This window comes from Stenotrophomonas sp. RIT-551, from assembly GCF_026241915.1.
Classification (GTDB): domain Bacteria; phylum Pseudomonadota; class Gammaproteobacteria; order Xanthomonadales; family Xanthomonadaceae; genus Stenotrophomonas; species Stenotrophomonas bentonitica_A.
Genome location: NZ_JAPJIU010000008.1, coordinates 1 through 115,343, shown reverse-complemented (window position 1 = coordinate 115,343; position 115,343 = coordinate 1). Strand labels below are relative to the sequence as shown.

Here is a 115,343-nt window from a genome sequence, read left to right as displayed (position 1 = left end):
CCTACGCGATTCCGCACGTAGCGCCGGAGTCCATGGTGGCCCTCAATGGCGATCCCGGCGCGGGTCCGCGTTGGCCGGCATTGGTGCTGGGGCCGGGCACCGGGCTGGGCGCGGCACTGCGCTTTGAAGGCGGCGAGCGACCGGTGCTGGCCAGTGAAGCCGGCCATGCCGCGTTGAATGCCTGCAATCCGTTGGAGCTGGAGGTGCTCTCGCGCCTGCTGCAGCTCTGGGACCACGTGGACAACGAGCGCGTGCTGTCCGGTGGCGGCCTGATGAACCTGTATCCCTGCCTGTGCGATATCCGTGGCGTCACACCACACTGGACCAGCACCGAGGCACTGATCGCCGCCGCGCACGAGGGCGTGGATCCGGTGGCGGTGGAAACGCTGGAGGTGTTCTGCGCCTGGCTTGGCAGCCTGGCCGGCGACCTGGCCACCACCTTTGGTGCGCGCTCGGTCTATCTGGCGGGCGGCATCTCCACGCGGGTGGATCGCTTCCTGCGTGATGGCCGTTTCCGCGCGCGTTTCCTGGCCAAGGGCGTGATGCACGAGGTGCTGCGCCAGGTGCCGATCTGGCGGGTGGACCACGGCGAGCTGGGCGTTCTTGGCGCGGCGGTCTGGCACGCGGAACATCGCTGTATCGTCGTGTAATTCTTTCCTTGCCCGTTCGCTGGAGACCTACCCATGACTGACCGCAGGCGATTTCTCCAGGCCGGTGCCCTGGCCGCTGGCGCCCTCGCACTGCCGACGCTGCAGGCGCGTTCCGCCGCCGGTGCGCGGGTGGTGTCCACCTGGGATTTCGGCGTAGGGGCCAACCAGGTCGCCTGGAAAACGCTGTCGGCCGGTGGTTCGGCGCTCGATGCCGTGGAAGCCGGTGCGCGCTGGGCCGAGAGTGATCTGTGCAATCCCACGGTCGGGCGCTGCGGCAATCCCGATCGTGATGGCGTGCTGAGCCTGGATGCCAGCATCATGGATGGCGATGGTCGCTGTGGTTCGGTGGCGGCGCTGAGTGATATCGCGCACCCGGTATCGGTGGCACGGCGGGTGATGGAGCAGACCCCGCACGTGATGCTGGTCGGCGAGGGCGCGCAGCAGTTCGCCGTGCAGCAGGGCTTTGAGCGGAAGAAGCTGCTCACCCCGGAAGCCGAGAAGGCCTGGCGCGAGTGGCTCAAGACCGCGCAGTACACCCCTGAGATCAATGCCGAGCGGCGCAGCCGCCCCGGCGACAGCAGCAACCACGACACGCTGGGCATGCTCGCCATCGATGCCCAGGGGCGTCTGGCCGGTGCCTGCACCACCAGTGGCATGGCCTGGAAGATGCACGGCCGCGTGGGCGACAGCCCCATCATCGGGGCGGGCCTGTACGTGGACAACGAGGTCGGTGCCGCCACCGCTTCGGGCGTGGGTGAGGAAATGATCCGCAATGCCGCCTCGTTCCTGGTGGTCGAGCTGATGCGCCAGGGTCGTTCGCCGGCCGAGGCCTGCCGCGAGGCGATCGCGCGGGTGGTGCGCAAGCGCCCCGAGGCGAGCAGGACCCTGCAGGTCTGTTTCCTCGCCTTGAACAAGCACGGTGAGGTCGGCGCGTATGCGCTGCACCGCGGCTTCGTCTACGCGGTCTGCGACAAGGGCCGGCAGGACGATCTGCGTGATTCGGCCTCGGTGTACACGAGTGAGCAGACGTGAGCGCGCCGCGCCGGTTGCTGGAGATCGCCTCGAATTCGGTGGCCTCCGCCCTGGCGGCCCAGCACGGCGGGGCGGATCGGGTCGAACTGTTCGACAACCTCGCCGAGGGCGGCACGACCCCGTCGCAGGGCAGCATCGCGGTCGCCCGTGATCGCCTGCGGATTCCCCTGTTCGTGCTCATCCGGCCGCGTCCCGGCGATTTTCGCTACACCGCGCTCGAGGCCGAGATCATGCTGCGCGATATCGCGTACTGCCGTGCGCTCGGCTGCGACGGTGTGGTGATCGGCGCTCTGGATGCCGACGGTGGCATCGACATGCCGCTGTGCCGGGAACTGGTATCCGCAGCGGGCCCGCTCGGCATCACCTTCCACCGCGCCTTCGATGCCGCGCGTGATCTGCCCGCGGCGCTGGAGCAGATCGTGACGCTGGGGTGCCATCGCATCCTGAGCTCGGGCGGGCAGGCCAGTGCCCTGGCCGGTGCTGATGTCCTGGCCGCCTTGGTGGCGCAGGCAGGTGATCGGCTATCACTGATGGCCGGGGCGGGAATTACGGCGGGCAACATCGTGGAGCTGGCCCAGCGCAGTGGGTGCCTCGAACTGCATGCCTCGGCGAAGACCACACACCACTCGGCGATGCGCCATCACAATCCGGCGTTGATCGGGTTGTCGCCGGACTGGACCGTCACCGACGCGGCGCAGGTCAGCGCACTGCGCGCGGCGCTGGATTAAAAAAACGGCAGCCGCCTGTGAAAGCGCAGCTGCCGTGGAGGACCGTTGCCCCGCCCGGAGGCGGGGGCGGGTGACGCTTAGAACTTCCAGTTCACGCCGAAGTACAGCTGGCGGCCGGTGTAGGTGTTGGACACCAGGCGGGCCTTGGTGTCGTTGCCCAGATGGATGCGCTGCTCGGACTTGGTCGCGTTCAGCACCGAGGCGGTGAAGGTCAGCGCTTCGGTGAAGTTGTAGGCCACGTTGAGATCCAGCTGGTCGTACGGTTCGGAGTACTGGCTCATGCCGTTGACCGGACCGCCCACGACTTCACCGCGGCGGTTGTACGACGCGCGTGCCAGGAACTTCTCGTTCTCGTAGAAGAGGGTGACGTTGGCCTGGTTCTTGGCGCTGCCCACCAGCGGCGAGGAACCGATCTCTTCGCCATCGAGCACGATGGCGGCCAGGTTGGTGTCGTTGTAGGTGTAGTTGGCCTGGATGCCGAAGCCCGTGTCGAAGGTGTACTGACCGTACAGCTCCACGCCCTGCGAGACGCCATCGCGGCCGTTGGCCTGGGTCTCGTACTTCTGCACCGTGACCGTTTCGCCGCCGACATTCATCTGCTGGTCGCGGACCACCGGCACCGTGAAGTTGTCCACGTTCTTGCGGAACAGGCCCAGGCCCGCCACCGCGCCGGGCTTGAAGTACCACTCCAGGCCGACGTCGAACTGGGTCGCTTCGAACGGCTCCAGGTTCTTGTTGCTGCCATAGCCGTACCAGCCGGGCGTGTCGGTGCCACCGGCGACACGACGGTCGTTGCTGTACTCCTCGCTGATGTAGTTCAGCGCGCCGGGGGCGGCGATGCTGGTGTAGCTCGGGCGTGCGATGACCTTGGAGGCCGCACCGCGCAGCACCAGCGTATCGGTGATGTCCCAGGCGATGTTGAAGCTCGGCAGGAAGTCCGTGTAGGTCTTGTCCATCGAGGTGAAGGCGTACGTTTTCTCGCGGGCCAGGCCATCCGGCAGGCGCACGAAGCCGCTCTGGCACACATAGCCGGTGTTGGAGGCGATCAGCGGCGCGGCAGCAGGATCGTTGCAGCCCATCGGCGAGCCGGCGGCGTTGTCCTGGAAGTAGTCGTTGAACTTCTCGACCGAGTCACTGGATTCGGCGAACTGCTTGGTCCGGACCACGCGCACGCCGACGTTGCCGCGCACGCGCTCGGTACGGAAGTTGGCCTGGAAGTAGCCCGAGTAGATCTTCTCGTTGACGTTGTAGACGAAGTCCTCTTCCTTGCGGCTGTGCGATCCGCCGTACTTCTCGTTGAGGTAGTTGATGTAGGCCGGGTAGTTGATGCCCGGGAATACGTTGGCGTTGAAGCCGCCGGCGATGTTGCTGATCGGGTTGGACAGGAAGAAGCCCGGCTGGGCGATACCGGCGGTGGCATCGCAACCGGCCTGGTAACGGTTGTTGTCGTAGTCGGCCGGATCCTTGCCCTGGCACACCCAGTAGGTGTTACCGGTATTGCGGTGCACATCGCCGTCGCGGTACTTGGCACCGAACTGGATGGAGTCCAGCCAGCCGCTTTCAAACAGCTTGGTGAAGTCGGCCTGGAAGTAGTTCTGCTTGACCTCGGTCTGCATCCACGACGAGCCGGTCGAACCGGTGTCGATCTCGGCGATGCCGGCCATCAACTGGTCCTGCAGGTTCGGCGAGAAGGTGGCGCTCGGCGTACCGGTCAGATCCCATGCGCTGTAGGTGTTGCCGGACTGCCACACACCGTCGACCTGGCGGCGCGGCTTGGCGGACATGCCGAAGTTCATCGACGGGCCACCTTCGGACCAGGTGCGGCCACCGGTGAAGGAGGCCTTCCACAGCGGGCTGATATCCCACTCGACGGTCAGGTCGCCGGTCTGCGAGAGCGCCTTTTCCTTGCTGTAGGTACCGGTCAGCTGCGGGGTGGGGATGGTGCAGTCGTCCGGACCCCAGCCGCCCGGCGCCATGCCGGCGGCCGCAGCCTGTTCTTCGCTGCAGTAATACGTCTTGCCAGCCAGCTTTTCGTACTGCGCGCCGGTCACGATGCTGCCGGAGGGGTCGAAGTTCAGCCCGTTGAGCAGGCGGCCGCCGTCCCAGTTGCCGTCGCCGTTGAAGCGGGCGAGGTTCCATTCCGGGATCTTCAACATGTTCTGGGTGTAGTTGCCTTCCAGCTCGAAGCGGAAGTAATTGGCGGTCAGCGTCAGGTTGTCGGTCGGCTTGAACTGGAAGGTCAACTGGCCACCGGTGCGCTCGCGCTTTTCTTCCTTCACGGCGAAGTTCACCGAGGTCGGCATGAAGAATTCGCTGTAGTTGCGGCCGCTCTGGTCATTGAAGCCGGACTGGCCCCACCAGTAGTGGATACCGTCCTGCAGCTGCGGATTGCCGTAGGCATCCACCGCGTCGGTACCGTTGCCGTACCACTGGTAGTCCTCGGTGCTCGCCTGCATGGTGCGGCTGGTGCGGGTCTGCTTGGTCGCGCCGACCAGCACGCCGAAGCGCTCATCCTTGCTGTGCCACGAGTACAGCGCCGACGTCTGCGGATCCACGTCGTGGCTGGTGTCCGAGGAGGTGCCCTCCAGGTTCACGTAGCCGGAGTTGGCTTCCATGTCGAGCGGGCGACGGGTGTGCAGGATCACGGTGCCGCCGATGCCGCCTTCATCCAGGCGGGCCTCCGGCGATTTGAACAGCTCGGCGCTGGAAAGCATGTTGGCCGGCAGCAGCGTGTAGTTGAACGAACGGGTGGCCTCGTTGTTGGTTTCCGAGGTCGCCACGTAGTTGCCGTTCAACTGGGTCAGGGTCAGGTCCGGAGCGAGGCCGCGGACACTGACGGTCTTGCCTTCGCCACCGCTGCGCTCGATGACCACGCCAGGCACGCGCTGCAGCGCGTCGGCGACGTTCTTGTCGGGGAACTTGCCCACGTCTTCGGCGGTGATCACTTCCACCACGGCGTTGGCGTCGCGCTTCTGCTGCAGACTCTTTTCGATGGCGTAGCGGTAGCCGGTGACGGTCACGCTGTCGAGCGTGGTGGCATCGGGTGTACCCGTGGCCGGGGTGGCTTGCTGCGCGAGCGCGGCCGGCACGACGGCCGTGGCCAACGCGCTGGCAATGGCCGCGGACAACGCAACGCGGCGGTGCATGCGTGACATCTTCATTCCACTCTCTCCCTCTCCTGGATTGAAACGGTGGCGATACGAATTCTTTGAATCGATCTAATGGGTGGAGCCAAATTATCTCGAGCGTCGAGTTGCCTGGCGCGTCCCGCATGCATCGCGTGGGGCAGTCCCCCGGCTCCCCACTTCCGGCAATCGTGACCGTTTTAAGTTGGATCGATCTAAACGATTGGCGGGGGATTTTTAGCACGACCGCGCGAGGGAAGCATGCTGCTCCGCAATATGGACGCGGGGCGTGCTTTCGCTTGACCCCGGCCGATCCCGCAATGTTGCTGGGTCCGGGGCTTCAGCCCGCTATATCGGCCGATGGGACGGAATGTCGGCCCCCGGCACCGGGCACTGCCAGGCACTGCGCAGGCTCGGGCAGGGCGGGGTGCTGTCGATCGGTCCTCGATGTTGCAGCGCAGAATGCATCGATTGAAATTCCCGTGCTTTACTTAAATCGATCTAAATTCACCGGGGTGTGGATTGGGTCGCCCAGTCCAGGGAATTAGAGGCGCCCGCCGCCACTGGTTCGCGCTGCCGCCACGTCCGCCAAGGAGTCCGTGTCCGTGACCCGTCTTTCTCACCGTCCTTCCGTCGTTTCCGCCGCCGGCGCCATCCCGGCCCGCCGCCGCCCGCTCGCCGGCCTGGCCTGCCTGCTGGCGCTGAGCTGCGCGCCGCTGATGCTGCAGGCCGCGCCCGCCGCGCTGGAGCGCGAGGTCAACACCTTCATCGGCAGCAAGGACGATGGCAATACGTTCCCGGGTGCCTCGGCGCCGTTCGGCCTGATCCAGGTCAGCCCGATCGGTGAGCACTACGCCGGGTGGCGCTACGACGATCCGAAGATCCGGGGTTTCGGGCATTCCTTCCTCTCCGGTGCGGGCTGCTGGGAGCAGGGCGGCCAGGTCTCGGTCCTGCCGGTGACCGGCAGCATCGGCCCGGGCGGCGACTTCAATACCGACGACGCCAAGAGCTTCGATCACAAGCGCTACGCCTCCAGCTATACCCACGATGGCGAAGTCGGGCAGGCGGGCTACTACAAGGTGCGCCTGACCAACTACGGCGGCATCGATGCCGAAGCCACCGCACGCACCCGTGCCGCGGCCGAGCGTTACACCTTCGCCGCCGATGCAGGCACCGGCCATGTGCTGGTGAACCTCGGCCAGGCCAACGAGCGCCATTCGGTGATCGGCAGCGTGGTCGATGTGGTCGGCGACCGCGCCGTGGAAGGCAAGCTGGTCACCAAGAGCTTCTGCGGTGGCCATCAGTACACCACGTGGTTCCGCATCGAGTTCGACCGCCCGTTCAAGTCGTTCGGCACCTGGGGCGAGGGCGGTGGCCTGCCCGGCGCCCGCCATGGCATGGAAGGTGAGCTCAAGCCGAGTGGCGCCTGGCTCAGCTTCGACCTGGGCAAGGGCCGCGCGGTGACCGCGGTCAGCGCGATCTCCCACGTGGATGCCGAAGGCGCGCGCGCCAACCTGCGCAGCGATGGCATGCAGGGCGACCGCCTGCTTGGTTTCGACCAGATGCGGCAGATGGCACAGCAGCAGTGGCGCAAGGAACTGGCGGCCGTGCGTGTGCAGGGCGGCAGCAACGATGACCGTACCGTGCTCTACACCGCGCTGTACCACGCGCTGCTGCAGCCACTGACCGGCAGCGATGCCGACGGCCGTTACCGTGGCTACGACGACAACATCCATCGCGCTGACGGCTGGACCTACTACGAGTACTTCTCGCTGTGGGATACCTACCGCGCGCAGAACCAGTGGCTGGCCCTGACCAAGCCGGAGGTCGCGCGCGACATCGGCCGCACGCTGCTGGCCATCGAGGCGCAGGGCGGTTGGCTGCCGCGCTGGGGCTATGCCAACTTCGAAACCAACGTAATGACCGGTGATCCGGTGACGCCGTTCCTGGTCGACCTGTGGCGTTTCGGCGCGCTGGCCGGCCGCGAGGGCGAGGCCTACACCGCGCTGCGCAAGAACGCGTTCGAAGTGCCGCCGATGAACTCGCGTCATGCGGGTCGTTCGGGTAACCCCAGCTACCTGGCCAACGGCTACGTGCAGTACGACCGCGCCTTCCCCTCCAAGGGCATGGACGTGGACCCGCACCACGGTGGCTCGGCAACGCTGGAGTACGCACTGGCCGACTGCGCGCTGGCTCAGATGGCCGATGGCCTCGGCCATGCCGCCGATGCCGGCGTGCTGCGTGAGCGCGGCCGCAACTGGCGCAAGGTGTGGGACCCGTCGGTGCGTGACGAGGAGGGCGATTTCAACGGCTTCCCGCGGCCGCGCATGGAGGATGGCGCGTGGTACCTGCCGGCCGATGGCAAGTACAGCCCGCGCTCGCACCATGGCTTCCATGAAGGCACTGCGTGGCAGTACCAGTGGCTGGCGCAGCAGGACGTGCCGGGCCTGGTCCAGGCCATGCACGGCCGCGAGCAGGCCGCTCGCCGCCTGGACACGTTCTTCGCCTACGACGCGCTGGTGACCTCGCCGCTGACCGCCGCACGCAAGGAATGGGTGGTTGGCCCGTACAGCTACTACAACCAGTACCGATACAACCCGAACAATGAGCCGGACCTGCATGCGCCGTGGATGTACACGCTGATCGGCCAGCCGTGGAAGACCGCCACCGTGGTGCGCGCCGCGCAGCAGCTGTTCACCAACGCGCCCAACGGGGTCACCGGCAACGATGACCTGGGCACGATGTCGGCCTGGTACCTGTTCAGCGCGCTCGGCCTGTACCCGGCCGTGCCGGGCAGCGGCGAGTTCCTGCTGCATACCCCGCGCTTCGCCCGCGCCGAGATCGATCTGGGCCAGGGCAGGACGCTCACCCTGAAGGCACCGGGCGCCGACGGCCGCAAGCTGCAGTACGTCCAGAATGTCCAGGTCGATGGCCGCGCGCATGCGCCGGTGTGGCTGGACTGGGCGCAGCTGCAGCGCGGTGGCACCATCGCCTTCGCGCTGGGCGGCACCGCGCCGGAGAATGGCTGGGGCACCCAGGCCGAGGCGCTGCCGGCCTCATTCTGCGCCACCCCGGGCGCGGTGCTCGAATGAGCCACGCACCGGCCCGTGCCGTGGCCAGCCCATCGGGGCTGACCGCCGGCACGGGGCACGGACCGCTGGTCAATGCGATCGTTTAGGCTTGCACCTTGCTTGAGGAACCCGACGACCCGATGAAAGACAAGGCCACCCCCGCCGGCAAAGGCACGCGCGCGGTCACCGTGACCGACATCGCCGAAGCGATCGGCGTGTCGCGCGCGACCGTCTCGCTGGTGCTGCGTGGCAGCCCGCTGGTCAATGTCGACACCCGTGCCAAGGTGGAGGCCGAACTGCGGCGCCAGCGCTATGTCTACAACCGTGGCGCGGCCAATCTGCGCCGGCGTACTTCGTCCAGCGTGGCGCTGGTCATCAACGACCTGTCCAACCCGTTCTTCGCCGAGTTCGCCTCCGGGGTGGACGAAGCGCTGGGCGGCAAGGGCTTCGTGACCCTGCTTGGCAGCACCGGTGAATCGCCGGAGCGGCAGCAGGCGGTGCTGACCACGTTGATGGAGCACATGCCGGCCGGGCTGATCCTGTCGCCCGCCGAAGGCAGCGATGCCGGGCAGCTGCGCCAGGTGCTCGGGCACGCCAACGTGCTGCTGTTCAACCGCGAGCTGCCCGGTGCCGACTGGGACTTCCTGACCCTGGACAACCAGCAGGGTGCTTACCTGGCCACGCGTCATCTGATCGAGCAGGGCCACCGCCGTATCGCGTTCTATGGCGGTCATGCGGTGTCCAGTTCCTGCCATCAGCGCCGTACCGGCTATGCGCAGGCCCTGGTGGAAGCCGGCATGCCGGTGCAGCCGGAGTGGCTGATTGAAACCTCGCCCAGCCGCCTGGATGCGGCCGCGCGCACCGGCGAGCTGTTCGCGCTGGATGCCGTGCCGACCGCAGCGGTCTGCTACAACGACAGCGTCGCCTTGGGCCTAATGCTGGGCCTGGCGTCGCGTGGCGTGCAGCCGGGCCGCGATTTCGCGGTGACCGGTTTCGATGATATTTCCGAGGCCTCGGTGGCATCGCCGCCGCTGACCACGCTGACCGTCAACCCGCGCGAACGCGGGCGACAGGCCGCCGAACTGCTGCTGCTGCGTCTGGATCATCCCGACGCCGCACCGGCCCGTACCGTTGCACCGGTCCAGCTCCGCGTTCGCGAGAGCAGCGGCGCGATGACTGTCTGATGGTTCCCCCAATCACCTGCTCGCGCACTGAGGCGCGTACCTGAATGCCCATCTCTCCAACGCCCCGCCTCCCATCCTCATCCTCCGCCGCGCCCGTGGTGAACACGCGCGTTGCGCTGGCCGTGGCGACCACGATCTTCTTCATGTGGGGCTTCCTCACCTGCCTCAATGACATCCTGATCCCGCATCTGAAGGCCGTGTTCGATCTGACCTACGCCCGCGCGATGCTGGTGCAGTTCACCTTCTTCGGCGCGTACTTCCTGATGTCGGTGCCGGCCAGTCGCCTGGTCGCACGGCTGGGCTACAAGAACGGCATCGTGGCCGGCCTTGCCATCGCCGCAGTGGGCGCGCTCGGCTTCTGGCCCGCGGCCGAGCTGCGCGTGTATGAAGCCTTCCTGGGGGCGCTGTTCGTGCTGGCCACGGGTATCACCGTCCTGCAGGTGGCGGCCAACCCGTATGTGGCGCTGCTCGGTCCGGAACAGACGGCGTCGAGCCGACTGACCCTGGCCCAGGCGCTGAACTCGCTGGGGACCGCGATCGCGCCGATCTTCGGTGGCCTGCTCATCCTGGGCAACACCGTCAAGAGTGCGGACGAGATCAATGTGCTGCCGATGGCCGAACAGCTGGCCTATCGCACCCAGGAAGCCCAGTCGGTGCAGGGCCCGTATGTCGGCCTGGCAATCGCGCTGGTCCTGCTTGCCGTGTTCGTCTATCTGTTCCGCCTGCCGGCACTGAATGAGACGACCGAGCAGAACAGCGGCGACAAGCACACCCTGATGGAGGCGCTGCGTCACCGCCACGTCCGGTTCGGCGTGCTCGGCATTTTCTTCTACGTGGGTGCGGAAGTGGCGGTCGGCAGCGTGCTCGTGAACTACCTGTCGCTGCCGAACATCGGTGGCTTCAGCGAACAGCAGGCCACGCATTACGTCTCTGCCTACTGGACGATGGCGATGATCGGCCGCTTTGCCGGTTCGGCCATCATGACCCGCTTCTCGCCGCGCCTGCTGCTGACCCTGTTCGCCAGCATGAACGTGGCGCTGCTGGCGCTGACCATGCTCACCCAGGGGCAGGTGGCGTTGTACTCGGTGGTGGCGATCGGCCTGTTCAATTCGATCATGTTCCCGACGATCTTCGCGCTGAGCATCGAACGCCTGGGCACGCTGACCACCAAGGCGTCGAGCCTGCTGATCATGGCGATCGTCGGCGGGGCGCTGATCCCGGTCCTGCAGGGCAAGCTGGCCGACCATATCGGCCTGCAGCCGTCCTTCATCCTGCCGCTGCTGTGCTACGGCTACATCATCTTCTACGGCCTGTGGGGCTCGCGCCCGGCCGCTGGAATCCGCCAGGGAGCTTGAGGCCAAGATGTCCAAGATTGTTTGTTTCGGCGAGATTTTGATCGATCTACTTGCCCAGCCACCGGCCACCCCGGACACCCCGCGTGCCTTCCTGCAGTATGCCGGCGGTGCGCCCGCCAACGTCGCCGTTGCTGCGGCGAGGCTTGGTGCGGACACCCATTTCGCCGGCATGCTCGGCCAGGACATGTTCGGCGACTTTCTCGCCGAGAGCCTGGCCAGTGCCGGCGTGGCGACCGACTGCATCGTACGCACCGACGCGGCCAAGACCGCGCTGGCCTTCGTGGCACTGGATGCCAGCGGCGAACGCAGCTTCAGCTTCTACCGCCCGCCGGCGGCGGACCTGCTGTTCCGCAGTGCGCACTTCCATCCGAACTGCTTTGAAGGCACGCGCAGCTTCCATGTGTGCTCCAACAGCCTGACCGAGGCCGAGATCGCCGAGGCGACATTGGAGGGCATGCGCCGCGCGCGCCAGGCCGGTGCGATGGTCAGCCTCGACCTCAACCTGCGCCCGGCGCTGTGGCCGACCGGTGTCGACCCGCTGCCGCGGTTGTGGGAAGCGCTGTCGCTGGCCGATCTGGTCAAGCTTTCGCGCGAAGAACTCGAGTATCTGGCGATCTCGGTGCCGGGCGGTGACGCCGCCGTGGTCGCGCGTCTGCTCGCCGCGCAGGCGCAGGCGGTGGTGATCACCGATGGTGCCGCGCCGATCCGCTGGCATACCCGCCACGCCCACGGCGTACTCACCGGCTTCCGCGTCACCACGGTGGATTCCACTGCGGCGGGCGATGCCTTTGTCGGCGGGCTGCTGTTCGGCATCGGCGAGCGCGGTGGCGACGGGACGGGCTTTGCCGCCTTCTGCGAGGACCCCGCCGCGCTGGTGGAGGCGATCCGCTTCGGTGCGGCCGTCGGGGCGCTCGCGGTCACCCGCAAGGGCGCCTTCGCCGCGATGCCCAGCCGTGATGAAGTCCAGCACCTGCTCCAGCAACAACAGGATGACGCCGCATGACCACGCCGGTTCCGCCGACCCCCGATTTCCGCTCGCCCGCGTTCCTGCGCGCCCATATCGCGCAGACGATGGCGTTCTACCAGCCGCATGAAATCGACCCCAAGGGCGGTTTCTTCCATTACTACCGTGACGATGGCAGCGTCTACGACGCCAGCCATCGTCATCTGGTCAGCAGCACCCGGTTCGTGTTCAACCACGCGATGGCCTACCGCGAGTTCGGCAAGCCGGAGGACCTGGCCGCGGTCGAACACGGGCTCCGCTACCTGCGCGAAGTGCATCGCAACCCGGCGACCGGCGGTTACGCCTGGACGCTGCGCGATGGGGTGGTCGAAGATGCGACCAACCACTGTTACGGCGTGGCGTTCGTGCTGCTGGCCTACAGCTGCGCGCTGAAGGCCGGCATCAACGAGGCCCGTGCGTGGATGGACGAGACCTGGCAGCTGCTGGAGACGCGCTTCTGGGAGCCGGCGTTCGGCCTGTACAAGGACGAAGCCGACGCCGACTGGACCTTCAGCGATTACCGCGGCCAGAACGCCAACATGCACATGTGCGAAGCGATGCTGGCTGCATTCGAGGCCAGTGGCGAGCAGCGCTACCTGGAACGTACGCTGCTGCTGGCCGACCACATGACCCGCCGCCAGGCGGCGCAGGGCGACGGGCTGGTGTGGGAGCACTACGACACCCAGTGGCAGATCGACTGGAACTACAACCGCGACAATCCCAAGCATCTGTTCCGCCCCTGGGGTTTCCAGCCGGGCCATCAGACCGAGTGGGCCAAGCTGCTGCTGATCCTGGATCGCCACGTACAGGCCGACTGGCTCGTGCCGACCGCGCGGCATCTGTTCGATGTGGCGGTGGAACGCAGCTGGGACGCCGAACGCGGCGGGCTGTACTACGGGTTCGCCCCGGACGGCAGCGTGTGCGATGACGACAAGTACTTCTGGGTGCAGGCCGAATCGCTGGCCACCGCCGCGTTGCTGGCCAAGCGCACCGGCGACGCCGTGTACTGGGACTGGTACGACAAGCTGTGGTGCTACGCCTGGCAGCACATGATCGATCATCGCTACGGCGCCTGGTATCGCATCCTGGACGCGGACAACCGCAAGTACAGCGATGAGAAGAGCCCGGCCGGCAAGACCGACTACCACACCATGGGCGCGTGCTACGAAGTGCTCAACGTAGTGCGTTGAATCAGTAGCCGACCGTTGGTCGGCTGCACCAACCCGGTAGAGCCGACCGTTGGTCGGCTGCACCAACCCCGGTAGAGCCGACCGTTGGTCGGCTGCTCCCGCAGCCAGGCAGATCCCCCATGCGCACGCACAGCCATCTCCATGTCGTTGCACCGGCCTGCTGGCTGATGCTGGTCCTGCTGGCCGCCTGGGCACTGCCCGTGGCAGCCGCCCCGCTGGCGGCGGAGTGGTCATTCCGCCTGCTACCCGGTGACGCGCGCGGTGCCGCGCATCCTGGCCTGCAACAGTGGCGCCCGGCGCAGGTGCCCGGCGCCGTGCACACCGACCTGCTGGCGCAGGGGCAGATTCCGGATCCCTACGTCGGCGCCCCGGAGGCCGGCCTGCAGTGGATCGGCCTGGCCGATTGGGAGTACCGCGCACGGTTCGATGTGGATGCCGGCACGCTCGCCCGTGCGCATGCCGAGCTGGCGTTCGAAGGGCTGGACACCTTCGCCACGGCCACCCTCAACGGTCAGCCACTGCTGCAGGCCGACAACAGCCATCGCACCTGGCGGGCCCGGGTCGACGGGAAGCTGCGCGCGCGCGGCAATGAACTGCGCATCGTGCTGCGCTCGCCGATCCGCACCCTGCTGCCGGGCGTGCAGGCGATGCCGCACAAGATCGCCGGCAACTATCCCTCGCCCTATGGCGATGAGCCAAAAGACGCGATGGTCGGCAATTTCGTGCGCAAGCCTGGCTACCACTTCGGCTGGGACTGGGGCCCGCGATACGTGACCGCCGGCATCTGGCGCCCAGTGCGACTGGAGAGCTGGGACGCGCAGCGCCTGACCGCGCTGGCCGTGCAGACCCGCGCCCTGGATGCGACGCGGGCGGACCTTGAGGTTGCGGTGGAGGTGGAGAGTGCTGCCGTCGGCACTGCAGCGGTGCAGGTCGAGGTGCTGGATCCGGACGGCAAGCGCGTGGCGCGCATCGACCGCAAGGCCCTGCTCAAGGCCGGTGACAACCGGATCGTCATGCCGGTCGCGCTACCGCAGCCACGGCGCTGGTGGCCGGCCGGGCAGGGCGAGCAGGCGCGCTACAGCGTGCGCGCCACGCTGGCCCCTGGCACGACGGACGCGACCCGCATCGAGCAGCGCACCGGCCTTCGCACCGTCGAGCTGCGCCGGGAAGTGGACCGCAACGGCGGGCAGGGGTTCGCATTCGTGATCAACGGCGTGCCGATCTTCGCCAAGGGCGCCAACGTGATCCCGTTCGACATGTTCCCGGCGCGCGTGGACGCGGCGCGGATCCGGCGCGAGCTGACCGCTGCGCGCGATGCCAACATGAACATGCTGCGCAACTGGGGCGGCGGCTACTACGAAGATGACGTGTTCTTCGACATCGCCGACGAGCTCGGTCTGCTGGTCTGGCAGGACTTCATGTTCGGGGGCGGCATGCAGCCCGGCTACGATCCGGACTTCCGCGCGAACGTGGTCGCCGAGGCGCGCGACAACGTGCGGCGCCTGCGACATCACCCCAGCGTGGTGCTGTGGTGTGGCAACAACGAAGAAGAAACCGCGTGGAAGGACTGGGGCCACGGCCGCGACCTGACCGCTGCCGATCCCGCGTTCGCCGCGAAGGTCTGGCAGGGCTACGTGGACCTGTTCGGCAATGACCTGCGCCAGGTGGTGGCCGAGGAGGGCCTGGGCGTGCCGTACTGGTCGAGCTCGCCGAGCAACGACCTGGACGAGAAGGCCAACGATTCCACCCGAGGCGACAAGCACTACTGGCAGGTGTGGGGCAATCCGGCCCTGCCGGTCACCGCCTACCTGCACGAAACGCCGCGCTTCATGTCCGAGTACGGGCTGCAGGCCTGGCCGGTGATGCGCACGCTGGACGGCATCATTCCCGCCGCGGAACAGCAGGTGGACAGCCCGACGGTGCGCGCGCACCAGAAATTCATGGCAGGCGAGGGCAACCAGCGCCTGCTCAAGTACATCGAGGAGGAGTACGGCACGCCGCGCGACTTCCCGGCCTTCGTGTATCTGAGCCAGGTGATGCAGGCCGACGGCATCCAGCTCGCCGCGCTGCATCACCGCGCCTCCAGGCCGTACACGATGGGCTCGCTGTACTGGCAGCTCAACGATGTGTGGCCGGGCGCCTCGTGGTCCAGCATCGACTACGCCGGCCGCTGGAAAGCGCTGCACTTCCACGCCAAACGGTTCTTCGCCGACCACGCGGTGGCCGCATTGCGCGACGAAGGCGTGACCCGGGTGAGCCTGCTCAACGATCGTCAGCAGGGCCTGCAGGCGACGTGGCGGATGCGGGTGATGGATCTCGATGGCGCGCTGCGCAATGAGCAGCGGCATACCGTGGCACTGCCGCCGTTGTCCGCGCTGGAGGTGGGGCGATTCGCCGACGCGGACCTGTTGAAGGGCGCCGATCCCACCCGCACGGTGGCGGTCGTCGAGCTGTTCGATGGCGCCACGCTGTTGTCGCGGCAGGTGGTGTATTTCGCACCGGCCAAGGCGTTGGCGCTGTCACCTGCGAAGATCGACAGCACGTTGCGCGCGGACGGCGAGGGTGCCGTGCTGACCCTGCGTGCGCCGAAGCTGGTGCGTGCGCTGTGGATCGACTTCGACGGCGTGGATGCCACGCTGGACGACAACGCGCTGGACCTGGTGCCGGGCGAGACGGTCACGATCCGCCTGCGCAGTAAAGCGGACCTGCCGACCCTGCGCCGCACCCTCCGCCTCACCTCGCTGGCCGACGCAAGGTAGAGCGACCCCATGGGTGGCTGGCGCGGTGCCGGCATCGCGCCAAACGCAGCCACGCATGGCGTGGCTACCGATGGGGGGTCTTACAGCCTGATCTGCTGGAAATTCTCGACGCGGTCGTGGCCGTGGGTGGCCTCACCGCTGCGCGGCAGCGGGTAGTCGTCCAGGCGATCCAGCAGACGGGTCTGCAGGCCGGCGTCGCGCGCGGCATCCAGCTCTTCGACCACGTCGGACAGGAACAGGATCTGCCCGGCCGGCACGCCGATCGCCGCGACGATGTGGCGGTAGCTGTCCGCCTCACGCTTGCCGCCAACCTCGGTGTCGAACCAGCCCGAGACCAGCCCGGTCAGATCGCCGGCTTCGCTGAAGCCGAAGAACAGCTTCTGCGACGGCACCGAGCCGGAGGAATACACGTACAGCGGCTTGCCCTCGGCATGCCAGCCCTTCAGCACGGCGGCCACTTCGGGATAGAAGTGCGCCTTGTAGTCGCCATTGCGGTAGCCGGCTTCCCAGATCATGCCCTGCAGCGCCTTGAGCGCGGTGTGCTTGCGGTCCTGGTCGATCCAGCCCTGCAGCGTCTCCACGATCAGGCTGTCCTGGCAGGCGCCGCCGATCTCGACCGCCACCGCATCCAGCCAGCGGCGCACCTGCGGCTCGTGGCCATGCGCGGCGACGAACGCCGGCAGCGCCTTGCGCGCATACGGGAACAGCACGTTCTTGACGAACGAAATGCTGCTGGTGGTGCCCTCGATATCGGTGAGGATGACGGTCGGATGCGGCATGGATCAGTCGGCCTGGTGCTGTGCGGGGTGGTAACGCGGGAAGGTCTGGGCAATGTCACTGCCGGTGAAATGGCCGACCCAGCCATCCGGCTCGGTGAAGAAGCGGATCGCCACGAAGCTCGGCTCCTCGCCCATGTCGAACCAGTGCGTGATGCCATCGGGCACGGCGATCAGATCGTTCTTCACGCACTCGATCTCGTAGACCTTGCCATCCACGTGCAGGGTGAACAGCCCCGAGCCGGCGACGAAGAAGCGGACTTCATCTTCCTTGTGGAAGTGCTCGTCCAGGAACTTCTTGCGCAGTTCGGCGCGGTTGGGGTTGTCCGGCGCGATCGAGGCGACATCCACACTCTTGAAACCGTGCTTGGCGACCAGCCGGTCGATGTCGACCTTGTAGGCGGCGAATACCTCGTCCTGGCTGGCGCCCGGTGCGACCTCATGGGCCGCCTGCCAGCGCTCGAAGGTCACGCCGATCGGGGTCAGTTCGGCTGCGATCGCCTCGCCATCCCGGCTGTCGAACAGCGGGACATCCGGGGCGGTGTCATCAAATATGCGGAGTCGGCTCATGGCGGCGGCATCGAGGCGAAGAGGGAAAGGAAAGGGTACCAGTGCGGCGCCGGGGTGGGGGCGACGCACTGATGCCGATGCGCGGAATACAGATTCTCTTCAGGAATCTGAGCGCGATCAGCCGCGCAGCTTGCGCAGCTCCAGCTCACAGTGGAGCAGGAATTCGAAGGCTTCCATATGGCGGCGTGCCTCGGCCATGGTGCGGCCCCAGGCATACAGGCCGTGGCCATCGATCAGGTAGCCCCACAGCGGCTGGGTGTCGAGCAGGGCATCGACCTGGGCCGAGAGCACATCCATGTCCTGGGTGTTGGCGAACACCGGCACATCGACCGCCATCTCGTGGGTGCTGTTGCCGTGGAAGGCCTTGAGCAGCTCGTAGCCTTCCAGGCGGATATGGCCCTGCGGCGCATACAGCCGCGAGGCGATGGTCTGCACCGGCGAATGGGTGTGCAGTACGCAGCCGATCTCCGGGAAGCGGCGATACAGCTGGGTGTGCAGCAACGTCTCGGCAGACGGGCGCAGCGGCCGGCCGACGGCCTTGCCGTCGAAATCGACCACCATGATGTCGTCCTCCACCAGCCGGCCCTTGTCCTTGCCGGACACGGTGATCGCGGCATGGCGGTCATCCAGGCGGTGGGAGAAGTTGCTGCTGGTCGCCGGGGTCCAGCCGGCGTGGGCCAGCTCGCGGACGTTGTCGATCAGCAGCTGGGCCAGCTCGCTCAGGCGCGCGGTGTCGTACGGGAAGGTGGGGGTGCTCATGCCGGTCATTTTAGCTAGGTCAAACGCTAAAAGCAGGTTTGTCGACTGGGCCGGACGGGGTGGGGCTTGCGGGGGGACGCCGCAAGTACGTCCCTGTAGGCTTATGTCGCCGCATCCATGCGGCTCATAATAAGCCTCCATGGATGGATTCACGGCGTCCCACCGCGAACCCATGCCACCCGCCAAACCGACCGAAACAGGAGAGCTGACGCTTCGGCCGGTGCTTCGGCCGTTGGCTTAGGCGTGATCCTTAATTCCCGCGCAGCCGGCTATGGCGATACCCATAACCGAAGTAGATCGCGAAACCGCCCAGCGTCCAGAAGCCCATCAGCATCCAGTTGTGGGCCGTCATCGCGGTCAGCAGCGCGATGCAGCTCAGCACGCCCAGACTGCAGATCAGCCACGCCATCGGCATCCGGAACGGACGCGGCAGGTCCGGCTGAGTGCGGCGCAGGATCAGCACGCCGGCGCAGACCGCCGCGAACGCGATCAGCGTGCCCATCGAGGTCAGCTCGCCCAGAACGTCCAGCGGGAACACCGCCGCCAGCAGCGCGATGCCGATGCCGGTGATCACGGTGTTGATGTGCGGCGTGCGGTACGTGGGGTGGATCTTGGTGAACAGCGGCGGCAGCAGCCCGTCGCGGCCCATGATCATGAAGATGCGCGGCTGCGCGATCACCATCACCAGCACCACCGAGGACAGCCCGATCAGCGCGCCGATCTCCACGACCACGCGCAACCAGCCCAGCTGCGGATGCGCGGCCACCGCGGTCACCACCGGCTCATCGGTACCCAGCAGCTGGTACGGCACCAGCCCGGTCATTACCGCGGCCATGGCGATGTACAGCACGGTGCAGATCACCAGCGAGAGCAGCATGCCGATCGGCATGTCGCGCTGCGGCTTGTGCGATTCCTGCGCGGCCACGGACACCGCCTCGAAACCGATATAGGCGAAGAAGACCATCGCGGCACCGCGCAGCACGCCGTCGAAGCCGTACTTGCCCGGGCCTTCGTTGTCCGGAATGAACGGGGTCCAGTTCGCCGGATCCACATACTTCCAGCCCACCACGATCACCAGCAGGATCAGCGCGGTCTTGAGCACCACCATGGCCATGTTCATGGCCGAGGACTTGCTGATGCCCACGTAGCACAGCCAGGTCAGCAGCAGCACCAGCACGGCGGCCGGGATGTTGGCGATCGCGCCGGTCGGGCGCAGCTGGCCATCCAGCGGCGCGCTGACCAGCGCGGCGGGTAGATGGATATCGAAATGGCTGAGCAGGCTCAGGAAATAGCCGGTCCAGCTGACCGCCACCGCCGAGGCGGAGACGCCATATTCCAGCACCAGCATCCAGCCGATGAACCAGGCCGAGAGCTCGCCGAACGTGGCATAGGTATAGGTGTAGGCGCTGCCGGAGACCGGCACCATCGCCGCGAATTCGGCATAGGCCATCGCGCAGAACGCGCAGCAGATCGCGGCCAGCACGAACGACAGCATGATCGCCGGGCCGGCATGGTTGGCTGCGGCCTGGCCGGTGATCACGAAGATGCCGCCGCCGATCACCGCACCGATGCCCAGCGCGGTCAGGCCCCACGGGCCGAGGGTACGGCGCAGGCTCAGGCCATTGGCGTCTTCATGGGCGGCGTGCGGATGCTTGGTGGCCCACAGTTGCTTGAACATGGTTTGGATTTCTTCTCAGGCGCGATGTAACAAACGACCGGGCCGGCACTGGGCCGGCCCGGTAGCACTCAGGCGGACTTCTTGTTCAGCTTGCTGTGGCGGATGCCGTAGCCGAAGTAGATGCACAGGCCCAGCAGGGTCCAGGCCACGAACAGGTGCCAATGCACCACGAACGCCTGGTAGAACAGGAACAGACAGGCCAGTGCACCCAGCGGGCAGATCACCCACACCAGCGGCACGCGGAACGGACGCTCCAGTTCCGGGCGCGTGTAGCGCAGGATCAGCACGCCGATGCAGACCGTGGCAAAGGCCAGCAGGGTACCCATCGAAACCAGTTCGCCCAGCACGTTCAGCGGTACGGTACCGGCAAGCGTGGCGGCGATGACGCCGACCACGATCGTGCTCCAGTACGGTGTGCGGAAGCGCTTGTGGACCTTGCCGAAGATCTTCGGCAGCAGGCCGTCGCGGGAGATCGTGTAGGCGATGCGGGTCTGGCCCATCATCATCACCAGCACCACCGAGGAGAGGCCGGCGATCGCGCCGATTTCCACGGCGGTTTTCAGCCAGGACAGGGTCGGGTAGGGCTCCAGCGCGGTGGCGACCGGCTTGTCCGTGCCCAGCAGGTGGTACGGCATCATGCCGGTAAGCACCGCGCAGACAATGATGTACACGATGGTGCACACGGCCAGCGAGCCGAGCAGGCCGATCGGCATGTTGCGCTGCGGGTCCTTGGTTTCACCAGCGGCCGTGGAGACCGCATCGAAGCCGATGTAGGCGAAGAACACGATGGTCGCCGCGCGGAACACGCCGCTCCAGCCGAACTCGCCGGGCACGCCGGTGTTCTCCGGAATGAACGGGGTCCAGTTGGACGGGTCCAGATGCGCGGCGCCGAAGCCGATGAACAGGCAGATCACGGTGACCTTGATCGCCACGATGATCGCGTTGACGAAGGCCGACTGGGTCACGCCGACGTACAGCAGGCCCGAGACGGCCGCCACGATCAGCACTGCGGGCAGGTTGAACAGCTTGCCCGAGGCAATGAACTCGTGGCCGGTCCATGCGATCGGCGCGGCGCTGAGCGCGTCGGGGAATGGCATGTTCAGCGTGGTGGTGATGAAGCTGATCAGGTACGCCGACCAGCCCACCGCGACCGAAGCCGAGGCGAACAGGTATTCCAGCACCAGGCACCAGCCGATGAACCAGGCCATGCCTTCGCCGAGGGTGGCGTACGAATAGGAGTAGGCGCTGCCGGACACCGGCATCATCGCCGCGAATTCGGCGTAGCACAGGCCGGCCAGCGCGCAGGCAAAGCCGGCGAATACGAACGACAGCATCACCGCCGGGCCGGCATGGTTCGCCGCCGCCTGGCCGGTAAGCACGAAGATACCCGCACCGATCACCGCACCGATGCCAAGCAGGATGAGGTGTTTCGCTGTGAGGGTCCGTTTCAGTGTGGGCTCGCCATCCAGGCTGCCTTCGATGGGCTCGCCAGCATCGACGTGCGGTGCCGGTGCGACCGGTTTGACCCTCAACAGAGACTTCAGCATGCAGTGCTTCCCTAAAAGAACAAAGGTGAGGCGCGCGGTACATTGCCGCACGCCCTGATGGCGACTGGGCGCCCCAGCGGTGCGGGGCCCGCTGTACCTTAGCCAAAGCTGAAGCCGCTGTACAAGCACAAATGCAGCATGGCCGAGCGATAATCGGCCAAATCCGCACGATGCCTGCTCCCGCCATGTCGCTGAACCCCGAATCCGTTGCCATTCCTGACGCTGCACTGCGCAGTCAGCTTGATGCCTACGCCCGCCGCCACCCGGATCAAGCCGCACTGGCTGACGAATTCAGCACACTCCTGGACGATCCCCTGAATCCCTTCCTGCGGGAACGGCTGGCCGGCCACTTCACCGGCAGCGCCTGGCTGGTCAGCGCCGACGGGCAGCGGGTCCTGCTGACCCACCACCGCAAGCTGGACCGCTGGCTGCAACTGGGCGGCCACGCCGATGGCGAGCGCGATCTGGCCCAGGTGGCGCTGAAGGAGGCCGAGGAGGAATCCGGGCTGACCGCGCTGGTGCTGGAGGATGGCGAACTGTTCGACATCGACAAGCACTGGATCCCGGAACGCAAGGACGTGCCGGGGCACTGGCACTACGACGCCCGTTACGTGGTGCGGGCGCTGGGCAGCGAGCAGTTCGCGATCAGCGAAGAATCACTGGCGCTGGCCTGGCGCGAGATCCGTGACGTGGCCAACGCGGCGATCGAGACCCCCGATGGGGATGATTCGCTGCCGCGCATGGCCAAGCGCTGGCTGACCCGTCAATAAAGAACGCGGGTGCGCAGGGTGCCCGGGATGGCCGCCAGCTCCTCGCGCACCGCGCCGGCCTGCGCTTCGCTGGCGGTGATGTCGATCACCACGTAGCCGACCTTGGGGTCGGTGCGCAGGAACTGGCCGTCGATGTTGACGTTGTGGCGCGAGAAGATCTCGTTGACCTTGGAGAGCACGCCCGGCACGTTCTGGTGGATGTGCAGCAGGCGCAGGCTCTCGGCATGCTCGGGCAGGGTCACTTCCGGGAAGTTGACCGCCGACAGGGTGCTGCCGTTGTCGCTGTAGCGCACCAGTTTGGCCGCCACTTCCACGCCGATGTTGTCCTGCGCTTCCAGCGTGCTGCCGCCCACGTGGGGGGTCAGGATCACATTGTCGTGCGCGGTCAGCGGCGAGACGAAGGCATCGCCGTTGCCCTTGGGCTCGACCGGGAACACGTCCACCGCCGCGCCGCCGAGATGGCCTGAACGCAGCGCCGCATCCAGCGCGTCGATGTCGACCACGGTGCCGCGCGCGGCATTGATCAGGTGCGCGCCAAGGCGCATCCGGGCCAGTTCATCGGCGCCGATCATCCACTGGGTGGCCGGGGTCTCGGGCACATGCACGGTGACGATGTCCGCACGTGCCAGCAGGTCGTCCAGGCTGATCGCCGCCCGGGCATTGCCCAGCGACAGCTTGGTTTCGACATCATGGAAGATCACCTGCATGCCCATCGCTTCGGCCATCACGCCGACCTGGGTGCCGATGTGGCCGTAGCCGATGATGCCCAGCGTCTTGCCGCGCACCTCATGGCTGCCGGCGGCCGACTTGGACCAGCCGCCGCGATGGCATTCGGCGTTCTTCTGCGGGATGCCACGGGTGAGCATGATCGCCTCGGCGATCACCAGCTCGGCCACGCTGCGGGTGTTGGAGTAGGGCGCGTTGAACACCGGGATGCCGGCCAGTTCCGCCGCCTCCAGGTCCACCTGGTTGGTGCCGATGCAGAAGCAGCCGACCGCCATCAGGCGCTTGGCATGTACCAGGACGTCCGCGCTGAGCTGCGTGCGCGAGCGGATGCCGACGATGTGGGCCTCGGCGATGCGTGCCTTGAGCTCGTCTTCAGGCAGCGCCTTGCTGTGCAGTTCGATCTGCGAATAGCCGGCCGCGGTGAACACGTCGATCGCGGTCTGGCTGACCCCCTCGAGCAACAGTACGCGGATATCCTGCTTCGGGAACGAGGTCTTTTTCGGCGACATGGGCGGCGTGCGACGTGTGGCGGCGGGAGCCCTCAACTATGCCAGAAGCGGGCGGCGATGGTGCGGTGCGCCAATCGGTGGCGAAACGGTTTCAGATGCACCTATTTCCGGTGTGCGCCCTGGGGATCGCCACAGGCGCCGGCACCCGGGGCTCCGCTACTGGACGCGGCCCGTGGTGGCTGGCAGGCTTGCGGGCTCCCCCGGCACCGCCAGACGCCCCATGACCGATCCGCGCCTTGATTCGCTCCTGCACGACTGCCCCGGGCTGCGCCTGAAGACCGACCCGGCCGATCTGGAGCACTACGGCCGAGACTGGACCCGGCGCTGGGTGCCGGCACCGCTGGCGATCGCACTGCCGGGAACGGTCGATGAGGTGCAGGCGATCCTGCGCTGGGCGAGCGCCCAACACGTCGCCGTGGTGCCCTCCGGCGGCCGTACCGGCCTGTCCGGTGGCGCGGTGGCGGCGCACGGCGAGCTGGTGCTCAGCCTGGAGCGCATGAACAAGCCGCTGGCCTTCGATGCGGTCGACCGCACCCTGACCGTGCAGGCCGGCATGGCGCTGGAGGCGGTGCACAACGCCGCGCTCGAACACGGGCTGATCTACCCGGTGGATTTCGCTGCGCGCGGTTCCTGCTCGATCGGTGGCAACATCGCCACCAATGCCGGCGGCATCCGGGTGATCCGCTATGGCAACACGCGCGAGTGGATCGCCGGGCTGAAGGTGGTGACCATGGCCGGTGAGCTGGTCGAGCTCAACAAGGGCCTGATCAAGAATTCCAGCGGCTACGATTTCCGTCAGCTGCTGATCGGCTCGGAAGGCACGCTCGGCGTGATCGTCGAAGCCACCCTGAAGCTCACCGATCCGCCGCCGGCCAGCAACGTGATGCTGCTGGCGCTGCCCTCGTTCGAGGTGCTGATGCAGGTGTTCGCCGCGTTCCGCGAGCGGCTGCAGCTGCAGGCGTTCGAGTTCTTCACCGACCGCGCGCTCGAGCATGTGCTGGCGCATGGGGCGCAGGCACCGTTCGCTGAGGTCTACCCGTATTACGTGGTCACCGAGTTCGCGGCCGGCGATGAGGTCCAGGAAGCGGCGGCCATGGCGGCGTTCGAAGACTGCATGGAGCATGGCTGGGTCAGCGATGGCGTGGTCAGCCAGAGCGATGCGCAGGCTGCGCAGCTGTGGCGCCTGCGCGAGGGCATCACCGAGGCGGTGGCGCGCTACAAGCCCTACAAGAACGATGTCTCGGTGCGCATCTCGGCCATGCCGGCCTTCCTTGCCGAAACCCAGGCGCTGATCGGGCAGGCGTACCCGCAGTTCGAGGTGGTCTGGTTCGGGCACATCGGCGACGGCAACCTGCACATCAATGTGCTCAAGCCTGACGATACCGCCGATACGGAGTTCCTGACCCAGTGCGAGCACGTCACCAAACTGCTCGCCGGTGTGCTGAGCCGTTTCGATGGCAGCATCTCGGCCGAGCACGGCATCGGCCTGGTCAAGAAGGGCTACCTGGACAGCACGCGCAGTGCGCCGGAAATCGCCCTGATGAAGGCGGTCAAACGCGCGTTTGATCCCCAAGCGCTGCTGAATCCGGGCAAGGTTTTCGACCTCTGAGGCAAGACAGGATTTCACGCAGCCTATACGCTCTGTGTTTTCCACCGCGAACGACACCCCGATGATGCGTCCGATCCTGCTCCTTGCCGTGCTCGCCCTGCCGTTGTCGGCGATGGCCTCCAGTTTTGCCGGCAGCTCCGCCGGTTCCGCCTCCGGCGCGTCGTCGGCCGGTTCGTCCAGCTCCGGCGACGACAAGATCGTGATCGACGCCCGCGACGACGCGGCTGCCTTCGTGGCCAGCGATGGCGCCATCCGCGGTGCACGCCTGGAAGCGGCGCTGCTGCACCTGCGCGAGCAGAGTGTCGCGCAGCAGCAGGCCAGTGACATGGCATTGGCCAGGACGCTGCTGGCCCGCTGATGCACCCGTCCGGTCAGGTCCGCCGCTGGCGCTGGGCGGTCCTGGTCGCATGGCTTGCCGCGCCATGGGCGCACGCGGCACTCACGTTGGAGCTGCAGCCGCAGGGACTGGATCCGGCGCAGATCGTCGCGGCCGAGCGTACCCTGCAGCAGGTGCGCGGCCGCTTGCCGCCGCAGTGGCAGGCGCGGTTCCAGCACCCGGTGCAGGTGCGCTGGTCGGACACGCTCCCCGCGCACGTGCATGGCCGCGCCCGCAACGGGGCGATCACCCTGCAGCGCGCCTTGCTCGACACCGTGAAAGACGATCAACCGCTGCCGCGCCCGCTCGAGGCCGCGCTGATCCATGAACTGACCCACGTACTGGACCGTTCGCCGCAGGGCGGTTGGTCGCGCGATGCGCGGCTGCGCGATCTGGCCGGGTGGCAGCGGCGACCTTGGAAATTTGGCCGTACCGCCAATGCCTTCAGCGGGCGCAGCCCCGACGACTATGAGCGCGCACGCCCCGCGGAATTCCTGGCGGTGAATGCCGAGCACCTGCTGCTCGATCCCGATTACGCCTGTCGTCGGCCCGCGGTGGCCGCGTGGTTCGCCGAGCATCTCGGGCCGATGGGCCACACCGTGGCCTGCGACAGCCGCCTGCCGTTGATGCAGGCCGAGGAAGACGCGGGCGCGGCGAGCCTGCTGGAACTGGACCCGGCCCGGATCTACGCCGTCGACTACCTGCTTGCCGAAGGCAACGAGCAGCTGATGAGCCGCTGGGGCCACAGCATGCTGCGGCTGGTGATCTGCGCACCGGGCCGGCCGCGCGGGCCGGCGTGCCGGATGGACCTGTCCCATCACCGCGTGCTGTCCTACCGCGCCTTCGTTGGCGATGTGCAGATCTCCAGCTGGCGCGGGCTGACCGGTTCCTATCCCTCGCGCTTGTTCGTGCTGCCGCTCAACCAGGTCATCAACGAGTACACCCAGCTCGAGCTGCGCGGCCTGTCTTCGGTGCCGCTGGCGCTGGATGACCAGGACATCGCCGGCCTGCTCGAGCGTGTTGCGCAGGTGCACTGGAGCTATGACGGCCGCTATCTGTTCGTCAGCAACAACTGCGCGGTGGAGACCGGCAAGCTGCTGCAGGAAGGCGTGCCACGCCTTGCTTCGCCCGGGTTGAACCGGATCACCCCGCGCGGATTGCTGACCCGGCTGGAGCGCCAGGGCGTGGCTGATGCCAGCGTGCTGGCCGATCGCGCGCAGGCGACGCGCCAGGGTTACTACTTCGCTTCGGCCGCAGACCATTACCAGCAGCTGTTCGATGTCGCCCGGCGGCAGCTGCCGCTGGGCACGGCAACGGTAGGCGACTGGTTGCGGCAGCCTGCCAGCGCCCGGTCACGCTGGGTGGAGCAGGGCGACCTGCGCGCCACCTCTGCCTTGCTGCTGCTGGAGCAGGCGGCGCTGCACCGTGAGGAGCTGCGCGCGCGCGATGCCCTGAAACGGCTGCTCGGCCATCCGCGCCCTGGCGATGCCGCGGCGCGCGACACGCTGCGCGCGTTGCTCGAGGACACCGGGCAGCTGGTCAGTCCGGCCGCCTTGGTAAGCCGTGGCGGCTACGGGCTGCCATTGGCCGGGGAGCGCGTGCAGGCTGCGGCGGCGGCGGCGCAGCTGAGCGCCCAGGGCGTCCCGGCCTGGAAGGCGCTGCAGGCGCAGTTGAAGCAGCGCCTGCCGGCCGCACAGCAACGCGAACTGGCCACGATCGACCGCAATCTGGCCCGGCTCGGCACGCGGATGCGCGAGCTGGCCCTCCAGGACGCTGCTACTGCCGCGGCAGCTCGATGACGAAACGTGCGCCGCCCAGGGTGCTGGCGCTGCAGGCGACCTGGCCGCCATGCGCATCGGCGATCGCCTTGACCACCGCCAAGCCCAGCCCGCTGCCGCCGCGCTGACGCGAGCGCGAACCATCGCCGCGCAGGAAGGGATCGAAGATCTGCTCGCGCAGCGCCGCATCGATGCCGGGGCCTTCGTCATCGATGGCGATCTGGACATGGGAAGCGGTGTCGTGCACCGCGATGCGCACCCGGCCCGGCGTCGCATAGCGGCGTGCATTCTCCAGCAGTGCCATCAATGCCTGCCGCACGCGGGTCGGGTCGCAATGTGCGGGATGCTCCTCGCGTGAGGTCTCCAGTTCCAGCACGAAGCCGCTGCTGCGGAAACCCGGATCCACCAGGGTCATCACCGTGTGCACTTCCTGCACCACATCGCTGCGGGCGCGGCGCATGTCCAGGCGGGCGCTGTCGGCCAGGCTGAGCACACGCAGGTCCTCGATCAGCCGCGACAGCCCCTCCACCTGCGCCAGCAGGCTGCGGAACTGGCCTTGGTCCGGGGCGAATACCCCTTCGGCCAGGCCCTGCAGGCGGCCGCGCAGGATGGTGACCGGCGTGCGCAGTTCATGCGCGATCGCCGCGTGCCACATCACCCGGTCGGCCTCGATGTTCTGCAGCCGGCGCGCCATGGCGTTGAAGTCGTCCACCAGCAGCGCCACTTCGCCCAGCGAGCGGTCACTCACTGCCGCGCGTGCACCCAGGTCGCCATCGGCCAGCCGCCCGATGCTGTCCACCACCGCGTTGAGCGGGGTCAGGATGCGCTGGGACAGGCGCACGGACGCGGCGACCGCCAGCGTCAACCCGATCAGGGTCACGCCCACCATCCAGACCAGTTCCGGGCCACTGGGCACCCAGCTGACCGGTTCGTCCACGCCGCCCGGGTAAAACGCCACCAGCACCGCATAGAGCAGGTAGGAGCTGAGGATCACCATCACGATGACCGCCAGCACCATCATCGACATCGACACCACGATGTGCCGGCTCAGGCCCGAGCGGCGCATCAGTGGTCCGCCGCCAGCCGGTACCCGACGCCGCGCACGCTGGCCGGCACGTTCGCCAGGCCGACATCGTCAAGTTTGCGGCGCAGCTTGCTGACGTGGCTGTCCACGGTGCGCTCCAACGCTTCGCTTTCCGGCAGGCACTCATGCATGAGTTCGCTGCGGCTGAAAATGCGCATCGGTGCCAGCGCCATGCAGTGCAGCAGCTTGAATTCGGTCAGGGTCAGCAGCAGCTCGTGGCTGTAGCCGTCGCCTTCGACATGCACCGTGTGGTGCTCCGGATCGATCACCAGGCTGCCCACCCGCAGGATCTCCGGCGCACTCTGGCGCGCGGCGTTCAAGGTGCGCCGCAGTACCGCGCGCACCCGCGCGGCCACCTCGGCCGGGTTGAACGGCTTGACCACGTAATCGTCCGCGCCCATTCGCAGCGCGGTGAGCTTGTCCAGGTCCTGGTCCAGCGCGGTCAACATGATCACCGGCGTGTCGCCGCGCTGGCGCAGTGTGTTGAGCACGGTCCAGCCATCCATGCCCGGCATCTGCACGTCGAGCAGGACCAGGTCCGGGCGTGCGCTGCGGTGCAGGGAAAGGGCAGTGAGGCCATCCTGCGCGCGCAGTGTGCGCAGGCCTTCGCGGGCCAGGTAGGCCGCGACGATGTCGGCGATCTCGGGTTCGTCCTCGACGATCAGGACCAGGGCATTGAGCGAATGATCCCAGCGCGCGGTCGAGGCGCCGGGTAGATCGGAGGCAGGCATGCAGGGCAAAGCCGGAAGGTGCTTGGGCTCCATCGTATCTCCACACTTCCTCCATCGAAACCCCACCGAGGCCGCGCAGACTGCCGCCATCGTGATTTCGGCCGGTGTTCCGGCAGCTGTGCAGATGAAGAGCAGGAAGACGCATGCCGCCCTGGTGGCGGCAATCCAGACGCTGGGCGTGCGCGCCAGCGGGCCGCGACGACGATGTCCGGTGCGCCCATGAGCGCGATACTGCAACCGGCGCACGTGGAGGCGGCCGAGGCGCGACTGTGGGACGCGCTTATCCAGTGGCAGCCGCAGCAGGTGAACGCACTGCTCTCGCCAGCGCTGTTCCTGACCGACCACGATGGCCAGCGGCAGGATGCCTCGGCGTTGCTGGCGGGCTGGAATGCGCGGCGCATCCGCATCGTTGCCATCGAGCGGCAGCAGACCGAGCAGCTCGCCTGCGGCGCCATGGTGCTGGTCACCGGCGAGCTGCGCCTCCATCTCGACGGCGAGCACGGCCGGCAGCTGCATGCGATGCGGCTGCTGCGGGTCTGGGCGCGCTGCACGGGCGCACCCGGCGTGCATCTGCTTTCGCTGTGCGTGCTGCCGGCCGCGCCGCGTGCGCACTGAACCGCGTGTTCAGGCCTGCGGCCGGGGTCAGCCTCGCTTCACCCGCTCTCACGGCGCGGCAGGTACGATCAAGTGTTGTCGACGTTATCGCAAGGAGTTCCTCATGCGCGCATCTCCCTGGCTGTTGAGCCTGGCCATTACCGGCGCACTCGCCGCCTGCCAACCGGCCACCGAGAGCCGTCCTGCCGCCGATGGCAGCGAAGCGCCCCCACCGATGGATGCCTCCACCACCGATGAGCGCAGTTACGCGTTCCGCTGTGGCGAGCTGGAAGTGCATGCCACGTATCGCGGCCAGGATTCGGCCACGGTGGTGGTTGCCGATCGCACGTTTGCCATGTCCTCGCAGCCGGCCGCCTCCGGCGCGAAATACGGAGACGGGCAGGGCAACGAATTCTGGACCAAGGGCACCACTGACGGGATCCTGATCCTCAAGGGCGAGCCCGATCGCACCTGCACCGGTACCGGCGAGCAGGGCGGCGAAGCGCCGCCGGCCAATGCGGCCGCCAAGGCCGATACCGAGGCCGGCGCCGATGCAGCCGCCGGGTTCCGCGCGACCGGCAATGAGCCCGGTTGGCTGGCCCAGGTCGGCGCGGGGGCCACCCCGGCGCTGCACATCGAGATGGATTACGGCGAGCGCAAGCTCGAGATCGCCAGCCCCACCCAGGGCCGTGATGGCTGGTCCGGTACCGCTGCTGACGGCACCCCGGTGAAGCTCACCTTCCAGCGCACCGTGTGCCAGGACAACATGAGTGGCCAGGCCTTCGGTGCCACGGCCATGCTTACCGTCGGCGCGCGCCAGTACCACGGTTGCGGCGATTTCGCCGGTGCGCCGTCGTTGGCTGCCAAGCCCTGATCGAAGGGAACGCACCGGATTGCGCGCCTGCGCGTCCGGTGCAGGGTCACAAGCCGCGTGGGCAGGGGTTGGGTTGCGCCTGGCTGTCCGCATCCAGCGCGAGCTCGTTACGCGTGCCCAGCAGCATCAGCTCGGTGTGCACAAGGCAGTTGTCGGCGTGGCGCTGCAGCAGCTGATTGAACAGCGCAGCCCGGTCGTCGCAGGTTTCGTGGATCGCATACGCCAGTTCGCGGGCGCGGTCCTCGTCGTAGGCTTCTTCGCCAGCGAAGTGCTGACAGGCGCTTTCGCGCGTCAGAAACGCCTGCACGTCGCCCGGCATCGCGCAGTACATGCGGATGTCCTCGGCCACGAAGATCTCTGCAGGCACTTCGCAGCGCGCATCAGCGGTGTTCCCCATCGGCGCTGTGCCCGTCGCCGAAGGCACGGGCGCCAGCGTCTCGCTCTCCACTGCCCGCGGCGAACACGCCGCGAGCAGCAGGAGCAGGACGGTCGGTGCGGCGCGCTTAGTCGGCACGGCCGGCGAATTCACCGGTGGTGGTGTTGACCAGCACGCGCTCGCCGTTGGCGATGTACTCCGGCACCATGATTTCGATGCCGGTGTTGAGCTTGGCCGGCTTCGGGCGCTTGGTGGCCGTGCCACCCTTGAGTTCCGGCGGGGTCTCGACCACTTCCAGCACCACGCTGGTCGGCAGCTGCACGCCCACCGGGGTCTCGTCGATCACCTGCACGTAGATGCCGGTCAGGCCGTCGGTGATGTAGCCGGCGTCATCGCCGAGCACATCGGCATCGACCATGTACGGGGTGTAGTCCTCGTCATCCAGGAAGACGAAGGCATCGCCGTCCATGTAGGAGTAGGTCGCCTGGCGGCGCAGCAGTTCGACTTCCGGCAGGTTGTCGTCGGCGTCGAAGCTGGAATCGAGCTTGTTGCCGCCCGGCACGCTGTACATGATGAAACGGAAGCGGACATTGCCGCCGCGGCCCTGCGGGGAGCTGCGTTCGATGTCGCGGATCTGGTAGACGCCGTTGTTGAATTCGACGACGTTGCCTTTCTTGATGTCGCTGGCTTTCATGGGAATGAAGGTCGGTTCGTGGAGGTGGCGGGTGCCGGAACCGGGCACCCTGCGGGTTGCGTGCTCGCTTACTTCGGCGCCAGACGCACGGCGCCGTCAAGGCGGATTGTCTCGCCGTTGAGATAGGTGTTGCCCAGGATGTAGGCAACCAGCCCGGCAAAGTCTTCCGGCTTGCCCAGGCGCGGCGGGAACGGGATGGAGGCGGCCAGCGATTCCTGCACCGCCGGCGGCATGCCATCGACCATCGGGGTCCAGAAGATGCCCGGGGCGATGGTCATCACGCGGATGCCGAAGCGCGACAGCTCGCGTGCCATCGGCAGGGTCATGCTGACCACGCCGCCCTTGGAGGCGGCATAGGCGGCCTGGCCGATCTGGCCTTCATAGGCGGCCACGCTGGCGGTGTTGATGATCACGCCGCGCTCGCCATCGTCGCCCGGGGTGTTGTGCTGCATGCGGTTGGCGGCCGCCTTGGCGACGTTGAAGCTGCCGACCAGGTTGACCATCACCGTGCCCTGGAAGTTGGCCAGCGGCATCGGCGCCTCCTTGCCCAGCACGCGCCCGGCGCCCAGGATGCCGGCGCAGTTGATCGCGGTGTTCAGCCCGCCCAGGAAGTCGCAGGCGGCATCGATCTGCGTGGCCACGGCGGCTTCGTCGCTGACATTGGTGCTGTAGTAGCGCGCGTTGGCTTCGCCAAGCGCGGCCACGGCGGCTGCACCCTTGTCGTCATTGAGATCGAACAGGGCCACCTTGGCGCCGTTGGCGACCAGGTGCTGGGCCACGGACAGACCAAGGCCGGAGACACCGCCGGTGATGACGGCGCGGACAGAAGACAGCTGCATTGCACGATCCCGCTGGTTCAAGAACCGCTGATTCTAGCGGAAGCGGCCGCCATCACCGTTGTGCACTGCCCACCGCGACCCGGGCGCGCAGCGCCAGGCGCCGCGCGAACTCGTCCGGCGCCAGCCCGGGCGCGAACAGGAAGCCCTGGCCGACCGAGACCCCTAAAGAGGTCAGGAACTGGCGCTGGGCCTCCGATTCGATGCCTTCGGCCACCAGGCCCAGCCCGAGGCTGCGGGCGATCCCACAGACCGCCTCGCACACCGCCACATCCGAGCGGTTGGCCGGCACCCCCTCGACGAACAGCTGGCTCAGCTTGAGGCCATGGATCGGCAGCCGGCGCAGATAGTTCAGCGCGCTGTAGCCCTCGCCGAAGTCGTCGATGGTCAGCAGCACGCCCATCTCGCGCAGCTGCGCGAAGGTGCGCAGCGTGTCCGGGGCATCTTCGATCAGCACCCGTTCGGTGAATTCCAGTTCCAGCGCGCTGCCGGGCAGATGGAACTCGTCCAGCACCGCGCGGACATGCCGGGCCAGGTCCTCGCCCACGAACTGCCGGTAGGACACATTGACCGCCACCCGCACGATGCCCAGCCCGTCATCCTGCCACTGGCGGACCTGCCGGCAGGCTTCGCGCAGCACCCACAGGCCGATCCGGACGATGTCACCGGTGCTCTCGGCATGGCCGATGAAGATGTCCGGGCGCAGCTCGCCGAGCTGGGTATTGCGCCAGCGGATCAGCGCTTCGGCGGCGATCAGCTGGCCGCTGTGCAGGTTGACCTGCGGCTGGTAGACCAGATGGAACTCGTCATCGTCCAGCGCCCGGTGCAGCCGGCTCTCGATCTGCAGGCGGTCATGCTGGCGCTGGGCCAGCTCGGGCGAGAACACCTGCCAGCCGTTGCGGGTGCGCCGCTTGCAGTCGTACATGGCGATGTCCGCGTTCTGGATCAGCTGCTGCGGGCGCAGCCCATCCTGCGGCGCGCGCGCGATGCCGATGCTGGTGGTCACCGGGAATTCGTCGGCACCGAAGCGGAACGGTGTGCTGAAGGCGCGCGTGATCGCAGTGGCCAGCCGCTCGGGTTGATCAGCCTGGTCGCGGGTATCGCAGATCACCAGGAACTCATCGCCGCCGAACCGGGCCAGCAGGCCTTCGGTGCCGATCGCGGTGGCGATGCGGCGGGTGGCATCGATCAGCAGTTCGTCACCGGCGTTGTGGCCCAGCAGGTCGTTGACGGTCTTGAACCGGTCCAGGTCGATGTACAGCACCGCGACCCGGCAGTGGGTCGGGTTGGCCATGCGCATGGCCAGGTCGTTGAGCACCGCATCGCGATTCATGATCCCGGTGAGCGGATCGGTGCGTGCCTGGATCCGCAGCGTCTCCTCGGCCTGCTTGCGCGCGGTGATGTCCTGCACGGTGCCGGCGATGCGCGCGGCATCGACATCCCCGGCCTCGGCCTCGCCGATCATCCGCACCCAGAACGAATGCCCGTCGCTGCGCTGGCCCTGCAGCTCCAGTTCGAACGAGACCTGGCGGTCGACCACCTCCAGCAGCGCCTGCTGCAGCTGCGCGCGGTCGTCCACGCGCAGGCATTCCAGCAGTTCGGCCATGTCGCGCATCGGCAGCTCCTGGCCGAGGATGCGGGTCGCCTCGTCGGTCAGGTACAGCCGCTGCAGGCCGCGGTCCCACTCCCAGCCGCCGATGTGCGCCAGCGACTGCGCGCGGTCGAACAGCGTGTTGTTGCGTTTGAGTTCGGTGATGTCGCTGAACAGGCCGAACACATGGTCCGGCGCATCGCGCCCGTTGCCGTACACCGGCACGTTGGTGGTGGAGATCCAGATCATCCGGCCGCGCGGGCGGTGGTACAGCCCGACGATGGTGCTGCGCACGATGCGCCCACTGTGCAGCGAGACGCTGGCCGGCCATTGCTCGCGGGTGAGCGGGTGGCCGTGCTCGTCCACGCTGATCCAGTCTTCCGGGGCGAGCATCGCCTGCAGGCTGCCGCCATTGCCGGCGGTGCCCAGAATGCGGTGCGCGGCCGGGTTGGCCGAGACCACCCGCAACTGGCGATCGAACAGGATCACGCCCTTGTCGATGGATTCCATCAGCAACCGGTAGCGCGATTCGGCCTGCCAGCGGCTGCTCAGGTCGCGCGCCACCGCCACGATGCAGTGCTCGCCCTGGTGCTCGAAGCCGGCCGAATGCACCTCCACCGGGAAGCGGCTGCCATCGCCGCGCATGTTGGTGACCTCGATGACATAGGTCTCGCCCCGGTGCAGCGCCTCCCAGACCGGATCGAGGTGGTCGCCCGGCAGGTCCGGGTTCAGCAGCTCGATCGGTTGCCCGACGATTTCCTCGCGGGGACGGCCATAGGCGCGCACGCCAGCCTTGTTGAGGTCCAGCACCACGCCGCGTTCGCTGAGGATGCTGACCGGGTCCGGGACCGCATCGAACAGCGCGGCATAGCGACGCAGCGCCAGCTGGCGCTCGTCCATGGCCTCCTGCAGGGCCTGCTGCACTTCTTCCAGCAGGCCGCGCAGATCGCCCGGCGACTGTGCCAGGGCGCGTTGCAGGGCGGCAAGCGCGTGGACGTGGGCGGTGAGATGATCACCTACCGCAGCGTCCTTGCGCGGGCCGCCGCTTTTCATGTCGCCGCCAGCGCCCTGCCGGTCTTGCTGCCGGTCTCGCGCCCGAGCCGTGCGGCCAGCCAGCGCCCGGTGGCGGCCAGCGCCGGCAGATCGATGCCGGTGCGCATGCCGATGCCATGCAGCATGTAGACCACGTCTTCGCTGGCGACGTTGCCGCTGGCGCCCTTGGCATACGGGCAGCCGCCCGCTCCGGAGACCGCCGAATCGACCACGCGCACACCCTCTTCCAGGCAGGCATCGATGTTGGCCAGGGCCTGGCCATAGGTGTCATGGAAGTGCACCGCCAGCGCGGCCATCGGCAGTTCGCCGGCGACCGCCTTGAGCATCGCGCGGGCCTTGCGCGGCGTGCCGACGCCGATGGTGTCGCCGAGCGAGATTTCGTAACAGCCCATCTCATACAGCGCGCGCGCGACGCGCACCACCTCGCTCACCGCGACCTCGCCCTGGTAGGGGCAACCGAGCACGGTGGAGACGTAGCCACGCACCTTGACCCCGTCGGCCTTGGCCCGCTCCAGGATCGGTGCGAAACGGGCCAGCGATTCGTCGATGCCGGCATTGGTGTTGGTGCGGTTGAAGGTTTCCGAGGCGGCCGTGAACACCGCCACTTCCTGCACGCCCACCGCGCGTGCACGGTCATAGCCCTGTTCGTTGGGGACCAGCACCGGGTAATCGATGCCCGGGCGGCGCTCGATGCCGGTGTACACCTCGGCGGCGTCGGCCAGTTGCGGCACCCAGCGCGGGCTGACGAAACTGGTCGCCTCGATGGTGCGCAGCCCGGTCAGCGAGAGCTGGCGGATCAGTTCGATCTTGTCGGCGGTGGCGACCGGCTGGGCTTCGTTCTGCAGCCCGTCGCGCGGGCCGACCTCGACGATGCGGACGAAGTCATCCATGTGCCGGCCCTCCGCGAACGGAGCGACGGACGACCAGCAGGGGGCGGGGTGGGGTAGAGGTCACGGAGATTCCTGTCAGGCGAATGGCGGCCCACGTTCCCCGGCGGGCCACGAAAAGGGGATACGCGGGATGGGCGACAAAGCGGCCATCCCGCCGGCGTACGCGGTCAGCCGGGGTGGTGGCAGACCGCTTCGATGTTGTTGCCGTCCGGATCGAGCACGAACGCCCCGTAATAATCGGGGTGGTAATGCTCGCGGATGCCCGGGGCGCCATTGTCGGTGCCACCGGCCGCCAGTGCCGCACGGTGGAAGGCGTCCACGTCGGCCCGCCGGGTCGCGCTGAAGGCCAGGTGCACGCCGCCATGGGCGCCGGGGGCGTTGCTGATCCAGAAGTCCGGTTTACCGCTACGGCCGAAGCCGGCGTGGTCATGCTCGCCGGTCTGGGCGGCCGAGACCTGCATCACCACGGTGATGCCCAGCGGCGCCAGGGCGTGCTGGAAGAACGCCAGGCTGCGCCCGAAGTCGGCGCAGCGGATGCCTATATGGTCGAGCATGACGCTGTCCTCACTCCTGGGTGACCCAATGCGGGGAACGCTTGTCGAGGAAGGCCCCGAGGCCTTCCTGGCCTTCGGCCGAGACCCGCAGGCGGGCGATCAGTGCTGCGTTGTCGCGGTCGGTGGCGTCCCGGTCGCGGCCCAGCGCCACGCGCCGGACCAGGTCCTTGGCCGACGCCGAGGCCACCGGGCCGGCCTTGTCGAGCAGGCCGAGCTGGCGCTGGACGGCCTCGTCGATCCGTTCCGGCTCGATCAGCTGGTGCACCAGGCCGATGCGCAGGGCGGTTTCGGCGTCGAAATGCTCGCCGGTGGCAAACCAGCGGCGGGCCTGGCGCGGGCCGATCGCGTCAATGACATAGGGCGAGATCACCGCCGGCAGCAGGCCCAGGCGGCTTTCGGTCAGGCCGAAGCGGGCGCTGGTGCTGGCGATGGCGATATCGCAGCAGGCCACCAGGCCGACCCCGCCACCGAAGGCGGCACCCTGCACGCGGGCGATGGTCGGCTTGGGCAGCTCGTCCAGGGTCCGCATCAGGCGGGCCAGGGCGAGCGAATCCTGGCGGTTGTCCTCCTCGCTGGCGGCGGCCATGCCACGCATCCACTGCATGTCCGCACCCGCCGAGAAGGAGGCGCCTTCCCCGGCCAGCACCACCGCGCGGACATGGTCGTCGCGTCCGGCGGCCTCCAGTGCGGCGGTCAGCTGGGCGATCAACGAGGCGTCGAAGGCATTGTGCAGGGTCGGGCGGTTCAGCCACAGGGTCAGCACCGAGGCGCTGCGTTCAATCCGTAATGCGTCACTCATGGGCGGGTTTACTCCATACATGTACAGATCATAGCGGGCCGTTGGTCACGGGCAATGACGCGGCGCGGCGATGGTAGAATTGATAACCATTCCTATCATCGAGAAGGCGCTCCGTGACGTTGTCCGATCTGGCGCTGTACAGCTCCGCCCTGGTGGAGTCCGTGCAGGAACTACACGCAAACGATGCGATCGCCCGCCGCCTGAAGGAGCTTGGCTTCGTCAAAGGGGAAGAGGTCCGTCTGGTAGCCCGTGGTCCGGTCGGCGCCGAGCCGCTGCTGGTGCAGGTCGGGTTCACGCGCTTCGCCCTGCGCCGCAGTGAGGCCGCCCGCATCGTGGTCACCGCGCTGCAGGGTCAGGAGGCCCGCGCATGAGCGCTGCCGCCAACGCCCTGCGCATCGCCCTGGTCGGTAATCCGAACAGCGGCAAGACCGCGCTGTTCAACCAGCTGACCGGCAGCCGCCAGAAAGTAGCCAATTACACCGGCGTAACCGTGGAGCGCAAGGAAGGCCGCCTGCGCGCGCCGTCCGGCCGCGAATTCGCCGTCCTTGATCTGCCGGGCGCCTACAGCTTGCAGCCGGCCAGCCTGGACGAGGCAATCACCCGGGACCTGTGCCGGGGCTTCTACCCGGGCGAGGCCGCCCCGGACGTGCTGCTGTGCGTGATCGATGCCACCAACCTGCGCCTGCACCTGCGCTTCGCGCTGGAACTGCGCGAGCTGGGCAAGCCGATGATCGTGGCGCTGAACATGGTCGATGCGGCCGAGCGCCGTGGCATCAAGATCGACGTCCAGGCGCTGGAGCAGGCGCTGGGCGTGCCGGTGGTCGAGACCGTGGCGGTGCGCCGCAACGGCGCGGCCAGGCTGGTGGAGCGCCTGGATGCGATGGTGCCGCACCTGCAGGCCCCGGTCGCGGTGCCCGCGGCGCAGGCCGACTACCACGCGCAGGTGCGTGACATCCTCGCCGCCTCGGTGAGCATGCCGACGCGGACGGCGAAGATCGACGACGCGCTGGACCGCTGGCTGCTGCACCCGGTGTTCGGGCTGCTGACCCTGGCGGTGGTGATGTTCCTGATCTTCCAGGCGGTGTATGCCTGGGCCACGCCGGTGATGGACCTGATCGAGGCCGGCACGGCCGCGCTGGGGGGCTGGATCGGCGGCGCGCTGCCCGAGGGCCCGCTCAACAGCCTGCTCACCGACGGCATCATCGCCGGCGTCGGCGGGGTGATCGTGTTCCTGCCGCAGATCCTGATCCTGTTCGCCTTCATCCTGGCGCTGGAAGAGTCCGGTTACCTGCCGCGCGCCGCCTTCCTGCTGGACCGCATGATGGCCGCGGCCGGCCTGTCCGGCCGTTCGTTCATCCCGTTGCTGTCCAGCTTCGCCTGCGCGGTGCCGGGCATCATGTCCACCCGCAGCATCCAGGACCCGCGCGACCGGCTGGCCACGATCCTGGTCGCGCCGCTGATGACCTGTTCGGCGCGCCTGCCGGTGTATGCGCTGCTGATCGGCGCCTTCATCCCGCAGAAGCAGATCTGGGGCGTGTTCAACCAGCAGGGCCTGGTGCTGTTCGGGTTGTATGCGGCCGGCATTCTCAGCGCGCTGCTGATGTCCTGGACCATGAAGAAGTGGCGCCGCGACAAGAGCGAGCATCCGTTGATGCTGGAACTGCCGTCCTACCGCATCCCGCACCCGCGCGATCTGGCGGTGGGCCTGTACGAGCGCGGCATGATCTTCCTCAAGCGCGTGGGCGGCATCATCCTGGCGCTGACCATCCTGCTGTGGTTCCTGCTGTCCTTCCCGGGCGCGCCCGAGAACGCGACCATGCCGGCGATCGACTACAGCTTCGCCGGTCAGATCGGCCATGCGATGGCGGTGTTCTTCGCGCCGCTGGGCTTCAACTGGCAGATCTGCATCGCGCTGATTCCAGGCCTGGCCGCGCGTGAAGTCGCGGTCGCCTCGCTGGCCACGGTGTATGCGCTGTCGGCCGCCGATGACGATGCGGCCAGCCAGGCGCTGACTCCGCTGATCAGCGATGGCTGGTCGCTGGCCACCGCGCTGTCGCTGCTGGTCTGGTACATCTACGCGCCGATGTGCATTTCGACGCTGGCCACGATCAAGCGCGAAACCAACTCGTGGAAGCAGATGGGCTTCGCCACGTTCTACCTGTTCGCAGCCGCCTACATCGCCTCGCTGATCACCTACCAGGTGACCGTGGCACTGGGCGGCGGCTGATGGAGACCGGCCTGCTGCTGCAGTACGCCGTGATCGCGCTGGCCGTGCTGGTCAGCGCGTGGGTGGTGATGAAGAAGCAGTTCCCCGGCACCGTGCGCAAGGCGCGCGGGGCGATCGCGCTGGGGCTGGTGAAGCCGCAGCGCGCCGCCTGGCTGCAGGCGCTGGGCCGGAAGATCGCGCCCCCTGCCACGGGTGGCGGTGGCGCGTGTGGCGGCTGCGACAGTTGTGGGCCGACGCCCCCGAAGCAGCACTGAGCCGCCAGGGCAGGGCTGCGCCAAAACCTCTTGTGCAGCCTCACCACCACCCGCTAGCCTGCGTGCATGACTACCACTCCCCTACGTTTGCTCATCCACGGTGCCTCCGGCCGCATGGGCCAGGCGCTGCTCCGTCTTGCCGCCGATAACCCCGCCCTGCAGGTCGTGGCCGCGGTCACCCGCCGCTCGCCGGCCCAGCGCGTGGTGGACGGCGTGCCGCATTTCGCCAGCAGCGAGCTGGCCGGCGCGCCCCAGTTCGATGTCGCCATCGATTTCAGCCTGCCCGAGGGCTTTGATCCGGTGCTGGCGCTGTGCGTGGAGCGCGGTGCCGGCTTCGTGTCCGGCACCACCGGCATCAGCGAGACGCAGCGCCAGGCACTGATCCAGGCGGCGGGCCGGATTCCACTGGTCTGGGCCTCGAACTTCAGCCTGGGCGTGGCGGTGCTGGATGAACTGGTGGAGCGGGCCGCAGCGGCGCTGGCCGGCTGGGACTGCGATATCGTCGAATCCCACCACACCCAGAAGAAGGATGCGCCTTCCGGTACCGCCCTGACCCTGGGCGCCGCGGCGGAGAAGGGCGGGGCGCACCCGCACTACGCCAGCCTGCGTGCCGGGGACATCGTGGGCGAGCACCTGGTGCAGTTCACCGGGCTGGGCGAGCGCATCGAGCTGACCCACCGCGCCACCAACCGCGACATCTTCGCCCGCGGCGCGCTGTTTGCCGCGGCCCAGCTGCCGGGCCGCGCGCCGGGCAGCTATCGGGTCCGAGACCTGCTGGATGGCGCCACCCCGCCGCCCGCCGTCTGAATGGGGCCCGCCCGGCCAGCTTGGGCAGGCGCCTGAACCGGCGCCATGCCCTCTGTCGGGCTGAATAGGGCAATTGCACGCGGATACTGGCGTCGAACCCGGCTTCCCTTTACAATTCCCGCTCGCCGAATCACGACAGCCGGACCGGTCCAGAACCGCAGTCCGCGCTTTTTTGCAGCCGCTTTTTCGTGAAGCGCAGGCGTGACTTCGGCGACCCCTCGGTAGCCAAAGTGAGATTTCCGTGACCCAAGCCGCAATCCTCGTCCTCGAAGACGGCACCGTATTCGAGGGCGAATCCGTAGGCGCGCCCGGCCTGTCCGTTGGTGAGGTGGTGTTCAACACCGCCATGACCGGCTATCAGGAAGTGTTGACCGATCCTTCCTACGCCCGGCAGATGGTCACGCTGACCTACCCGCATATCGGCAATACCGGCATGACCGACCAGGACGATGAAGCGGCCAAGGTGTGGTCGGCCGGCCTGATCGTGCGCGATGTGCCGCGCCGCCCGAGCAACTGGCGCAGCCAGGTGTCGCTGCAGGATTGGCTGATCCAGCGCGGCGTGGTCGCCATCTCCGGGATCGATACCCGCAAGCTGACGCGCATCCTGCGCGAGCGCGGCGCCCAGAACGGTGCGCTGATGGCCGGCGAAGGCCTGAGCGTGGAAACGGCGCTGGAAGCGGCCCGCACGTTCCCCGGCCTGAAGGGCATGGATCTGGCCAAAGTGGTCAGCACCGACAAGCGCTACACCTGGACCGAGGGCCAGCTGGATCTGGACAGCAACGCCTTCGTCAACGCCGCACCGCGCTTCAAGGTGGTGGCCTATGACTTCGGCGCCAAGCTCAACATCCTGCGCATGCTGGCCGAACGCGGCTGCGAGCTGACCGTGGTGCCGGCGCAGACCCCGGCCGCCGAAGTGCTGGCGATGAACCCGGACGGCGTGTTCCTCTCCAACGGCCCGGGCGACCCGGAACCGTGCGATTACGCGATCGCCGCCATCAAGACCTTCCTCGAGAAGAAGGTGCCGACCTTCGGCATCTGCCTGGGTCACCAGCTGCTGGCGCTGGCCTCCGGTGCGAAGACGGTCAAGATGGGCCACGGCCATCACGGCGCCAACCACCCGGTCCAGGACCTGGACGGTGGCCGCGTGATGATCACCTCGCAGAACCATGGCTTCGCGGTGGATGAAGCCTCGCTGCCGGCCACCCTGCGCGTGACCCATCGCTCGCTGTTCGACGGCACCAACCAGGGCATCGCCCGCACCGACGTGCCGGCGTTCTCGTTCCAGGGCCATCCGGAAGCCTCGCCGGGCCCGCATGACGTCGGTCCGCTGTTCGACCGCTTCGTGACCCTGATGGCCGAGGCCAAGGCGTGATGCGCAGCCCCGTGCTGCTGCTGTCGCTGTTGTGCTTCACCGGTGTGGCCCAGGCCGCACCGGCCACGGATGCGGAGGTGCGGGCGGTGGTCCAGTCGCTGGGCCTGGGCACGCTGGGCACGGACATGGCCAAGCTGATGGTCGACAACGTGCCCGCGCTCAATGCGCTGCCCGAGACCGATCGCCAGTGCGCGCATGCGCCGATCAAGAGTCTGCTCGACGCACAGTTCCGTCGTTCGGTGATCTCCGGCCTCGGCAACGACGGCGACGAGGTGATCGCGGAGTGGTCGCGCTTCCTGGGCACCCCCGGGGGCAAGAGCCTCTCCTCGGCCTTCGCCGCTGCGAATCCATCGACGATCGCCGAAAAGTCCAACGTGGATCTGAGTGAAGCCGAGCGCGCCGAAGTGGCTGCGTTCCTGGCCAGCCCGGCCTACACCCGCTTCATCGCCACGCTCGACATCGAATCGGAGCTGCCCGACGACATCGGCGTGCAGCTGGCCAAAGGACTGCAGGACCAGTGCCGGATCGCGCTGAACCCCGACGATATTTCCTGATCGACAGCGTGCGATCACCCCCATCTGCCTCGCTGTCCAGACTTAGAGAAGACAATGCCCAAGCGCACTGACCTTAAAACCATCCTCATCATCGGTGCTGGCCCGATCGTCATCGGCCAGGCCTGTGAGTTCGACTACTCTGGCGCGCAGGCCTGCAAGGCACTGCGCGACGAGGGTTACCGCGTGGTGCTGGTCAACAGCAATCCGGCCACGATCATGACCGACCCGGAGATGGCCGACGCCGTCTACATCGAGCCGATCAACTGGCAGACGGTCGAGAAGATCATCGCCAAGGAAAAGCCCGATGCGCTGCTGCCGACCATGGGTGGCCAGACCGCGCTGAACTGCGCGCTGGACCTGGCCGACAACGGCGTGCTGGAGAAGTACAACGTCGAGCTGATCGGCGCCAAGCGCGACGCCATCCGCATGGCCGAAGACCGCGAGCTGTTCCGCGTGGCGATGGGTGAGATCGGTCTGGAGTGTCCGTCCGCCGCAGTGGCGCACACGCTGGAAGAAGCGATCGAGATCCAGACCCGCGTGGGCTACCCGACCATCATCCGCCCCAGCTTCACCCTGGGCGGCAGCGGTGGCGGCATCGCCTACAACCGCGAAGAGCTGGTCGATATCGTGACCCGCGGCCTGGAGCTGTCGCCGACCACCGAAGTGCTGGTGGAAGAGTCGGTGCTGGGCTGGAAGGAATTCGAGATGGAGGTGGTGCGCGACACCGCCGACAACTGCATCATCGTCTGCTCGATCGAGAACCTGGACCCGATGGGCGTGCACACCGGTGACTCGATCACCGTGGCCCCGGCCCAGACCCTGACCGACAAGGAGTACCAGCGCCTGCGCGATGCCTCCATCGCCGTGCTGCGCAAGATCGGCGTGGACACCGGCGGCTCGAACGTGCAGTTCGGCATCAGCCCGACCACCGGCCGCGTGGTGGTGATCGAAATGAACCCGCGCGTGTCGCGCTCCTCGGCGCTGGCCTCCAAGGCCACCGGCTTCCCGATCGCCAAGGTCGCGGCCAAGCTGGCCGTGGGTTACACCCTGGACGAATTGAAGAACGAGATCACCGGTGGCCTGACCCCGGCCTCGTTCGAGCCGTCGATCGACTACGTCGTCACCAAGATCCCGCGCTTCGCCTTCGAGAAGTTCCCGGCCGCCGACGCACGCCTGACCACCCAGATGAAGTCGGTGGGCGAGGTGATGGCGATGGGCCGCACCTTCCAGGAGTCGCTGCAGAAGGCGCTGCGTGGCCTGGAAACCGGCAAGATCGGGCTGGACCCGACCGGCCTGGACCTGGCCAACGAAGACGACATCACCACCCTCAAGCGCGAGCTGAAGGCCCCGGGCCCGGAGCGCCTGTTCTTCGTGGGTGATGCGTTCCGCGCCGGCTTCAGCGTGGAAGAGGTCTTCGCGCTGTCGCACATCGACCCGTGGTTCCTGGACCAGATCGAAGAGATCATCCAGGCCGAGGCCGAGGTGGCCGCCGACGGCATCGATGCACTGGATGCCGCACGCCTGCGCAAGCTCAAGCGCGCCGGTTTCTCCGACGCCCGCCTGGCCGAATTGACCGGCACCAACGAAGCGGCCGTGCGCGCGCTGCGTCGTGCCCACAAGGTGCGCCCGGTGTACAAGCGCGTGGATTCCTGCGCCGCCGAGTTCGCCACCAGCACCGCCTACCTGTACTCGACCTACGAGGACGAGTGCGAAGCGGCCCCGAGCAACCGCGACAAGATCATGATCCTGGGCGGCGGTCCGAACCGCATCGGCCAGGGCATCGAGTTCGACTACTGCTGCGTGCACGCCGCGCTGGCGCTGCGCGATGATGGCTTTGAAACCATCATGGTCAACTGCAACCCGGAAACCGTCTCCACCGATTACGACACCTCCGACCGTCTGTACTTCGAGCCGCTGACGCTGGAAGACGTGCTGGAGATCGTCGAGCTGGAACAGCCCAAGGGCGTGATCGTGCAGTACGGCGGCCAGACCCCGCTGAAGCTGGCGCGCGCGCTGGAAGCCAACGGCGTGCCGGTGATCGGCACCTCGCCGGACTCCATCGATCTGGCCGAAGACCGCGAGCGTTTCCAGCAGCTGGTCGAGAAGCTCGGCCTGAAGCAGCCGCCGAACCGCATCGCCCGCAACGACCAGGAAGCGCTGCTGCTGGCCCGCGAGATCGGCTACCCGCTGGTGGTGCGCCCGAGCTACGTGCTGGGCGGCCGCGCGATGGAAATCGTCTACGGTGAATCCGACCTGGCCCGCTACGTGCGTGACGCGGTGAAGGTGTCCAACGATTCGCCGGTTCTGCTGGACCGCTTCCTGGACAACGCGGTGGAAGTGGACGTGGACATCATTGCCGACAAGGACGGCAACGTGCTGATCGGCGGCGTGATGGAGCACATCGAAGAAGCCGGCGTGCATTCGGGCGATTCGTCCTGCTCGCTGCCGCCGTACTCGCTGTCGGCGCAGACCCAGGCCGAGCTGCGTCGCCAGGTGGTGGAGCTGGCCAAGGCCCTGAACGTGGTCGGCCTGATGAACACCCAGTTCGCCATCCAGGCCGGCGAGAACGGTGAAGACATCGTCTACCTGCTGGAAGTGAACCCGCGTGCCTCGCGCACCGTGCCGTTCGTTTCCAAGGCCACCGGCATGCCGCTGGCCAAGATCGCCGCGCGCTGCATGGCCGGCAAGACGCTGGCCGAGCAGGGCGCCACCAAGGAGATCGTGCCGGGCTACTACTCGGTCAAGGAAGCGATCTTCCCGTTCGCCAAGTTCCAGGGCGTCGACCCGATCCTCGGGCCGGAGATGCGCTCCACCGGTGAGGTGATGGGCGTGGGCCGCAGCTTCAGCGCCGCCTTCGCGCGTGCGCAGGAAGCCGGTGGCATCAAGGCCCCGCCGCTGGGCAAGGCCTTCGTCTCGGTCCGTGATCCGGACAAGAAGCGCGTCCTGCCGGTGGCCCAGGCCTTGCTCGAGCGTGGCTACACCCTGGTCGCCACCCGTGGCACCGCCGCGTGGCTGCAGCAGCACGGCATGGACTGCGAGATCGTCAACAAGGTCGTCGAAGGCCGTCCGCACATCGTCGATTCGATCAAGAACGGCGAGATCGTCTACATCGTCAACACGACCGAAGGTCGCGCGGCGATCAACGACTCGTTCTCGATCCGTCGCGAGGCGCTGCAGCATCGCGTCACCTATTCGACCACCATTGCCGGCGCCAAGGCGCTGGTGCAATCACTGGAATTCCGCGGGACCGGCCCGGTCTGGTCGCTGCAGGAACTGCACAAGGAGTTGAACGCATGAGAGCACCGATCACCCTGAAGGGCGCGCAGCGTCTGCGCGAAGAGCTTGACCACCTGAAGTCGGTTAAGCGCCCGAAGGTCATCGCGGCGATCGCCGAGGCCCGTGAGCACGGCGATCTCAAGGAGAACGCCGAGTACCACGCCGCGCGCGAAGAGCAGGGCTTCATCGAAGGCCGCATCAAGCAGCTGGAAGGCGAGCTTTCGCATGCCGAGATCATCGACATCACCAAGCTCAACGCCGGCAGCAAGGTGGTGTTCGGCGCCACGGTCGAGTTGTCGGACGTGGAGAGTGATGAAGAAAAGCGCTACCAGATCGTTGGCGACCTGGAAGCGGACATCAAGCTGGGCCTGATCGCGATCTCCTCGCCGCTGGCGCGTGCCCTGATCGGCAAGCTGGAAGGCGATGCGGTCACCATCGACGCGCCGGCCGGCCAGCGCGAGTACGAAATCGTCAGCGTCCAGTACCTGGACTGACCGCGATGGCCACGGCGACGTTGTTGCTGCCGGCGCGCAGCCGGTTTCCGGCGGCGCCGCTGCCCGATGACGTCGCCAAGGCGCTGGGGCGTGCCGAACGCCGCAGTGCCGATGCGGGCGAGCGCGCCCAGCTGCGTCGGCATTTCCAGACGCAGCCGGACGCGTGGTCGGCCGCAGCCCTGACCCGCCAGTTGGACGTCGGCGATGCCGATGGCGCGGTCTGGCTGCGGGCCGATCCGGCCAACGTGGTGCCGGACATGCACGGCGCCCGCCTGATGGGGCACGGGGATACCCTGCGCCCCGAACTGGCCGATGTAATGCATCTGCTGCCGGCGTTGCAGCCGTTGTTTGCCGGGTTCGGTTTCGTGCTGGATGCCCCGGTGCCGTCGCGCTGGTACCTGCGTCTTCCGCCGGGCACGACCCTGCCAGCCTTTGCCGAGCCGGATGAAGTGCTCGGCGATGATCTGTTCGCCCATCTGCCCGAAGGCGATGCCGGCCGCCGCTGGCGCGCCCTGCTGACCGAAGCGCAGGTGGTGCTGCACCAGCATGCGTGGAACCAGCAGCGCGTGAGCGAGGGCAAGCGCGCGATCAATTCGCTGTGGTTCTGGGGCGGCGGTGAGCTGCCCGAACGTGTGACCACCGCGCATGCCCAGGTCCGCAGCCGCGATGCGCTGCTGCAGGCACTGGCCAAGGCCGCGGGCCTGCAGGCCGACGGCGAGCAGACCGTGGATGCGCTGGTGGATCTGCGCCAGCTGCGTTCGCTGGAACAGCTGGGCAACGATGCGATCCGCCCGTTGCTGGCGGCGATCGCGCGCGGGGAGTTGAAGCGGCTGGTGCTGGATTTCGAGGACGGCACCCGCGTGGAGATCGACAAGGCCCAGCGCTGGCGGTTCTGGAAGAAGCCGGTGCAACTGCACGCGCTCTGAGTGCGTCGAACGGCAGCCGGCCAGCGGTCGGCTCTACCGGTACCAGGGCGGTATCATGGGCGCGCACGTCATTGATCGAGCCTGTTTTGACCCAGTCTGAAGCACCCCGTATCCAGCGCCGTCCTGCCGCCGCCGTCAGCGAGTGGCCCTCGTCCATGTTGCCGTTGCTGCAGCGCCTGTATGCCGCCCGCGGCGTCACGGATGCCGCACAGGCCCAGCCGAAACTGGCCCAGCTGCATGCGCCGGACCTGCTCGGCAGCATGCAGGCTGCGGTAACGCTGCTGGCCGATGCGATCGCCAACAAAGAACGCATCCTGATCGTCGGTGATTTCGACTGCGACGGCGCCACGGCCTGTGCAGTTGGCGTGCGCGGCCTGCGCATGCTCGGCGCGCGCGATGTGGTGCACGCCGTGCCCAACCGCATGCTGCACGGCTATGGGCTGTCGCCGTCACTGGTGGCCGAACTGGCCCCGCTCAATCCCGGGCTGCTGGTCACGGTCGACCATGGCATCGCCTGCCACGCCGGCGTCAACGCGGCCAAGGCGCTGGGCTGGAAAGTACTGGTGACCGATCACCATCTGCCCGGCGAGCACCTGCCGCCGGCCGATGCGATCGTGGACCCCAACATCAGCGGCGATGCCTTCCCGAGCAAGGCACTGGCCGGCGTCGGGGTGATTTTCTATGTATTGATGGCGCTGCGCCGCCACCTGCGCGGGCAGGGCGCCTACGCCACGGCCCCGGAGCCGGACCTGCTGACCCTGCTCGACCTGGTCGCGGTCGGTACCGTCGCCGATCTGGTGGCGCTGGATGACAACAACCGCGCCCTGGTCTCGGCGGGCCTGCGCCGTCTGCGCAGCGGCAAGGGCTGCGTCGGGCTGCAGGCGCTGATCGAAGCCAGCGGGCGCGATGCCTCGCGCTTGACCGGCAGCGACATCGGTTTTGCGCTGGGCCCACGTTTGAATGCGGCCGGCCGGCTGGAAGACATGGCGCTGGGCATCGAACTGCTGCTCACCGAAGACCGCGCCCATGCGCGTGAGATCGCCACGACGCTGGAATCGATCAATACGGAGCGCCGTGCGGTTCAGCAGCTGATGACCGACGACGCCGAACTGGCCGTGTCCCGTGCGGTGTTGAGTGCCGAAGGCGTGCGCCCGGTTGCGGCCTGCCTGTTCGACGCCGAGTGGCATCCGGGGGTGGTGGGGCTGGTGGCGTCGAAGATGAAAGATCGCCTGCATCGGCCGGTGATTGCGTTTGCGCCTTCAGAGCCAGGTGGCGATTCGCTGCGTGGCTCGGCGCGCTCGATCCCCGGCTTCCATATCCGTGACGCGCTGGCACTGGTCAACGCGGCGCACCCGGGCCTGATCGACAAGTTCGGTGGGCATGCGATGGCCGCCGGCCTGAGCCTGCCGCACGCGCAGCTGGCCGCCTTCGAGCAGGCCTTCGTGGAGGTGGTGGAACGTACGCTGGACCCGCTCTCGCTGCAGCAGCTGCTGATCACCGACGGCGAGCTGCTGCCGCAGGAGCTGGATTTCGCCCATGCCGAGGCGCTGCGCCTGGCCGGGCCGTGGGGGCAGGGTTTCCCGGAGCCGTTGTTCGATGGTCACTTCCAGGTAGCCCGCTGGCAGGTGCTCAAAGAGAAACACCTCAAGCTGAGCCTGCGCGTGCCCGGCCGTGCCGAGCCGATCAGCGCCATCCACTTCAGCGGCTGGACCGGCAATGCGCCGGCCAACCAGGTGCATATCGCCTACCGGCTGGTCAGCGATGATTACCGGGGCGGTGGGGCGATCCAGTTGATTGTGGAGCACTGCGCGGATGCGTGAGGCGCATGCCTGTTCTCTGACTTCAGGGGGGAGCGCCGAACGTCCGTGCCGATTGCGTCAACTTCTGGCGCAGCGGGGCAGTACTTGCTGTGCTGGACCAATTAGGATCTGAACCAACGAAAGCGGAATCGAGTGCGTTCAAAGTGGATCACCAGTTAATGGACATGATCACCCTGGATATCATGACGGGGGACGGGGATCTTTATGGCTTGCCTGCCACCGATTCTGAGATCGAGACCGCGGAACAGACACTTGGTGTCAAGTTCAATGCTGACTACATCCAGTTCATCAAGGCGTTTGGGGGTGCATTTGGCGGTATCGAGATCCACGCTTTCAACAATGGCTCTCTTATCGGCAATGAAACAGTCACTGAGCTGACCGAGCGGTTTCGAGACAACTATCTGGAAAGTGCCGGAGAACAGTGGCGCGACGCCTACGTCATATCGGATGACGGGACCGGCAACCCGGTTTTGATGACAGCCGAAGGGGTACTTCATCTGTATCTCCACGAGACTGGAGAAACCGAGTTGTTGTATGACTCGTTGGAGCAGCTGCTAAGCCAGACCTTCCCTTTCAGGATGCCGCGTCCGCCAAGGTGATTCCCTGGCACGGGCTGACCACTGCCCGATGACAGGGCAGCGGGCAGACGAGGCACTTACTTCAGCACACGGGTCACCAGTGTCGGCATCTGCCATGGTCCGCCAAGGGTGACAAGGCGGCACAGGCCGGTAGTCAACGCCGATGTGGGGACAAAATCCTTGCCATCCCACGCCCAGCTCTTAGCCGATAAACAGTCGCCAGCAACATTCCTCTGTGATGCAAAAATGTGGCTTGCCCCAATACTTTCGTCGGCCGATATAGTGACCAGAGCAGCCTGATAGGGCGCGCGGTGGTTGACCATCCAATAGCCGAACCCTGCGTTTTGCCCCCTTATCCAGCATTGGGCGGAAACCAGCAGTTTGCTGCCGCTTAATCTGCGTACGGTCAGAGGGTGGTCGCGTTCGTCGAAGAACAGGTCGGGGCATCGTTCCTGCAGCTCCACCTGCTCGGTGGCACACAGAGCCGAGCGACGGGAAGGGGGTCGTTCCAATGCTCTATGCCGACGCCTGAGCCCGCCGTTCCACGCGGGCGCGACTTACTTGACGACCCGGGTCACCAGGATCGGCATGTCCCAGGCGCCGCCGGCGGCGACGAGCCGGCACATCCCGGTGGTGGCATCGGCGGTATGTACGAACCGGCGGCCATCCCAGGTCCAGCTGTCGCTCGACCAGCAGTCACCCAGGCCGCGGATCTTGTGCGCGGCGTGGATGCTGCCTTCGTCTTCATCGCTGCCGCTCGTGGTCACCAGTTGCGGGTTGAACGGCGCACGATCGTTGGTGACCCAGTAGCCCTCGCCCACGTTGTAGGCACCCATCCAGCACCGCGTGGAAACAAGCAGCTTGTCCGCGCTGAGGCGGCGTACCGTCAGCGGTTCGACGCGCTCGCCGCTCACCAGGACATCGCAGGCGTCCGGTGCCAGGGAGGTTTTCAGGGCCGCGCGCAGTGCCGCACTTCCGGCCAGCGCGGCATCGCCGGGACGCGTAGCGACCAGGGCGGCCTGCCTGACCACGGGCACCGGCACCGCCGGCAGCACCGTCGCCTCGGGGCGATTGCCCTTGCGCAGCAGCGCCCCGGGCGTGTGGAGCCTGCCCTGGAACTCGTCCATCTTCAGCAGTACCGCCGAGGCGCCACGGTCTGAGAGCTGCCACTGGCGTTTATCAGCGCTCACGACGAGGATCGTGCTGTCGCGGGTCAGCGCTTTGAGCAGGGCGGCGGTCTGTGCGGCACTCAACGGCCCGGCACCGGTCTCAGCTACCGCGCCCAGATCCTGCCCGTTGATGCGCAGGCGCGGCTTAACCGGCGGCGTGCTTTCGTCGTACACGCCCAGCATCAGTTCGGCGGTGACCGCCTGGTTCGGGCCGCCCGCCCGGGTAAGCAGCACCGAAAGCGGCTCCCGGTCGCCATTGTCAGCTTGGTAGCCGGCTGCACGGCAGGTGCGAGTGTTGTCGCAGGCGATGGTCCAGTCGTGGTGATCGAACCGCATGCCGGTGAGCGCATCGGCGGCTTGGACGGGCACTGCGCCGGCCAGCAGCAGGGGGACGAACATCAAGCGGCTGGGAGGCAACGAACGCATGCGGCATCCTTGGAGCATGAGGGCTTGGGAGCGTGATCTTTGCCCACCCGCGCTGAGGCGTACATGACCGGCGCATCCTTCCGCGCGGTGGCAACCCCGTTGCGCTGGGCCTGCCGCATGCGCGTTTGGAGGGTTTCCAGCGGGCATTCGTGGCAGTGGTTGTTGCGCCCCACAGCTGATCGGTCCTCCTGTACGAAGCGGGTGCCGATCCAGCTCCATGTAGTGGAGTAAATGCAGTCGGCCAGGCCGCGGCCCCTGTGCCATTCTTCGATGGAGCGCACGTTGTCGCCGCTGCCCGAGTTAGTGACCAACCTGGGGCGGTACGGGGGGCGGTCGTTGATCACCCAATATCCGTCACTCCTGTTGTAGGCGCCCCGCCAGCACAGATGCGATACCAGCAGCTTGTCTGCGCTCAGACGCTGCACCTTCATTTCTTGAGGGCCTTCATTGGAGGTGTCGTTCCATGTCGGTTGCAGGGCTTCGCAATCGTCGACCGAGATGGTTGCAATCAACGCTTCGCGCAGCGCGGCCGACGAGGCCAGCGCTTTGTCAGCCGGCCGCGTGGCGACTATGTTGGTCAGTTTCATGATTGGCATCGACACGGCGGGCAGTACCGTGCTCTCGGCTTTCGTGCCTTTCCGCACGAGCGCGCCGGGCGTGCCGATCCGTCCCTGGAATTCATCCATCTTCAACAGCACCGCCGAAGCGCCGCGACCAGACAGCGTCCAGCGTCTGCCGTCGTCGCCGATCAGCGCGATGCGGCTGTTGCCCATCAGTGCCGCGAGCATGGCGCTGACCTGCGCCGGCAACAACGTGGCGGTGCCATCGGCCGCGTTGTACCTCAGCGGGCCCAACCTGGCGTCGTTGATCTGCAGCGACAGCCGCAGGGGCAGCTTGATTTCGCCGAGCTGGCCAACCATGAGCTCGGCCTTCACCCGCTGGTCCGGGCCCGCCCGCCGGGTCAGCAGCACCGATACCGGTGCATGCTCGCCATCGTCAGGCTGATAACCTGCGGCACGGCATGTCCGGGTGTTGTCGCAGGCCAGAGTCCAATCACCGTGGTCAAAGGCGATGCCTTTGATGGGCGGGGCAGCCAGAGCAGTAGGCGAAGAAAGAAAGCAGAGCAGCAGGGCAAGGGTCGGCTGGGTGGCGAGCAGGCGCATCGTGGGGGTCCTGTGCGGAGGTTCACAGTGTCCCTGCTGGCGAGCGCGACGGCCATGCAACGAGTACGATTCGGTTCCCTCTGGTCAGTCAGGGTCGGTCACGGCGACGTCGGGTATTGCAGATGCGATCGCTACTCCTGTACTTCGGTCACCAGCGTCGGCATCTCCCATGCGCCACCGGCGGCAACCAGGCGGCACAACCCGGTGCTGGAATCGGCCGTCTTCACGAACTGCGAGCCGGTCCAGCCCCACGTGGTGGTGGACCAGCAGTCGCCGAGGCCACGGCCCTTCTGCGCCTCCTGGATGGTGCGCACCTCATCCCCCACGGCTGCCGTGGTGACCAGCCGCGGCTGGTACGGCGCGCGGTCGTTGATCACCCAGTAGCCGTCGCCGGTGTTGTAGGCCCCGCGCCAGCAACTCAGCGACACCAGCAGCTTGTCGGCACTGAGCCGCTGTACGGTCAGCGCTTCGGGTTCGCCGTCCGGTGACGGGCTGCCGCCGGCGCCCAACGCTTCGCAGTCGTCGGCCGACGTCACCGCCGCCAGCGCGGCGCGCAGCGCGGGCGACGCGGCGAGCGCCGTATCCGCCGGGCGGGTGGCCACCGGCGTGCCCAGCTGCACGACCGGCACCGGCAGTGCGGGCGGCACCGAGGACTCGGCCAGCGTGCCCTTGCGCATCAGCGCACCGGGTGTGCCGAGGCGGCCCTGGAACGCATCCATCTTCAACAGCACGGCCGAGGCGCCCTGATCGGAAACCGTCCAGCGCGCGCCATCGTCGCCCATCAGCTCGATGCGGCTGTTGCGTGCCAGCGAAGCGAGCAGGGCAGCGAGTTGCTTCGCGGAAAAGGTGGCGGTGCCCTCGGCGGCATCGAACTGCATCGGGCCCAGCGAGGTGCCATTGATACTCAGGCTGAGCCGCTTGGTGGCCGTGTTGTCGTCGTACTGGCCGAGCATCAGTTCCGCCTGCACCGGTTGATCCGGCCCGCCCGCGCGGGTGAGCAGGATCGAGACCGGGTCGCCGCCATTGTCATCGGCCTGATAACCGGCGGCGCGGCAGGTGCGGGTGTTGTCGCAGGCCAGCGTCCAGTCGTGGTGGGTGAACGTCACGCCCTCGATGGGGGCGGCGGCGTTACCGGGCAGGGCGAGCCCCATCAACAGCGGGGCGGTCAACAACAGGCGCATGCGGCATCCTTGGTCCATCAATCCGTGGAGAGCGATCTTGGCCCAGCGCGGATGAGGCGTCCATGACCGGAACAGGCGATTGCCACCGCTCAACCCCATTGCGGATCGCGGTGCGTTCAATGGAGGGTCATCGGATCAGGAGCGTCACATGGGACTCGCACTGCGCAGTATCGGTCTGCTCGCGCTGCTGTGCTGGCAGCTGCCCAGCGCCCACGCGCAGCCACGGCGTTTTCCCTCGCCGCGCCCACCCATCCTGCAGGTCGCCGGTGCCGAGGTGCCGGTGCGGTTGACCGAGGCCCACATCGACAGTCGCGTCGTGGCAGGGCTCGGCGAAACCACGATCGAATTGACCTTCCACAATCCCAATGCGCGCGTGCTGGAAGGGCAGCTGGAATTTCCGTTGGCCTACGGCCAGCAGGTGGCCGGTTTCGCACTGGATATCGATGGCACGCTTCGCGATGCGGTGCCGGTACCCAAGGCGCAGGGACGCCAGGTCTTCGAGGCAATCGAACGCTGCCAGGTCGATCCGGGTCTGCTGGAACAGACCGCCGGCAACCAGTTCCGGCTGCGCCTGTATCCGATCCCGGCGCGTGGCGAGCGGCGTGTGCGGCTGGTGCTGCGTGACAGCCTGCCGCCCGTGCCGCAGGGTCTGCACTGGTCACTGCCGGTGTCCTTCGCACGCCAGGCCGAGCAAGTGACGCTGCGGTTGGAAACCAGCGGGACCGGCAAGCCGGTCGCCGTTGGCGTCCATCCTCTCGGGTTCACGTTGAAGGCCGGTGTCTACGCGGCACAGTGGCAGGGGCGGGGCGCCGATCTGCCTGCCCAACTGCAGTGGAGCCTTCCGCTCGCGCACAGCACTGACCTGGTCACCGGGCTGCAGGATGGGCAGCGCTATCTGCTGGCCAGCGTGCCGGTCCGCACCCCGACCGCCGCGCGCGTCCTGCCTGCGCGCATCGGTCTGCTCTGGGATGCCTCCGGTTCGGCCGGTACGCGCAACCGTGCGGCTGAGCTGGCCGTGCTGGACCGCTATTTCCAAGTGTTCGGCTCGGGTCAGGTCCAGCTGACGGTGCTGCGTGACCGCAGCGAAGCGCCGCGTGAGTTCCCGATCACCCGGGGCGACTGGTCGGCGCTGCGCGAGTATCTGTTGGCGCTGCCCCACGATGGCGCCAGTGCGCTGGGCGACTGGACGCCGAACCGCACCATCGGCGAGTACCTGCTGGTCAGCGATGGCCTGGCCAACTATGGCCGCCAGGCGTTGCCCACCCTGTCGCCCGATCAGCGCCTGTATGCATTGAGCAGCGCCGGTGCGAAGACCGACGCGCCGCGCCTTCGTGCGTGGACCAGCGCCCATCATGGTCAGCTGCTGCAGCTGGGCAGCGAAGCGGAGGTGGAGGCGGTGATGCCGCTGCTGCTGCGGCAGCCCGCCGAAGTGAGCGATGTGCTGGCGCGTGGCGTGGAGGACGTGAGCGTGGATGCCTCGCGGGCTGCGCAGGGCTGGATTCGCGTCACCGGCCGCGTGCTGCGTCCCGATGCGACGGTGCTGCTGTCCCTGCGTGGTGGCGACAGCGGTCCGCAGCCGGTCACGCTCAACGTCGCGAACGCGCGTGCGGTCGACGGCGGCCTGGTCGCTCACGCGTGGGCGAATGACCGGTTGGCAGCACTGGCGGCGGACCCCGCCGGGGCGCCGGTCGCCAAAGTGCTGGCCCAGCGGTTCGGGATCGTGACGGCCGATACGTCGCTGCTGGTCCTGGAGACGCTGGAGGACTATCTGCGTTACGGCATCCGCCCGCCGGCGCCGCTGCGCGCGGCCTACGACCAGCGCCATGCGTTGACGGTGGCCGACGTGGCAACCGAGCGGAAGCGCCGCCTGGATGGCATCGCCCGCCAGTTCGCCGAGCGCGAGCAGTGGTGGAATACCCGCTGGCCGAAAGATACGCCGCCGCAGCCCAAGCCGGACGTGCACGCTGTCGCCGCGCCGGTGGCCATGGCGATGGCCGCGCCACCGCCGGCACCTGCGGCGCCGATGGCGCTGGACCGTGTAGAGCTGACCGCCTCGGCGGTTGCCGATGAGGCGGAGGCCACCCCCGAGCGCCGCGCCCAATCGGCACCCAGGGCCAACAATGGCCAGATCACACTGACGCTCGCGCCGTGGGCACCGGATTCGGCCTATGCACGCCGCCTGCGCGATGCCACGCCGGCGCAGCTGTATCCGCTGTACCTGCAGGAGCGCGAACAGCACGCCGGCAGCAGCGCGTTCTATCTGGACGTGGCCGATCTGCTGCTGGCCAGCGGACAGCGGGAGCTGGCCCTGCGCGTGCTCTCCAACCTCGCCGAGATGGACCTGGAAAACCGCCACGTGCTGCGCGTGCTCGGCTATCGCCTGATGCAGGCCAAGGCGCCGGCGCTGGCCGTACCGGTGTTCCGCCAGGTGCTGGCGATGGGCGAGGAGGAGCCGCAGAGTTTCCGTGACCTGGGCCTGGCCCTGGAAGCGGCCGGGCAGTACCAGGCGGCGGTGGATGCGCTCTACGAAGTCGTGGTGCGCCCGTGGGATGGGCGGTTCGACGGCATCTCGCTGATCGCGCTGGACGAACTGACCCGGCTGATCGCGCGCGAGCGTGTGGATCCTTCCGCGGTCGACCCGCGCCTGCGCCGTGCGATGCCGCTGGACCTGCGCGTGGTGCTGAGCTGGGACAGCGACAACAGCGACATGGACCTGTGGGTCACCGATCCCAATGGCGAGCGCGCCTACTACGGCAACCGGCTGACCTACCAGGGCGGGCAGATGTCGCAGGACTTCACCGGCGGCTATGGCCCGGAGCAGTTCTCGTTGCGCGATGCCAAGCCGGGCATCTACAGGATCGAAGCGAACTACTTCGGCAGCCGCGAGCAGCTGGTCACCGGTGCCACCACCTTGATGCTGCGCCTGAGCACCCGATGGGGCAGCCGCGACCAGCGCGACCAGCAGGTCACGCTGCGGTTGAAGGACCGCGCGGAAACGGTGCTGGTCGGGGAGTTCGAGGTGAAGTGAGCCCCCGCAAGCGGAATCCGTGAGAGCCGCCGCCGTTTATTTGACGGCGGCGGCCCGAGGCAGGCTGCGCGCCGCCAGCGGCCAGTACCCCGCGAGGGCAATGCCGCCCATGAAGATCGCCGCGTTGGCGATGGCATTGAACACCACCTCCACCACCGCTGCGTCAGGGAGTGCCAGTGCGACGGCGACTGCCTCCAGCACGGGGCTGATGACGAGATACAGCCCGATGACGGCCATGACGCGCCCGATCCGCTGCCACGCTGTGTACGGATCCAGCGGCCAGCCGCGCCAGTGCAGGAAGGCGAAGACCAGCAGCAGCCCCAGATACCGCCCCGCGCTGTCTGCCGGGACGAACGCGGTCGTCAGCGCCGCTGCCGTCACGCAGATGCCGAGGGTGACGAGGATGAGGTGGCGGGTTCGATTGCGATGCGCGGGCGCTGGCAGGCACTGCCAGGCAAGCCAGCCCAAGGCCATCCCGACCAGCCAGCCGCCCAGCACATCGGACAGGAAATGCCGCCCCAGGTACATCCGAGACAGCGCCATCAGCAACGGCCAGCCGATCAGCAGCGCGATTCGCCAGCCAGCACTGCGGATACCGAAGCACAGCACCACGGCCGTCATGGCAGCCGTCGCCACCCCCACATGACCGCTGATGAATCCGTAGTCCGGATCCGGCTGCGCGCGCAGGGAGGCAATCGCCTGATCGGTCGGCAACGACCAGAACGATCCGGCAGCGCCATCGGCGACCAGCGCGTGGTCCGGCCGGCCCTTGTCCAACACGTGGATGTCGACATCGCTGGGGCGGGGCAGGGCGGCACCCTGCTTGATCGCGTGCGTGGCCATCGACATCAGCAGTACCGCCATCATGATGCCCAGCCCCGCGCGAAGACGCACCCCGAAACTGCACACCACGATCAACAGCACGTAAGCCCATTCGTAGCCCAGCGCGCTGACGAAGTTCATCAGCGGCAACATCCATGCGGCATCGAAGAAGGACTGCAGCCATACATGCCAATGGGTCTGGAACATCCGTATTCCTCAGTGTCGGGCCACCGCCCGCGTGACCGGCAACGATAACGGCTCCCGGCGCAGTCCGAACAGCGGGCGCAGCCAGCCAACGCGCCGGATCAGCCCTTCGTGCAGCACCAGGCAACCCGCCACGGTTCCGGCCAGGACCAGCAGTGGCTCCCACCATGGCCCCAGGTGCAGCGGTTTGAGCCAGAACAGCAGCGCGATGATCAGGCTCTGGTGCAGGATGTACCAGGGATACACCGCCTCGGTGCAGTACGGCAGCCAGCGGAACGGGCGATCCAGATACACCTTGGCCCAGCCGAGCAGGGTCAGCAGCACGGCCCACAGGTACAGCGACTGGCTGGCCATCACCTGCAGCGTCCAGACACTGTCCGGCCACTGCCGCAGCACCGAATCGGCCGGCAACACCCGCCCCAGGAGGCGGATGCCGAAGTACCAGCTCGCCGCAACGGCTGCCACCCACAGGGTGCTCCTGCGCAGCTCGACCACGCGCGCCCAGAACGGGGTGGCGCGGGCAAGCAGGTAGCCGGCGAGGAATACCGTGCCGTACTTGGCGTGCTGGTACCAATCGCCGAACAGCAGGTTGGTGGACGGGAACCGGGGATCGAGCCAGGCCACCCAGCCGAAGGAGAGCAGGCTGGGCACCCCGATCAGCAGCGGCGCCGGCGCACGGGCGAAGCGCTCCACGGCGCGATGCACGGCAGCGGTATCCAGGACGGGCATCAGCAAGGCCAGCATCAGCGTGTAGACCCACAGGTAGGCCAGGTACCACAGGTGGTTCCAGGTGATGCGCAGCTGCCAGCCGGCAAAGCTGTCCTGCGGCCAGGCCGGCATCTGCCAGTAGCGCAGCAGGAACGCGCCGAAGCCGGGCTCGATGCGGCCGTTGGTCACTGCCTCGCAGTAGGGTTGGATCGGCACCACCACCCACATCCCGAACACCAGCGGCAGCAGCAACCGCCACGAGCGCAGCACGGCAAAGCGCACGATGCGTGTCTCCGGCCGCATCAAGGCGATGGCGATGCCCGAGAGCAGAAACAACAGCTGCATCCGCCAGCGGTTGACCAGCAGCATCGGCCATTGCAGCCACTCGGCGGTGTGGTCGCTCTTGAGATGGAACCCCCAGCCGTCCACGTAGGCCATGGCGGTGTGATACAGGATGAGCAGGGCGAAGGCGAGTACGCGCAGGGCGTCGATGTCGTGGCGGCGTGGCATGGACGGGGCAGGGAGGGCAGGAGCCTCCACGGTGCGCACTGGCAGGAGGTTCGGCCACGCCAAAGGGCTCTGCCGTGGGTGCCAAGTGACCAATGGCGGTCGCCAAGGGACGGGCGGGGCGCACTACCATGGCGTGATGAGTCAGGCTGACGACCCTTTGCGAATGGACGATTCAATGGCGAACGGACGTGCCGCGCGGTGGCGGCCGGGTGCGCGGATGCTGGTGTGGTCGGTGATCCTGCTGACCACCGCGGTGGCCAATGCGCTGGTGGAAGTGATGGATGCGGGGCGCCGTGGCGAAGACCTGGGCCTGTGGCAGCCGATGATCTGGGAGCTGAGCAGCGTCACGATGATCCTGCTGACGCTGCCGGTCCTGTGGTGGGGCTGCCAGCGTTGGCCGCTGCATGCCGATACCTGGAAGCGCCGCCTGCCGCTGTACCTGCTGGCCAGCGTGGCGTGGTCGCTGGTGCATGTCACCGGGATGATGGGGCTGCGCCATCTCGCTTATGCCGCGCTCGGCTACCACTACCAGGACGATGCCAGCTGGCCGGTACGCCTGGTGTACGAGTACCTCAAGGATGTGCGTGCGTTCTTCACCTTCGTGGCGATCGAGCACTTCTTCAGCTGGTTCGGACGGCGCCGGCAGGGCGAGGCGCATCTGCTGGCCGCGCCGGACGATGCGCCGCCGGTGGACGCCGTGGAGCGCCCGGAACGGTTCCTGGTGCGCAAGCTGGGGCGCGACTTCCTGGTCGCCACCGGTGATATCGAATATGCCCAGGCGGCCGGCAACTACGTCAATCTGCGGGTGCGCGGGCACGACTACCCGCTGCGCAGCACCATGGCGGCACTGGAAGAACGATTGGATCCGGCCGTGTTCGTGCGGGCCCACCGCAGCTGGCTGGTGAACGTGCGGCACCTGGTCTCGATCGAGCCGCTGGACGGGGGCGAGGCCTTGCTGCACATGGACGATGGTGGGCGCGTACCGTGCAGTCGCCGGCAGCTGCCCTCGTTCCGGCAGGCGCTGGCGGTGCAGGCAACGGCCTGACCCGGCCTGGCTGACAGGCACCCTGGCGGAGCAGGGTGCCGGCAGGGAACTCAGCGCTTGCTGTCTTTCTTGATCATCGCGTCGATGCGCCCGGCGCGGGCTTCCGAGCCCGGGTGGGAGGACATCAGGCCGCCCTTGCTGGACAGCTTGCGGAACATGCTGGCCAGGGCGGCCGGGTCGTACTGGTGGCGCTTCATGAAGCGGTAGCCGTATTCGTCGGCAGCGCTTTCTTCCTTCTGCGAGAACTGCGCGTTGACGAAGCCCTCGGCCAGTTCGCCGAGCTGGCCCTGGGTCAGGGTGGCGATATTGGCATTGCCCGAGGCGGCCAGCGTGTCGCGACCGGCCGAGGCCAGCAGTGCGGTACGCATCTTGGTCTTGGAGTGGCCCAGTTTGACGTGGCCGATCTCGTGGCCGATCACGCCGCGCACTTCGTCGTCCGAGGCCATGTCCATCAGGCCCGAGTACACGCGCACGCAGCCGTTGGCCATGGCCCAGGCATTGACGTCGTCGGTCAGGTAGACCTTGAAGTTGAGGTTCATGCCGTCTTCGTTGGCCAGGCCCTGGGTGATCCTGGCCAGGCGCTGGGCGTAGGGCGAGTTGGCGGGGGCGACCTTGTTCTGCTGGTCCATGTAGACGCAGGCTTCGTCGGCGGCCTTGGCCACGTCCTGGTCGGACAGGGTGAGCGCCTGGCCGGCCTTCAGGCCGGTGCTGGTCAGCTGCTTGAGGTCCAGGGCCGAAGCGCCGGTGGAGGCGGTCAGGCAGGCGAAGGCCAGCAGCAGGGCGGAGGATGACGTCCTCATCGGGGTGGTGCTCCATGTAGTGCGTTGGGGGACGCCGCGGGCAGGGGGCCGCGCGGCGGGGCCGAAGTCTATCGTCTGGCCGGGCGCCCGTGTTCAGCGATCTCGCTTTCCTGCCCTCCGGCGGGTACCTGCCGCCCCGGCCACCGCCGGAAAGGCCCGGATAGGCTATGATGGACAGTCTTTTCGCACGCATTAATCGCCGACATGATCGAGCTCAATCCTGTCCGCCAGCGCATCACCGATCTCACCGATCGCGTGCTCTCGCTCAGGGGGTATCTTTGACTACGACGCCAAGAAAGAGCGTCTGGAAGAAGTAACCCGGGAACTGGAAAACCCGGATATCTGGAACAACGCCGAGTACGCCCAGAACCTTGGCCGCGAACGCGCCAACCTGGACAAGACCGTGGGCGGCATCGCCACGATCCTCGACGGCCTGACCGAGTCGGGCGAACTGCTGGAACTGGCCGAAAGCGAACAGGACGAAGAAACCGCCCTGGCCGTGGTCAGTGACCTGGACAAGTACCAGAAGCACGTGGAGCAGCTGGAGTTCCAGCGCATGTTCTCCGGCCAGATGGACAACGCCGCGGCGTTCGTCGATATCCAGGCCGGCGCCGGTGGTACCGAAGCCCAGGACTGGGCCGAGATCCTGCTGCGCATGTACCTGCGCTGGTGCGAATCGCGCGGCTGGAAGACCGAGCTGATGGAAGTCTCCGGCGGCGACGTCGCGGGCATCAAGTCGGCCACGCTGCGCGTGGAAGGCGATTACGCCTACGGCTGGCTGAAGACCGAGACCGGCGTGCACCGCCTGGTGCGCAAGTCGCCGTTCGATTCGGACAACCGCCGCCACACCAGCTTCACCTCGGTGTTCGTGTCGCCGGAAGTCGATGACAACATCGAGATCGACATCAACCCCGCCGACCTGCGCACCGATGTGTACCGCTCCTCCGGCGCCGGTGGCCAGCACGTCAACAAGACCGAGTCGGCGGTGCGTATCACGCACATCCCGACCAATACGGTCGTGGCCTGCCAGACCGGTCGCAGCCAGCACCAGAACCGCGACAACGCGATGAAGATGCTGGCCGCCAAGCTGTACGAGCTGGAGATCCAGAAGCGCAATGCCGAGCGTGACGCGGTGGAAGCCACCAAGTCCGACATCGGCTGGGGCAGCCAGATCCGCAACTACGTGCTCGACCAGAGCCGTATCAAGGACCTGCGCACCGGCATCGAACGCTCCGATACGCAGAAGGTGCTGGACGGCGACCTCGACGAATTCGTCGAAGCCAGCCTGAAGTCCGGCCTGGCCGTGGGTGCCAAACGCACCGACGCCTGACCGTCGGGGCCGCCACGCGCGGCCCCGATCCGTTGTGCCCGGGCCGCGCCCGGTTTCGCAATCCGCCCCGACCATCGGCATGATGGCGGGGACCGTACCTCCCCCCCGACATACATAGACCCACGCCATGAACGATCAGACCGCCGCGCCGCAGCCCCCCGTCGACGAGAACAGCCTCATCGCCGAGCGCCGCGCGAAACTGACCGCCCTGCGCGGGCAGGGCATTGCCTACCCGAACGATTTCCGCCGCGAGCACTTCGCCGGCACCCTGCAGGCCGAGTTCGCCGATGCAGAGCAGTGGACCGCCGAAGCGCTGGAGGCCAGCGACCGCCAGGTCAAGATGGCCGGCCGCCTGATGGCCAAGCGCGTGATGGGCAAGGCCAGCTTCGCCCAGATCCAGGACGAGTCCGGCCGCATCCAGCTGTTCCTGCAGGGCAGCACGCTGGGCGATGCCTACACCGCCTTCAAGGGCTGGGACGTGGGCGACATCATCGCCGTGGAGGGCGGGCTGACCCGGACCAGGACCGGTGAGCTGTCGGTCAAGGCCACCAGCATCCGCCTGCTGACCAAGTCGCTGCGCCCGCTGCCGGACAAGTGGCACGGCCTGGCCGACGTGGAGCAGCGCTACCGCCAGCGCTATGTCGACCTGATCGTGACTCCGGAGTCGCGCGAGGTGTTCATCAAGCGCTCGCGGATCATCCGCGCCATGCGCGCGTGGCTGGACAACCGCGACTTCCTGGAAGTCGAAACGCCGATGATGCATTACATCCCCGGCGGCGCCACGGCAAAGCCGTTCACCACCCACCACAACGCGCTGGACCTGGACCTGTACCTGCGCGTGGCCCCGGAGCTGTACCTCAAGCGCCTGGTCGTGGGTGGCCTGGAGCGCGTGTACGAGATCAACCGCAACTTCCGCAATGAGGGCGTGAGCACCCGCCACAACCCGGAATTCACCATGATGGAGCTGTACGAGGCCTACGCCACGTACACCGAAGTGATGGACCTCACCGAAGGCGTGATCCGTGACGTGGCCAGCAATGTGCTGGGCACCACCACGGTGGAGTGGGACGGTGCCACGATCGACCTGGCCCCGGCGTTCCGCCGCTGGCGCATGGACGAGGCGGTGCGCCACCACAACCCGGAGATCACCGCCGCCGACTGCACCGACCGCGATGCGCTGGCCGCCCACTGCGAGCGCCTGAAGATCCGCATCAAGCCGTCCTACGGCTGGGGCAAGCTGCTGCTGGAGATCTTCGAGGCCACCGTCGAGCACACCCTGATCCAGCCGACCTTCATCACCGACCACCCGGTCGAGGTCTCGCCGCTGGCCCGCGCCAACGATGACCAGCCCGGCTACACCGACCGCTTCGAGCTGTTCATCAACGGCAAGGAGCTGGCCAATGGCTTCTCCGAGCTGAACGACCCGGAAGACCAGGCCGCCCGGTTCCAGGCCCAGGTCACGGCCAAGGAAGGCGGCGATGACGAGGCCATGCACTACGACGCCGATTACATCCGCGCGCTGGAGTACGGCATGGCCCCGACCGGCGGCCTGGGCATCGGCATCGACCGTCTGGTGATGCTGCTGACCGGCAGCAGTTCGATCCGCGACGTGCTGCTGTTCCCGTACATGCGTCCGGAAAACTGAGACCTGGGTCCGGGCGTGCTTGGGGCACGTCCGGCGCGGGGGTTCCGCTGTCGTGGCCGCGCGGGTATGGTTTCTGCGTGGCCTTAACAGGCGCTATGGCGTGATGGCCACAGACCATGACGGGTTGCAGGGAGACGCCGACACCGGCGTCACACTGTGACGACGATCATGAACTGGGGTGTTCATGACGGGAGGCGGACCGATGCAAGGTGCCAGTGTGCAGAGCGGCGGAGTATCCTCTTCGCAGCATGTTCCAGTGTGGTCAAGGAAGAAGGCAGAAGCAGCCTTGAATATTGTCATCGTTGACGATCAGACGTCCGCGCGTACCATGCTGCGCCATGTCATCGAGGACATCGCGCCGGAACTGTCCGTGCACGACTTCGGCGATCCGCTGACGGCGCTTGCCTGGTGCGAGTCGCACGCCGTGGATCTGCTGTTGCTCGATTACCGCATGCCGGAGATGGACGGGCTGGAGTTCGCCCGCCGCTTCCGCCGCCTGCCCAAGCACCGCGACATCCCCGTGATCCTGATCACCGTGGTCGGCGACGAGCCGATCCGCCAGGCCGCGCTGGAGGCGGGGGTGATCGATTTCCTGGTCAAGCCCATCCGCCCGCGCGAACTGCGCGCGCGCTGCTACAACCTGTTGCAGCTGCGCCAGCAGTCGGAGAACGTCAAGCAGCGCGCGCTGTCGCTGGAGCAGCGCCTGCTGGCCAGCATGCACGAGGTGGAGGAGCGCGAGCGCGAGACGCTGTCGCGGCTGGCGCGGGCGATCGAATTCCGTGATGCCGGCACCAGTGCCTACCTGGAGCGCATGGCCCATGTCGCCGGGCTGATCGCCGAGCAGCTCGGGCTGCCGGAAGAAGAGGTCAAGCTGATCGAGATGGCCGCGCCCCTGCACGACATGGGCAAGATCGCCATTCCCGATGCGGTCCTGCTCAAACAGGGCAAGCTGAGCGATGAGGAGCAGGCGATCATGCGCCGGCACCCGCGGATCGGCTACGAGCTGCTGAGTGGCAGCCAGAACCGTTTCATCCAGGTCGGGGCCCTGATCGCGCTGCGCCACCATGAGCGCTACGACGGCAGCGGCTACCCGGATGGGCTGGTCGGCGATGCGATTCCGCTGGAAGCGCGGATCGTGGCGGTGGCCGATGTGTTCGACGCGCTGATCTCACCGCGTCCGTACAAGGAAGCATGGACCATGGAAGCCACGCTGGCGTATCTGTATGCCCAGCGGGGCCGGTTGTTCGATCCGCGCTGCGTCGATGCCCTGCTGCGCGGCCGCCTCCAGCTTGATGAGATCTGCGCACAGCACTCCACCGCGTCATCCCGCCCGGGGATGTGATATGCGTCGTCTGTACCCGCGCCTGAAGCACCGCCTGGCGCAGCGCCCGGATACCGAACACGGCCAGGCGATCGTGCGCATCGTGCTGATCACCCTGATCCTGCTGTATGTGCTCATGCCGGGGCCGCGCCACGACCTGCCCCCGGCGCAGTACCACGGGGTGCTGGCGATCGTGCTGACCGGCCTGACCCTCTCGCTGGGGCTGTTCGGCTGGCTGCTGTGGCGGCCGGGACGCTCGGACCCGCGCCGCGTGGCCGGCATGCTCGCCGATTACGGGCTGATCGCCGCCGGCATGGTGCAGATGGGCGAGCCACTGGCCTGGGTCTACATCGTGGTGATGTGGGTGACGGTCGGCAACGGCATGCGCTACGGCAACAACTATCTGTACGTCGCGGTGGCGATGGCGATGGTCAGCTTCGGCAGCACCGCACTGCTGACCCCGTACTGGCATCAGAACGCGCGGCTGGCATTCGGCCTGTGGCTGGGCCTGGCGGCGGTGCCGCTGTATTTCTCCACGCTGCTGCGCCAGCTCACCCGTGCGATGGCCGAGGCACGCCGCGCGAGCGAGGCCAAGAGCCGTTTCCTGGCCAACATGAGCCACGAGTTCCGCACGCCGCTCAACGGCCTGTCGGGCATGACCGAGCTGCTGGCCACCACCAAGCTCGATGACGAGCAGCGCGAGTGTGTGAACACCATCCAGGCGTCCTCGCGCAGCCTGCTGGCGCTGGTGGAGGAAGTGCTCGATATCTCCGCGATCGAAGCCGGCAAGCTGCGCGTGACCGCCGAGGACTTCGCGCTGGCCGATGTGATCCAGGCCATCGGGTTGATCCTGCTGCCGCAGGCCAAGGCCAAGCGGCTGGATTACCGGGTCAAGGTGGCCGATACCGTGCCGCCGCTGCTGCGCGGTGACCTGGGTCACCTGCGGCAGATCCTGCTCAACATCGCCGGCAACGCGGTCAAGTTCACCGACCACGGCCGGGTCGAAATCCGCGTGGCCGTGCTCGATGCCGAATCCAACGGCGGGGTGCGCCTGCGGTTCGACATCCTCGATACCGGCATCGGTGTCGCCCCGGAGATGCGCCCGCGCCTGTTCGAAGCGTTCGAGCAGGCCGACGTCAGCATGGCGCGCCGCCACGAAGGCACCGGCCTGGGCACGACCATCGCCAAGGGCCTGGTCGAGGCGATGGGCGGGGACATCGGCTACGAAGAGAACCCGCCGCAGGGCAGCCATTTCTGGTTCGAGCTGCCGTTCGCGCCGCCGCGCGTGCCGCTGGGCACGGTCACCCCGGCGCTGGTCGGCGACGGGCTGCCGGACCGCAACGGCAATGTCATTGCGTTTGCCGACCCGTTCCTGCGCCACCGCGCGCGCGTGCGCAGCATGCACATCCTGGTCGCCGACGATCACGAGGCCAACCGGATGGTGCTGCAGCGCCTGCTGCAGAAAGCCGGCCACAAGGTGCTGTGCGTCAACGGCGGTGAAGCGGTGCTCGATGCGATGGCCGAGAGTGATTTCGATGCCGCCATCGTGGATCTGCACATGCCCGGCATGAGTGGCCTGGACATGCTCAAGGAACTGCGCGTGATGCAGGCCGGTGGTGGTCCGCGCACGCCGGTGCTGGTGCTCAGCGCCGACGTCACGCCCGAGGCCATCCAACGCTGCACGCAGGCCGGCGCGCATACGTTCCTGGCCAAGCCCGTGGTCGCGGTGCGGCTGCTGGATGTGCTTGCCGATATCGCCTCCAACGGCCAGCTCAAGGCCAGCGCACCGATCGTGCGTACCGCTACCGTGCTGGATGGTGTACTGGACCCGGGCGTGCTCGACGAGCTGGCCTCGCTCGGCATGGGCGACGGTTTCGAACGCGAGTTCATCCGCCAATGCCTGGCCGATGCCGACCAGTGCATCGGCGTGGCACTGGCCGACGGCGAGCGCAGCGACTGGGTCCATTTCCGCGAGCAGGCGCACGCGATCAAGGGCGTGGCCAGCAATCTGGGCCTGGTCCGCGTCGCCAACCGCGCCGGGGATCTGATGCGCATGGCCGACTGGCAGCTCAAGAGCGAATGGCGGCAGCGCGTGACCCTGCTGCAGGCCGGCATCAAGGAAGGCCGGCAGGCGCTGGATGCACGCGCGCAGCGCAAGGCGCAGGGGCAGGCCGACGACGGCGGCGACATGCGCTGAGTGGGGCTGCAATAAAAAAAAGCCCGGCGGCAGCCGGGCTTGAACAACACAGGGGAGGGGATGGCTCAGGCGACGTCGAGGGTGGCGCGGCGGGTCTGGGCCTTGATCAGGCGGTCCATAGTGCGCAGCGACTTGTCGCCCAGCGCAAGGGCGGAGTCCACCCAGACCTTGGTGATTTCCAGCAGTTCGTCATAGCGCACGGCCTGGGCCAGGTTGCGCGCGGCGTTCATCGCCAGATACGAATGCGGAATGCGCTGGTGCTGGCGGATCAGATCTTCCACGGCCTTGACGCCCTGGCCCTTGGGCACCAGCACATCGACCACGCCCATGGCATGCATCTCTTCGGAGGAATACACGCGGCCGTCGAGGATGATCTTCTCGGCCAGCTGCGGGGCCACGCGCTTGCACAGGAAGGAATAGGCGCCCATGCCCGGGAACAGCCCGAACAGCACTTCCGGCAGGCCCATACCGCAGCCTTCCTCGGCCACGATGGTGTGGCAGGCCAGCGCCATCTCCAGGCCGCCGCCGAGGGCATCGCCCTGGATCAGCGCGATCGAGCGCACGTCGCCACCGAAGCCGGTGTGCAGGTGGTGCACGCCTTCCACGCAACGCTGCGCATAGGTCAGCAGGCGGTCGCGGTTGCCCTCGCGGATCAGGCGGGTGAACAGGTCCAGATCGCCGCCCAGGTTGTAGGCATTGGCATCGGAGGCGAGCACGAAATGGCGCAGCTTGCCGCTGTTGCGCTCGGCCGGGCTGCGGGTGATCGCGCTCATGAAGTTCCACATTTCATCGAGCATGTCCTTGCGGCAGCACGGGCGGATGCCGCTGGCGGCATCGGCATGCATGAACAGCCAATGGGCATCGTCGTTGCCGGTGGTTTCAGTGCGGATGGTGGCGTAGCGGTGGTTGACGGGCAGCTTTTCAATGGTGCTCATGGCGATTTCCTCGGAGGCTGGCCCGCTGGGAGGACGGTGGGCGGCGGGCCTGACGGGTCCACACGCCGCGATCCTACACCCCCGGCATCTCACGCAATGCAAAAGGCCCCCGCCGTTGCCGGCAGGGGCCCTGTGAAGATGCAGCCGTTGGGGAACCGTTACGGCGCAGGGGTATCGCGCAGTTCGCGGCGCAGGATCTTGCCGACGTTGGTCTTGGGCAGTTCCTTGCGGAACTCCACGATCCGCGGGTGCTTGTAGCCGGTCAGGTTCGCGCGTGCATGTTCCTTGACCATCTCGGCGGTGAGGTTGGGGTCCTTCTTGACGATGACCACCTTGACCACTTCACCGGACTTCTCATCGGGCACGCCGACCGCCGCGACTTCGAGCACGCCGGGCATCATCGCGATGACGTCTTCGACCTCATTGGGGTACACGTTGAAGCCGGACACCAGGATCATGTCCTTCTTGCGGTCCACGATGTAGAAGAAGCCCTGCTCATCCATCCGTGCCATGTCGCCGGTGTGCAGCCAGCCCTCGGCGTCCACCGCCTGCGCGGTATCTTCCGGGCGCTGCCAGTAGCCCTTCATGACCTGCGGACCCTTGATGCACAGCTCGCCGACTTCGCCGACGGCCAGCGTCTTGCCGGCGTCATCCTTGACGCAGGCATCGGTGGATGGGATCGGCAGGCCGATCGCACCGTTGTACTCGGCCAGGTCGAGCGGATTGATGCAGGCGGCCGGCGAGGTCTCGGTCAGGCCATAGGCCTCGACCAGGGTGACGCCGGTGACCTTCTTCCAACGCTCGGCGACGGCGCGCTGCACCGCCATGCCGCCGCCCAGGGTGACCTTCAGCGAGGAGAAATCGACCTCGTCGAAGCCCGGGGTGTTGAGCAGGCCGTTGAACAGCGTGTTGACGCCGGTGATCGCGGTGAAGCGGGTCGCCTTGAGCTCCTTGACGAAGCCCTTCATGTCGCGCGGGTTGGTGATCAGGTAGTTGCAGCCACCGAACTTCATGAAGACCAGCCCGTTCGCCGTCAACGCGAAGATGTGGTACAGCGGCAGGGCGGTGATGATCACCTCCTTGCCCATCTCGATCCCCGAAGCGGATATCCAGGCCGAGGCCTGCTGCATGTTGGCGACCAGGTTGCGGTTGGTCAGCATCGCGCCCTTGGCCACGCCGGTGGTGCCGCCGGTGTACTGCAGGAAGGCGACATCGTCGTGGTCGATCTCGACCTTGGGCAGGGTGTGGCGGCTGCCCAGCTTGAGCGCCTGGTTGAAGCGGATCGCGCCGCGCAGGCTGTAGTTGGGCACCATCTTCTTGATGTACTTCAGGACGAAGTTCACCACGATGCCCTTGACGCCGAGCATGTCGCCCAGGCCGGTGGTCACCACCTGCTTGATCGGGGTGTCGGCAATGACCTGCTGCACGGTGTCGCAGAAATTGTCCACGACCACCAGCACGGCCGCGCCGGAATCCACCAGCTGGTGCTTGAGCTCGCGGGCGGTGTACAGCGGATTGACGTTGACCACGGTCAGGCCGGCACGCAGCACGCCGAACGTGGCGATCGGGTACTGCAGGCAGTTGGGCATCATCAGGGCAACGCGGTCGCCCTTCTTGAGCTGCAGCTCACCCAGCAGATAGGCGGCGAACTGTTCGACCAGTGCGTCCGTTTCCCCGTAGGTCAGAACCTTGCCGAAACTGGAGTAGGCGGGGCGGTCGCGGAACTTGGCCACCGAAGTGTCGAAGACGGCCGAGACCGAATGGAACTCGTTGACGTCGATCTCGGCGGGTACGCCTTTGGGATAGCTCTGCAGCCAGGGTCGTTCCAGACTCATATTCCCCCTCCAGGAAACGTGGATGATGTAAAGCGATGACGGAGAGTATCCGTCGTTTCATGCCTCGGCAGCATACCGTCCCGAATGGAAAACGCGAAGGGCCGGTGAACAACGGCGGCAGTGGGGTCGCGGGGCAGGGTGGCGCCGGCGATAAATGACGTTTGCAGCCGCATGTGTTCGCTCATCCGTCCATCCCTGCTCATCGCGGCGGCTCGTCAACGCAGCTGTCGTGGCACTGCAGTGCAGCTTCCAGCACCGGCACGGCCCAGTCGGGTGTCTGCCGCAGTTGGGCGACGTCATCGGCCGCAGGCCAGGTCAAACGGCCACCGTCCATCTGCAGCACAAGCTGTGGATCGGCAACCGGCTGGCCAGGACCGGCCTCGGCACTGTTGTCGTACACCTGCAGCTGTGCAAGCGCTGGCAGCAGGGCGATCAGGTTCTGCAGCGCCAACGGGTAGCGGCGGTGGATGTCCGCATCGCTGATCGGGTGGCCACCGGCCGCAACGCGTGCGCGCACCCGTGCGATGTGCTGCTGGGGCGAGGCCAGGCCGCAGTACCAGACCAGTACGTCATGCGTGGCGCAGGCCTCGGCCAGGGTCGCGGCGATCGACTGCCCGCCCAGGGTGGTTTCGAAGGCGTGGTTGCGGCGTTCGGCGATGGCAGAGCGCAGCCGGCTGAAGCCTTCCGTCCACGCCCGGCCATTGGCCTCGCGCTGATTCATGCCGAATTCGCGGCACAGCTGGCGGGCCCAGTCGTCGGGATTGAACCAGTCCAGACCCGCCTGGCGGAGCAGATGGCCCCCAATGGAGCTCTTGCCTGCGCCGTTGACCCCTGCCAGCACGAACAGGAAGGGCCGTGCAGGCATCAGTAACCGCTGCCTGCGGCCACCTTGCCCTTGAGGCGTGCCGGCTTGCGCAGCAGCGCGCGCGCCTTGTTGGCGGCCGCGGCGCTGTCCAGCACGGCAAGGCGATCATCGAAGCGCTGACGGAGCTGCTGCAGGGCCGGGGCCTGTTCGCGCAGGGACGCGAGGTCCCGCTGCAACGACACAACCTCGGCCTGCATGGCCTGGTACTGCTGGGCGGACAGAATGACGGCCTGCGGCTCGTTGTGATTGGTGACCAGTACGGCCTGCTGTTCGCGGACGTCCTGCATCACCTTGCGCCAGTGCTCCTTCACCGTCGAGGCGGTGGTGCGGGTCAGCTCGGTGATCGGGTCGAACTTGAGCGCGTGCAGCATGGCGGCGGCTCCCTGGCGGATGGCGCCCAGTGTAGCCCGATCCGTACGAATTGGGAGAAATATTGGATTTATGAAATTTATGAAAATGAAGACTGGCGGCGGGAACGCCAAACAGCAGCAAGGGGGCGTGTGCCCCCTTGCTGTCGTGCGATCCCTCTACCGGAGAGGGCGTAACTGGCGCCGTGCCAGGCGCTTACTTCTTTCCGGCCAGCTGACGCAGCACGTACTGCAGCAGGCCGCCGTGCTTGAAGTACTCCACTTCCTTCGGCGTGAGCAGCATCACATGGGCCTCGAAGGTCTTCTTCGTGCCATCGGCCTTGGTCGCGGTGAGGGTGGCCGTCTTGCTGGCACCATCCTCCAGGCCGGTGATGTCGATCACTTCCGAACCATCCAGGCCCAGGCTCTGGGCGTTGTCGCCGTTCTTGAACTGCAGCGGCAGCACGCCCATGCCGACCAGGTTGGAGCGGTGGATGCGCTCGAAGCTCTCGGCGATGACCGCCTTGACGCCCAGCAGGTTGGTGCCCTTGGCCGCCCAGTCACGCGAGGAGCCGGTGCCGTATTCCTTGCCGGCGAAGACGACCAGCGGGACGCCCTCGGCCTTGTACCTGACCGCCGCATCGTAGATCGCCAGCTTCTGCGGCTCGCCGCCATCGTTCGGGAAGTACAGGGTGTTGCCGCCTTCTTCGCCGCCGAACATCAGGTTCTTGATGCGGATGTTGGCGAAGGTGCCGCGCACCATGACGTCATCGTTGCCGCGGCGGCTGCCGTAGCTGTTGAAGTCGGCCGGCTGCACGCCGCGCTCCTGCAGGAAGCGGCCCGCCGGGGAATCCTTCTTGATGTTGCCGGCCGGGGAGATGTGATCGGTGGTGATCGAATCGCCGAACAGGCCCATCACCCGCGCCCCGTGCACGTCGTCGATGTGGCCGACGTCCATGGTCATGCCTTCGAAGTAGGGCGGGTTCTTGATGTAGGTCGAGCTGCCGTCCCACTCATACAGATCGCCATCGGGCGACTTGATGGTGTTCCAGCGGGTGTCGCCCTTGAACACGTCGGCATAGTTCTTCTTGAACATCTCCGGCCCGATGGTCGCGGCAATCACATCGCCGATTTCCTTGTTGCTCGGCCAGATATCGCGCAGGTACACCGGCTGCCCATCGCTGCCCGTACCCAGCGGCTCGGTGGTCAGGTCGATGTCGGTGGTGCCGGCGATGGCGTAGGCGACGACCAGCGGCGGGCTGGCCAGGTAGTTCATTTTGACTTCCGGGTGCACGCGGCCTTCGAAGTTGCGGTTGCCCGACAGCACCGAGGCCACGACCAGGTCACCGGCGGCAATGCCGGCACTGACTTCGGTCGGCAGGGGGCCGGAGTTGCCGATGCAGGTGGTACAGCCGTAGCCGACCACGTAGAAACCGACCTTCTCCAGCTCGGTCAGCACACCGGCTTTTTCCAGGTAATCGGTGACCACGCGCGAGCCTGGGCCGAGCGAGGTCTTGACCCACGGCTTGCGGTCCAGGCCCTTGGCCGCCGCGTTGCGCGCGAGCAGGCCGGCACCGATCATCACCGCCGGGTTGGAGGTGTTGGTGCACGAGGTGATCGCGGCGATGACCACCGCGCCATCCTTCAGGCGGAATTTCTGGCCATCCAGTTCGACATCGCTGTAACCCTTGGCCAGCTGTTCGTTGCCGACCGCCGCGCCGCCACCTTCGTTGACGAACGTGGCGACATCATCGTTGCGCTTGTCGCGGTTGGTGGTCAGGCCGACGAGGTTCTCGCGGTAGTTCTGCTTGACGTCTTCCAGCAGCACGCGGTCCTGCGGGCGCTTCGGGCCAGCCAGCGACGGCTTGACCTGGCCCATGTCCAGTTCCAGCGTGGCGCTGTAGCTGGCGTGCGCGGTGTTGGCGTCATGCCACAGGCCCTGGGCCTTGGCATAGGCTTCCACCAGCGCGATCTGCTCCTCGCTGCGGCCGGACAGGCGCAGGTAGGTCAGTGATTCTTCATCGATCGGGAAGATGCCGCAGGTGGCGCCGTACTCCGGGGCCATGTTGCCGATCGTGGCACGGTCGGCCAGCGGCAGGTGCTGCAGGCCTTCGCCGAAGAACTCCACGAACTTGCCGACCACGCCGTGCTTGCGCAGCATCTGGGTGACGGTCAGCACCAGATCGGTGGCGGTGGCGCCTTCGGGCATGCGGCCGGTCAGCTTGAAGCCGACCACCTGCGGGATCAGCATCGACGACGGCTGGCCCAGCATCGCCGCTTCCGCTTCGATACCGCCCACGCCCCAGCCGAGCACGCCGATGCCATTGATCATGGTGGTGTGGCTGTCGGTGCCGAACACGGTGTCCGGGTACGCAACGGCCTTGCCATCCTTGTCTGCAGTCATGACCACGCGGGCCAGGTTTTCCAGATTCACCTGGTGGACGATGCCGGTGTTGGGCGGCACCACCTTGAAGTTGTCGAAGGCCTTCTGGCCCCAGCGCAGGAAGCCGTAGCGTTCCTGGTTGCGCTGGAATTCGATCTTGCCGTTGAGGTCCAGCGCATCGGGCGTACCGAACACATCGACCTGCACCGAGTGATCGATCACCAGCTCGGAGGGGATCTGCGGGTTGATCTGCTCCGGGCGTCCGCCGAGCTTGACCACGGCATCACGCATCGCGGCGAGATCGACCACGCACGGCACGCCGGTGAAATCCTGCAGGACCACGCGCGCGGGCATGAACGCGATCTCGATGTCCGGTTCGGCCTTGGGGTCCCACTGGGCGACGGCCTGGATGTGGTCCTTGCCGACGGTCACGCCGCCATCCTCGTGCCGGAGCAGGTTCTCCAGCAGGATCTTCATCGAGTAGGGCAGGTGGGAGATGTCGAACGTCTGTCCGAGCTTGGGCAGGCTGAAGTAGTCGTAGGTGGTGCCGCCGACGTCCAGCTGGCTGCGGGTGGAGAACGAATCGCTCATTGCAGATGACTCCTCTTGCGGATGGCTTGCGTTGGCCCGCCCGAGGCAGACCTGCTTGCGTTCGCCGCTGACCGGTGGGCCCGCGATCGTTCTGAGTATGAACGATTCAGGGCGGCGCCCACCTGCGGCAGTTGGTCTCAGGCTACATGGAGATATGTATCCCTCATGTCACGGATGAGACAGATCCTTTCTGTGCCAAGGGTCTTGGCGGCCAGATCAGTACTCCAGTGGAAGTATGCCCCCGGAAGTATGTATAATTTGTGCATACTTTGGAGGGCGTACCGATGGAAGCTACCGTTGCAGAACGCGGGCAGATCACCTTGCCCAAGGCGGTCCGTGATGCGCTTGGCCTGACCAAGGGCACCCAGCTGAAGGTGGAGCTCGAGGGCAGCCGCATCATCCTGCGCAAGAGCGTGGACGATGCGATCTCCCGTGCCCGCGGCAAGTTCGCGCTGGATGGTTTCGATTCGGCCGAAGCAGCCGTGCGCGCGGTCCGCGACGAGGAATGAGCGCGTGATGATCGCCGTGGATTCACCGGTGCTGATCGAGCTGCTCAGCAATGGCCCGCAGGCCGACGCGGTCGAAGCGGGCCTGCGCCAGAGCCTGGTCGGCGGGCGCGTGGTGATCTGCGGGGTGACCCTCGCCGAGATCTGCGCGTCGCTGCGCGGCGGCGCCGAAGTGCAGGAGGCGCTGGAGGAAATGGGCGTCCACTTCAGTCCGCTGGAGGCCAAATCCGCATTGCGCGCCGGTGAGATGCACCGCCGGCACCGGCAGCGGGGCGCCAAGCCACGCGGGCTGGACGAATTCATGGTCGGGTCGCATGCACTGCTGCAGTGCGATGGCCTGATCACCTGGAACGACACGTTTTACCGCGACTACTTCAAGGGCCTGAAGCTGATCGTGCCGCACGCCTGAGCCCATACTTTTAAACCGCATTCTTTCAAAGAATCACCCGGGAGTTGTCATGTTGGAAGCCTACCGCCACCACGTAGCCGAGCGCGCCGCGCTTGGCATCCCGCCGCTGCCGCTGAGCGCCCAGCAGACGGCCGACGTCATCGAGCTGCTGAAGAACCCGCCGGCGGGCGAAGCCGAGTTCCTGCTGGAACTGCTGACCCACCGCGTGCCGGCCGGCGTCGATGACGCCGCCAAGGTCAAGGCCTCGTACCTGGCCGCGATCGCGCTGGGCAGCGAAGTCAATCCGCTGATCACGCGCGAGCGCGCCACCGAACTGCTGGGCACCATGCTCGGTGGTTACAACGTCGCCCCGCTGGTGCAGCTGCTGGACGACGCCACCGTCGGCGCGATCGCCGCCGATGCGCTGAAGAACACCCTGCTGGTGTTCGATGCCTTCCACGATGTGCAGGAAAAGGCCAAGGCCGGCAATGCGAACGCCCAGGGCGTGCTGCAGAGCTGGGCCGATGCGGAGTGGTTCACCAGCCGCCCGCAGGTGCCCGAGAGCCTGACCATCACCGTGCTCAAGGTGACCGGCGAAACCAACACCGATGACCTGTCGCCGGCCCCGGATGCCACCACCCGCCCGGACATCCCGCTGCACGCCCTGGCGATGCTGAAGAACAAGCGTGATGGCATCGAGCCGGAAGAAGACGGCAAGCGCGGTCCGGTCAAGTTCATCGAATCGCTGAAGGACAAGGGCCACCTGGTCGCCTACGTGGGCGACGTGGTCGGTACCGGTTCGAGCCGCAAGTCGGCCACCAACTCGGTGCTGTGGTTCACCGGCGAAGATATTCCGTTCATTCCGAACAAGCGCTTCGGCGGCGTGTGCCTGGGCTCGAAGATCGCCCCGATCTTCTACAACACGATGGAAGACGCCGGCGCCCTGCCGATCGAACTCGACGTGTCGCAGATGAACATGGGCGATGTGATCGAGCTGCGCCCGTACGACGGCAAGGCGCTGAAAGACGGCGCCGTCATCGCCGAGTTCAAGGTCAAGTCCGACGTGCTGTTCGACGAAGTGCGCGCCGGTGGCCGCATTCCGCTGATCATCGGCCGCGGCCTGACCGCCAAGGCGCGTGAAGCGCTGGGCCTGGCCCCGACCGATCTGTTCCGCCTGCCGATGGACCCGCCGGATACCGGCAAGGGCTTCTCGCTGGCGCAGAAGATGGTCGGCCGCGCCTGTGGCCTGCCGGAAGGCAAGGGCATGCGCCCGGGCACCTACTGCGAACCGAAGATGACCTCGGTGGGCTCGCAGGACACCACCGGCCCGATGACCCGTGACGAGCTGAAGGACCTGGCCTGCCTGGGCTTCTCGGCCGACCTGGTGATGCAGTCGTTCTGCCACACCGCCGCGTACCCGAAGCCGGTGGACGTCAAGACCCACCACACTCTGCCGGAGTTCATCTCCACCCGTGGCGGCATCTCGCTGCGCCCGGGCGACGGCGTGATCCACAGCTGGCTCAACCGCATGCTGCTGCCCGACACCGTCGGCACCGGCGGCGACTCGCACACCCGTTTCCCGGTGGGCATTTCGTTCCCGGCCGGCTCGGGCCTGGTGGCCTTCGCGGCCGCCACCGGCGTGATGCCGCTGGACATGCCCGAATCGGTGCTGGTCCGCTTCAAGGGCACGATGCAGCCGGGCGTGACCCTGCGTGACCTGGTCAACGCGATCCCGCTGTACGCGATCAAGTCCGGCCTGCTCACCGTGGCCAAGGCCGGCAAGAAGAACATCTTCTCCGGTCGCATCCTGGAAATCGAAGGTCTGCCGGATCTGAAGGTCGAGCAGGCGTTCGAACTCTCCGATGCCTCGGCCGAGCGTTCGGCGGCCGGTTGCTCGGTGCACCTGAACAAGGAGCCGATCATCGAGTACCTCACCAGCAACATCACGCTGCTGAAGTGGATGATTGCCGAGGGTTACCAGGACGCCCGTTCGCTGGCGCGCCGCATCGAGAAGATGGAAGCCTGGCTGGCCAACCCGGAGCTGCTGGAGCCGGATGCCGACGCCGAGTACGCCGCCGTCATCGAGATCGACCTGGCCGACATCCACGAGCCGATCGTGGCCTGCCCGAACGATCCGGACGACGTCAAGACGCTGTCCGACGTCGCCGGTGCGGCGATCGACGAAGTGTTCATCGGTTCGTGCATGACCAACATCGGTCACTTCCGTGCGGCGGCCAAGCTGCTGGAAGGCAAGCGCGACATCCCGACCAAGCTGTGGGTCGCCCCGCCGACCAAGATGGATGCCTCGGAGCTGACCAAGGAAGGCCATTACGGCACCTTCGGCACCGCCGGTGCCCGCATGGAAATGCCGGGCTGCTCGCTGTGCATGGGCAACCAGGCGCAGGTGCGTGAGGGCGCGACGGTATTCTCCACCTCGACCCGCAACTTCCCGAACCGCCTGGGCCGCAACTCCAACGTGTACCTGGGCTCGGCCGAGCTGGCCGCGATCTGCTCGCGCCTGGGTCGCATCCCGACCAAGGAAGAGTACATGGCCGACATCGGCGTGCTGGATGCCAGCAGCAAGGACATCTACCGCTACATGAACTTCGACCAGATCGAGGACTATCAGGACGTGGCCGGTACGGTTGCTGCCTGATCCGACGCCGGGCGCTGCCCGGCTTCGGTAACCCAGCGGTCACTGGCCGATGGATGAAACACGAAAACACCCGGCGCGAGCCGGGTGTTTTTTCATGTGCACGATCAGGTCGCCGGAAACCGGAACGGCCAGGCGTCGTCGGTCACCTCGTTGCGCTCGGCGCAGACCTGGCGGAAGGTTTCCACGAACGCTTGCTGCAGCCGGGTAGGGTGCCAGTCGGCGCGGGTGGTAAGGCCGATGCGGCGGCGCAGATCATCGCCGGCCCGGCCGATCTCGCAGAGCAGGCCCGCGCGACGCTCGAACACGAACTGGTCGCGCGACATCAACGTGAGCCAATCGTCTTCGAGCAGCAGGCCGCGGGTGATCAACACCGAACCACACTCGATGCGCAGCCGCGGCGGTTCGTGGCCGTGCTGCCGGAACATGTGTTCCCAGCGCGCCCGCACCGGTGCGCCGGTCGCGGCGATCACCCATGGGTAGTCCAGCAGCCGTGCAAAGCCGAAGCCCTTGGCCGCGGCCAGGGGATGACCGGTGCGCGCGACAATGACCGGGTCGTCGTCGAACAGCCCTTCCTGGGCGATGTCGCGCACCGGCAGCCTGTCGCGCATCGCGCCGATCAACAGGTCCAGGCTGCCCTCGCGCAGATCGCCCAGCAGTTCGGCGTAGGGGCCTTCGATCACGTTCACCGTGGCGCCCGGATAGGCCCGCGCGAAGCGTGCCAGTACCTGGGGCAGCAGGATCGCCCGCGCGAGCGGCATGACCCCCAGCGAAACCCGGCCGCCCTGCTGCGAGCGCAGCGAGGCGAGTTCATCGATGCCGGCGCCGAGTTCGGACAGGGCCAGCCGGACCAGGCGCAGCATGCGCGTCGCCGCCGGCGTCGGTTGCACGGTCTTGCCTCGGCGCACGGTCAGCGGTGTTTCGATCACCTCGGACAACTCGTGCACCGCACGGTAGATCGCGGGCTGCGACACGCCCGCGCGACTGGCGGCCAGGGTGAAGCTGCCGGCCGTATCCACCGCCGCCAGGGCGCGCAGCTGGCCCAGGGTGACGCGGCGTTCGACAGCCGGCATCGCCGGCAGCCGCTGTGCGCGACGGGCCACGCGGACCCCGTGCGTGATGTAGTCCAGCGCGCGTTCGATGCGGGGGACCAGCAGGTCGGCCGCCTCGGTGGGCGACATGCCACCGGGCTGCCGGTCGAACAGCGGCGCATCCAACTGTTTCTCCAGCCGCGCGATGGCCTGGGTCAGGGCCGGCTGGGACAGGTTCACGTGCGGAGCGGCGGCGCTGATGCCGCCGTGGTGGTAGACGGCGGCAAGGGCGTGCAGATGCTTGAGATTCAGATCCAGAGGGCTGCTCATGGATCAACTATAACCAAACCCAATGGCTGTTTCGAAAAACGATCTTGAGGGGGCAGGCCGGGCGACGACAGACTGCGTCATCGTCAACGAAGGATGGATGGATGTCCCGCGTAGTCTCTTCTATCGAACGCGCTGCTCCGGCGGCGATCCAGATGCTGGCAGAGGCCGGTGTCGCCACCGCGCACGAAGCGCAGGACCGCAGCGGCCTGCTGCATCCACGGCTGCGCCCGATCTACAGCGGCATCCGCATCGCCGGCAGCGCGGTCACTGTGTCGGTGCCGCCGGGCGACAACTGGATGATGCACGTGGCGATCGAACAGCTGCGCGAGGGCGATGTACTGGTGGTCGCGCCCACCAGTGATTGCACGGACGGCTACTTCGGCGATCTGCTGGCGACCTCGGCCCAGGTGCGCGGCTGCCGCGGGCTGGTGATCGATGCTGGCGTGCGCGACGTGCGTGACCTCACCGCGATGGGCTTTCCGGTCTGGAGCCGCGCGGTCCACGCACAGGGTACGGTCAAGGAAACGCTGGGTTCGGTGAATGTGCCGGTGGTCTGCGGCGGGGCGCTGGTCCAGCCGGGCGACGTGGTGATCGCAGACGATGACGGCGTCTGCATCGTGCCGCGTGCCGATGCAGACCGGGTAGCCGCCGACGCACGGGCGCGCGAGGCGCGCGAGGCCGACAAGCGCGAACGCCTGGCCAAGGGCGAGCTCGGCCTGGACCTCTACCAGATGCGTGAGCGCCTGGCGGCCAAGGGCCTGCGCTATGAGTAAGGGCGTGCGCGCGATGTGGATGCGCGGTGGCACCTCCAAGGGCGGGTTCTTCCTCGCTTCGGAGCTGCCCGCCGCGCCGGCCGCGCGTAATGCCTTCCTGCTGCGTGCGTTCGGTTCGCCCGATCCGCGCCAGATCGATGGCATGGGCGGCGGCGATCCGTTGACCTCCAAGGTCGCCGTCGTGGCGCCTTCCAGTCGCGCTGATGCCGACGTGGAGTACCTGTTCCTGCAGGTCTTCGTGGACCAGGCCGTGGTGAGCGATGCGCAGAACTGCGGCAACATGCTGGCTGCGGTCGGCCCGTTCGCGATCGAGCGCGGGCTGGTTGCCGCCACCACGGATCAGACCGAGGTGCGCATCTTCATGTGCAACACCGGTACGCTCGCGGTGGCCAGCGTACAGACGCCGCAGGGCAAGGTGGCCTATGACGGTGAGGCGCGCATCGATGGTGTCCCTGGCAGCGCCGCGCCGGTGCCGCTGGCCTTCGCCGATGTTGCCGGCTCCAGCTGTGGTGCCCTGCTGCCGACCGGCCAGGCCGTGGATGTCATCGACGGCGTGCAGGTGACGCTGATCGACAACGGCATGCCGTGCGTGGTGCTGCGTGCCGGCGATGTGGGGATCAGCGGGCATGAGGACCGCGCTACGCTGGATGCGGACGAGGCGCTCAAGGCACGGCTGGAGGCCATCCGCCTGCAGGCCGGCCCGTTGATGCGGCTGGGCGATGTCCGTGCCCAGTCGGTGCCCAAGATGATGCTGGTGGCCGCGCCCCGCGCGGGCGGGGCGATCAGCGTCCGTTCCTTCATTCCGCACCGCTGCCACGCCTCCATCGGCGTGCTCGGGGCAGTGACGGTCGCCACCGCCTGCCTGCTGCCGGACTCACCCGCGCACGCCCTGGCGGTGCTGCCCGGCGGCCTGCACCAGACGCTGGAGATCGAACACCCCAGCGGCAGCACCGCGGCCGTGCTTGATCTGGATGCGGCCGGGCAGGTGTCCCGCGCCGCCGTACTGCGCACTGCGCGGAAGCTCTTCGACGGCGTGCTGTTCGACTGAATACGCACGACGTCCTTATTCTTGTGACCTGGGAGGGTTGATATGACCGTTGTAGAGAAGCGGCCGAGCCGCTTCGGCATTGTTGGCCAGCTCTGGTTCCAGGTGCTGGCCGGTACGCTGATCGGTGTGTTGTTGGGGTGGCTGCAGCCAGACATCGGCTCGGCGATGAAACCCTTCGGCGACGCCTTCATCAAGCTGATCCGGATGATGATCGGTCCGATCATCTTCGTCACGGTGGTGCATGGCATCGCCGGCATGCGTGACATGCGCAGCGTGGGCCGCCTGGCCTTGAAGTCGCTGATCTACTTCGAAGTCATCACCATCCTGGCGCTGATCGTGGGCCTGGTCGTGGTCGATGTCTGGAAGCCCGGCGCCGGCATGAACATCGACCCGGCCACGATCGACATGGCCAGCATCCAGGGCTACGTGCACAGTGCGCACGACCAGTCGATCGTGTCCTACATCATGGCGATCATCCCCAATACGCTGGTCAGCGCCTTCACCGAAGCGCATGTGCTGCAGGTGTTGTTCGTGGCGGTGCTGTTCGGCGTGGCGCTGGCCTCGATCGGCGAGCGCGGCGCGCCGGTGATGAAGGTGATCGAGTCGACCTCGGGCGCGCTGTTCAAGATCATCGGCTACATCATGTACTTCGCCCCGATCGGTGCGTTTGGTGCGATCGCCTTCACCGTCGGCCAGTTCGGCGCCGGCTCGCTGCTGTCGCTGGGCGAGCTGATCATCGAGTTCTTCGTGGTCTGCGGGCTGTTCACCGTGCTGGTGCTGGGCAGCGTGTGCTGGTGGACCGGCGCAAGCCTGTGGCGGCTGCTGGGCTATCTGCGCGATGAGATCGTGATCGTCGCGGCGACCACCTCCACCGAAACCGTGCTGCCGCGCCTGATCGAGAAGATGAAAAAGCTGGGCTGCGAGGAAGGCGTGGTCGGTTTCGTGATCCCCGCCGGTTACTCGTTCAACCTGGATGGCACCTGCCTGTACCTGACCACCGTGGCGCTGTTCCTGGCCCAGGCGACCAACACCGAACTGACCGTGTGGCACCAGCTGGGCCTGATCGCGGTGCTGCTGCTGACCTCCAAAGGGGCGGCTGGCGTGGCCGGTGCGGCATTCGTGGTACTGGCGGCGACGCTGGGCACGACCGGCACCATTCCGGTGGCGAGCATCGCGTTGATCCTGGGCATCCACCGGATCCTGGCCGAGGGGCTGACCTTCGTGAACCTGATCGGCAATGCGATCGCGGTGCTGGTCATCGCCAAGTGGGAAGGCAAGCTGGATGAGAAGGTGCTGGCCGAGCAGATCGGCACCCGCCGCCTGCGCCGCCGCGTGCTGACCGCCGCCACGGTCTGATCCTCCCGCCGCGGCGCTGCCGCGGCCTCCCGACATCCATCCGTTGCGCGGCTCCGGCCGCGCACAGGAGGCGCTTGTGTCCCGTTTCTCCCGTAACACCCTTTCCCTGCTGGTGGCTGCCAGCCTGGCGGCGCCGGCGTTCGCCGCGTCCTCTGCAACCCAGGGCGGTCTGCCTGATGGCGTCGATCTCACGCTGGACCTGGTCGGCAACGTCGCCTCCAATCCGGTCGGCGGTGTCGAGCAGGGCACTGAAGGCTCGTACTGGGTGATGGCCCAGTCCAAGCTGGATCTGGACACGCTGTGGGGTATCCACAACACCGAGGTCGACGCGCAGTGGGCCTGGTTCGCCGGCCGCAACCTGGCACGCGAGAAGATCGGCAATTCGATCAGTGCCCAGCAGACCTGGCGGCCGGTGGCCGGCGGGCGCCTGACCCGCCTGACCCTGCGCCACCGCTTCGACAACGGCCTGAGCATCATCGCCGGGCGCGCCCCGGTGAACAGCTACTTCAACAGCTCCGCGCTCAACTGCGTGTTCATGAGCAACGCGATGTGCCTGACCCCGTATGGGGCGATCACCGACCTGGGCATCACCGCCTACCCGAACGCGTCCTGGGCCGGGATCGTGCGCTACGACGTGAACGAGCGCTGGTATGCGCAGGCCGGCGCGTTCGACTACAACAACGAGTTGAACAAGGCTGGCAAGAACGGCCTGGACTTTTCGGTGGGCGAGGGCACCGGCACCATCACCGCCTATGAAGTGGGTTACCAGACCAGCTTCGCCAATGACCGCCTGCCACGGACCTACCGGCTGGGCATGTACCGCAACAGCGATGGGGGCAAGAGCTCCTACTACGACGCCGACGGCAACTCCGCGGCGCTGACCGGCAGACCGACCGCCGTGCAGGACGGTGCGCGGGCGGGCGGGTATGCGATGGCCGACCAGACCGTCTGGCGTGGCGAAGGCAAGCGCAACCTCGCACTGTTCGCACGGGCATACGTGAACACGGGCAACGAAGCGCCGATCGATACCTTCTTCTCGGCCGGCTTCGTCAAGACCGGTACCTTCACCGGCCGCGAGCAGGACACGCTGGCGATGTTCGTCTCCAACACCCATTTCAGCGATGAACAGATCGACTTCCTGCGCGACCGGCGCACCCGCAATGGCGGTAGCGGCGCGCCACACGCGGACGAAATCATCGCCGAACTCAGCTATGGCTGGGCCGTGCACAAGGGGATCCGCGTGATGCCCAACCTGCAGTACGTCATCAACCCCGACCCCATCTACGCGCCGACCCGCACCACCGACATCCCCGATGCGCTGATCGTCGGGCTGCGCGTGGACATCCACTTCGCCCAGCTGTTCGGCTGGTGATTCCTCCCCACGAGGCCCTTGCATGATCATCGACTGCCACGGTCACTACACGACCGCCCCCGCCAGCCACGACGCCTTTCGTAAACAGCAGATCGCGCACTACAACGATCCCTCGCTGCCTGTGCCGGTCTATCCGGACATCAGCGATGCGGAACTGCGCCAGAGCGTGGAGGGCAACCAGCTGCGCCTGCTGCGCGAGCGCGGTGCGGACATGACCATCTTTTCCCCCCGCGCCAGCACGATGGCCCACCACATCGGCGATGAACGGGTCAGCGCCGAGTGGACCCGCCGCTGCAACGACCTGATCGCCCGCGTGGTGGCGCTCTATCCGGAAACCTTCATCGGCGTGTGCCAGCTGCCGCAGTCGCCTGGCGTGCCGATCGCCCACTCCATTGCCGAGCTGGAGCGCTGCGTCAACGAACTCGGCTTCGTCGGCTGCAACCTCAACCCCGACCCGTCCGGCGGACACTGGACCGGCCTGCCGCTGACCGACCGCGCCTGGTATCCGTTCTTCGAGAAAATGGTGGAACTGGACGTGCCGGCGATGGTGCATGTCTCCGGCAGCTGCAACGCCAATTTCCATGCCACCGGCGCGCACTACCTCAATGCCGATACCACGGCGTTCATGCAGTTCCTGCAAGGCGACCTGTTCCGTGACTTCCCCGACCTGCGCTTCATCATCCCGCATGGCGGCGGCGCGGTGCCCTACCACTGGGGGCGCTTCCGCGGGCTGGCCGACATGCTGGGCAAGCCGCCGCTGAACGAGCACGTGATGAAGAACGTGTTCTTCGATACCTGCGTCTATCATCAGCCGGGCATCGATCTGCTGTTCAAGGTCATCGACATCGACAACATCCTGTTCGGCTCGGAAATGGTGGGCGCGGTGCGGGGCATTGATCCGGAGACCGGGCAGTTCTTCGACGACACGCTGCGCTACGTGAACGCGCTGGGCCTGTCCGAAGGCGACCGTTACAAGGTCTGCGAAGGCAACGCGCGACGCGTCTATCCGCGCCTGGACGCACAGCTGAAGGCAAGGGGTCTGTGAAATGACGACGTTCGTGAAAGACGCTGACTGGCTGGATTTCTGCCCGGACCCGAGCGTGCCCGGTTTCGTGCCGCCGCCCGGCGCGGTGGATGCGCATTGCCACGTGTTCGGCCCGGGCGACCGGTTTCCGTATGCCCCCGAGCGCAAGTACACCCCGTGCGACGCGGGCAAGGACCAGCTGTTCGCGCTGCGTGACCGGTTGGGTTTCGAGCGCAATGTGATCGTACAGGCCACCTGCCACGGCGCCGACAACAGCGCCCTGGTCGACGCCCTGCGCAGCGCGGAAGGCCGCGCCCGTGGCGTAGCGACCGTGCGCGATAGTGTGACCGATGCAGAGCTGCAAGCGCTGCACGAAGCTGGCGTGCGCGGGGTCCGCTTCAACTTCGTCAAGCGGCTGGTCGACCCCAAGCCGGATGCCTACTACCGCGCGATCATCGAGCGCATCGCGCCGCTGGGCTGGCACGTGGTCGTCTACTTCGAGGCGGCCGACCTGGCCGAGCGCTGGGATTTCTTCACCTCGCTGCCGACCACCGTGGTGGTGGACCATATGGGCCGCCCGGACGTCACCCAACCCGTAGATGGCCCGGCATTCCAGCAGTTCGTGCGGCTGATGGCCGAGCACCCGAATGTGTGGAGCAAGGTGAGCTGCCCGGAGCGTCTGTCACGGAGCGGCCCGCCGACCTACGACGACGTGGTCCCGTTCGCCCGTCATCTGGTGGAGCGCTTCCCCGATCGCGTGCTGTGGGGCACGGACTGGCCGCACCCGAACCTGAAATCGCATATGCCCGATGACGGCACGCTGGTGGATGTCATTCCGCGGATCGCGTTGACCGCCGAGCTGCAGCGCAAGCTGCTGGTGGACAACCCGATGCGGTTGTACTGGGCATAGGGCCAGCGGGCGGTCCGCCGCGGTCAGCTGCGCGCCAACGCCATCAAGCGCTCGGCGATCCGCTCCAGCGGCACCATTTCCTCGGCCGCGCCGATCCTCACCGCGCTGCCGGGCATGCCCCAGACCACGCTGGTGGCCTCGTCCTGCACCAGGGTCGGGGCGCCGGCGTTGCGCAGGTCCAGCAGGCCGCGGGCGCCGTCGTCGCCCATGCCGGTCAGGATGGCGCCGATGGCGTTGGCCCCGGCACTTTCGGCCACCGAGCGGAACAGCACATCGACCGCCGGCTTGTGGCGGTTGATCGGGGGGCCATCGTCGATCCGGCAGCGCCAGCGGGCACCGTCGCGGATCACGCGCAGGTGCTTGCCGCCAGGGGGCAGGTAGGCGTGGCCGGGCAGCACCGCTTCACCGTCAGTGGCCTCGCGCACCGACATCGCCGAATGGCGGTCCAGGCGCTCGGCGAAGGGCGTGCTGAACTGCGCCGGCAGGTGCTGGGTCATCACCACCGCCGGGGCGTCTGCCGGCAGGCCCTCCAGCACCACGCGCAGGGCTTCGGTACCCCCGGCCGAGGCACCAATGGCGATCAGGCGGTCGGTGGTGCGGAACTGGATGGAGCGGGGCACGGCCACGGGCGCAACGGCATCGAGCGTGATGCGCGGCGGGTTCGGCCGCGACAGGGGCCGCACCCGCGAGCGCGCGGCCATCTTGACCTTGGCGATGATCTCCTCGGCGTAGCCCTGCAGACCGCGGGCGACGTCGAGCTTGGGCTTGGAGACGAAGTCCACCGCGCCCAGCGCCAGCGCCTGCAGGGTGGTGTCGGCACCGCGCTCGGTCAGCGAGGAAATCATCACCACCGGCAGGGGGTGCAGGCGCATCAGGTTTTCCAGGAAGGCCAGCCCGTCCATGCGCGGCATTTCCACGTCCAGCGTGATCACATCCGGCGCCAGGCGCTTGATCTTCTCGCGCGCCAGCAGCGGATCGGCCGCGGTGCCGACCACCTCGATACCGGGATCGCTGGCGAGGATCTCGCTGAGCATCTGGCGCACGACCGCCGAGTCGTCGACGATCAGGACCTTGCAGGGCACACCGTGGCTCATTCGAACAGCTCCACGCCACCGGTGACAGGGGCTTTGGACAGGCGGGCGCGAACGGCCGATTCGGTCGCGGCCACTTCGGCTTCGTGGGCGTGCGGCAGTCGCTGCACCACCACGCGCCCGGTATCGGCGAAGAACCACACCTTGCGCGGGTGGATGCCGCACAGGTCCTCGGCGATGATCGGGATGTGCTCGGCCTGCAGGTACTGGCGGACGAACTCGGCGTTGCGGGTGCCGACCGGATTGCTGGTGAATCCCTTGAGCACGTTGGCACCGCCGAACACTTTGGCCTCCAGGCGCTTGCGGTGGGCGCCGCGCTTGAGCAGGTCGTTGATCAGCAGTTCCATGGCATAGCTGCCGTAGCGTGCAGGTGCGCCATCACCGACGTTGCCCTCGGGCAGCAGGAAGTGGTTCATCCCGCCGATCTTGAGCACCGGGTCGCGCAGGCAGGCGGCCACGCAGGAGCCCAGGGTGGTGGTCAACGCGGTGGCGTCGTCCACGGCCAGGTACTGGGTCGGCAGCAGCTTGGCCGCGGTGACCTGGAAGCGGCTGTCGAAGTACCGCATCACCTCGTCGTTGCGGATCGGCAGACTCATGCCGGCGCTCCCGGCGCGCGTTTGTACAGCGTGCGGCCACAGGGCTGGATCAGGTCGGCGGCGTGCAGGTAGTTCTCCGAGTGGCCGGTATAGAGCAGGCCGTCATCGCCCATGTGCTGGATGAGCCGCGAGAGGATGCCGCGCTGGGTGGGTTTGTCGAAGTAGATCATCACGTTGCGGCAGAACAGGGCATCGAACGGGCCGCCAACGTCGTAACGGGTGGCGAGCAGGTTGAGCGGGCGGTAGTCGATCAGGTCGCGCAGCGCGGGGTTGACCCGGCAGTGACCTTCGTTGGGACCGGTGCCGCGCTGGAAGTAGCGCTTGCGGATCGCCGGATCCAGCCCGGCAACGCGGTCGATCGCGTAGACGCCGCGGCTGGCGGTGGCCAGCACCTGGGTGTCCACGTCGGTGGCCAGGATGCGCACCGGCGGCTTGAGCGTGCCGAACGTCTCGCAGGCGGTGATCGCCATCGAGTAGGGCTCCTCACCGGTGGAGGCCGCGCACGACCACAGCTGCAGCGTGCCCTGGCCGGCGCGCAGGCGCAGTTCCTCGGCCAGCTTCTCGAAGTGGTGCGGCTCGCGGAAGAAGGCGGTCAGGTTGGTGGTGAGCGCATTGGTGAACGCCTGCCATTCGTCGCCGCCGTGGGCTTCAAGCTGGTCCAGGTACTCGCTGAAACTGCGCATGCCCAGCGCCCGCAGCCGGCGCGACAATCGGCCGTAGACCATGTCGCGCTTGGCCGGCGCCAGCGAAATGCCGACCCGCTGGTAGATCAGTTCGCAGACGCGGCGGAAGTCGCGGTCGGCAAACTCGAATTCGCGAGCGTTCGGTGAAGCGGCGTTGGCGGGGGGCGTGGACACGGGCGGACTCGCAGGGGAAGGGGATGCGGCGACCGGGTGATCGCCGCGGGCACTCAGAACTCTTGCCAGTTGCCGTCATCGGCCGGCGTGCTGCGCGCGGGACGCATCGGCGTGGCGGCACGCGGGGCCGCCGGCGTTGGGCGGCTGGCGGGACGCACCGGCGGCATCCCGGCAATCGCGCGGGCGGTGACCGCGCTGACGGCCTGCGCGACCTGGTTGTCCAGGCGGAAGATGGCCACGGCATCGGCCAGCTGGGTGGCCTGTTCTTCCATCGCGCGGGCGGCAGCCGTGGCTTCTTCCACCAGGGCGGCGTTCTGCTGGGTGGTCTCGTCCATCTGCACCACGGTCTGGTTGACCTGGTCGATGCCGGCGGACTGCTCCTGCGAGGCCGCCGAGATCTCGGCCATGATGTCGGTCACGCGCTGCACCGAGGCAACGATCTCGCCCATGGTCGCGCCGGCCTGGTTGACCAGCTGCGAGCCTTCGGCGACCTTGCCGACCGAGTCGTCGATCAGGCCCTTGATCTCCTTGGCCGCACCCGCCGAGCGCTGGGCCAGGGTGCGCACTTCGGAGGCGACCACGGCAAAACCACGTCCCTGTTCCCCGGCACGTGCCGCTTCCACCGCGGCGTTCAGCGCCAGGATGTTGGTCTGGAAGGCGATGCCGTCGATGACCGAGATGATCTCGGCGATCTTCTTCGAGGAGGTCTGGATCGCGGCCATGGTGGTGACCACTTCGCCGACGACATGGCCGCCCTGGGTGGCCACGGTGTGGGCGCCGATCGCCAGCTGGTTGGCCTGGCGCGCGTGCTCGGCGTTCTGGCGCACGGTGGAGGTGAGTTCCTCCATCGAGGCCGCGGTCTCTTCCAGGTTGGCGGCCTGCTGCTCGGTACGGCGCGAGAGATCGCTGTTGCCGGTGGCGATTTCGCCGGCGGCGAGGTTGATGCTGCCGGCGGCCTCCTGGATCTGGCCGACGATCTGGGTCAGCTGCGCGACAGTGGCGTTGGCATCGTCGCGCATGGTGGCGAACACACCCTGGAAGTCGCCGTGCATGCGCGCGGTCAGATCACCCTCGGCGATCGACGAGAGCAACTGGGAGAGCTTGCCCAGGTTGTCATCGCTGACCTGCATCATCGCGTTGAGGTGGCCGATCATCCGGCGGAAATCGTGATCGAAGCGGGCGGTGTCGCCACGCTGGCTGAAATCGCCGGCGGCGGCTGCTGCGGCCAGGCGCTGGATCTCGCCGTTGATGTTGCCCAGGTTCTGCTTGACCGCATCCACGGTGGCGGTGATGGCGGCCTTCTCACCGGGGTAGCGCGCGATGTCCGCGCTGAGGTCGCCCTGCGCGTAGCGTTGCACGACCGCCAGCACCGCATCCATGGTCTGCACGTGTGCGCCGACCAGGGTATTGGTTTCATGCACCATCAGCCCGTACTCACCGGGGAAGGCGGTTTCGTCCATGCGGTAGCCGGTGCTGCCGGCATCGTGGCGGCGGGCCATCTCGCGCTGGCCGCTGATCACCGCGTGCAGCTGTTCCTGCATGCGCGCCATGCTTTCCAGCAGGCGGCCGGGCTCGTCGTGCGCCTGCTCGCCGATGCGGCTGTCCAGCTTGCCGCGGGCGATGCTTTCGGCCACGTGCGTGGCCTGGCGCAGGGGCAGGGTGATGCGATTGCCGATCAGCCAGCTCAGCCCCAGCACGATCAGCACCACGGCGCCGCCACTGGCGGTCATCACGGCCGTGAAGGCCAATGCGTCGGACTGCACGTCATCCATGTACACGCCGCTGGTGATGACCCACTGCCACGGGGCGTACATGCCGGCGTAGGTGACCTTCTCGATCAGGGCGTCATTGCCGGGCTTGGTGGTCTTGTAATACGTGTAGCCGCCGCCGGTCCTGGCCATGTCGACCTGCTGCAGATAGATCGGCACGCCGTCCTTGGAGGTGTAGTCCTTCTGCACCTTGCCCACGCGGTCACGCGCGAAGGGGTGCATCAACAGGGTGTAGTCGGTGCCGAGCACGTTGTAGTACGCGCTGTCATTGTCGGCACGCATCACGTCCAGCGCCTGCAACGCCGCTGCCTTGGCGGCCTCTTCGGTCAGCTCGCCGGAACTGGCCAGTCGGGTGTAGTGCGCCAGGATGCCGTAGCTGAGTTCGACCTGCGTCTTCAGCGCTTCCTTGCGGGTTTCGGCAAGGTCCAGGTACTGCATGCGGGCAGCAATGATCGCCAGCGCGATCACGCCGACGGCGATCAGTGCGGTCAGCAGGTTGAGCTTGCGCCTGACGGACAGGTTGGAGAAGGACTGGTTCCAGCGGCTGAGTAGATTCATGGGCAGGGGTCTTTGATCGACAGACATGTCGCGGCAATGCTGTTATCGGCCGCAGGTCGCCACGATTGAGTCCGCTCGACTGAGCGTATTCAGGTTGCGGGCGGCGCCGCAGTGGAACGCGCAGAAAAAAGGGCCCCGATGCACATGCATCGGGGCCCTTCCGCGTGGCGCGTGGCGGGGCTTAGAACTCCTGCCAGTCGCCGTCGGCCAGTTCGGTGGCCACCGGGCGCGAGGCCGGGCGACGTACCGCGGCCTGCGCCAGCGGCGCACGCACGGCGCGCGGCGGTGCGGCCACGACCGGCGCCGGGGCGATCTCCTGCTCGTCGAGCTTGAAGATGGACACCGCGTCGGTCAGGTGGCCGGCCTGTTCTTCCATGGCGCGGGCAGCGGCGGTGGCTTCTTCCACCAGCGCGGCGTTCTGCTGGGTGGTCTCATCCATCTGCACGACGGTCTGGTTGACCTGCTCGATGCCGGCCGACTGTTCCTGCGAGGCCGCGGAAATCTCGGCCATGATGTCGGTCACGCGCTGCACCGAGGCGACGATTTCGCCCATGGTGGCGCCGGCCTTCTGCACCAGCGCCGAGCCATCGTTGACCTTGCCGACGGAGTCGTCGATCAGGCCCTTGATCTCCTTGGCCGCGCCGGCCGAACGCTGGGCCAGGGTGCGCACTTCCGAGGCGACGACCGCAAAACCACGCCCCTGCTCGCCGGCACGTGCCGCTTCCACCGCGGCATTCAGCGCCAGAATGTTGGTCTGGAAGGCGATGCCATCAATGACCGAGATGATCTCGGCGATCTTCTTGGACGAGGTCTGGATCGCACTCATGGTGGTCACCACCTGGCCGACCACATCACCGCCCTGGGAGGCGACGCTGTGTGCGCCGATGGCGAGCTGGTTGGCCTGGCGGGCGTGCTCGGCGTTCTGGCGCACGGTGGAGGTCAGCTCCTCCATCGATGCGGCGGTTTCTTCCAGGTTGGCGGCCTGCTGCTCGGTGCGGCGCGACAGGTCGCTGTTGCCGGTGGCGATCTCGCTGGCGGCCGAGTTGATCTGCTGGCTGGAGTGCTTGATCCGGGTGACGATGCCGCTGAGCTGTTCGGCAGTGGCGTTGGCGTCGTCGCGCATCCGGGCGAACACGCCCTGGAAGTCGCCGTGCATGCGCACCGTCAGGTCGCCCTGCGAGAGCGAGGCGAGCAGGTTGGAGACCTGTTCGATACTGGCCGAGTTGGCATCCAGCAGACCGTTGAGCTGCTGGGCCAGTTGCAGGAAGAAGCCTTCCTTGCCGTCGCTGTCGATGCGGCCGGAGAGGTCGCCGGCCGCTGCCTGGGCGATCACGCGGGCAACTTCGGCTTCCACCAGGGCTTCGGGGGTACGGTCGCGCCATTCGATGACGTGGCCGACGGTCTCGCCCTGCTCGTTGGCGATGGAGGAGATCACCTGGGCGAACTGGGCCTGGCCGAACTGCATCGGGCGGCGGCTGACGCCGTGCTGCTGCAGCTGTGCCAGCGTGCGGGGATCGATTTCGCTGCCATGTTCCAGCGTCGCGGCCGACTTGCCGATCAGCGAAGCGGCGGCGTCGAAGTCCGGCAGGTCCTTGCGGATGTCGGCTTCGTACTGGCTCAGGGTCTGCTGCAGGGCGCGGTTGCTGTAGACGATGGTGTGGTGGGCATCGGTCAGGTAGACGCCGGTGGAGCTGTAATCCAGCGCGGTGCGGATGCGCAGGTTCTCGCGGGCGATGGCCTGGTCGGTTTCGGTGCGCTCGCGCAGGTCGCGCTGCATGCGCTGCATGGCCTGCAGCAGATCGCCGACTTCATCCTTGCGGCTGACGTCGATATGGCCGTCCAGCTTGCCGCTGGCGACATCGTTGGCGACCGAGACGGCGCCGCGCATGCTGCCCACCAGCGAACGGGCAAACAGATACACCAGCACCAGGCCCAGGGCGGCGCCGCCCAGCAGGGTGATGACGGTCAGCGTGGCCGAGGCGGCGTAGGTGGATTCGGCTTCCTCGCGGGAGGCGCGTGCGAGACGGTTGTCTTCAGCAATCAGCGCTTCGAGCGCCGCCGAGGCCTTGCGATGCTTGGCGCGGGTTTCGCCGACGAAGGTGTCCACGGCATCGTCGGGCAGGTCCAGCTCGAGCATTTCGGTAACGGCGTCGTAGGACGCCAGCGAATCGGTCCAATCCTTGGCGAAGGTGTCAAACAGCTTCTTCTGCTGGGGATTGTCGATCAGCGCGGGGTATTTCTTGATCGAGGCGTCGATCTGGGTGCGAAGCTCCGCGGCGCGGGCCTTGGCTTCGGCCTTGACGTCATCGCTGGCGCGGATGAGGCCCTGGTAGGCGGAGTTGCGGTACTCGCCGACCATGCCACGCAGCTCACCGGCGGTGCGGATGCTGTCCATCCGGGGGCCGGCCAGTTCGGTGGTGACGTTGTTGAGTGAGTGCAGGCCACGATAGGCCACGATGCCCTGCAGCAGCATCACCAGCAGGAGGACGCCGAAAGTCAGCATCAACTTGGGCATCAGTTTGAGGTTGTTGATCCACGGCATGGCAGGTGCGGTCTCCAGTGGCAAACGCGTCCGGCCGTCGGGGCCGGTTGCAGCGACCACGCCGGCCAGGGCCGGCGTGGCAGGGCGAACGGGCAGTTACTTGATGTTGGCCAGCTTCAGGCCGGCCGGCGAGCTGACTTCGATTTCAGCACGCGAGGCATCGCGGGCGATCTTGCCGATCACGCAGACGGTCTTGCCTTCCAGCGATTCCAGCGGGAAGCTGAACTTGTCGCGGTTGGCGCCGGCGATGCGGGCCGAGAAGGTGTGGCGCGGGAACGCGCCGCCCATGTACAGGAAGGTCGGCTGGCCTTCGGAGCCTTCGGCGTAGCGGGCCTTTTCGACCTTGCCGCAGACCATGCCGTCCTTGCCGACCGAGCGCGGTGCCAGTTCCGGCGGAATCATTTCACCGGACTGGGCGAATGCAGTGGAGGCGGAAGAGGCGATCACGGCGACCGAGAACAGGGCAAGCAGGGACTTCATCGGGAAAATTCTCCGGGGATATGGGCAAGGTGGCCCGGCCATGGGCGATCCAGTGCAGCCGGGTTCTGAAACCAGCTATCGGCCGGTCAGGGGGGAACTGAAGCAATTTTTTCGACGGTGGCCGTTGCAGACGGCGGCAGCGGCGTGACTGCCGTTTTTCTGTGACGGATGTCTCAGGCGGCGACGTCGTCGATGACCGCTGCCTGGCCCATGTCGGCGCTGTCGAGCAGGGTTTCGATATCCAGCAGGATCAGCATGCGGTCGTCCTGGGTGCCGATGCCGGAGATGAAGCGGGTATCGACGGCGGCGCCGAATTCGGGGGTCGGGCGGATCTGGTCGGCGGCGAGCGGGATGACGTCGGAGACGCTGTCCACGACGATGCCGACGACGCGGTCTTCGACGTTGAGGACGATCATCACGGTGAAGGCATCGTAGGTGGCATTTTCCAGGCGCAGTTTGAGGCGCAGGTCGATGACGGGGACGATGGTGCCGCGCAGATTGATGACGCCTTTGATGTAATCCGGAGCATCGGGCACGCGGGTGACGGAGTCGTAGCCGCGGATTTCCTGGACTTTGAGGATGTCCACGCCGTAGTGCTCGGCGCCGAGGGTGAAGCTGAGGTACTCGCCGCCGTCGCTGGCGGCGTTGCTGTTCTTGTCGTTCATCGAGGGGTCCTGGGTCGGGCGTGGCGGTCGAAAAACCGGGGGTCACGCTGGATATCGGCCTGCCCGGGGGCGACTTTAGCTCCCACCCACCCAAACCCTGACTTCAGCCGGGACCATCAGCCGCAGGGATGCGGCGACGCCATGCCGTTGAAGCAGCGATCAACTCTCCCCGTTCTTCCGCGCACTCCGCTGCCGGTCGATACGGAAGATGTAGCGCTGGATCGCGCTGTCGCCGCCGCGCGGGAGGTCGTCGAAGCGCATGCCGATCCGCTTCATCTCCGCCCCGTTGGGCAGTTTGAGCGCCAACTGGTTGCAGACGATCAGCGAGACGTGCAGCGGGCTGCCGTCGGGGAGGTCGAGCCGGGCGGCGTAGCGTTTCTGCAGGGAGAACACGTTGCAGTCCACCGGCACCGTGACGGCCAGGCCACCGCCGCTGATGTCGACCACGCGCAGCTGGAGCGCTTCGCTGCGGTCTTCGTTGACCGGGAACTGCAGGTGCGGGGAATCGGTGATCGGCGTTTCCAGCCGGTACAGTTCGCGGCGTTGCAGGTGCACCAGTTCCTGGGGGAACGGCACGCGGAAGGCGACATGGCCTTCGTTGCGCACGCGCTCCAGCCCGTCCAGGCGGAAGCGGACCATCACCCGGTCCAGCTGGGCGAAGCAGAGCAGGTGGCCGGCGTCTTCGGCGGCGCGGTTGGAGGGCTCGGACGGGCTGCCGTCGAGCAGCAGCCAGTCGTCGTCCGCGTCCAGTTCCAGGACGGCCGTGGGGAAGGACTGGTCACGGCCGCCGAGATGGGCGTTGATCAACGAACGCTGGTCGATCAGCGCCTGCAGCAACTGCCGGATCTGGCGGGGGTTGCGGACCAGGTACCTGTCATCCATGGCATCGTCGTGGATGCCATGGGGGCGGTCGTGTGCGTCGAGGCTGCCTTCGGACATGGAATCTGCTGGGTTGGGCGGGTGCCGGCAGGCGTAGATGCCGGGGCTCTGTCCGTTTATCGGCAGTAGTTCACATTTATGTAGGGGCAATTGCAGCGCGGCGGTGCGCGATGGCCCTGCCGAAACGACGACACCCCGCCGGAGCGGGGTGTCGAAGGGCGCGTGATCACGTGGCAGGCGCGATCAGAACTCCTGCCACTCGGTGTCGTTGGCCAGGGCCGGTTCGCGGGGGCTGACCCGGCGCGGTGCGGCAACGACGCTGCGCGGCTTGGCCGCTGCGACGGCTCGTGGCGCGGCCGGTGCATGGACCACGGTGGCCGGTGCCGTGTGCCCGTGGCTGTCCAGCTGGAACAGTGCGACAGCGTCGGTCAGGTGACCGGCCTGTTCTTCCATGGCACGGGCGGCGGCAGTGGCTTCTTCCACCAGCGCGGCGTTCTGCTGGGTCGTCTCATCCATCTGCACGACGGTCTGGTTGACCTGCTCGATGCCGGCCGACTGTTCCTGCGAGGCCGCGGAAATCTCGGCCATGATGTCGGTCACGCGCTGCACCGAGGCCACGATTTCGCCCATGGTCGCGCCGGCCTGGTTGACCAGCTGCGAGCCTTCGGCAACCTTGCCGACCGATTCGTCGATCAGGCCCTTGATCTCCTTGGCCGCACCGGCCGAACGCTGGGCCAGGGTGCGCACTTCCGAGGCGACCACGGCGAAACCACGGCCCTGCTCGCCAGCACGGGCCGCTTCCACCGCGGCGTTCAATGCCAGGATGTTGGTCTGGAAGGCGATCCCGTCGATCACGGTGATGATGTCGGCGATGCGGCGCGAGGAGGCGTCGATCTCGTGCATGGTGCTGACCACGCGGCCTACCACGTCACCGCCCTGCGAGGCGACCGAATGCGCGCCGATCGCAAGCTGGTTCGCCTGACGGGCGTGTTCGGCATTCTGGCGCACGGTGGAGGTCAGTTCCTCCATCGACGCGGCGGTTTCTTCCAGGTTGGCGGCCTGCTGCTCGGTACGGCGCGACAGGTCGTTGTTGCCCGAGGCGATCTCGCCAGCTGCGGTGCTGATGCTGGAAGAGGCCTGCTGGATGCGGCCGACGATCCGGGTCAGCTGGGCGACCGTGGTGTTGGCATCGTCGCGCATCGAGGCGAACACCCCGCGGAACTCACCCTGCATGCGGGCGGTCAGGTCGCCGTTGGCGATCGACTGCAGCAGGTGCGACAGCTGGGACAGGTTGCCATCGGCGACCTGCATCATGGTGTTGAGGTGCTCGATCATGACCCGGAAGTCGTGGTCGAAGCGCGTCGCATCGCCACGCTGGGTGAAGTCACCGGCCGCGGCCGCCTGGGCGAGCGCCTGGATCTGGGTATTGATCGCCAGCAGGCTGGCTTTGGCCGCATCCATCGATTCGTGCAGGATCGCGCGGCTGCCGGGCAGGCGGCGGGCATCGGGCGAAAGGTCGCCGGCGGCGTACTGGTTGAGGACGTTGATCGCGTCCTTGATCGCATCCAGGTGCTCGAAGATCACCGTATTGATGCCGACGGCCAGCTGGCCGTACACGCCGGGGAAATCCTCCGGGATGCGGTGGCTGATGTCCGGGCCGGCGTGCATGTCGACCATCTGCTGGGTCTGCTCGGAGAAGCGGCGCAGCATCACGGTCATGTCGCGGGTGGCGGCCAGCATCTTGCCCGCTTCATCCCTGCTCGTGGCCTGGATGTTGACCGACAGGTCACCACGGGCGACCGACTGGATGGCGTGCACGGCCTGGCCCAGCGGGCGGGTGATGGCGCGCGAGATGACCACGCCCATCACGGCGGCCAGCAGCGACAGCAGCACGATGCCGCCGATGATCGCGTAGACGCTGTTCTGGTGGGTGGCGTTGGCCGTCTCGATGCGGCTGGCCATCACCCCGTTGCTGAACTCCCCCAGCTCCTTGAGCGCGGCGAACAGGGCGCGGCGTGCCGGGCGGGACTGCTCATCGGAAATCTGCTGGGCGGTGACGCCGTCGCCGGCGGCGATGGCTTCCTTGATCAGGCCGTTGGCCTTGAAGTAATCGGCGGTGCGCGCGGCGACCACGTCATACAACTGGCGTTCCTTGTCGCCGGCCGGCAGTGCGGCATATGCGGCCAGCTCGGCATTGACGACCTTGCCGGTGTCGGCCATGCGCTTGTCGTAGTCGGCAACCGACTCGGGTTTGTCGAGCACGGTCAGCTGCGCCATTTCGTAGGTGCGGAACTCGCCGAGCTGCGCGCGCACTTCGCCCAGGTGCTGCACCGAGGGAATGTCGTTGGTGCTCATCGCGCGCAGCTGTGCGTTGGCCTCGCCCAGGCGGACCAGGGCGAAGCTGCCCAGGGCCAGCGTCATCAACGTGGTGAGGGTGAACCCTACCGCCAGCTTGCGGGCGATGGGCAGGTCGTGGAACCACTTCATGGTTGAAACTCCGGGCAGGGCAGTGGCGCACAGCCGTGGGGTGCTGGGCGGAATCAGCGGGGTGGGAGAGGGTGGAGCGCAGGCGCGAGCCGGTTGCCGTGGTCGCTACTTCGGATAGCGGCGTCGATCCGTTGCAACTTGATAGTGCGGCGTCACATTTTTTTCACGAGCCCAGCTGCGGTTCATCGGCCGCCGATGGTTGCTGTTGCAAGGGTTGCGGGCGGATGGGCCATACCGTGGCGAACGGTTGGCAGGACAACCACGAGGGCGAGGCGCTCGATGAAGTTCACACTTTCCGGCCCATGCGCATGGGACCGCGCGCCCACGAACGAACGCCGCCGCTCCCGGGGGAGCGGCGGCGTCGGGACCAACCCGATGGCAGCGGCGTTACGCGGCCTGCGGCACCTTGAGCGAACGCACGAGGCCGCCGATGTCCACGATCAACGCGACCCGGCCATCGCCCAGGATGGTTGCACCGGACACGCCGCTGATCCGCCGGTAGTTGTTCTCGATGTTCTTGACTACCACCTGCTGCTGGCCGACCAGTTCGTCCACTTCCAGCGCGATCTTCTGGCCATCGCCCTCGACGACGACCACCAGCGGATCGTCCAGCGCGCGCCCACCGTAGCCGTAGTACTCGCTGAGCGAGAGGATCGGCAGGTACTCGCCGCGGACGCGCAGCACGCGGCCTTCGCCCGCCATGGTGCGCACATCGTCGGCCTGCGGCTGCAGGGCTTCGAGGACGTAGGCCAACGGCAGGATCAGGGTTTCGCCGGCCACCGAGACGGTCATGCCATCCAGGATCGCCAGCGTCAGCGGCAGGCGGATCAGCACGCGGGTGCCGTTGCCGGCCTGGCTTTCCAGCTGCACCTCACCGCCCAGTGCCTGGATGTTGCGGCGGACCACGTCCATGCCGACGCCACGCCCCGATAGATCCGTGACGGCATCGGCGGTGGAGAAGCCCGGCTGGAAGATCAGGTCCCACACCTGCGCGTCGGTGGGGTTGTCCGGCACGCTCAGGCCACGCTCGAGCGCCTTGGACAGGATCTTGTCGCGGTTCAGGCCGCGGCCGTCGTCGCTGACTTCGATCACGATGTGCCCACCCTGGTGCGAGGCGGCCAGCGTGATCGTGCCGGTTTCGTCCTTGCCCGCCTCGCGACGCACGTCCGGCATTTCCAGGCCGTGATCGATCGAGTTGCGGACCAGGTGCACCAGCGGGTCGGCGATCTTTTCGATCAGGCCCTTGTCCAGCTCGGTGCCCTCGCCGATGGTGCGCAGGCGCACGTGCTTGCCCAGGCGCGAAGAGAGATCGCGGACCAGGCGCGGGAAACGGCGGAACACCGCATCCACCGGCAGCATGCGCACGCCGATGACCGCTTCCTGCAGATCGCGGGTATTGCGTTCCAGCAGGTCCAGCCCGGTCAGCAACTGCTCGGCCTGTGCCGGATCCAGTGCGTGCGAGACCTGCTTGAGCATGGCCTGGGTGATGACCAGTTCGCCGACCAGGTTGATCAGCGCATCGACCTTGTCCACGCTGACGCGGATCGAGGTTTCAGCTTCGTGTGCGGCGGTGGCCGGTGCTGCTGCGGCCGGTGCGGCGGGAGCGATGGCGGGGGCGACGGCAGGCTTGGCCTCGGCCGGCGCGCTGGTGGCCAGGCTCGGCGGCGCGGCCGGACGGATGTCCAGTTCGCAGTCGTCCACGACCCAGGCAAAGGTATCTTCGATCTTGCTGCGCGGCACCTTGCCGACCAGCCCCAGGTCCCAGGCCAGGTGCGCTTCGAGCGGATCGAGCTGGTCGAAGCCGGGCAGGCGGTCCAGGCGCGCGGCAACCTGCAGCGAGCCCAGGTGTTCAAGCTCGCGGATGATGCGCAGCGGGTCGTTGCCGCTCATGAACAGCGACGGTGCCGGCACGAAGCCGATCTGCCACGCCTCGGGCGTGTCATCGACCTTGGCGGCGGCGACCGGCGCCACGGCGGCGGCCTGCCCGGAGAGCACCGCTTCCAGGCGCGCCTTGACCTCGGCAACCGCCTGCGGGTCTGCCGCCTGGCCGTGCTCGGCTTCACGCAGCAGGGCGCGCAGCACGTCCACCGAGGCCAGCATCGCGTCCACCGCGGCCGGCTCCAGCGCGCGCTTGCCGGCGCGCAGTTCGTCCAGCAGCGTTTCCAGCACGTGGGTCAGGGCGGCGATCGCATCGAAGCCGAACGTGCCGGCGCCGCCCTTGATCGAGTGCGCGGCGCGGAACACCGAGTTGATGATCTCCGGGTCCTGCTGGCCCGATTCGAGCGCCAGCAGGCCAGCTTCCATCGCATCCAGCCCCTCGCGGCTTTCTTCGAAGAAGGTGGCGTGGAAACGTTGCAGATCCATGCTCATGGTGCGGGGTGTCCGGTTGCGAGGGGAGGGAAAGGTGAAGCGGGATCAGCCCAGGACTTTCTGGACGGTGGCCACCAGCTGTTCCGGATTGAACGGCTTGACCAGCCAACCGGTGGCACCGGCGGCTTTGCCTTCGGACTTCTTGTCCGCAGCCGATTCGGTGGTCAGCATCAGCATCGGCGTGAACTTGTATTCGGCCAGCTGGCGCAGCTCACGGATCAGCGAGATGCCATCCATGTTGGGCATGTTGACGTCGGTGACCACCGCGTTGAAGCGTTGGCCCTTGGCACGCCCGAGGGCGACCGCGCCGTCTTCGGCTTCCTCGACGGAAAAGCCGGCCGAGGTGAGGGCGAAAGAGACCATCTGGCGCATCGACGCCGAATCGTCCACCACCAAGATACGTGCGCTCATGCAGCGTTCTCCACAGATTTCAGGTTGTCATGGGGTGCATCCAGGCCGAGGGCCTGGGTGACGCCGAGCAGTCGCGCGGCATCACGGAAGGTTGCGGTGCAACCGTGGAATCCGGTGGGATGCCCGGCCTTGCGGCGGGCCTCGACGAATGCGCACAGCACCTGCACCGAGGCGGTATGGATACGGCCGATCTGGCTGGCATCCAGCGTCAGATCGCCGGCCTGATCCACCAGGGGGGCCAAACGTGTTTTCAGCTCGGTGCTGGTCTCGATACCGAGATCATCACCCAGGGCCACAGTGCTCATCATTGCTCCGGACAAACGGTTCCGAGAGAGATAACGGCCCGAACCCACAAAGCTTTAGGGGCGGCGTGGGCGATCGCGTGGGTGCCGGTCAGTTCAGCAACTGGGTCGCGTCCAGCAGGATCATCGGCTGGGCGCCGCACCGGGCCACGCCACGGAACAGGTCGTTGGAGATCTGGCAGATGCGGGCGGTATCGGGGGGCTCGATCTGGGAATCGGTGAGATTGGCGACATCCTCCACGGCCGATACGCGCAGGCCCATGGTCTCGCCGTTCTCCTCCAGCACCACGATGCGGGTGTTGGCGTCATTGCCGGCCGCACTGCTGCCCAGGTGGAGGCCCAGGTCCATTACCGGCACGACCTGGCCACGCAGGTTCATGATGCCCAGCATCGCCGGGGAGGTGCCGCGCAGGGGCAGCAGCGGCACGGGCAGGACCACTTCCTGGACCTTGAGCAGTTCAAGCGCGTAGGCCTGGGCACCGCAACGCAGACGCAGCCAGCGCGAGGTGCGCTCGCTGGCACGGCGGTTCTCGCGCGGGCTGGAGGCCGGGTCGCGTGCCTGGCGCTGCAGCTCTTCCCAGCTGCCGGGCCGGCTCTGTGCCAATGAGGGCGTGCCGGCACGGGCGCTGGTCGCTGCCGGCATGGGCGGCATCGAGGACATCTGCCGGGCAATCGGCGCGCGGGCCGCTGGCGCGGCGGCGGGTGGCGCGACAGGCTCGGGCAATTCGGCTGGCGTGCTGGCGCCTGCGGGCATGGGATCGGTTTCGTAGACAACCTCGGGCGGCAGGTCGTTCCAGCTGGGGCGCGCTTCTTCGGCGGGCGCGGGCATCGCGCCGCTGAGCAGCGGATCGTTGCGCAGTTCGTCGAGCAGGTCGTCGAATCCCGGTGCAGGCGCGCTGATGGCAGCCGAAGCTGCCTCGGCGTCCAGTGCAGCGCCCGCGGTGGGCAGCGTCATGGCGCCGCTCAGCAGCGGATCGTCGCGAAGCTCATCGAGCAGGTCACGGAAGCCTGGCGGGACAACCGGGTCGTCTGCCGCCGGCGCTGTACCAGCGGCGGTCTGTTCGTCGGTCGCCGGCGCCGCGTCGGCGCTGGCCGTTTCGACAGTCGCAGGCGCGGCGTCGAGGCCGCCGGTCGCTTCGACGGTGTCGGCCGTCGCGACGGCCACCGGTGACGCTGCCGGCGGCGGCATCGCGTCGCCAAGCAGCTGCTCCAGGTAATCGTCGAGCACGCCGGCGGTGTTCATGCCGCGCGCTCCATCTGCTGTGCATCGTCGGCCAGGATCCATTCCAGCGCGCGGCGATACGCGGCCAGGCCACGGCCGGGGTAATCCTCCGATTGCGGCGGCACGGTCAGGCTGGCGGCATTGCAGATGCGGGTATCGACCGGAATCGCGTCTTCCCAGACGCGATGGCCATGCTTGTCCTGCATCAGTTTGACGGTCTCGTTGCCGGCGCGGGTGCGGCGGTCGAACAGGGTCGGCAGGATCGACATCGGCAGCGCGCGGCGGCGCGAGCGCTCGACCATCTCGCCGGTGCGGACCATGCCATCCAGGCCATGCAGGGCGAGTGGCTCGGCCTGGGTCGGGATGATCAGGCGGTCGGCCGCGGCCAGTGCGTTGATCATCAACAGGCCCAACGTGGGCGCGCAGTCCAGCAGGATGTAGTCGTGCTGGCCCTGGTGACGGCCGAGCGCGTTCTGCAGGGCCAGGCCGAGGCCCGGCTGGTTGGCGCTGCGCCGTTCCAGCGTGGCCAGTGCCGCCTGTGCGCAGACATAGTCCAGGCCCGGGATGTCGCTGTGGCGGGCGAGGGTGGGCAGCTCGGCCGGCGGCGTGGCGAACAGCTCCAGCACACCCTGCGGCGGCGGATCCAACGGCACGCCGAAGGCGCGGGTCAGCGAGGAATGCGGATCCAGATCGATCAACAGCACGCGGTGGCCCTGCGTGGCCAGGCCGCGGCCGAGTGCGAGCGTCGTGGTGGTCTTGCCCACGCCGCCTTTCTGATTGGCAACAGCCCAGATACGCATGCGGTTCACTCCTTCATTGCGGGCGGAACGGCGGCGCCAACGCGGCTGCCGGCCGGCACCGGTGGCAACTGCACCGGTGCGATGGGGGTAACGGGGGTAACGGGGTTGCCGGCGCTGGGCGCCTTGGCGGCATCAGTGGCGTCGGCGTCGGCGCTGAGGCGGTCGGTGATCGGGTCGATGCTCTGCGCCGTGTCGGCCAGGATGATCACCATCACCCGCCGGTTGCGGTTGCGGCCTTCGGCGCTGGCATTGTCTTCGCGCGGGCGGAACTGGCCGTAGCCGACCATCGCCAGGCGTGCCGGCTGCAGGCCCTGGTCGGCGAACAGGTGCACCACGCTGGCCGCGCGTCCGGCCGAGAGCTCCCAGTTGGAGGGGAACAGCGAGGTGGCGATCGGGATGTTGTCGGTATGGCCTTCCACGCGTACGCCGTTGGGCGCGTCACGCAGCACTTCGGCCAGCTTGGAGAGGGTGTCGCGCGCGTGAACATCCAGCGTGGCCGAGCCGGTCGGGAACAGGATGTCGCTGTTGATCTCCACCTCGATCCACAGCTCGGTGCGGCGCACGGTGATCATGCCGCGTTCGATCAGCGGTGCCAGGGTGGCGGTGAGCTTGTCGGCGATGCCGTTGAGCTGGCGCTCGGCACGCTGCAGCTGTTCCTGGTTGCGTATCGAGACCGGCATGCGCATCTGCGAGGCCATCGCCGGCAGCAGGGTCGGGTCGTTGCTCGGTGCTGGTGCGGAGGGGCCGATCCGGTTTCCGGCCTTGATCACCGACGGGCTGTCCCAGCCACCGCCCTGGACCTGCTGGTTGCCGACCTGCACCGGGTTGATCGTGCGCGGCGCGCCACCGAAGGCGGTGGTCAACGCGTCGGCCATGATCCGGTACTTGCCTTCGTTGAGCGAGGAGATGGCGTACATCACCACGAAGAAGGCGAGCAGCAGCGTCATGAGGTCGGCATAGGGGATCGCCCAGGCCTCATGGTTGGCGTGCTCTTCGTGGTGCCTGCGGCGGGCCATGTCAGTGCAGGAACCCGGACAGGTTGGTTTCGATGTTGCGCGGGTTCTCGCCCTGGGCGATGGAGATCAGCCCTTCGATGATCATCTCGCGGTCGCGGCTGTTGTGATGGATCACGCTCTTGAGCTTGGCCGAGACCGGCAGGAACAGCAGGTTGGCCGAGGCGATGCCGTAGATGGTGGCGGTGAACGCCGCGGCGATGCCATGCCCGAGCTTGCTCGGGTCGGCCAGGTTCTTCATCACCGCGATCAGGCCGAGCACGGCGCCGATGATGCCCAGGGTCGGGGCGTAGATGCCCATGCCCTCGAACACCTTGGAGGCGGCCAGGTCCTGGCTTTCCTGGCTGCTCAGTTCAATTTCCATCATGTGCCGGATGGTCTCCGGCTCCACGCCGTCCACCAGCAGTTGCAGGCCTTTGCGCAGGAACGGATCGTCCTGCGCATCCACCTGCGCTTCCAGGCCGAGCAGGCCCTGGCGGCGGGCGATGTTGCTCCATTCCACGATCTGCTGGATCAACTGGCGACGGTCACTGCTCGGCGGCCGGATCACCCAGCGCACGATCTTGAACGCATGCTTGAAGACTGCCGGCGAGGTGTGCAGCAGGATCGCGGCGATGGTGCCGACGATGACGATCACGAAGGCGGCCGGCGACCACAGCGACGCCAGACCGGCTCCCTTGAGGATGCTGCCGCCGACCAGCGAGGCCAACGCGAGGAATAGTCCAATGAGGCTGAGTCTGTCCATGGGTCCGTTATCGGCTTGTATGAATGGGACTTGAGACGCCGAAGGAATCCAGTGATGCGGCGGTCACACTTTCACGCGTCAATCGTGGTGGGTGCGCAGTCCATCCACGTCCAGGATCAGCGCCATCCGGCCATCGCCGATCAGGGTGGCACCGGCATAGCCGCGCAGGCCACGCAGCGCCTTGGGCAGGGGTTTGATCACCACTTCCTCGCGGCCGCGCACCTGGTCGACCACCAGGCCGAAGCGGGCTTCGCCGGCCTGCAGCACCACGATGGTCAGCAGCGAGGAGGGCATCGGCTCCACATCCAGCCAGTGGCGCAGATCGACCAGGGCCAGCGTGTGCGACTTGCGGTCCAGCACGGCGCGGCCATCGAACCAGCCCAGCGAGCTGTTGGGCGCATGCAGCACCTCCATCACGCGGGCCAGGGGCAGGGCGTAGACGTCTTCGCCGGCCTGCACCAGCAGGGTCGGCAGGATCGCCAGGGTGAGCGGTACGCGGATCATGAAGCGGCTGCCACGGCCCAGTTCGGACTGGATCTGGATCTGGCCGCTCAGCTCGCGGATGCGCGACTGGACCACGTCCATGCCCACGCCGCGGCCGGAGATGTCGGTGACCTGCTGTTTGGTCGAAAAGCCGGGCAGGAACACCAGGTGCAGGCATTCTTCGCTGCTCAGGCGAGCCGCCGCTTCCGGATCGATCAAGCCTTTCTCACGCGCCTTCTGGCGCAGGCGTTCGGGATCGATGCCGGCACCATCGTCCTGCACCTCGATGCTGACGTAGTCGCCTTCCTGCTGGGCCGACAGGCGCACATGGCCGCTGCGCGGCTTGCCCTGGGCTTCACGCAGCTCCGGCATTTCCACGCCGTGGTCGATCGCGTTGCGGACCAGATGCACCAGCGGATCGGCCAGTGCTTCGACCAGGTTGCGGTCCAGCTCGGTTTCGGCGCCGATCAGTTCCAGCTCGACTTCCTTCTTCAGCGAGCGCGCGACATCGCGGGCCACCTTGGGGAAGCGCGAGAACACCTTGCCGACCGGCTGCATGCGGGTACGCATGACCGCCGACTGCAGGCGCGCGGTGGCGATGTCCAGCGTGGACACCGCGCGGTCCAGTTCTTCATCGTGCAGGCGCGCACGCAGGGTCTTGAGGCGGTTGCGCGAGAGCACCAGCTCGCCGATCAGGTTGACGATCGCATCCAGGCGCTTGGTATCCACGCGCACGGTGTGTTCGGCTTCGGCGACCGGTTTGGCCGGGGCCGGCTTGGCGTTCGGCGCCGCCGGGGCGGCCACGGCGCGCGGGGTCGCGGCGGGCATGGGCGCAGCGGCAATGGCCTTGGCACCGGGAACGGCGCCGCCATGCAGCTGGTCAAGCAGGGCTTCGAATTCGTCTTCGCCAATCAGGCCGTCGTCCTTCTTCGACACGGCCACCGCGGTCGGCGCGGCGCCGCCATGCAGCTGGTCGAGCAGTGCTTCGAACTCATCATCGGTGATCAGCTCGCCACCGCCGCTGCCGGCGCTGGCGGCGCTGGCGGCAGCCGCGGGCGTCGGGGTGGCCGGACCGTTGACGTCGAACTGGGCGATCAATTCTGGCGGGGCATAGCCCGGCTCGGTTCCGGCCGAGACCGAATCCAGCATCGATTGCAGGTAGTCCAGCGACTGCTGGGCCGCATCGAAGTGGTGCGCCTGCAGCGTGGCCTGGCCCGAACGCGCCATGCCGAGGGTTTCCTCGGCCGCGTGGCACAGCTCGACCATCGCCTGGATGCCGAGGAAGCCGGCACCGCCCTTGAGCGTGTGGAAGCCGCGGAACACGGCGTTGAGCTGGTCGGCGTCCTGGGGCGCCTGCTCCAGCGACACCAGCTGTTCGCCGAGGCGGTCCAGGATTTCCTGGGCCTCGAGGATGAAGTCGGCAGCGATATCGTCTGGAACAGCACTCATGATCGTTACAGTCCCAGGTCCGAGAGCAGGTCGTCGGCGTCGTTCTGTGACACCGCATGGCGATCCAGGCCGTTCACGGCCGGGCCGGCCAGGCCGTTGTTGTCGCGCTTCTTCTCGTCTTCCTGCGGCGGCAGGCCGAGCGCACCGAAGCCTTCATGCACGCGGCGCACGATCCCCACCACGCGGCGGATGATCTGGCCGGTGAGGTCCTGGTAGCTCTGCGTGAGCGCGATTTCGGTGAGGTTGTGACGGATGCGGTCGAGCTGCTGGCCCTGGTCGGGCGTCAACCCGTTGGCGCGCAGCTGTTCGGTGAGCGAGCGACATTCCTCGGCCAGGTCCAGCGTGCGGTGGGTGGCCTGTTCGGTCATCGCCACCACGTGGTCCAGGCGCGCGCAGGCGTCATCCAGTTCGCCGGCTTCGCTGGGCAGGCTGGGCAGCTCGCCCAGGGCCTGGCCGAGTTCGCGGGCCAGGCGGTTCAGGCCGGCCATCATCGGCTGCGTGCGCAGCGCGGCGAGGGCGTCGATTTCCCGGCGCCAGCCGGCTTCGTCGCCACTTTCCAGGGCGGCCAGGGCATCCTGCAGGCGCTGCACCAGCGCGGATTTGTCGCTCAGGGTCTCCATCAGGCGCTCGCCGCCAGGCGTTCGAAGATCTTGCCGAGCTTCTCTTCCAGGGTCTGTGCGGTGAAGGGCTTGATGATGTAGCCGTTCACGCCGGCCTGGGCCGCTTCGATGATCTGCTCGCGCTTGGCTTCGGCGGTCACCATCAGCACCGGCAGGGTCTTGAGCTTGGCATCGGCACGCACGGCCTTGAGCAGGTCGATGCCGGTCATCACCGGCATGTTCCAGTCGGTGACCACGAAATCGAACGGCTGGCTCTGCAACATCGCCAGCGCGGCATGCCCGTCCTCGGCTTCGGCCGTATTGGTGAAGCCCAGATCGCCCAGCAGGTTCTTGACGATACGACGCATGGTCGAGAAGTCGTCGACGATCAGGATACGCATGTTCTTGTTCAAAGCACTTTCCTCGATTTCAATGGTTCTCGAGGCCGGCGTCTGCCGCCTCGAAGATCTTCAGCCGGCCCCGCAGGCGCAGCACGGCCTGGCCATGGATCTGGCACACGCGCGATTCGCTCACACCCAGTACGGCGCCGATCTCTTTCAGGTTCAGTTCCTGCTCGTAGTACAGCGACAGGACCAGCTGTTCGCGCTCGGGCAGCAGGCCGATCGCGTTGCCCAGCTCGCGCCCGAACTCGCCGCGTTCCAGCACCTGCTGCGGGGTTGGGCCGCCCTGGGCGACGGTGTCCAGCTCGCCCTGGTCTTCGATCCGCGATTCCAGGCTCAGCACCTGGCCGCGCGAGGCGTCTTCCATCAGCCGCAGGTAATCCGGCAGCGGCATCTCCATCGCGGCCGCCACTTCGGTGGCGCTGGCGGCGCGGCCGGTGCTCTGCTCGAGGCGACGGATGGTGGCGGCGGCATCCCGGGCACGGCGGTGGACCGAGCGCGGCACCCAGTCGCCCCGGCGGATCTCGTCGATCATCGAACCGCGGATGCGGATCGAGGCGTAGGTCTCGAACGAGGCGCCCTGGTCGGCGTCGTAGCTGCGCGAGGCCTCGATCAGGCCCATCATGCCGGCCTGGATCAGGTCGTCCACTTCCACGCTCGCCGGCAGGCGCGCGGCCAGATGGTGGGCGATCCGCCGGACCAGGTCCGAGTGCTGGGCAATGCACTCGTTGGCCGCGGTCCGCTGGACCTCTTTGTATTGTGCTGCGCCCTTCATACCGTCACCCCGCGTTGCTTGAGGATGCGTTCCAGGAAGAACTCGACCCCGCCACGCGGCTCGGTCGGGGCCTGCCAGCGGGCGGTGCGGCGCGCGATCTCGGTCAGCGCCAGGGCGGCCGGGCTCGACGGGTAGGCCTTCACCACCGGCTGCTGGCGCTGCACCGACAGGCGCAGCCAGTCATCCTGCGGCACGCAGCCCAGGTAGTTCAGCGAGACATCGGCGAGGAACTTCTCGCACACGCGGGATAGCTTCTCGTACAGCACGCGGCCTTCGTTCGGGTCGCGGACCATGTTGGCCACCACCTGGATCCGGTCCACGCCGCGCTCGCGCGAGAGCACCTTGATCAGGGCGTAGGCATCGGTGATCGAGGCCGGCTCGTCGCAGACCACCACCACGGTGTCCTGCGCGGCCTGGCAGAAGGTGAGCACGCCATCGGTGATGCCGGCGGCGGTGTCCACGATCATGATGTCCAGCTCGCGCTCGAGCTCGGAGAACACATTGACCAGGCCGACGTGTTCGGCCGGCTGCAGTTCGGCCATGTGGCGGCGGCCGGAGGCAGCCGGGACCACCAGCACGCCACCGGGGCCTTCCATGATTACTTCTTCCAGCGTGCAGCGCCCGGCGACCAGGTCGGCCAGGGTCACCTTCGGCTGCAGGCCCAGGATCACGTCGATGTTGGCCAGGCCGAGGTCGGCGTCCAGCAGCAGCGTGCGTTTGCCCATGTCTGCCAGCGCCACGGCCAGATTGGCCGAAACGTTCGTTTTGCCCACGCCGCCCTTGCCGCCGGTGACGGCGATGGTGCGGACCGGGCCCAGCGGCTGGCTTCGGGTAGCCGACAACGGGAAGGTCTTGGTCAGCTTGGCGTACTCACGCGACGGCATGGTTCAACTCCGGGTTGCAGGGCATATCGGCCGCGCGGCGCAAATCTTCAAGGCGAAGTACAAGATTGGCCGCACTGGCACGGTGCAGGTCTTCAGGAACGTCCTGGCCATCGGTGACCCAGGTGATCGGCAGGCGGTGGTCCACGGCCACCGACAGGGCGCTGCCGAAGCGGCCGGTCTCGTCCAGCTTGCTCAGCACCACGCCCTGCGGGTTGGCGGCGCTGAAGCGGCGGACCACCTCGTCCATGTCGCCGAAGCTGGTGTTGGCCGGCAGCACCAGCAGGGTGCGGATCTGCTGGGCCGCGCGCAGCCACTGCAGCTGGGCGGCCAGGGCGCGGTCACGCGGGCCCAGGCCCGCGGTGTCGATCAGGACCAGCTTATAGTCCTTCAGGCGCTCCAGCAGTTGGTTCAGATCGCTGCCGCTGCTGGCCTCATGGACCGCGATGCCGAGCTGCCGGCCGAAGCCGTACAGCTGCTCGCGGGCGCCGATGCGGCCGGTATCGGTGGTGACCAGGGCGACATCGCGGGCCGCATGCGCCTCGGCGAAGCGCGAGGCCAGCTTGGCGATGGTGGTGGTCTTGCCGGCGCCGGTGGGGCCGACCAGGGCGATCACGCCGCCGGCGTCGAGCGGGTCGACCGGGGCGATCGGCAGCTTTTTGGAGAGCAGGCCGAGCATCAGCCCGCGGCCGCGGTGGGCTTCGGTGTCCAGCGGAATCTGCATGGCCACGTCGCGGCTGATGCCGGCATCGAAGCCGTACTCGTCCATCAGGTCCAGTGCGGCGGCGCGGACCGGCGAGCCGCGCAGGCGCTCGTCGGTGAAGCGGTTCATCTCGCGCTCGATGACCTGGCGCATGCCGGCCACTTCGTGACGCAGCTGGCGGATCTCTTCGTCATCACGCTGCACCACCACCAGTTCGGCGGCCGGCTGCGGTTGGGCCTGGGCCGGTTCGGCGACAACGGCCGGCGCCGGGTTTTCGGCACGCGCCTGGGCGACCGTGTCCGGCGCTGCCACGACGCTCTCGGCAGCAGGCAGGGCCGGCGGCACGGTGACGCTGACCGGCAGCGGCGGCATCGCCACGGCGGCCACCGGCACGTGCCTCTGGACAGGCGGTTCGTCGTCCATCGGCGGATCGATGACGAAGCGCGCGCGGTTGATCGGCGGGTTCACGGCCGCCACGGCGGGCTCGGCGACAAGCGGCTCAGGCTGCAGCAGCGCTGGCGACGCGGCCGCGGCCTGCTCGACATTGAACGGCGCGAAGATCTGCTCCGGCAGCGACGGTTCGTTGACGGCCGGGCCGACGCTGGCACGGGCCAGGGTGGCGGCGAAGCCACTGCTGCCCGGCGGCGGCACGATCTCGTTGGCGGTATCCAGGGTGCGACCGGTGGCGCCGACGGCGGCGCGGGCCAGCGCGGCGACGGCCGAGGTGGTCGCGGCCACCGGCTCGGGCGCGGCGACCGGGGCCCTGCGGCGGGTCACGGCGGCGATCACGGCATCGGCGGCGCTGCGCGGGCGCGGCACCGGCGGTGGGGCCACGTCCTTGCGGGCCGCTTCCAGCGCACGCTGCACGGCGCTTTCGTCATAGTTGGCCGCCGCCACGATTTCGACACCTTCCTCGATCCGGCGGTTGGACAGGATCACTGCGTCCGGTCCGTGTTCCTTGCGCACCAGGTTCATGGCCGAGCGCATATCGGAGGCGACGAAGCGTTTGATTTTCATGCTGTGGTACCGGGACTGGGGCGGCGGAGTCGTGGAAGGGAAACGCTGGTTGTCGGTGGTCTGCACGGTCAGGGAGTCCCTTTATTTCCTGCTGCGGTGAAATCGAATGAGGTGTCTGTTTTCTGTCGCGGTACCGTCGGGCGCCCGGCTCAACTGATCGTGCCGACCAGCTTCAACCGTTTGTCCTCGGGCACCTCGCTGTAGGCGAGTACGGACAGCGAGGGGACGCTGTGGCGTACCAGCCGTGCCAGCGCCGCACGTACCGGGCCAGGCACCAGCACGACCGCGGGCTCGTTCTTCGCTTCCTGCTTGCCGACACATTCGGCCAGGCTTTGATGCAGTCGCTCGGCGAGTCCGGGTTCCAGCGCGGCGCCGTTGCCCTGCGTGGACTCCTGCAAGACCCGTTCCAGTTGCGGGTTGAGGGTGAAGACCGGCAGCTCCGGCGACATTCCGGCGATCTCCTGCACGATGAAACGGCCCAGCGCGTTGCGCACGGCAGCGGTGAGCACGGCCGGGTCCTGGCTGGTCGGCGCGCTTTCCACCAGCGATTCGACGATCTTGCGCAGCTGGCGGATCGGGATGCGCTCGATCAGCAGGTTCTGCAATACCCGCACCACGGCCGACAGCGGCAGCGACTTGGGTGTCAGGTCTTCGACGAGCTTGGGGGCGCTCTTGGCCAGGTTGGCCAGCAGCTGCTGCACTTCCTCGTGGCCGAGCAGCTCCGGGGCGTGCTCGCGGATCAGGTGCGACAGATGGGTGGCGACCACGGTGGCCGGGTCGACCACGGTGTAGCCCATCGATTCGGCATTGGCGCGCTGGTGCGGCTGGATCCAGGTGGCATCCAGGCCGAAGGCGGGGTCCTTGCCGGCAATGCCTTCCAGCGTGCCCAGCGCACTGCCCGGGTCCAGCGCGAGTTCGCGGTCGGGATGGATCTCCGCGGTGGCCACCGGCACCCCGTGGATCAGCAGGCGGTACGCGGTCGCCGGCAGTTCCAGGTTGTCGCGGATATGCACCGAGGGAATCAGGAAGCCGATGTCGTGGGTGAGCTTGCGGCGCACGCCCTTGATCCGGGCCATCAGTTCGCCGCCCTGGTTCTTGTCCACCAGCGGGATCAGCCGGTAGCCGACTTCCAGGCCGAGCGGGTCGACCGGGCGCAGTTCGTCCCAGGTCAGCTCGGCGGTGGGCGAGGGCGCTGCACCGGGCAGGCCGAGGGTATCGGGGCGATTGGCGGCCGGGGAATCAGCCGCCGCGGCCTGGGCGGTGCTCTTCTTCCACGCCTTCCAGGCGATGAAGCCCAGGATCGCGGCCAGCGTCAAGAAGGCGACGTTGGGCATGCCCGGGACCAGGCCGACGACTGCAAGGATCGCCGCGGCGATGGTCAGTGCGCGGTACTGGCCGAATACCTGGCCCATCATGGCCTGGGCCATGTCCTGAGAGCGCGAGGCGCGGGTGACCAGCATGGCCACCGCCGAGGACACCAGCAGGGCCGGCAGCTGGGCCACCAGGCCGTCACCGATGGAGAGCAGGGTGTAGGTCGCGGCGGCATCGCCGAAGGGCATGCCATGCTGCAGCACGCCGACCGCCAGGCCGCCGACCAGGTTGATGAACAGGATCAGGATGCCGGCGATCGCGTCGCCGCGGATGAACTTGCTGGCACCGTCCATCGCACCGTAGAAGTCGGCTTCCTCACGCACCTCCTCGCGGCGGGCTTTGGCCTCTTCACGCGTCAGCAAACCGGCGTTGAGATCGGCGTCGATCGCCATCTGCTTGCCGGGCATGGCATCAAGGATGAAGCGTGCGGTCACTTCGGACACGCGGCCGGCGCCCTTGGTGATCACCACGAAGTTGATGATGGTCAGGATCGCGAAGACCACGATGCCGACCGCGTAGTTGCCGCCGATGACGAACTCGCCGAACGAGGCGATCACCTTGCCGGCGGCCTCGTGGCCGTTCTGGCCGTGCAGCAGGATCACGCGGGTGGAGGCCACGTTCAGCGCCAGCCGCAGCATGGTGGTGATCAGCAGCACGATCGGGAAGATGGTGAAGTCCAGCGGGCGCTTCACATAGACCACCGCCAGCAGCACCATCAGCGAGATGGCGATGTTGAAGGTGAACAGCGCGTCCAGCACGGGCGGCGCCAGCGGCACCACCACCATCGCCAGCAGGGCCAGCACGATCAGCGGGGCACCCAGCCCGTGGCGGATCATGTCCAGCGCGCGGCGCGCGTTCATGCCGGCCGGCTGCGCGCTCATGGGCGGCCCCCCTTGCCAAATTCATCGATGTCGATGCTGGGCGCTGCCGGCATCGGGCCGGTCTGCCAGCCGCGCAGCTGGTAGACATAGGAGAGCACCTGGGCCACGGCCGAATACAGTCTCACGGGAATTTCCTTTCCAAGTTGACCTTCCCGATACAAGGCGCGTGCCAAAGGCGGGGCGGAGACGATGGCGACCTTGTTGCCGTCGGCCACCTCACGGATGCGCAGGGCGGTTTCATCCACGCCCAGGGCCACCACGGTGGGCGCCCCCATCTTTCCGCCTTCATACTTCAGGGCGACCGCGTAATGGGTGGGATTGACCACCACGACATCGGCGGTGGGCACCGCTTCCATCATCCGGCGGTTGGACATCTGCTGCTGCAGCTGGCGGATGCGGCCCTTGACCTCCGGGCTGCCCTCGCTTTCCTTCATTTCGCGGCGCAGCTCTTCACGGGTCATCTTCAATTTGCGCATCCAGTTCCAGCGCTGGTAGGGGGCATCGATGGCGGCCAGCAGCATCATTGCGCCGCCGGTGGCGAGCATGAGCTTCAGGGTGAAGCCCAGGCCGTGGATCATCGCGGCCTCCAGTGGCTGGTTGAGCAGGTCACGCAGCGAGCGGATGCCGTGCCACACCACCAGCCCGGCGGCGGTGCCGACAAAGGCGATGCGCAGCAGGGACTTGGTGAACTCGGCAATCGCTTCCGGGCCATACAGGCGCTTCATGCCGGCCATCGGGCTGAGCCGCTTGAAATCGGGCATCAGCGATTTGTTCGACCAGCGCAGCCCGCCCATCGCCACTGGCGAGAGGAAGCAGGCCAGCAGACAGATCACGAGCAGCGGCCACATGGCCACCAGCAAGCGCAGCATCAATTCGCCGAAGTGCCCGAACAACGCCTGGGGATGCAGGCGCAGCCCCGGCTCGGGGCTCAGCGCGACCTGCATCCAGGTCTTGGCGTTGCGGGCGATGGTGCCGGAGAAGGCCATCAGCGCCAGCACACCGGCACCGAACACAGCCGCCGTCGCCAGCTCACGCGAACGCGGGATGTTGCCCTGTTCCCGGGCATCGCGCAGGCGTTTTTCGGTCGGTTGCTCGGTCTTTTCGCCGGCTTGTTCGTTCTCGGACATGGGCTGCACGACACGGGGGATTACCCGGGGTCGTGCAAGAACCGTTCCGTGACGTCAGATCGAGCCGCTGCGCGCGCGCGACACCTGCACCTGTCCGGACGGCGTCGCGGTGGCGATGGCCTCCTTCAAGGGCACCTCACCCACGCCCAGCGCCCGTTCGACCACCAGCTCAGTGCCTTGACCGTGCAACAGCGCCTGCAGCCGTCCGAACTCGCCGCACCACAGGGTTTCGATGTCACGGTCGCGGCTGCGGTCACGGTCGGCCGCCAGCGCCACGGCCCGGACCTGCAGGCGCCCACCGTCGGCCTGGCCGCCTACTTCAACGCCATAGCCGGGGGTGGCGGCTTTCTTGAGCACCACCGCGCCATTGTCCTGCCATGCGGTGGCCATGCCTTCGCGCACTTCATAGCCGAGGCTGGCCAGGCCGTCGAGTACGGCCTGGCGCCGGGAAACTGCCGCCAGCGCCTGCTGGTGGCTGGCAAGGGCGGTGTCGCACTGCAGGGTCAGCGCGGTCAGCAGCGGCAGCGCGGTGTCGGTACTGCACGCGCCCACCAGGGCCAGCAACGGCGCATGGTCAAGCGGGTCCAGTGCCGCCAGCCTGCTGGCCACATCCTGCAGCCGCTCCAGCTGCACGCGGCGCTGGGCGAACGCGGCCGAGGCGGCGGCCAGTTCCAGAACCAGGCTGTCCAGCAGCAGGTTGCGCCGCTGCGGAGCGGTTTCCTGCTCGGCGTGGTGCAGCGCCTCCAGGTAGGGCGCGGCGACTGCCGGGCCTTGCAGTACCTGCAGTTCGGCGATGTAGCGGTCCACGCGCAGCAGGCGCGCCTCGCGTCCGGGATCGGCGGGCTGCGCGGCGGCCCAGTCGGCCAGCGTGGGGATGGGCGCCGAGGTCTGCAATGCGGCAGCCAAGGCGCGCTGGCCGTTGCTCAGGGTTGCCTGCTCCTCCGGGGGCGCAAGGAGGGCGAAGGCACGGGCCAGCACCGCCTCTGCGTCAGCACCGGGGTGACCGTCGGCCAGTGCCCGTAGCGCCTGCAGCAGGCCCGCGTCTGCATCGACGGGTCGATCCTGCAGCGTTTTGAGCACGGCCGCCGCGTTGTCGCGCTGCCGCCGCTGCTGCTGGCGGCCCGCCGCGGCGCGGTCTACAGCGCGCGCCTCGCGGTCGCGGGTGTCGGCCTGCAGGAAGGCGATGTCGGCCTCGATCAATTGCGCATACCGCGTGTTGTCGCTGTCTGCCAGCAGTGCCTGCAGCGCCTGGCGGCGTGCCGTGACGGCGGCCACGGCCGAGGCGTCACGCTCGCCGACCTGCTCGCACTGCGCCTGCCAGCGCGCTACCGCCTGGTCCAGCCGGTGCAGCATCGCCTCGCGCAGGGCCAGCAGTTCTTCGGCAGTCACGATGC

Annotated in this window: 95 protein-coding genes (1 of these 95 running past the window's edge); 41 read left to right on the top strand and 54 right to left on the bottom strand. The window is 67.4% G+C overall.

Annotated elements, in window-relative coordinates; genetic code table 11:
* The 3 genes in view from ORK51_RS11610 to ORK51_RS11600 are tightly spaced (at most 33 nt apart) and all read left to right on the top strand, a layout consistent with a single transcriptional unit that may run on beyond the window.
* Positions 1-650, top strand: partial view of a glucokinase gene (locus tag ORK51_RS11610; protein ID WP_266085003.1) — the 3' portion only. It extends 352 nt beyond the left edge of the window; the window shows 650 of its 1,002 coding nt (coding positions 353-1,002); the start codon falls outside the window, past its left edge; it ends in the stop codon at positions 648-650.
* A gap of 33 nt (positions 651-683) precedes the next feature.
* A complete protein-coding gene (locus ORK51_RS11605; RefSeq protein ID WP_070427274.1) occupies positions 684-1,682 on the top strand; it encodes a glycosylasparaginase in 999 nt (332 codons plus the stop codon).
* The gene (locus ORK51_RS11600) at positions 1,679-2,410 is read left to right on the top strand and encodes a copper homeostasis protein CutC (protein ID WP_429000663.1); all 732 of its coding nucleotides are present in this window, start codon (positions 1,679-1,681) and stop codon (positions 2,408-2,410) included. The genes ORK51_RS11605 and ORK51_RS11600 overlap by 4 nt, the downstream gene beginning before the upstream one ends.
* A gap of 77 nt (positions 2,411-2,487) precedes the next feature.
* Here the strand turns inward: ORK51_RS11600 and ORK51_RS11595 are convergent, their stop codons facing one another.
* Positions 2,488-5,571, bottom strand: coding sequence for a TonB-dependent receptor (locus tag ORK51_RS11595; RefSeq protein WP_266085001.1), 3,084 nt, complete (start codon positions 5,569-5,571; stop codon positions 2,488-2,490).
* 569 nt (positions 5,572-6,140) lie between these two features.
* On the opposite strand from ORK51_RS11595, the gene ORK51_RS11590 reads away from it, so the two are divergent.
* From ORK51_RS11590 to ORK51_RS11565, 6 genes are all read left to right on the top strand, one after another.
* Positions 6,141-8,627 (top strand): GH92 family glycosyl hydrolase, encoded by a 2,487-nt coding sequence (locus tag ORK51_RS11590; RefSeq protein WP_429000662.1) that lies wholly within the window; start codon positions 6,141-6,143, stop codon positions 8,625-8,627.
* Between the two features lie 119 nt (positions 8,628-8,746).
* Complete coding sequence (locus tag ORK51_RS11585) at positions 8,747-9,790, top strand: LacI family DNA-binding transcriptional regulator (protein ID WP_019182992.1); 1,044 nt, start codon at positions 8,747-8,749, stop codon at positions 9,788-9,790.
* Positions 9,791-9,834: 44 nt separating this feature from the next.
* Positions 9,835-11,145, top strand: a complete 1,311-nt coding sequence (fucP, locus tag ORK51_RS11580) for an L-fucose:H+ symporter permease (protein WP_019182991.1) — start codon at positions 9,835-9,837, stop codon at positions 11,143-11,145.
* Positions 11,146-11,152: 7 nt separating this feature from the next.
* A complete protein-coding gene (locus ORK51_RS11575) occupies positions 11,153-12,148 on the top strand; it encodes a carbohydrate kinase family protein (RefSeq protein WP_266085000.1) in 996 nt (331 codons plus the stop codon).
* On the top strand, positions 12,145-13,338 hold the full coding sequence (locus tag ORK51_RS11570) for an AGE family epimerase/isomerase (protein ID WP_266084999.1): 1,194 nt from the start codon (positions 12,145-12,147) through the stop codon (positions 13,336-13,338). The genes ORK51_RS11575 and ORK51_RS11570 overlap by 4 nt, the downstream gene beginning before the upstream one ends.
* 119 nt (positions 13,339-13,457) lie before the next feature.
* Positions 13,458-16,097: a beta-mannosidase gene (locus ORK51_RS11565; protein WP_266084998.1), complete on the top strand. Its 2,640-nt coding sequence runs from the start codon at positions 13,458-13,460 to the stop codon at positions 16,095-16,097.
* Between the two features lie 80 nt (positions 16,098-16,177).
* Here the strand turns inward: ORK51_RS11565 and mtnC are convergent, their stop codons facing one another.
* From mtnC to ORK51_RS11540, 5 genes are all read right to left on the bottom strand, one after another.
* Positions 16,178-16,876, bottom strand: coding sequence for an acireductone synthase (gene mtnC / locus ORK51_RS11560; protein WP_266084997.1), 699 nt, complete (start codon positions 16,874-16,876; stop codon positions 16,178-16,180).
* Positions 16,877-16,879: 3 nt separating this feature from the next.
* Positions 16,880-17,443 carry a 1,2-dihydroxy-3-keto-5-methylthiopentene dioxygenase gene (locus ORK51_RS11555; protein WP_019182986.1) on the bottom strand — a complete coding sequence of 188 codons (564 nt, stop codon included), beginning with the start codon at positions 17,441-17,443 and terminating at the stop codon, positions 16,880-16,882.
* Positions 17,444-17,560: 117 nt separating this feature from the next.
* Positions 17,561-18,202 carry a methylthioribulose 1-phosphate dehydratase gene (locus ORK51_RS11550; protein ID WP_026069746.1) on the bottom strand — a complete coding sequence of 214 codons (642 nt, stop codon included), beginning with the start codon at positions 18,200-18,202 and terminating at the stop codon, positions 17,561-17,563.
* 250 nt (positions 18,203-18,452) lie between these two features.
* On the bottom strand, positions 18,453-19,880 hold the full coding sequence (locus ORK51_RS11545; RefSeq protein WP_070427279.1) for an amino acid permease: 1,428 nt from the start codon (positions 19,878-19,880) through the stop codon (positions 18,453-18,455).
* A gap of 68 nt (positions 19,881-19,948) precedes the next feature.
* Positions 19,949-21,427 (bottom strand): amino acid permease, encoded by a 1,479-nt coding sequence (locus ORK51_RS11540; RefSeq protein WP_046273457.1) that lies wholly within the window; start codon positions 21,425-21,427, stop codon positions 19,949-19,951.
* A 185-nt stretch (positions 21,428-21,612) separates the two neighbouring features.
* On the opposite strand from ORK51_RS11540, the gene ORK51_RS11535 reads away from it, so the two are divergent.
* Positions 21,613-22,197 carry an NUDIX hydrolase gene (locus ORK51_RS11535; RefSeq protein WP_175440354.1) on the top strand — a complete coding sequence of 195 codons (585 nt, stop codon included), beginning with the start codon at positions 21,613-21,615 and terminating at the stop codon, positions 22,195-22,197.
* Here ORK51_RS11535 and serA read toward each other — a convergent pair.
* Positions 22,191-23,432, bottom strand: a complete 1,242-nt coding sequence (serA, locus tag ORK51_RS11530; RefSeq protein ID WP_266084996.1) for a phosphoglycerate dehydrogenase — start codon at positions 23,430-23,432, stop codon at positions 22,191-22,193. The two genes, ORK51_RS11535 and serA, sit on opposite strands and share 7 nt — an antisense overlap.
* Before the next feature lie 220 nt (positions 23,433-23,652).
* Between serA and ORK51_RS11525 the strand changes: the two genes are divergently transcribed.
* From ORK51_RS11525 to ORK51_RS11515, 3 genes are all read left to right on the top strand, one after another.
* Positions 23,653-25,041 carry an FAD-binding oxidoreductase gene (locus ORK51_RS11525; protein ID WP_266084995.1) on the top strand — a complete coding sequence of 463 codons (1,389 nt, stop codon included), beginning with the start codon at positions 23,653-23,655 and terminating at the stop codon, positions 25,039-25,041.
* 61 nt (positions 25,042-25,102) lie between these two features.
* The gene (locus tag ORK51_RS11520) at positions 25,103-25,399 is read left to right on the top strand and encodes a DUF2388 domain-containing protein (RefSeq protein WP_046273482.1); all 297 of its coding nucleotides are present in this window, start codon (positions 25,103-25,105) and stop codon (positions 25,397-25,399) included.
* Complete coding sequence (locus ORK51_RS11515; protein ID WP_266084994.1) at positions 25,399-27,216, top strand: DUF7844 domain-containing protein; 1,818 nt, start codon at positions 25,399-25,401, stop codon at positions 27,214-27,216. Before ORK51_RS11520 ends, ORK51_RS11515 begins: the two co-directional genes overlap by 1 nt.
* On the opposite strand, the gene ORK51_RS11510 is transcribed toward ORK51_RS11515, so the two are convergent.
* Positions 27,194-28,261, bottom strand: a complete 1,068-nt coding sequence (locus ORK51_RS11510) for an ATP-binding protein (protein WP_266084993.1) — start codon at positions 28,259-28,261, stop codon at positions 27,194-27,196. The two genes, ORK51_RS11515 and ORK51_RS11510, sit on opposite strands and share 23 nt — an antisense overlap.
* A complete protein-coding gene (locus tag ORK51_RS11505) occupies positions 28,261-29,010 on the bottom strand; it encodes a response regulator (protein WP_266084992.1) in 750 nt (249 codons plus the stop codon). The genes ORK51_RS11510 and ORK51_RS11505 overlap by 1 nt, the downstream gene beginning before the upstream one ends.
* Positions 29,011-29,229: 219 nt before the next feature.
* Here ORK51_RS11505 and ORK51_RS11500 point away from each other — a divergent pair, with 219 nt between their 5' ends.
* Together ORK51_RS11500 and ORK51_RS11495 are read left to right on the top strand one after the other, a co-directional pair.
* Positions 29,230-29,625 (top strand): nuclear transport factor 2 family protein, encoded by a 396-nt coding sequence (locus ORK51_RS11500; RefSeq protein ID WP_266084991.1) that lies wholly within the window; start codon positions 29,230-29,232, stop codon positions 29,623-29,625.
* 103 nt (positions 29,626-29,728) lie between these two features.
* Positions 29,729-30,478 (top strand): MliC family protein, encoded by a 750-nt coding sequence (locus ORK51_RS11495; protein WP_019182974.1) that lies wholly within the window; start codon positions 29,729-29,731, stop codon positions 30,476-30,478.
* A gap of 46 nt (positions 30,479-30,524) precedes the next feature.
* On the opposite strand, the gene ORK51_RS11490 is transcribed toward ORK51_RS11495, so the two are convergent.
* The 7 genes from ORK51_RS11490 to ORK51_RS11460 all read right to left on the bottom strand — a co-directional run bounded on the left by ORK51_RS11490 (position 30,525) and on the right by ORK51_RS11460 (position 37,271).
* Positions 30,525-30,992 (bottom strand): hypothetical protein, encoded by a 468-nt coding sequence (locus ORK51_RS11490; protein WP_266084990.1) that lies wholly within the window; start codon positions 30,990-30,992, stop codon positions 30,525-30,527.
* A complete protein-coding gene (gene yeiP, locus ORK51_RS11485; RefSeq protein ID WP_019182972.1) occupies positions 30,982-31,548 on the bottom strand; it encodes an elongation factor P-like protein YeiP in 567 nt (188 codons plus the stop codon). Before yeiP ends, ORK51_RS11490 begins: the two co-directional genes overlap by 11 nt.
* A gap of 68 nt (positions 31,549-31,616) precedes the next feature.
* Complete coding sequence (locus ORK51_RS11480; protein WP_261997513.1) at positions 31,617-32,387, bottom strand: SDR family NAD(P)-dependent oxidoreductase; 771 nt, start codon at positions 32,385-32,387, stop codon at positions 31,617-31,619.
* Positions 32,388-32,439: 52 nt separating this feature from the next.
* Positions 32,440-35,028: a sensor domain-containing protein gene (locus tag ORK51_RS11475; protein ID WP_019182970.1), complete on the bottom strand. Its 2,589-nt coding sequence runs from the start codon at positions 35,026-35,028 to the stop codon at positions 32,440-32,442.
* Positions 35,025-35,918, bottom strand: a complete 894-nt coding sequence (locus ORK51_RS11470) for a hydroxymethylglutaryl-CoA lyase (protein WP_070427287.1) — start codon at positions 35,916-35,918, stop codon at positions 35,025-35,027. Before ORK51_RS11470 ends, ORK51_RS11475 begins: the two co-directional genes overlap by 4 nt.
* 167 nt (positions 35,919-36,085) lie before the next feature.
* Positions 36,086-36,472: a VOC family protein gene (locus tag ORK51_RS11465; RefSeq protein ID WP_266084989.1), complete on the bottom strand. Its 387-nt coding sequence runs from the start codon at positions 36,470-36,472 to the stop codon at positions 36,086-36,088.
* A 10-nt stretch (positions 36,473-36,482) separates the two neighbouring features.
* Positions 36,483-37,271 carry an enoyl-CoA hydratase-related protein gene (locus ORK51_RS11460; protein WP_266084988.1) on the bottom strand — a complete coding sequence of 263 codons (789 nt, stop codon included), beginning with the start codon at positions 37,269-37,271 and terminating at the stop codon, positions 36,483-36,485.
* A 113-nt stretch (positions 37,272-37,384) separates the two neighbouring features.
* Between ORK51_RS11460 and ORK51_RS11455 the strand changes: the two genes are divergently transcribed.
* The 11 genes from ORK51_RS11455 to ORK51_RS11405 all read left to right on the top strand — a co-directional run bounded on the left by ORK51_RS11455 (position 37,385) and on the right by ORK51_RS11405 (position 49,600).
* Complete coding sequence (locus tag ORK51_RS11455) at positions 37,385-37,642, top strand: FeoA family protein (RefSeq protein ID WP_019182966.1); 258 nt, start codon at positions 37,385-37,387, stop codon at positions 37,640-37,642.
* Complete coding sequence (feoB, locus tag ORK51_RS11450; RefSeq protein WP_070427289.1) at positions 37,639-39,498, top strand: ferrous iron transporter B; 1,860 nt, start codon at positions 37,639-37,641, stop codon at positions 39,496-39,498. Before ORK51_RS11455 ends, feoB begins: the two co-directional genes overlap by 4 nt.
* On the top strand, positions 39,498-39,752 hold the full coding sequence (locus tag ORK51_RS11445) for a DUF6587 family protein (RefSeq protein ID WP_070427290.1): 255 nt from the start codon (positions 39,498-39,500) through the stop codon (positions 39,750-39,752). The genes feoB and ORK51_RS11445 overlap by 1 nt, the downstream gene beginning before the upstream one ends.
* Positions 39,753-39,818: 66 nt before the next feature.
* On the top strand, positions 39,819-40,559 hold the full coding sequence (dapB, locus tag ORK51_RS11440; RefSeq protein WP_026069739.1) for a 4-hydroxy-tetrahydrodipicolinate reductase: 741 nt from the start codon (positions 39,819-39,821) through the stop codon (positions 40,557-40,559).
* Between the two features lie 241 nt (positions 40,560-40,800).
* The gene (gene carA, locus ORK51_RS11435) at positions 40,801-41,931 is read left to right on the top strand and encodes a glutamine-hydrolyzing carbamoyl-phosphate synthase small subunit (protein WP_019182959.1); all 1,131 of its coding nucleotides are present in this window, start codon (positions 40,801-40,803) and stop codon (positions 41,929-41,931) included.
* A complete protein-coding gene (locus ORK51_RS11430; protein ID WP_019182958.1) occupies positions 41,931-42,485 on the top strand; it encodes a hypothetical protein in 555 nt (184 codons plus the stop codon). Before carA ends, ORK51_RS11430 begins: the two co-directional genes overlap by 1 nt.
* 54 nt (positions 42,486-42,539) lie before the next feature.
* Complete coding sequence (gene carB, locus ORK51_RS11425) at positions 42,540-45,782, top strand: carbamoyl-phosphate synthase large subunit (protein WP_266084987.1); 3,243 nt, start codon at positions 42,540-42,542, stop codon at positions 45,780-45,782.
* A gap of 8 nt (positions 45,783-45,790) precedes the next feature.
* Positions 45,791-46,255: a transcription elongation factor GreA gene (gene greA / locus ORK51_RS11420; RefSeq protein ID WP_026069738.1), complete on the top strand. Its 465-nt coding sequence runs from the start codon at positions 45,791-45,793 to the stop codon at positions 46,253-46,255.
* Positions 46,256-46,260: 5 nt separating this feature from the next.
* Positions 46,261-47,181: a phosphoglycerate mutase gene (locus tag ORK51_RS11415; protein WP_261997515.1), complete on the top strand. Its 921-nt coding sequence runs from the start codon at positions 46,261-46,263 to the stop codon at positions 47,179-47,181.
* Between the two features lie 155 nt (positions 47,182-47,336).
* Positions 47,337-49,001 (top strand): single-stranded-DNA-specific exonuclease RecJ, encoded by a 1,665-nt coding sequence (recJ, locus tag ORK51_RS11410; protein ID WP_266085047.1) that lies wholly within the window; start codon positions 47,337-47,339, stop codon positions 48,999-49,001.
* A 158-nt stretch (positions 49,002-49,159) separates the two neighbouring features.
* Positions 49,160-49,600, top strand: a complete 441-nt coding sequence (locus ORK51_RS11405) for an SMI1/KNR4 family protein (protein ID WP_070427292.1) — start codon at positions 49,160-49,162, stop codon at positions 49,598-49,600.
* Between the two features lie 56 nt (positions 49,601-49,656).
* On the opposite strand, the gene ORK51_RS11400 is transcribed toward ORK51_RS11405, so the two are convergent.
* From ORK51_RS11400 to ORK51_RS11385, 4 genes are all read right to left on the bottom strand, one after another.
* On the bottom strand, positions 49,657-50,043 hold the full coding sequence (locus ORK51_RS11400; protein WP_323054049.1) for a DUF1176 domain-containing protein: 387 nt from the start codon (positions 50,041-50,043) through the stop codon (positions 49,657-49,659).
* Positions 50,044-50,136: 93 nt separating this feature from the next.
* Complete coding sequence (locus tag ORK51_RS11395) at positions 50,137-51,174, bottom strand: DUF1176 domain-containing protein (RefSeq protein WP_429000660.1); 1,038 nt, start codon at positions 51,172-51,174, stop codon at positions 50,137-50,139.
* Positions 51,147-52,337 carry a DUF1176 domain-containing protein gene (locus ORK51_RS11390; RefSeq protein ID WP_266084986.1) on the bottom strand — a complete coding sequence of 397 codons (1,191 nt, stop codon included), beginning with the start codon at positions 52,335-52,337 and terminating at the stop codon, positions 51,147-51,149. The genes ORK51_RS11395 and ORK51_RS11390 overlap by 28 nt, the downstream gene beginning before the upstream one ends.
* 131 nt (positions 52,338-52,468) lie before the next feature.
* Positions 52,469-53,518 (bottom strand): DUF1176 domain-containing protein, encoded by a 1,050-nt coding sequence (locus ORK51_RS11385; RefSeq protein ID WP_266084985.1) that lies wholly within the window; start codon positions 53,516-53,518, stop codon positions 52,469-52,471.
* Between the two features lie 148 nt (positions 53,519-53,666).
* Between ORK51_RS11385 and ORK51_RS11380 the strand changes: the two genes are divergently transcribed.
* Complete coding sequence (locus ORK51_RS11380) at positions 53,667-56,546, top strand: DUF2135 domain-containing protein (protein WP_266084984.1); 2,880 nt, start codon at positions 53,667-53,669, stop codon at positions 56,544-56,546.
* A gap of 36 nt (positions 56,547-56,582) precedes the next feature.
* Here ORK51_RS11380 and ORK51_RS11375 read toward each other — a convergent pair whose 3' ends face one another.
* Entirely contained in the window at positions 56,583-57,509 is a 927-nt protein-coding gene (locus ORK51_RS11375; protein ID WP_490723229.1) for a phosphatase PAP2 family protein, read from the bottom strand.
* A 75-nt stretch (positions 57,510-57,584) separates the two neighbouring features.
* Positions 57,585-58,790, bottom strand: a complete 1,206-nt coding sequence (locus ORK51_RS11370) for an acyltransferase family protein (protein ID WP_266084982.1) — start codon at positions 58,788-58,790, stop codon at positions 57,585-57,587.
* 175 nt (positions 58,791-58,965) lie between these two features.
* Here ORK51_RS11370 and ORK51_RS11365 point away from each other — a divergent pair, with 175 nt between their 5' ends.
* A complete protein-coding gene (locus ORK51_RS11365; RefSeq protein WP_019182948.1) occupies positions 58,966-59,835 on the top strand; it encodes a LytTR family DNA-binding domain-containing protein in 870 nt (289 codons plus the stop codon).
* Positions 59,836-59,885: 50 nt separating this feature from the next.
* Here the strand turns inward: ORK51_RS11365 and ORK51_RS11360 are convergent, their stop codons facing one another.
* Positions 59,886-60,635: a M48 family metallopeptidase gene (locus tag ORK51_RS11360; protein ID WP_070427297.1), complete on the bottom strand. Its 750-nt coding sequence runs from the start codon at positions 60,633-60,635 to the stop codon at positions 59,886-59,888.
* Between the two features lie 204 nt (positions 60,636-60,839).
* Between ORK51_RS11360 and prfB the strand changes: the two genes are divergently transcribed.
* The 4 genes from prfB to ORK51_RS11340 all read left to right on the top strand — a co-directional run bounded on the left by prfB (position 60,840) and on the right by ORK51_RS11340 (position 67,128).
* A protein-coding gene (prfB, locus tag ORK51_RS11355) for a peptide chain release factor 2 (RefSeq protein ID WP_102788438.1) occupies positions 60,840-61,965 on the top strand; the annotation gives its coding sequence in 2 pieces (ribosomal slippage) (positions 60,840-60,914 and positions 60,916-61,965; 1,125 coding nt in all).
* Between the two features lie 127 nt (positions 61,966-62,092).
* The gene (lysS, locus tag ORK51_RS11350; RefSeq protein ID WP_266084981.1) at positions 62,093-63,610 is read left to right on the top strand and encodes a lysine--tRNA ligase; all 1,518 of its coding nucleotides are present in this window, start codon (positions 62,093-62,095) and stop codon (positions 63,608-63,610) included.
* 202 nt (positions 63,611-63,812) lie between these two features.
* Positions 63,813-64,952 carry a cyclic di-GMP phosphodiesterase response regulator RpfG gene (gene rpfG, locus ORK51_RS11345; RefSeq protein ID WP_019182944.1) on the top strand — a complete coding sequence of 380 codons (1,140 nt, stop codon included), beginning with the start codon at positions 63,813-63,815 and terminating at the stop codon, positions 64,950-64,952.
* A 1-nt stretch (position 64,953) separates the two neighbouring features.
* Positions 64,954-67,128 (top strand): ATP-binding protein, encoded by a 2,175-nt coding sequence (locus tag ORK51_RS11340; protein ID WP_046273437.1) that lies wholly within the window; start codon positions 64,954-64,956, stop codon positions 67,126-67,128.
* Positions 67,129-67,193: 65 nt separating this feature from the next.
* Here ORK51_RS11340 and ORK51_RS11335 read toward each other — a convergent pair whose 3' ends face one another.
* From ORK51_RS11335 to acnA, 5 genes are all read right to left on the bottom strand, one after another.
* Positions 67,194-68,063, bottom strand: coding sequence for a crotonase/enoyl-CoA hydratase family protein (locus ORK51_RS11335; RefSeq protein ID WP_070427299.1), 870 nt, complete (start codon positions 68,061-68,063; stop codon positions 67,194-67,196).
* A gap of 158 nt (positions 68,064-68,221) precedes the next feature.
* Positions 68,222-69,898 carry a long-chain fatty acid--CoA ligase gene (locus ORK51_RS11330; protein WP_266084980.1) on the bottom strand — a complete coding sequence of 559 codons (1,677 nt, stop codon included), beginning with the start codon at positions 69,896-69,898 and terminating at the stop codon, positions 68,222-68,224.
* A gap of 199 nt (positions 69,899-70,097) precedes the next feature.
* A complete protein-coding gene (locus ORK51_RS11325) occupies positions 70,098-70,763 on the bottom strand; it encodes an ATPase (protein WP_266084979.1) in 666 nt (221 codons plus the stop codon).
* Complete coding sequence (locus ORK51_RS11320; RefSeq protein ID WP_070427301.1) at positions 70,763-71,134, bottom strand: type II toxin-antitoxin system prevent-host-death family antitoxin; 372 nt, start codon at positions 71,132-71,134, stop codon at positions 70,763-70,765. The genes ORK51_RS11325 and ORK51_RS11320 overlap by 1 nt, the downstream gene beginning before the upstream one ends.
* Before the next feature lie 193 nt (positions 71,135-71,327).
* Positions 71,328-74,084, bottom strand: a complete 2,757-nt coding sequence (gene acnA / locus ORK51_RS11315) for an aconitate hydratase AcnA (protein ID WP_266084978.1) — start codon at positions 74,082-74,084, stop codon at positions 71,328-71,330.
* A 284-nt stretch (positions 74,085-74,368) separates the two neighbouring features.
* Here acnA and ORK51_RS11310 point away from each other — a divergent pair, with 284 nt between their 5' ends.
* The 3 genes from ORK51_RS11310 to acnB are packed head-to-tail and all read left to right on the top strand — an operon-like array spanning position 74,369 to position 77,634.
* Positions 74,369-74,593: an AbrB/MazE/SpoVT family DNA-binding domain-containing protein gene (locus ORK51_RS11310; protein WP_019182937.1), complete on the top strand. Its 225-nt coding sequence runs from the start codon at positions 74,369-74,371 to the stop codon at positions 74,591-74,593.
* Between the two features lie 7 nt (positions 74,594-74,600).
* Positions 74,601-74,999, top strand: coding sequence for a type II toxin-antitoxin system VapC family toxin (locus ORK51_RS11305; RefSeq protein WP_019182936.1), 399 nt, complete (start codon positions 74,601-74,603; stop codon positions 74,997-74,999).
* Between the two features lie 49 nt (positions 75,000-75,048).
* The gene (gene acnB / locus ORK51_RS11300) at positions 75,049-77,634 is read left to right on the top strand and encodes a bifunctional aconitate hydratase 2/2-methylisocitrate dehydratase (RefSeq protein WP_070427303.1); all 2,586 of its coding nucleotides are present in this window, start codon (positions 75,049-75,051) and stop codon (positions 77,632-77,634) included.
* A 104-nt stretch (positions 77,635-77,738) separates the two neighbouring features.
* Here acnB and ORK51_RS11295 read toward each other — a convergent pair whose 3' ends face one another.
* The gene (locus ORK51_RS11295; protein ID WP_323054047.1) at positions 77,739-78,992 is read right to left on the bottom strand and encodes a LysR family transcriptional regulator; all 1,254 of its coding nucleotides are present in this window, start codon (positions 78,990-78,992) and stop codon (positions 77,739-77,741) included.
* A gap of 101 nt (positions 78,993-79,093) precedes the next feature.
* Between ORK51_RS11295 and ORK51_RS11290 the strand changes: the two genes are divergently transcribed.
* From ORK51_RS11290 to ORK51_RS11265, 6 genes are all read left to right on the top strand, one after another.
* A complete protein-coding gene (locus tag ORK51_RS11290; RefSeq protein WP_266084977.1) occupies positions 79,094-79,765 on the top strand; it encodes a 4-carboxy-4-hydroxy-2-oxoadipate aldolase/oxaloacetate decarboxylase in 672 nt (223 codons plus the stop codon).
* Positions 79,758-80,813, top strand: coding sequence for a 4-oxalomesaconate tautomerase (locus tag ORK51_RS11285; RefSeq protein WP_266084976.1), 1,056 nt, complete (start codon positions 79,758-79,760; stop codon positions 80,811-80,813). Before ORK51_RS11290 ends, ORK51_RS11285 begins: the two co-directional genes overlap by 8 nt.
* A gap of 42 nt (positions 80,814-80,855) precedes the next feature.
* Positions 80,856-82,169: a C4-dicarboxylate transporter DctA gene (gene dctA, locus ORK51_RS11280; RefSeq protein WP_046273429.1), complete on the top strand. Its 1,314-nt coding sequence runs from the start codon at positions 80,856-80,858 to the stop codon at positions 82,167-82,169.
* A gap of 76 nt (positions 82,170-82,245) precedes the next feature.
* Positions 82,246-83,541: a carbohydrate porin gene (locus ORK51_RS11275; protein ID WP_266084975.1), complete on the top strand. Its 1,296-nt coding sequence runs from the start codon at positions 82,246-82,248 to the stop codon at positions 83,539-83,541.
* Positions 83,542-83,563: 22 nt separating this feature from the next.
* Positions 83,564-84,586, top strand: coding sequence for an amidohydrolase family protein (locus ORK51_RS11270; protein WP_019182929.1), 1,023 nt, complete (start codon positions 83,564-83,566; stop codon positions 84,584-84,586).
* Positions 84,587-84,599: 13 nt separating this feature from the next.
* Positions 84,600-85,475 (top strand): amidohydrolase family protein, encoded by an 876-nt coding sequence (locus ORK51_RS11265; protein WP_261997531.1) that lies wholly within the window; start codon positions 84,600-84,602, stop codon positions 85,473-85,475.
* A 23-nt stretch (positions 85,476-85,498) separates the two neighbouring features.
* On the opposite strand, the gene ORK51_RS11260 is transcribed toward ORK51_RS11265, so the two are convergent.
* The 25 genes from ORK51_RS11260 to ORK51_RS11135 all read right to left on the bottom strand — a co-directional run.
* Positions 85,499-86,569 (bottom strand): protein-glutamate methylesterase/protein-glutamine glutaminase, encoded by a 1,071-nt coding sequence (locus ORK51_RS11260; protein ID WP_070427310.1) that lies wholly within the window; start codon positions 86,567-86,569, stop codon positions 85,499-85,501.
* Complete coding sequence (cheD, locus tag ORK51_RS11255) at positions 86,566-87,162, bottom strand: chemoreceptor glutamine deamidase CheD (RefSeq protein ID WP_019182926.1); 597 nt, start codon at positions 87,160-87,162, stop codon at positions 86,566-86,568. The genes ORK51_RS11260 and cheD overlap by 4 nt, the downstream gene beginning before the upstream one ends.
* Positions 87,159-88,019, bottom strand: a complete 861-nt coding sequence (locus ORK51_RS11250) for a CheR family methyltransferase (RefSeq protein ID WP_019182925.1) — start codon at positions 88,017-88,019, stop codon at positions 87,159-87,161. The genes cheD and ORK51_RS11250 overlap by 4 nt, the downstream gene beginning before the upstream one ends.
* 53 nt (positions 88,020-88,072) lie before the next feature.
* Entirely contained in the window at positions 88,073-90,346 is a 2,274-nt protein-coding gene (locus ORK51_RS11245; RefSeq protein WP_323054046.1) for a methyl-accepting chemotaxis protein, read from the bottom strand.
* A 181-nt stretch (positions 90,347-90,527) separates the two neighbouring features.
* Entirely contained in the window at positions 90,528-92,888 is a 2,361-nt protein-coding gene (locus ORK51_RS11235) for a methyl-accepting chemotaxis protein (protein WP_261997532.1), read from the bottom strand.
* Positions 92,889-92,984: 96 nt separating this feature from the next.
* Entirely contained in the window at positions 92,985-93,368 is a 384-nt protein-coding gene (locus tag ORK51_RS11230; protein WP_019182922.1) for a hypothetical protein, read from the bottom strand.
* A 173-nt stretch (positions 93,369-93,541) separates the two neighbouring features.
* On the bottom strand, positions 93,542-94,033 hold the full coding sequence (locus ORK51_RS11225; RefSeq protein WP_019182921.1) for a chemotaxis protein CheW: 492 nt from the start codon (positions 94,031-94,033) through the stop codon (positions 93,542-93,544).
* A 159-nt stretch (positions 94,034-94,192) separates the two neighbouring features.
* Complete coding sequence (locus ORK51_RS11220; RefSeq protein WP_266084974.1) at positions 94,193-94,972, bottom strand: flagellar brake protein; 780 nt, start codon at positions 94,970-94,972, stop codon at positions 94,193-94,195.
* 183 nt (positions 94,973-95,155) lie between these two features.
* Positions 95,156-97,399: a methyl-accepting chemotaxis protein gene (locus ORK51_RS11215; RefSeq protein WP_266084973.1), complete on the bottom strand. Its 2,244-nt coding sequence runs from the start codon at positions 97,397-97,399 to the stop codon at positions 95,156-95,158.
* 387 nt (positions 97,400-97,786) lie between these two features.
* Positions 97,787-99,769 (bottom strand): chemotaxis protein CheA, encoded by a 1,983-nt coding sequence (locus ORK51_RS11210; RefSeq protein ID WP_070427315.1) that lies wholly within the window; start codon positions 99,767-99,769, stop codon positions 97,787-97,789.
* A 45-nt stretch (positions 99,770-99,814) separates the two neighbouring features.
* Positions 99,815-100,180 carry a response regulator gene (locus ORK51_RS11205; protein ID WP_019182916.1) on the bottom strand — a complete coding sequence of 122 codons (366 nt, stop codon included), beginning with the start codon at positions 100,178-100,180 and terminating at the stop codon, positions 99,815-99,817.
* Positions 100,177-100,485 (bottom strand): STAS domain-containing protein, encoded by a 309-nt coding sequence (locus tag ORK51_RS11200; protein WP_019182915.1) that lies wholly within the window; start codon positions 100,483-100,485, stop codon positions 100,177-100,179. Before ORK51_RS11200 ends, ORK51_RS11205 begins: the two co-directional genes overlap by 4 nt.
* Before the next feature lie 88 nt (positions 100,486-100,573).
* Complete coding sequence (locus ORK51_RS11195; protein WP_070427316.1) at positions 100,574-101,725, bottom strand: chemotaxis protein CheW; 1,152 nt, start codon at positions 101,723-101,725, stop codon at positions 100,574-100,576.
* Positions 101,722-102,504, bottom strand: coding sequence for a ParA family protein (locus tag ORK51_RS11190; protein WP_070427596.1), 783 nt, complete (start codon positions 102,502-102,504; stop codon positions 101,722-101,724). Before ORK51_RS11190 ends, ORK51_RS11195 begins: the two co-directional genes overlap by 4 nt.
* Before the next feature lie 5 nt (positions 102,505-102,509).
* Positions 102,510-103,520, bottom strand: coding sequence for a flagellar motor protein MotD (gene motD / locus ORK51_RS11185; protein ID WP_070427317.1), 1,011 nt, complete (start codon positions 103,518-103,520; stop codon positions 102,510-102,512).
* A gap of 1 nt (position 103,521) precedes the next feature.
* A complete protein-coding gene (locus tag ORK51_RS11180) occupies positions 103,522-104,262 on the bottom strand; it encodes a flagellar motor protein (RefSeq protein WP_019182911.1) in 741 nt (246 codons plus the stop codon).
* Positions 104,263-104,340: 78 nt separating this feature from the next.
* Positions 104,341-106,194, bottom strand: coding sequence for a chemotaxis protein CheA (locus ORK51_RS11175; protein ID WP_266084972.1), 1,854 nt, complete (start codon positions 106,192-106,194; stop codon positions 104,341-104,343).
* A gap of 5 nt (positions 106,195-106,199) precedes the next feature.
* Entirely contained in the window at positions 106,200-106,814 is a 615-nt protein-coding gene (locus tag ORK51_RS11170; protein WP_070427319.1) for a protein phosphatase CheZ, read from the bottom strand.
* Positions 106,814-107,206 (bottom strand): chemotaxis response regulator CheY, encoded by a 393-nt coding sequence (gene cheY, locus ORK51_RS11165; protein ID WP_019182908.1) that lies wholly within the window; start codon positions 107,204-107,206, stop codon positions 106,814-106,816. Before cheY ends, ORK51_RS11170 begins: the two co-directional genes overlap by 1 nt.
* A 16-nt stretch (positions 107,207-107,222) precedes the next feature.
* Positions 107,223-107,969 carry an RNA polymerase sigma factor FliA gene (locus ORK51_RS11160; protein ID WP_266084970.1) on the bottom strand — a complete coding sequence of 249 codons (747 nt, stop codon included), beginning with the start codon at positions 107,967-107,969 and terminating at the stop codon, positions 107,223-107,225.
* Entirely contained in the window at positions 107,966-108,853 is an 888-nt protein-coding gene (locus ORK51_RS11155; protein ID WP_019182906.1) for a MinD/ParA family ATP-binding protein, read from the bottom strand. Before ORK51_RS11155 ends, ORK51_RS11160 begins: the two co-directional genes overlap by 4 nt.
* Positions 108,840-110,570, bottom strand: a complete 1,731-nt coding sequence (gene flhF, locus ORK51_RS11150) for a flagellar biosynthesis GTPase FlhF (RefSeq protein ID WP_266084967.1) — start codon at positions 110,568-110,570, stop codon at positions 108,840-108,842. The genes ORK51_RS11155 and flhF overlap by 14 nt, the downstream gene beginning before the upstream one ends.
* A gap of 149 nt (positions 110,571-110,719) precedes the next feature.
* Positions 110,720-112,822, bottom strand: coding sequence for a flagellar biosynthesis protein FlhA (gene flhA / locus ORK51_RS11145; RefSeq protein WP_019184817.1), 2,103 nt, complete (start codon positions 112,820-112,822; stop codon positions 110,720-110,722).
* Entirely contained in the window at positions 112,819-113,949 is a 1,131-nt protein-coding gene (flhB, locus tag ORK51_RS11140; protein ID WP_070427320.1) for a flagellar biosynthesis protein FlhB, read from the bottom strand. The genes flhA and flhB overlap by 4 nt, the downstream gene beginning before the upstream one ends.
* 54 nt (positions 113,950-114,003) lie before the next feature.
* Positions 114,004-115,343, bottom strand: a 1,340-nt coding sequence (locus tag ORK51_RS11135; RefSeq protein ID WP_323054044.1) for a hypothetical protein, incomplete at its 5' end; no start/stop codon positions are given.

Bases quoted from the DNA above. Each gene is read 5' to 3' on its own strand.
- ORK51_RS11480 (WP_261997513.1), bottom strand. From the start codon at position 32,387: ATGCAGCTGTCTTCTGTCCGCGCCGTCATCACCGGCGGTGTCTCCGGC.
- mtnC (WP_266084997.1), bottom strand. From the start codon at position 16,876: ATGCCGCATCCGACCGTCATCCTCACCGATATCGAGGGCACCACCAGC.
- ORK51_RS11340 (WP_046273437.1), top strand. From the start codon at position 64,954: ATGCGTCGTCTGTACCCGCGCCTGAAGCACCGCCTGGCGCAGCGCCCG.
- ORK51_RS11475 (WP_019182970.1), bottom strand. From the start codon at position 35,028: ATGAAAAGCGGCGGCCCGCGCAAGGACGCTGCGGTAGGTGATCATCTC.
- ORK51_RS11370 (WP_266084982.1), bottom strand. From the start codon at position 58,790: ATGCCACGCCGCCACGACATCGACGCCCTGCGCGTACTCGCCTTCGCC.
- ORK51_RS11415 (WP_261997515.1), top strand. From the start codon at position 46,261: ATGGCCACGGCGACGTTGTTGCTGCCGGCGCGCAGCCGGTTTCCGGCG.
- ORK51_RS11515 (WP_266084994.1), top strand. From the start codon at position 25,399: ATGCACCCGTCCGGTCAGGTCCGCCGCTGGCGCTGGGCGGTCCTGGTC.
- ORK51_RS11470 (WP_070427287.1), bottom strand. From the start codon at position 35,918: ATGGATGACTTCGTCCGCATCGTCGAGGTCGGCCCGCGCGACGGGCTG.
- ORK51_RS11550 (WP_026069746.1), bottom strand. From the start codon at position 18,202: ATGAGCACCCCCACCTTCCCGTACGACACCGCGCGCCTGAGCGAGCTG.
- dapB (WP_026069739.1), top strand. From the start codon at position 39,819: ATGACTACCACTCCCCTACGTTTGCTCATCCACGGTGCCTCCGGCCGC.
- ORK51_RS11195 (WP_070427316.1), bottom strand. From the start codon at position 101,725: ATGAACACCGCCGGCGTGCTCGACGATTACCTGGAGCAGCTGCTTGGC.
- ORK51_RS11180 (WP_019182911.1), bottom strand. From the start codon at position 104,262: ATGGACAGACTCAGCCTCATTGGACTATTCCTCGCGTTGGCCTCGCTG.
- ORK51_RS11285 (WP_266084976.1), top strand. From the start codon at position 79,758: ATGAGTAAGGGCGTGCGCGCGATGTGGATGCGCGGTGGCACCTCCAAG.
- ORK51_RS11385 (WP_266084985.1), bottom strand. From the start codon at position 53,518: ATGCGCCTGTTGTTGACCGCCCCGCTGTTGATGGGGCTCGCCCTGCCC.
- serA (WP_266084996.1), bottom strand. From the start codon at position 23,432: ATGTCGCCGAAAAAGACCTCGTTCCCGAAGCAGGATATCCGCGTACTG.
- ORK51_RS11175 (WP_266084972.1), bottom strand. From the start codon at position 106,194: ATGAGTGCTGTTCCAGACGATATCGCTGCCGACTTCATCCTCGAGGCC.
- cheD (WP_019182926.1), bottom strand. From the start codon at position 87,162: ATGAGTCTGCCGATCCGCAACGACGAGGTGATGCGGTACTTCGACAGC.
- ORK51_RS11305 (WP_019182936.1), top strand. From the start codon at position 74,601: ATGATCGCCGTGGATTCACCGGTGCTGATCGAGCTGCTCAGCAATGGC.
- acnB (WP_070427303.1), top strand. From the start codon at position 75,049: ATGTTGGAAGCCTACCGCCACCACGTAGCCGAGCGCGCCGCGCTTGGC.
- ORK51_RS11335 (WP_070427299.1), bottom strand. From the start codon at position 68,063: ATGAGCACCATTGAAAAGCTGCCCGTCAACCACCGCTACGCCACCATC.
- ORK51_RS11160 (WP_266084970.1), bottom strand. From the start codon at position 107,969: ATGAAGGGCGCAGCACAATACAAAGAGGTCCAGCGGACCGCGGCCAAC.
- ORK51_RS11320 (WP_070427301.1), bottom strand. From the start codon at position 71,134: ATGCTGCACGCGCTCAAGTTCGACCCGATCACCGAGCTGACCCGCACC.
- fucP (WP_019182991.1), top strand. From the start codon at position 9,835: ATGCCCATCTCTCCAACGCCCCGCCTCCCATCCTCATCCTCCGCCGCG.
- motD (WP_070427317.1), bottom strand. From the start codon at position 103,520: ATGGCCCGCCGCAGGCACCACGAAGAGCACGCCAACCATGAGGCCTGG.
- ORK51_RS11570 (WP_266084999.1), top strand. From the start codon at position 12,145: ATGACCACGCCGGTTCCGCCGACCCCCGATTTCCGCTCGCCCGCGTTC.
- ORK51_RS11460 (WP_266084988.1), bottom strand. From the start codon at position 37,271: ATGAGTGACGCATTACGGATTGAACGCAGCGCCTCGGTGCTGACCCTG.
- ORK51_RS11290 (WP_266084977.1), top strand. From the start codon at position 79,094: ATGTCCCGCGTAGTCTCTTCTATCGAACGCGCTGCTCCGGCGGCGATC.
- ORK51_RS11270 (WP_019182929.1), top strand. From the start codon at position 83,564: ATGATCATCGACTGCCACGGTCACTACACGACCGCCCCCGCCAGCCAC.
- ORK51_RS11155 (WP_019182906.1), bottom strand. From the start codon at position 108,853: ATGCCGTCGCGTGAGTACGCCAAGCTGACCAAGACCTTCCCGTTGTCG.
- ORK51_RS11220 (WP_266084974.1), bottom strand. From the start codon at position 94,972: ATGTCCGAAGGCAGCCTCGACGCACACGACCGCCCCCATGGCATCCAC.
- ORK51_RS11525 (WP_266084995.1), top strand. From the start codon at position 23,653: ATGACCGATCCGCGCCTTGATTCGCTCCTGCACGACTGCCCCGGGCTG.
- ORK51_RS11360 (WP_070427297.1), bottom strand. From the start codon at position 60,635: ATGAGGACGTCATCCTCCGCCCTGCTGCTGGCCTTCGCCTGCCTGACC.
- ORK51_RS11210 (WP_070427315.1), bottom strand. From the start codon at position 99,769: ATGAGCATGGATCTGCAACGTTTCCACGCCACCTTCTTCGAAGAAAGC.
- ORK51_RS11605 (WP_070427274.1), top strand. From the start codon at position 684: ATGACTGACCGCAGGCGATTTCTCCAGGCCGGTGCCCTGGCCGCTGGC.
- ORK51_RS11235 (WP_261997532.1), bottom strand. From the start codon at position 92,888: ATGCCGTGGATCAACAACCTCAAACTGATGCCCAAGTTGATGCTGACT.
- ORK51_RS11395 (WP_429000660.1), bottom strand. From the start codon at position 51,174: ATGCGTTCGTTGCCTCCCAGCCGCTTGATGTTCGTCCCCCTGCTGCTG.
- ORK51_RS11310 (WP_019182937.1), top strand. From the start codon at position 74,369: ATGGAAGCTACCGTTGCAGAACGCGGGCAGATCACCTTGCCCAAGGCG.
- ORK51_RS11190 (WP_070427596.1), bottom strand. From the start codon at position 102,504: ATGCGTATCTGGGCTGTTGCCAATCAGAAAGGCGGCGTGGGCAAGACC.
- flhA (WP_019184817.1), bottom strand. From the start codon at position 112,822: ATGAGCGCGCAGCCGGCCGGCATGAACGCGCGCCGCGCGCTGGACATG.
- acnA (WP_266084978.1), bottom strand. From the start codon at position 74,084: ATGAGCGATTCGTTCTCCACCCGCAGCCAGCTGGACGTCGGCGGCACC.
- flhF (WP_266084967.1), bottom strand. From the start codon at position 110,570: ATGAAAATCAAACGCTTCGTCGCCTCCGATATGCGCTCGGCCATGAAC.
- ORK51_RS11225 (WP_019182921.1), bottom strand. From the start codon at position 94,033: ATGAACGACAAGAACAGCAACGCCGCCAGCGACGGCGGCGAGTACCTC.
- ORK51_RS11505 (WP_266084992.1), bottom strand. From the start codon at position 29,010: ATGCCTGCCTCCGATCTACCCGGCGCCTCGACCGCGCGCTGGGATCAT.
- ORK51_RS11520 (WP_046273482.1), top strand. From the start codon at position 25,103: ATGATGCGTCCGATCCTGCTCCTTGCCGTGCTCGCCCTGCCGTTGTCG.
- ORK51_RS11170 (WP_070427319.1), bottom strand. From the start codon at position 106,814: ATGGAGACCCTGAGCGACAAATCCGCGCTGGTGCAGCGCCTGCAGGAT.
- ORK51_RS11365 (WP_019182948.1), top strand. From the start codon at position 58,966: ATGGCGAACGGACGTGCCGCGCGGTGGCGGCCGGGTGCGCGGATGCTG.
- feoB (WP_070427289.1), top strand. From the start codon at position 37,639: ATGAGCGCTGCCGCCAACGCCCTGCGCATCGCCCTGGTCGGTAATCCG.
- ORK51_RS11545 (WP_070427279.1), bottom strand. From the start codon at position 19,880: ATGTTCAAGCAACTGTGGGCCACCAAGCATCCGCACGCCGCCCATGAA.
- ORK51_RS11260 (WP_070427310.1), bottom strand. From the start codon at position 86,569: ATGAGCCACGGTGTGCCCTGCAAGGTCCTGATCGTCGACGACTCGGCG.
- carB (WP_266084987.1), top strand. From the start codon at position 42,540: ATGCCCAAGCGCACTGACCTTAAAACCATCCTCATCATCGGTGCTGGC.
- ORK51_RS11555 (WP_019182986.1), bottom strand. From the start codon at position 17,443: ATGAGCCGACTCCGCATATTTGATGACACCGCCCCGGATGTCCCGCTG.
- ORK51_RS11500 (WP_266084991.1), top strand. From the start codon at position 29,230: ATGAGCGCGATACTGCAACCGGCGCACGTGGAGGCGGCCGAGGCGCGA.
- ORK51_RS11380 (WP_266084984.1), top strand. From the start codon at position 53,667: ATGGGACTCGCACTGCGCAGTATCGGTCTGCTCGCGCTGCTGTGCTGG.
- ORK51_RS11325 (WP_266084979.1), bottom strand. From the start codon at position 70,763: ATGCCTGCACGGCCCTTCCTGTTCGTGCTGGCAGGGGTCAACGGCGCA.
- dctA (WP_046273429.1), top strand. From the start codon at position 80,856: ATGACCGTTGTAGAGAAGCGGCCGAGCCGCTTCGGCATTGTTGGCCAG.
- ORK51_RS11510 (WP_266084993.1), bottom strand. From the start codon at position 28,261: ATGCGCCGCTCGGGCCTGAGCCGGCACATCGTGGTGTCGATGTCGATG.
- lysS (WP_266084981.1), top strand. From the start codon at position 62,093: ATGAACGATCAGACCGCCGCGCCGCAGCCCCCCGTCGACGAGAACAGC.
- ORK51_RS11565 (WP_266084998.1), top strand. From the start codon at position 13,458: ATGCGCACGCACAGCCATCTCCATGTCGTTGCACCGGCCTGCTGGCTG.
- ORK51_RS11295 (WP_323054047.1), bottom strand. From the start codon at position 78,992: ATGAGCAGCCCTCTGGATCTGAATCTCAAGCATCTGCACGCCCTTGCC.
- ORK51_RS11495 (WP_019182974.1), top strand. From the start codon at position 29,729: ATGCGCGCATCTCCCTGGCTGTTGAGCCTGGCCATTACCGGCGCACTC.
- ORK51_RS11215 (WP_266084973.1), bottom strand. From the start codon at position 97,399: ATGAAGTGGTTCCACGACCTGCCCATCGCCCGCAAGCTGGCGGTAGGG.
- yeiP (WP_019182972.1), bottom strand. From the start codon at position 31,548: ATGAAAGCCAGCGACATCAAGAAAGGCAACGTCGTCGAATTCAACAAC.
- ORK51_RS11465 (WP_266084989.1), bottom strand. From the start codon at position 36,472: ATGCTCGACCATATAGGCATCCGCTGCGCCGACTTCGGGCGCAGCCTG.
- rpfG (WP_019182944.1), top strand. From the start codon at position 63,813: ATGCAAGGTGCCAGTGTGCAGAGCGGCGGAGTATCCTCTTCGCAGCAT.
- recJ (WP_266085047.1), top strand. From the start codon at position 47,337: ATGTTGCCGTTGCTGCAGCGCCTGTATGCCGCCCGCGGCGTCACGGAT.
- ORK51_RS11330 (WP_266084980.1), bottom strand. From the start codon at position 69,898: ATGAGTCTGGAACGACCCTGGCTGCAGAGCTATCCCAAAGGCGTACCC.
- ORK51_RS11405 (WP_070427292.1), top strand. From the start codon at position 49,160: ATGGACATGATCACCCTGGATATCATGACGGGGGACGGGGATCTTTAT.
- ORK51_RS11540 (WP_046273457.1), bottom strand. From the start codon at position 21,427: ATGCTGAAGTCTCTGTTGAGGGTCAAACCGGTCGCACCGGCACCGCAC.
- ORK51_RS11595 (WP_266085001.1), bottom strand. From the start codon at position 5,571: ATGAAGATGTCACGCATGCACCGCCGCGTTGCGTTGTCCGCGGCCATT.
- ORK51_RS11390 (WP_266084986.1), bottom strand. From the start codon at position 52,337: ATGCGCCTGCTCGCCACCCAGCCGACCCTTGCCCTGCTGCTCTGCTTT.
- flhB (WP_070427320.1), bottom strand. From the start codon at position 113,949: ATGTCCGAGAACGAACAAGCCGGCGAAAAGACCGAGCAACCGACCGAA.
- ORK51_RS11205 (WP_019182916.1), bottom strand. From the start codon at position 100,180: ATGAGCGCACGTATCTTGGTGGTGGACGATTCGGCGTCGATGCGCCAG.
- ORK51_RS11375 (WP_490723229.1), bottom strand. From the start codon at position 57,509: ATGAACTTCGTCAGCGCGCTGGGCTACGAATGGGCTTACGTGCTGTTG.
- ORK51_RS11575 (WP_266085000.1), top strand. From the start codon at position 11,153: ATGTCCAAGATTGTTTGTTTCGGCGAGATTTTGATCGATCTACTTGCC.
- ORK51_RS11245 (WP_323054046.1), bottom strand. From the start codon at position 90,346: ATGAATCTACTCAGCCGCTGGAACCAGTCCTTCTCCAACCTGTCCGTC.
- ORK51_RS11585 (WP_019182992.1), top strand. From the start codon at position 8,747: ATGAAAGACAAGGCCACCCCCGCCGGCAAAGGCACGCGCGCGGTCACC.
- ORK51_RS11200 (WP_019182915.1), bottom strand. From the start codon at position 100,485: ATGAGCACTGTGGCCCTGGGTGATGATCTCGGTATCGAGACCAGCACC.
- ORK51_RS11445 (WP_070427290.1), top strand. From the start codon at position 39,498: ATGGAGACCGGCCTGCTGCTGCAGTACGCCGTGATCGCGCTGGCCGTG.
- ORK51_RS11430 (WP_019182958.1), top strand. From the start codon at position 41,931: ATGCGCAGCCCCGTGCTGCTGCTGTCGCTGTTGTGCTTCACCGGTGTG.
- ORK51_RS11230 (WP_019182922.1), bottom strand. From the start codon at position 93,368: ATGAAGTCCCTGCTTGCCCTGTTCTCGGTCGCCGTGATCGCCTCTTCC.
- ORK51_RS11535 (WP_175440354.1), top strand. From the start codon at position 21,613: ATGTCGCTGAACCCCGAATCCGTTGCCATTCCTGACGCTGCACTGCGC.